The organism is Actinacidiphila oryziradicis (assembly GCF_005047355.1).
GTDB lineage: Bacteria > Actinomycetota > Actinomycetes > Streptomycetales > Streptomycetaceae > Actinacidiphila > Actinacidiphila oryziradicis.
This window is the reverse complement of the sequence record NZ_SUMC01000018.1, coordinates 57,672-154,677: the sequence shown is the minus strand read 5'-3', so window position 1 is coordinate 154,677 and position 97,006 is coordinate 57,672. Positions and strand designations below refer to the sequence as shown.

85 protein-coding genes, 4 pseudogenes and 1 riboswitch (1 of these 90 running past the window's edge) are annotated in these 97,006 nt (G+C 71.1%); of the genes and pseudogenes, 46 read left to right on the top strand and 43 right to left on the bottom strand.

What is annotated here, in order from left to right; translation table 11 throughout:
* Window positions 1-275: 275 nt before the first annotated feature.
* Entirely contained in the window at window positions 276-1,283 is a 1,008-nt protein-coding gene (locus FCI23_RS20190) for an SAM-dependent methyltransferase (RefSeq protein WP_136725319.1), read from the bottom strand.
* 190 nt (window positions 1,284-1,473) lie between these two features.
* On the opposite strand from FCI23_RS20190, the gene FCI23_RS20185 reads away from it, so the two are divergent.
* Complete coding sequence (locus FCI23_RS20185; protein WP_136725318.1) at window positions 1,474-2,445, top strand: carbohydrate-binding protein; 972 nt, start codon at window positions 1,474-1,476, stop codon at window positions 2,443-2,445.
* 571 nt (window positions 2,446-3,016) lie between these two features.
* Here FCI23_RS20185 and nagA read toward each other — a convergent pair.
* Window positions 3,017-4,159, bottom strand: coding sequence for an N-acetylglucosamine-6-phosphate deacetylase (nagA, locus tag FCI23_RS20180; RefSeq protein ID WP_136725317.1), 1,143 nt, complete (start codon window positions 4,157-4,159; stop codon window positions 3,017-3,019).
* Complete coding sequence (locus tag FCI23_RS20175) at window positions 4,159-5,052, bottom strand: ROK family protein (RefSeq protein ID WP_136725316.1); 894 nt, start codon at window positions 5,050-5,052, stop codon at window positions 4,159-4,161. Before FCI23_RS20175 ends, nagA begins: the two co-directional genes overlap by 1 nt.
* Before the next feature lie 106 nt (window positions 5,053-5,158).
* Between FCI23_RS20175 and FCI23_RS20170 the strand changes: the two genes are divergently transcribed.
* Together FCI23_RS20170 and otsB are read left to right on the top strand one after the other, a co-directional pair.
* The gene (locus tag FCI23_RS20170) at window positions 5,159-5,392 is read left to right on the top strand and encodes a DUF3263 domain-containing protein (protein ID WP_136725315.1); all 234 of its coding nucleotides are present in this window, start codon (window positions 5,159-5,161) and stop codon (window positions 5,390-5,392) included.
* Window positions 5,393-5,474: 82 nt separating this feature from the next.
* Window positions 5,475-6,314, top strand: coding sequence for a trehalose-phosphatase (gene otsB, locus FCI23_RS20165; protein ID WP_136725314.1), 840 nt, complete (start codon window positions 5,475-5,477; stop codon window positions 6,312-6,314).
* A 10-nt stretch (window positions 6,315-6,324) separates the two neighbouring features.
* Here otsB and FCI23_RS20160 read toward each other — a convergent pair whose 3' ends face one another.
* On the bottom strand, window positions 6,325-7,233 hold the full coding sequence (locus tag FCI23_RS20160) for an oxidoreductase (protein ID WP_211265412.1): 909 nt from the start codon (window positions 7,231-7,233) through the stop codon (window positions 6,325-6,327).
* A 121-nt stretch (window positions 7,234-7,354) separates the two neighbouring features.
* On the opposite strand from FCI23_RS20160, the pseudogene FCI23_RS20155 reads away from it, so the two are divergent.
* Window positions 7,355-7,507: pseudogene (locus FCI23_RS20155) on the top strand (acyltransferase family protein); the annotation flags it as partial.
* Between the two features lie 195 nt (window positions 7,508-7,702).
* Here the strand turns inward: FCI23_RS20155 and FCI23_RS20150 are convergent.
* A complete protein-coding gene (locus FCI23_RS20150) occupies window positions 7,703-9,163 on the bottom strand; it encodes an alpha,alpha-trehalose-phosphate synthase (UDP-forming) (RefSeq protein WP_136725312.1) in 1,461 nt (486 codons plus the stop codon).
* 179 nt (window positions 9,164-9,342) lie between these two features.
* A complete protein-coding gene (locus FCI23_RS20145) occupies window positions 9,343-10,311 on the bottom strand; it encodes a glucosyl-3-phosphoglycerate synthase (protein WP_136725311.1) in 969 nt (322 codons plus the stop codon).
* A gap of 210 nt (window positions 10,312-10,521) precedes the next feature.
* Window positions 10,522-10,649: riboswitch (SAM riboswitch) on the top strand.
* A 16-nt stretch (window positions 10,650-10,665) separates the two neighbouring features.
* Between FCI23_RS20145 and thrC the strand changes: the two genes are divergently transcribed.
* The 6 genes from thrC (at window position 10,666) to FCI23_RS20115 (ending at window position 16,975) form a co-directional block, all read left to right on the top strand.
* Window positions 10,666-11,961, top strand: a complete 1,296-nt coding sequence (gene thrC / locus FCI23_RS20140) for a threonine synthase (protein ID WP_136725310.1) — start codon at window positions 10,666-10,668, stop codon at window positions 11,959-11,961.
* 51 nt (window positions 11,962-12,012) lie between these two features.
* On the top strand, window positions 12,013-12,291 hold the full coding sequence (locus FCI23_RS20135; protein ID WP_136725309.1) for a MoaD/ThiS family protein: 279 nt from the start codon (window positions 12,013-12,015) through the stop codon (window positions 12,289-12,291).
* A gap of 416 nt (window positions 12,292-12,707) precedes the next feature.
* Window positions 12,708-12,911, top strand: a complete 204-nt coding sequence (locus FCI23_RS20130; protein WP_136725308.1) for a cold-shock protein — start codon at window positions 12,708-12,710, stop codon at window positions 12,909-12,911.
* A gap of 319 nt (window positions 12,912-13,230) precedes the next feature.
* The gene (gene groL, locus FCI23_RS20125; protein WP_136725307.1) at window positions 13,231-14,859 is read left to right on the top strand and encodes a chaperonin GroEL; all 1,629 of its coding nucleotides are present in this window, start codon (window positions 13,231-13,233) and stop codon (window positions 14,857-14,859) included.
* A gap of 268 nt (window positions 14,860-15,127) precedes the next feature.
* Window positions 15,128-15,727, top strand: a complete 600-nt coding sequence (locus FCI23_RS20120; protein WP_136725306.1) for a Uma2 family endonuclease — start codon at window positions 15,128-15,130, stop codon at window positions 15,725-15,727.
* A gap of 123 nt (window positions 15,728-15,850) precedes the next feature.
* The gene (locus tag FCI23_RS20115) at window positions 15,851-16,975 is read left to right on the top strand and encodes an NADH:flavin oxidoreductase (protein WP_246143854.1); all 1,125 of its coding nucleotides are present in this window, start codon (window positions 15,851-15,853) and stop codon (window positions 16,973-16,975) included.
* A gap of 25 nt (window positions 16,976-17,000) precedes the next feature.
* On the opposite strand, the gene FCI23_RS20110 is transcribed toward FCI23_RS20115, so the two are convergent.
* Window positions 17,001-17,693 (bottom strand): copper homeostasis protein CutC, encoded by a 693-nt coding sequence (locus FCI23_RS20110; RefSeq protein ID WP_136725304.1) that lies wholly within the window; start codon window positions 17,691-17,693, stop codon window positions 17,001-17,003.
* A 26-nt stretch (window positions 17,694-17,719) separates the two neighbouring features.
* Between FCI23_RS20110 and FCI23_RS20105 the strand changes: the two genes are divergently transcribed.
* Complete coding sequence (locus FCI23_RS20105; protein WP_246143853.1) at window positions 17,720-18,376, top strand: HD domain-containing protein; 657 nt, start codon at window positions 17,720-17,722, stop codon at window positions 18,374-18,376.
* Window positions 18,377-18,432: 56 nt separating this feature from the next.
* On the opposite strand, the gene FCI23_RS20100 is transcribed toward FCI23_RS20105, so the two are convergent.
* Entirely contained in the window at window positions 18,433-18,729 is a 297-nt protein-coding gene (locus FCI23_RS20100; RefSeq protein ID WP_136725302.1) for a DUF4031 domain-containing protein, read from the bottom strand.
* Window positions 18,730-18,733: 4 nt separating this feature from the next.
* On the bottom strand, window positions 18,734-19,123 hold the full coding sequence (locus FCI23_RS20095) for a hypothetical protein (RefSeq protein ID WP_246143852.1): 390 nt from the start codon (window positions 19,121-19,123) through the stop codon (window positions 18,734-18,736).
* Window positions 19,124-19,201: 78 nt separating this feature from the next.
* Here FCI23_RS20095 and murQ point away from each other — a divergent pair, with 78 nt between their 5' ends.
* Entirely contained in the window at window positions 19,202-20,131 is a 930-nt protein-coding gene (gene murQ / locus FCI23_RS20090) for an N-acetylmuramic acid 6-phosphate etherase (RefSeq protein WP_136725301.1), read from the top strand.
* A 221-nt stretch (window positions 20,132-20,352) separates the two neighbouring features.
* On the opposite strand, the gene FCI23_RS20085 is transcribed toward murQ, so the two are convergent.
* Complete coding sequence (locus tag FCI23_RS20085; protein WP_407645998.1) at window positions 20,353-22,464, bottom strand: HelD family protein; 2,112 nt, start codon at window positions 22,462-22,464, stop codon at window positions 20,353-20,355.
* Between the two features lie 343 nt (window positions 22,465-22,807).
* Here FCI23_RS20085 and FCI23_RS56500 point away from each other — a divergent pair, with 343 nt between their 5' ends.
* The gene (locus tag FCI23_RS56500; RefSeq protein WP_169316862.1) at window positions 22,808-22,975 is read left to right on the top strand and encodes a hypothetical protein; all 168 of its coding nucleotides are present in this window, start codon (window positions 22,808-22,810) and stop codon (window positions 22,973-22,975) included.
* A 58-nt stretch (window positions 22,976-23,033) separates the two neighbouring features.
* Here the strand turns inward: FCI23_RS56500 and FCI23_RS20080 are convergent, their stop codons facing one another.
* From FCI23_RS20080 to FCI23_RS63805, 3 genes are all read right to left on the bottom strand, one after another.
* Window positions 23,034-24,704, bottom strand: coding sequence for a DNA repair helicase XPB (locus FCI23_RS20080; protein WP_136725300.1), 1,671 nt, complete (start codon window positions 24,702-24,704; stop codon window positions 23,034-23,036).
* A 460-nt stretch (window positions 24,705-25,164) separates the two neighbouring features.
* Window positions 25,165-26,637, bottom strand: coding sequence for a catalase (locus tag FCI23_RS20075; RefSeq protein ID WP_246143851.1), 1,473 nt, complete (start codon window positions 26,635-26,637; stop codon window positions 25,165-25,167).
* 265 nt (window positions 26,638-26,902) lie between these two features.
* Entirely contained in the window at window positions 26,903-27,169 is a 267-nt protein-coding gene (locus tag FCI23_RS63805; RefSeq protein WP_211265413.1) for a hypothetical protein, read from the bottom strand.
* A 16-nt stretch (window positions 27,170-27,185) separates the two neighbouring features.
* Here FCI23_RS63805 and FCI23_RS63800 point away from each other — a divergent pair, with 16 nt between their 5' ends.
* The 3 genes from FCI23_RS63800 (at window position 27,186) to FCI23_RS20060 (ending at window position 31,360) form a co-directional block, all read left to right on the top strand.
* Window positions 27,186-27,557 carry a VanZ family protein gene (locus FCI23_RS63800; RefSeq protein WP_407645997.1) on the top strand — a complete coding sequence of 124 codons (372 nt, stop codon included), beginning with the start codon at window positions 27,186-27,188 and terminating at the stop codon, window positions 27,555-27,557.
* Window positions 27,558-27,681: 124 nt separating this feature from the next.
* Window positions 27,682-30,177, top strand: coding sequence for a helicase-associated domain-containing protein (locus FCI23_RS20065; protein WP_136725298.1), 2,496 nt, complete (start codon window positions 27,682-27,684; stop codon window positions 30,175-30,177).
* 250 nt (window positions 30,178-30,427) lie between these two features.
* Window positions 30,428-31,360, top strand: a complete 933-nt coding sequence (locus tag FCI23_RS20060) for a hypothetical protein (RefSeq protein WP_136725297.1) — start codon at window positions 30,428-30,430, stop codon at window positions 31,358-31,360.
* A 33-nt stretch (window positions 31,361-31,393) separates the two neighbouring features.
* Here FCI23_RS20060 and FCI23_RS20055 read toward each other — a convergent pair whose 3' ends face one another.
* The gene (locus FCI23_RS20055; protein ID WP_246143850.1) at window positions 31,394-32,353 is read right to left on the bottom strand and encodes an ABC transporter substrate-binding protein; all 960 of its coding nucleotides are present in this window, start codon (window positions 32,351-32,353) and stop codon (window positions 31,394-31,396) included.
* 105 nt (window positions 32,354-32,458) lie between these two features.
* Window positions 32,459-32,929 (bottom strand): annotated as a pseudogene (locus FCI23_RS20050) (iron chelate uptake ABC transporter family permease subunit); the annotation flags it as partial.
* A gap of 273 nt (window positions 32,930-33,202) precedes the next feature.
* Here FCI23_RS20050 and FCI23_RS20045 point away from each other — a divergent pair.
* Entirely contained in the window at window positions 33,203-33,856 is a 654-nt protein-coding gene (locus FCI23_RS20045; RefSeq protein ID WP_136725295.1) for an HAD family hydrolase, read from the top strand.
* On the opposite strand, the gene FCI23_RS20040 is transcribed toward FCI23_RS20045, so the two are convergent.
* On the bottom strand, window positions 33,841-34,062 hold the full coding sequence (locus FCI23_RS20040; RefSeq protein WP_136725294.1) for a hypothetical protein: 222 nt from the start codon (window positions 34,060-34,062) through the stop codon (window positions 33,841-33,843). The two genes, FCI23_RS20045 and FCI23_RS20040, sit on opposite strands and share 16 nt — an antisense overlap.
* A 155-nt stretch (window positions 34,063-34,217) precedes the next feature.
* Here FCI23_RS20040 and FCI23_RS63080 point away from each other — a divergent pair, with 155 nt between their 5' ends.
* Window positions 34,218-34,601: a cold-shock protein gene (locus FCI23_RS63080; RefSeq protein ID WP_136725293.1), complete on the top strand. Its 384-nt coding sequence runs from the start codon at window positions 34,218-34,220 to the stop codon at window positions 34,599-34,601.
* 86 nt (window positions 34,602-34,687) lie between these two features.
* Here the strand turns inward: FCI23_RS63080 and FCI23_RS20030 are convergent, their stop codons facing one another.
* The 4 genes from FCI23_RS20030 to FCI23_RS20015 form a co-directional block, all read right to left on the bottom strand.
* Window positions 34,688-35,545 (bottom strand): 1,4-dihydroxy-6-naphthoate synthase, encoded by an 858-nt coding sequence (locus tag FCI23_RS20030; protein WP_136725292.1) that lies wholly within the window; start codon window positions 35,543-35,545, stop codon window positions 34,688-34,690.
* A complete protein-coding gene (locus tag FCI23_RS20025) occupies window positions 35,542-36,351 on the bottom strand; it encodes a futalosine hydrolase (protein ID WP_136725291.1) in 810 nt (269 codons plus the stop codon). The genes FCI23_RS20030 and FCI23_RS20025 overlap by 4 nt, the downstream gene beginning before the upstream one ends.
* A 3-nt stretch (window positions 36,352-36,354) precedes the next feature.
* A complete protein-coding gene (locus FCI23_RS20020) occupies window positions 36,355-36,831 on the bottom strand; it encodes a hypothetical protein (protein ID WP_136725290.1) in 477 nt (158 codons plus the stop codon).
* 83 nt (window positions 36,832-36,914) lie between these two features.
* A complete protein-coding gene (locus tag FCI23_RS20015; RefSeq protein WP_211265405.1) occupies window positions 36,915-38,306 on the bottom strand; it encodes an MFS transporter in 1,392 nt (463 codons plus the stop codon).
* Between the two features lie 223 nt (window positions 38,307-38,529).
* Here FCI23_RS20015 and FCI23_RS20010 point away from each other — a divergent pair, with 223 nt between their 5' ends.
* Window positions 38,530-39,402 carry a DUF3027 domain-containing protein gene (locus tag FCI23_RS20010; RefSeq protein WP_136725288.1) on the top strand — a complete coding sequence of 291 codons (873 nt, stop codon included), beginning with the start codon at window positions 38,530-38,532 and terminating at the stop codon, window positions 39,400-39,402.
* 376 nt (window positions 39,403-39,778) lie between these two features.
* Window positions 39,779-42,979, top strand: coding sequence for a sacsin N-terminal ATP-binding-like domain-containing protein (locus FCI23_RS20005; protein ID WP_136725331.1), 3,201 nt, complete (start codon window positions 39,779-39,781; stop codon window positions 42,977-42,979).
* A gap of 88 nt (window positions 42,980-43,067) precedes the next feature.
* Here FCI23_RS20005 and FCI23_RS20000 read toward each other — a convergent pair whose 3' ends face one another.
* Window positions 43,068-45,590: an HAD-IC family P-type ATPase gene (locus tag FCI23_RS20000; protein ID WP_136725287.1), complete on the bottom strand. Its 2,523-nt coding sequence runs from the start codon at window positions 45,588-45,590 to the stop codon at window positions 43,068-43,070.
* Between the two features lie 74 nt (window positions 45,591-45,664).
* Window positions 45,665-45,940, bottom strand: a complete 276-nt coding sequence (locus FCI23_RS19995; RefSeq protein ID WP_136725286.1) for a DUF2530 domain-containing protein — start codon at window positions 45,938-45,940, stop codon at window positions 45,665-45,667.
* A 155-nt stretch (window positions 45,941-46,095) separates the two neighbouring features.
* On the opposite strand from FCI23_RS19995, the gene FCI23_RS19990 reads away from it, so the two are divergent.
* Window positions 46,096-47,553, top strand: coding sequence for an NCS2 family permease (locus tag FCI23_RS19990; RefSeq protein WP_136725285.1), 1,458 nt, complete (start codon window positions 46,096-46,098; stop codon window positions 47,551-47,553).
* Between the two features lie 20 nt (window positions 47,554-47,573).
* Here the strand turns inward: FCI23_RS19990 and FCI23_RS19985 are convergent, their stop codons facing one another.
* Window positions 47,574-47,756 carry a ribbon-helix-helix protein, CopG family gene (locus FCI23_RS19985; protein ID WP_136725284.1) on the bottom strand — a complete coding sequence of 61 codons (183 nt, stop codon included), beginning with the start codon at window positions 47,754-47,756 and terminating at the stop codon, window positions 47,574-47,576.
* Between the two features lie 145 nt (window positions 47,757-47,901).
* On the opposite strand from FCI23_RS19985, the gene FCI23_RS19980 reads away from it, so the two are divergent.
* From FCI23_RS19980 to thpR, 3 genes are all read left to right on the top strand, one after another.
* A complete protein-coding gene (locus FCI23_RS19980; protein ID WP_211265410.1) occupies window positions 47,902-48,342 on the top strand; it encodes a MarR family winged helix-turn-helix transcriptional regulator in 441 nt (146 codons plus the stop codon).
* A 98-nt stretch (window positions 48,343-48,440) separates the two neighbouring features.
* On the top strand, window positions 48,441-49,790 hold the full coding sequence (locus tag FCI23_RS19975; RefSeq protein WP_136725283.1) for an MFS transporter: 1,350 nt from the start codon (window positions 48,441-48,443) through the stop codon (window positions 49,788-49,790).
* A gap of 57 nt (window positions 49,791-49,847) precedes the next feature.
* Window positions 49,848-50,423, top strand: coding sequence for an RNA 2',3'-cyclic phosphodiesterase (gene thpR, locus FCI23_RS19970; RefSeq protein WP_136725282.1), 576 nt, complete (start codon window positions 49,848-49,850; stop codon window positions 50,421-50,423).
* Window positions 50,424-50,543: 120 nt separating this feature from the next.
* On the opposite strand, the gene FCI23_RS19965 is transcribed toward thpR, so the two are convergent.
* From FCI23_RS19965 to serC, 3 genes are all read right to left on the bottom strand, one after another.
* A complete protein-coding gene (locus FCI23_RS19965; RefSeq protein WP_322973869.1) occupies window positions 50,544-51,170 on the bottom strand; it encodes a GNAT family N-acetyltransferase in 627 nt (208 codons plus the stop codon).
* Between the two features lie 37 nt (window positions 51,171-51,207).
* On the bottom strand, window positions 51,208-52,203 hold the full coding sequence (locus FCI23_RS19960; RefSeq protein WP_136725281.1) for an aldo/keto reductase: 996 nt from the start codon (window positions 52,201-52,203) through the stop codon (window positions 51,208-51,210).
* A 302-nt stretch (window positions 52,204-52,505) separates the two neighbouring features.
* Complete coding sequence (gene serC / locus FCI23_RS19955; protein WP_136725280.1) at window positions 52,506-53,624, bottom strand: phosphoserine transaminase; 1,119 nt, start codon at window positions 53,622-53,624, stop codon at window positions 52,506-52,508.
* 129 nt (window positions 53,625-53,753) lie between these two features.
* Here serC and FCI23_RS19950 point away from each other — a divergent pair, with 129 nt between their 5' ends.
* Window positions 53,754-56,564, top strand: a complete 2,811-nt coding sequence (locus tag FCI23_RS19950) for an FAD-binding and (Fe-S)-binding domain-containing protein (RefSeq protein WP_136725279.1) — start codon at window positions 53,754-53,756, stop codon at window positions 56,562-56,564.
* Between the two features lie 58 nt (window positions 56,565-56,622).
* Here the strand turns inward: FCI23_RS19950 and FCI23_RS19945 are convergent, their stop codons facing one another.
* Window positions 56,623-57,723 carry a citrate synthase 2 gene (locus tag FCI23_RS19945; protein ID WP_136725278.1) on the bottom strand — a complete coding sequence of 367 codons (1,101 nt, stop codon included), beginning with the start codon at window positions 57,721-57,723 and terminating at the stop codon, window positions 56,623-56,625.
* A 118-nt stretch (window positions 57,724-57,841) separates the two neighbouring features.
* Between FCI23_RS19945 and pdxH the strand changes: the two genes are divergently transcribed.
* Window positions 57,842-58,492, top strand: a complete 651-nt coding sequence (gene pdxH, locus FCI23_RS19940) for a pyridoxamine 5'-phosphate oxidase (RefSeq protein WP_136725329.1) — start codon at window positions 57,842-57,844, stop codon at window positions 58,490-58,492.
* A gap of 347 nt (window positions 58,493-58,839) precedes the next feature.
* Window positions 58,840-60,180, top strand: coding sequence for a PAS domain-containing protein (locus FCI23_RS19935; protein WP_246143849.1), 1,341 nt, complete (start codon window positions 58,840-58,842; stop codon window positions 60,178-60,180).
* A 152-nt stretch (window positions 60,181-60,332) separates the two neighbouring features.
* Here the strand turns inward: FCI23_RS19935 and FCI23_RS19930 are convergent, their stop codons facing one another.
* Complete coding sequence (locus tag FCI23_RS19930; protein ID WP_136725276.1) at window positions 60,333-61,061, bottom strand: SIS domain-containing protein; 729 nt, start codon at window positions 61,059-61,061, stop codon at window positions 60,333-60,335.
* A gap of 117 nt (window positions 61,062-61,178) precedes the next feature.
* On the opposite strand from FCI23_RS19930, the gene FCI23_RS19925 reads away from it, so the two are divergent.
* A complete protein-coding gene (locus tag FCI23_RS19925) occupies window positions 61,179-61,871 on the top strand; it encodes a metal-dependent transcriptional regulator (RefSeq protein WP_136725275.1) in 693 nt (230 codons plus the stop codon).
* Window positions 61,872-62,164: 293 nt separating this feature from the next.
* Window positions 62,165-63,067, top strand: coding sequence for an alpha/beta fold hydrolase (locus FCI23_RS19920; RefSeq protein ID WP_136725274.1), 903 nt, complete (start codon window positions 62,165-62,167; stop codon window positions 63,065-63,067).
* Window positions 63,068-63,086: 19 nt separating this feature from the next.
* On the opposite strand, the gene FCI23_RS19915 is transcribed toward FCI23_RS19920, so the two are convergent.
* The 3 genes from FCI23_RS19915 to FCI23_RS19905 form a co-directional block, all read right to left on the bottom strand.
* Complete coding sequence (locus tag FCI23_RS19915; protein ID WP_136725273.1) at window positions 63,087-64,664, bottom strand: transporter; 1,578 nt, start codon at window positions 64,662-64,664, stop codon at window positions 63,087-63,089.
* On the bottom strand, window positions 64,661-65,449 hold the full coding sequence (locus FCI23_RS19910) for an ABC transporter ATP-binding protein (protein ID WP_246143848.1): 789 nt from the start codon (window positions 65,447-65,449) through the stop codon (window positions 64,661-64,663). The genes FCI23_RS19915 and FCI23_RS19910 overlap by 4 nt, the downstream gene beginning before the upstream one ends.
* 123 nt (window positions 65,450-65,572) lie before the next feature.
* Window positions 65,573-66,229 carry a bifunctional DNA primase/polymerase gene (locus FCI23_RS19905; RefSeq protein ID WP_407645996.1) on the bottom strand — a complete coding sequence of 219 codons (657 nt, stop codon included), beginning with the start codon at window positions 66,227-66,229 and terminating at the stop codon, window positions 65,573-65,575.
* A gap of 256 nt (window positions 66,230-66,485) precedes the next feature.
* Between FCI23_RS19905 and FCI23_RS19900 the strand changes: the two genes are divergently transcribed.
* Together FCI23_RS19900 and FCI23_RS19895 are read left to right on the top strand one after the other, a co-directional pair.
* Complete coding sequence (locus tag FCI23_RS19900; protein WP_136725271.1) at window positions 66,486-67,868, top strand: transcriptional regulator; 1,383 nt, start codon at window positions 66,486-66,488, stop codon at window positions 67,866-67,868.
* 786 nt (window positions 67,869-68,654) lie between these two features.
* A complete protein-coding gene (locus FCI23_RS19895; protein WP_136725270.1) occupies window positions 68,655-69,515 on the top strand; it encodes a hypothetical protein in 861 nt (286 codons plus the stop codon).
* Window positions 69,516-69,542: 27 nt separating this feature from the next.
* Here the strand turns inward: FCI23_RS19895 and FCI23_RS19890 are convergent, their stop codons facing one another.
* Complete coding sequence (locus FCI23_RS19890; RefSeq protein ID WP_136725269.1) at window positions 69,543-70,796, bottom strand: ABC transporter substrate-binding protein; 1,254 nt, start codon at window positions 70,794-70,796, stop codon at window positions 69,543-69,545.
* A 199-nt stretch (window positions 70,797-70,995) separates the two neighbouring features.
* Between FCI23_RS19890 and FCI23_RS19885 the strand changes: the two genes are divergently transcribed.
* Window positions 70,996-71,442 (top strand): SCO4402 family protein, encoded by a 447-nt coding sequence (locus tag FCI23_RS19885; RefSeq protein WP_211265408.1) that lies wholly within the window; start codon window positions 70,996-70,998, stop codon window positions 71,440-71,442.
* Window positions 71,443-71,496: 54 nt separating this feature from the next.
* Window positions 71,497-72,351 carry a formyltetrahydrofolate deformylase gene (purU, locus tag FCI23_RS19880; RefSeq protein WP_136725267.1) on the top strand — a complete coding sequence of 285 codons (855 nt, stop codon included), beginning with the start codon at window positions 71,497-71,499 and terminating at the stop codon, window positions 72,349-72,351.
* Window positions 72,352-72,377: 26 nt separating this feature from the next.
* Here the strand turns inward: purU and FCI23_RS19875 are convergent, their stop codons facing one another.
* Together FCI23_RS19875 and FCI23_RS19870 are read right to left on the bottom strand one after the other, a co-directional pair.
* Complete coding sequence (locus FCI23_RS19875) at window positions 72,378-73,604, bottom strand: maleylpyruvate isomerase N-terminal domain-containing protein (protein ID WP_136725266.1); 1,227 nt, start codon at window positions 73,602-73,604, stop codon at window positions 72,378-72,380.
* The gene (locus FCI23_RS19870) at window positions 73,601-74,149 is read right to left on the bottom strand and encodes an RNA polymerase sigma factor (protein WP_136725265.1); all 549 of its coding nucleotides are present in this window, start codon (window positions 74,147-74,149) and stop codon (window positions 73,601-73,603) included. The genes FCI23_RS19875 and FCI23_RS19870 overlap by 4 nt, the downstream gene beginning before the upstream one ends.
* A 275-nt stretch (window positions 74,150-74,424) precedes the next feature.
* Here FCI23_RS19870 and FCI23_RS19865 point away from each other — a divergent pair, with 275 nt between their 5' ends.
* A complete protein-coding gene (locus FCI23_RS19865; protein WP_211265404.1) occupies window positions 74,425-74,799 on the top strand; it encodes an STAS domain-containing protein in 375 nt (124 codons plus the stop codon).
* Between the two features lie 48 nt (window positions 74,800-74,847).
* Here FCI23_RS19865 and FCI23_RS19860 read toward each other — a convergent pair.
* The 3 genes and pseudogenes from FCI23_RS19860 to FCI23_RS19850 all read right to left on the bottom strand — a co-directional run.
* Window positions 74,848-75,834 (bottom strand): annotated as a pseudogene (locus FCI23_RS19860) (tetratricopeptide repeat protein); the annotation flags it as partial.
* A gap of 182 nt (window positions 75,835-76,016) precedes the next feature.
* On the bottom strand, window positions 76,017-76,661 hold the full coding sequence (locus FCI23_RS19855) for an HAD-IA family hydrolase (protein WP_136725263.1): 645 nt from the start codon (window positions 76,659-76,661) through the stop codon (window positions 76,017-76,019).
* Between the two features lie 65 nt (window positions 76,662-76,726).
* A complete protein-coding gene (locus FCI23_RS19850) occupies window positions 76,727-78,313 on the bottom strand; it encodes a class I adenylate-forming enzyme family protein (protein WP_136725262.1) in 1,587 nt (528 codons plus the stop codon).
* Between the two features lie 119 nt (window positions 78,314-78,432).
* Here FCI23_RS19850 and FCI23_RS19845 point away from each other — a divergent pair, with 119 nt between their 5' ends.
* The 4 genes and pseudogenes from FCI23_RS19845 (at window position 78,433) to FCI23_RS19830 (ending at window position 82,653) form a co-directional block, all read left to right on the top strand.
* Window positions 78,433-79,629: an amidohydrolase family protein gene (locus FCI23_RS19845; RefSeq protein ID WP_136725261.1), complete on the top strand. Its 1,197-nt coding sequence runs from the start codon at window positions 78,433-78,435 to the stop codon at window positions 79,627-79,629.
* Window positions 79,620-80,729, top strand: a pseudogene (locus FCI23_RS19840) (acyl-CoA dehydrogenase family protein); the annotation flags it as partial. The gene FCI23_RS19845 and the pseudogene FCI23_RS19840, both read left to right, overlap by 10 nt.
* 89 nt (window positions 80,730-80,818) lie before the next feature.
* Window positions 80,819-81,757: an acyl-CoA dehydrogenase gene (locus tag FCI23_RS19835; protein ID WP_136725259.1), complete on the top strand. Its 939-nt coding sequence runs from the start codon at window positions 80,819-80,821 to the stop codon at window positions 81,755-81,757.
* Between the two features lie 440 nt (window positions 81,758-82,197).
* A complete protein-coding gene (locus FCI23_RS19830) occupies window positions 82,198-82,653 on the top strand; it encodes an ATP-binding protein (RefSeq protein WP_136725258.1) in 456 nt (151 codons plus the stop codon).
* Window positions 82,654-82,676: 23 nt separating this feature from the next.
* On the opposite strand, the gene FCI23_RS19825 is transcribed toward FCI23_RS19830, so the two are convergent.
* Complete coding sequence (locus FCI23_RS19825) at window positions 82,677-83,603, bottom strand: cyclase family protein (protein WP_136725257.1); 927 nt, start codon at window positions 83,601-83,603, stop codon at window positions 82,677-82,679.
* A gap of 97 nt (window positions 83,604-83,700) precedes the next feature.
* Here FCI23_RS19825 and FCI23_RS19820 point away from each other — a divergent pair, with 97 nt between their 5' ends.
* From FCI23_RS19820 to FCI23_RS19805, 4 genes are read left to right on the top strand one after another with little or no spacing between them, the layout of a single operon-like run.
* Window positions 83,701-84,609 carry an SDR family oxidoreductase gene (locus FCI23_RS19820; protein ID WP_136725326.1) on the top strand — a complete coding sequence of 303 codons (909 nt, stop codon included), beginning with the start codon at window positions 83,701-83,703 and terminating at the stop codon, window positions 84,607-84,609.
* Between the two features lie 32 nt (window positions 84,610-84,641).
* Entirely contained in the window at window positions 84,642-85,832 is a 1,191-nt protein-coding gene (locus FCI23_RS19815; protein ID WP_136725256.1) for an acyl-CoA dehydrogenase family protein, read from the top strand.
* Window positions 85,829-87,313: an aldehyde dehydrogenase family protein gene (locus FCI23_RS19810; protein ID WP_246143847.1), complete on the top strand. Its 1,485-nt coding sequence runs from the start codon at window positions 85,829-85,831 to the stop codon at window positions 87,311-87,313. The genes FCI23_RS19815 and FCI23_RS19810 overlap by 4 nt, the downstream gene beginning before the upstream one ends.
* A 26-nt stretch (window positions 87,314-87,339) precedes the next feature.
* Window positions 87,340-88,395, top strand: coding sequence for a Zn-dependent alcohol dehydrogenase (locus tag FCI23_RS19805; protein ID WP_136725255.1), 1,056 nt, complete (start codon window positions 87,340-87,342; stop codon window positions 88,393-88,395).
* A 20-nt stretch (window positions 88,396-88,415) separates the two neighbouring features.
* Here FCI23_RS19805 and FCI23_RS19800 read toward each other — a convergent pair whose 3' ends face one another.
* Complete coding sequence (locus FCI23_RS19800) at window positions 88,416-89,384, bottom strand: GlxA family transcriptional regulator (RefSeq protein WP_246143846.1); 969 nt, start codon at window positions 89,382-89,384, stop codon at window positions 88,416-88,418.
* Between the two features lie 70 nt (window positions 89,385-89,454).
* Between FCI23_RS19800 and FCI23_RS19795 the strand changes: the two genes are divergently transcribed.
* Window positions 89,455-90,771, top strand: a complete 1,317-nt coding sequence (locus tag FCI23_RS19795; protein WP_246143845.1) for an MFS transporter — start codon at window positions 89,455-89,457, stop codon at window positions 90,769-90,771.
* On the opposite strand, the gene FCI23_RS19790 is transcribed toward FCI23_RS19795, so the two are convergent.
* The 4 genes from FCI23_RS19790 to FCI23_RS19775 all read right to left on the bottom strand — a co-directional run bounded on the left by FCI23_RS19790 (window position 90,761) and on the right by FCI23_RS19775 (window position 95,840).
* Window positions 90,761-91,369 carry a flavin reductase family protein gene (locus tag FCI23_RS19790; protein ID WP_136725252.1) on the bottom strand — a complete coding sequence of 203 codons (609 nt, stop codon included), beginning with the start codon at window positions 91,367-91,369 and terminating at the stop codon, window positions 90,761-90,763. The genes FCI23_RS19795 and FCI23_RS19790 overlap by 11 nt on opposite strands.
* Window positions 91,370-91,443: 74 nt before the next feature.
* On the bottom strand, window positions 91,444-92,265 hold the full coding sequence (locus tag FCI23_RS19785) for an enoyl-CoA hydratase/isomerase family protein (RefSeq protein ID WP_136725251.1): 822 nt from the start codon (window positions 92,263-92,265) through the stop codon (window positions 91,444-91,446).
* A gap of 76 nt (window positions 92,266-92,341) precedes the next feature.
* Window positions 92,342-94,519: an acetate--CoA ligase family protein gene (locus FCI23_RS19780; protein ID WP_136725250.1), complete on the bottom strand. Its 2,178-nt coding sequence runs from the start codon at window positions 94,517-94,519 to the stop codon at window positions 92,342-92,344.
* Between the two features lie 175 nt (window positions 94,520-94,694).
* A complete protein-coding gene (locus FCI23_RS19775) occupies window positions 94,695-95,840 on the bottom strand; it encodes a flavin-containing monooxygenase (protein WP_136725249.1) in 1,146 nt (381 codons plus the stop codon).
* Window positions 95,841-96,016: 176 nt separating this feature from the next.
* Here FCI23_RS19775 and FCI23_RS19770 point away from each other — a divergent pair, with 176 nt between their 5' ends.
* The 3 genes in view from FCI23_RS19770 to FCI23_RS19760 are tightly spaced (at most 8 nt apart) and all read left to right on the top strand, a layout consistent with a single transcriptional unit that may run on beyond the window.
* A complete protein-coding gene (locus FCI23_RS19770) occupies window positions 96,017-96,469 on the top strand; it encodes a DoxX family protein (RefSeq protein ID WP_136725248.1) in 453 nt (150 codons plus the stop codon).
* Window positions 96,466-96,876, top strand: a complete 411-nt coding sequence (locus tag FCI23_RS19765; RefSeq protein ID WP_246143844.1) for a Zn-ribbon domain-containing OB-fold protein — start codon at window positions 96,466-96,468, stop codon at window positions 96,874-96,876. Before FCI23_RS19770 ends, FCI23_RS19765 begins: the two co-directional genes overlap by 4 nt.
* Window positions 96,877-96,884: 8 nt before the next feature.
* On the top strand, window positions 96,885-97,006 hold the 5' end (the start) of the coding sequence (locus FCI23_RS19760; protein WP_246143843.1) for a GNAT family N-acetyltransferase. 466 nt of this gene lie beyond the right edge of the window; 122 of the gene's 588 nt are visible here — the first part of the coding sequence; it begins with the start codon at window positions 96,885-96,887; its stop codon lies off the right edge, out of view.

Genomic DNA, 97,006 nt, shown 5'->3' with positions numbered 1-97,006 from the left:
CGTGCACCCCGGGCAAGCATGCTGCGGACCCGCACGCGCGAGCCCCGAGGAGATCACCCCACAGCGGCCCCGACCCCCACAACGGACATGGCGTGGCGGCACGCACGACCACCCAGCCCGTCCGGCGCTTGAGGACGGAACCGGTACGCCGGACCGGGGTAAGCCTGCCGTGCCGGTCCGGCCGGACAGCGGTAGCTGCCCCGGCACCGGGGGCGGAACCCGGCACGCTCGCAGCCGGGACAACCTGCCGTGCCGGTCCGGCAGGGCAAACGTGCCTACCGCAGAGCAGAGGGGAAGGGACCCGCGCCGGAGGGGAGCCCGGCGCAGGCGGGGCCGACGGGGTGGGTCAGCCATGCGAAGTCGCCGAGGCCGCCGGGGGCGGTGAGTTCCGCGGCCTGGGTGGCGGAGGCGAGGGCGCGGACGTACGCGGCGGGGTCGCTGGAGGCCAGGGCGAGCGCGGGCCGGCGGCCGTCGATGCCGAGGGCCTGCAGCGCTTGCCGCTGGTTCACAACGGTGCCGCCGCAGGCGTCGAGCGCGACGTGGGCGGTGATGTCGCAGGAGCCGTCGGGCACGGGCGGCACCTCGCGCCCGGCGCGGTACCCGGTGAGGGTGCCGTAGTACGGCCGGGAGGCCAGAACATGGGCGTAGTCGACCGCGACGGCGAGCCCCGCGTCGAGGGAGGCGACCGCACGGGCCCACGCGGCATCCCGCGGCCGGCCGATCTCGGCGCGGGCGCCGGGCGACCCGGCGATGGGCCACCAGCGGGCCAGCCACGCGGCGTCATCGGCGGAAAGGGCGCCACCGAGGCGTTCCGCGCCGTCGGAGGGGCGTACCAGCACGTAGCGCGGCTCACCGGTTCCGTCGGCCTCGGCGACATCTACGGGGATGTTGTCGAGCCATTCGTTGGCAAAAAGTAGCCCCGGCAGGCCCCTGGGAGGCTCGTCGGTCCAGGCGATCCTGGCGTCCAGCCCGTCCGGGCGGGCGGCCCGCTCGACCGCGTAGGGCCGCAGCCGTGCCGCGAGCGGGGCCGGTACGGAGCCGAGCACCCCGAGCAGGAGCTCGCCGCGACCGGCGCCGACATCGACGAATGCCAGCTCAGAGGGGTGTCCGAGGGCCGCGTCAACGCGGCGCAGCAGCTCGGCGACGGCGCGGGCGAAGATCGGCGAGGCGTGCACGGAAGTGCGGAAGTGGGCGGCGGGGGCCTCTCGCCGGAAGAACCCGTGCGGCCCGTAGAGCGCCTGTTCGGTGGCTTGCCGCCACCCAGTCCACTTGTCGTCGGTCACAGAACAACCGTAGACATGAGCGACCCGTCACTGGATCCGGGTATGGTGCTACGGGACATGTACGCCCGCGAGGACGCGACGCCGCGGATTAATCGATCATGAACATTGGCCATCGGAAGCGTTCTTCCCCTATGCCGGACGCTCCGGCGCTGATATTTGATGGCTGTATGCAGTGGAAGGTGAACAGCGGATGACGGCCGGCAATTACGGGACGCCTGAACCCGAGAACGACGACCCCTTCGCCTACCTGTACCACTCGGAGGGTGACGCTTCGGGCTCGGAACCGGGCCAGACGGTGGCCCAGCCGGGCGTGCCGCGTACGTCGTACAACCAGGTCAAGCGGGTGGGTGAGCGGCAGTACGGCAATGCCGGCGCCACGGCGGGCGGTGGCTACGGCTACCCACCGCAGGCGCCGACCCAGCAGGTGCCGCAGCAGGGGCAGCCAACGCAGTACGCCCCTCAGCAGCCACCCCAGCCGCCGCAGCAGGCGCCGGGTGGCCGGCGGGCGGCCCGTGGCGGGTCGGGAGGCGGGCCGAACAACAAGATGCTGCTGATCGGCGCGGTGGCGGTGGTCGCGGTGGTCGCGATCATCATCAGCGCGGTGATGATCAAGGGTTCCGGGGCCAAATCGCAGGCCGGGGGCTCCAAGCCGTCCGCGACGAGCGGTGCGAACTCGGCGCAGCCGGCACAATCGGCCAGCAGTTCGAGCAGTGACAGCACGGCCGGCGCCCTTCCGGGCACGACGGACGCGGCGACGCTGACGCTGGCGGGCGGCGCCCAGAAGAGCACCCAGTGGAGCGGAGCTAAGGCCTCTGGCGGCGAGTATGTGGACCACATGACCTCGGTTGGCGCGTCTGTCACTTGGACGGTGACCGCGCCGAAGGCGGCCTCGTACGACTTGTGGGTGCGCTACGCAAATGCCCAGAAGGATGCAGCAAGTGCGACTACCGTGGTCAATGGCAAGGCGTTGGGCTGGAAGATGGACCTCAAGAACTACGGTAAGGAAGGCGACTGGACGGGCTGGTATCGAACGTTCGTCTCGGTGAACCTGAACAAGGGGTCGAATACTGTAGCCGTCACCTGTGCTTCGGGTGACTCCTGTCATTTCAACTTGGATCAGCTCGCGCTGGTGGAAGCGGGCGGAGCTAAACCCAACTGGTAGGGAGAAGCCGACGGCCCGGTGGAGAACCCACCGGGCCGTGACGGAACTCGAATCCGGAGTTCTGGCGTTAGGCCACGCGCCCGAAGTCCACGCAGCGATCAGCAACCCAGCGCTTCACTCCGCCGTAACGGAGGGGGGTCCAGGTGTTGTACGCGGGTTCTGTGCTGCTGCATCGGTACGCGCTGCCTTGAACCTGTCCTGCGCACGGGTCCGCCTGTGCCCAGCAGGCGACACTGTCCGGGCTGCCGTGCCCCAGGGCGTTGATCGTGGCGATCGCGGCGGAACTGGTGGAAGAGGACGCGCGGAGCGTCCACTGGTGGCTGGCGTAGACACCCGTCACCGGTGAAGCAGCCTGTGCTGTGGGTGCGGTAGCGAAGAGAGCGGCCACCCCGACTGCGGCAGCAAATGCTGCGGTACGTATGTGCTGGCGCAAGAGAAATTCCCCTGTTTTCTGAATATCTGATTGTTCGGTCGAAGAGCGACTCTATCTGAACTGATGTGCGAGGCAACGGGTTTGCGCGTGCTACGTATCGCTCTTACCACGCTGGACTCGTACCGTGTCGCAAGGACGTCAGGGGGATGGTCGAACGATCCAGCGTCCCTTGCGCATCACGCCCACCACGTCGTACGACGCGTCCAGTACCACCAGGTCGGCGTCCTTGCCCGGCTCCAGCGAGCCGATCCGGTCGTGGGCCCCGAGCAGCCGGGCCGGGGTGGCGGAGATGGCCTCCACGACATCCTCGACCGGCAACCGGTCGATGGTCACGGCCCGTTTGAACGCGGTGTCCAGGGTGAGGGTCGAGCCCGCGATGGAGCCGCCCTCGGCGAGCCGGGCGACGCCATCGGTGACCTGGACCTCCATCGGGCCGAGCAGATAGCGCCCGTCCTTGAAGCCCGCCGCGTCCATCGCGTCCGTGATGAGGGCGACGCGGCCGGGACCGGCACTGCCGAAGGCCAACTCCAGGACGGCGGGATGCAGATGCACACCGTCGTTGATCAGCTCGACGGTGACCCGCTCGTCCTCCAGCAGGGCCGCCACCGGGCCCGGATCGCGGTGCAGCAGCGTCGGCATGGCGTTGAAGAGATGGGTGGCCACGGTCGCGCCCGCGTCGACGGCCTGGAGGGTCGCGTCGTACGTCGAGTCGGTGTGGCCGACCGCCGCGATCACGCCCTGCTCGGCCAGCAGCCGTACGGAGTCGAGCCCGCCCGGGAGCTCGGGGGCGAGGGTCAGCATGCGGGCCGCCCCGCGTGCGGCGTCGAGGAGCTTGCGGACGTCCGCCGGGTCCGGGTCGCGCAGCAGGGCGGGATCGTGGGCGCCGCAGCGGTGCGGGGAGATGAAGGGGCCCTCGAAGTGGATGCCGGCGAGGTCGCCCTGTTCGACGAGCTCGGAGAGGGTGGCGGCCTGCCGGGCGAGGTCGTCGAGGTGGCCGGTGACGGTGGACGCCAGCATGGTCGTCGTACCGTGCGCGCGGTGGGTCTCGATGGCGGTGAGGGCCTGGTCCGCCGTCCCGGCGGAGAATGACCCGCCGCCGCCTCCGTGGACATGGATGTCGATGAAGCCGGGGACGATCCAGTGCCCGGCCAGGTCGAGCGTGGAGCGCTGTTCCGGCTGGTTCTCGGTGATCGTACGGCCCTGGACGGTGACCCGTCCGTCGTCGGCGGTCCCGTCCGGCAGGACCACCCGGGCACCGGTCAGCACAATGGGCTCCGCCATCAGGCGGTCACCTCCACGGAGAGAAGATCCCAGGCGAGCAACCCTGCGCCCAGGCAGCCGGCCGTGTCCCCGAGGACCGCCGGCACGATGATGGGGAGCCGCTGGAACCTGATCCGTTCCCGGACCGCCGTTCGCAGTGGCCCGAAAAGTGTTTCCCCCGCTTCGGCGAGCCCGCCGCCGATGATCAGGGTGTCGGGGTCCAGCAGGGTGAGGCCGGTGAGCAGCCCGTCGGCGAGCGCGGCGACCGCGTCGTCCCATACGGCGAGCGCCCGGGGGTCCCCGTCCGCGACGGCCCGCGCACAGCCGGTCGCGTCCGCGCCCCAGGCCCGGGACACCGCCGCCGCCGAGGCCAGCGCCTCCAGGCAGCCACGCTGCCCGCACCCGCATTCCGGGCCCTTGCGCCGTACGACGATGTGGCCGATCTCTGTGGTCTCCACCCGCCCGGCCGTGCCCACCGCCCCGGCGATCCCGGTGCCCAGCGCCACGAACAGGAACCGCTCCGCCCCCCGGCCGGCCCCCAACCGCCCCTCCGCGACGCCCCCGGTCCGTACGTCGTGCCCCAGCGCCACAGGCACTCCGTCCAGCCGTTCGGAGAGCAGCGCCCGCAACGGAACATCGCGCCAGCCGAGATTCGCCGAGTACGCCGCGATCCCGTCGGCCTCGTCCACGACCCCCGGCACCACCACCCCGGCGGCCGCCGCCGGCTCCCCGAGCTCCTTCGCCCCGTGCTCCGCCAGATCAGCCGCGAACCCCAGGATCCCGGCCACCACAGCCTCCGGCCCGTCCTGCCGGCCGGTCGCGCGCCGCGCCCTGTACAGCAGCGTCCCGTCCGCCCCGACCAGGGCAGCCTTCATTCCGGTGCCGCCCACATCCAGGGCGATGACATGTCTCACGTGGGACAGTCTCCCCCGGCGGACGGGAAAAGGTCTAGTCCACTTGCCGGGGTTACCCCGCCGGTCGCGGGGTAACCCCGGCGGCGCCCTCGGTAGGCTGCGGCTCATGGATCCGGCGACGCTCAGCGACCACGACCGGGCGGTGCTCGACATCGCCCGCCGCCAATGGGCCGGCCCCGGCGCGAAGGAACGCGCCATACGGGAACGGCTCGGCATCTCCCCGGCGCGCTACTACCAGCTGCTGAACGCCCTCCTCGACGACCCCAGCGCCCTCGCCCACGACCCCATCACGGTCAACCGCCTGCGCGCCATCCGCGACGCAAGGCGGGAGCACCGCTAACAGCCCCCTGGAGGGTGGGCACAACCGGCCACCGGCCCGCAGACGGGCACGGGCCCCGCCCCGCACCGGTAGGGTCGGAGCCATGGGCAGCAAACCGCTTCCGACCCCCGTCACCCCCGAGGGCAGGGACGGCCTCGCCGCCCTGCTTTCCGACCCCGCGCACTCCGTCGTCGCCCTCGACTTCGACGGCACCCTCGCACCGATCGTCCCCGACCCCGACAGCGCCCGCGCCCACCCCGGCGCGGTGCCCGCCCTCGCCCGGCTCGCGCCACGCATCGCCTCGGTCGTGATCGTCACCGGCCGCCCGGCGGCCGTCGCGGTCCGCTACGGCGGCTTCGCCGGTGTGCCGGGGCTGGAGCACCTCGTGGTCCTGGGGATGTACGGCGCCGAGCGCTGGGACGCCCGAAGCGCGACCGTGCAGGCCCCCGCCGTGCACCCCGGCGTCATCGCCGTACGGGCCGAACTGCCGGGCTTCCTGGAGCGGATCGGCGCCTGGCGCGGCGCTTGGGTCGAGGACAAGGGCCGCGCCATCGCCATCCACACCCGCCGCGCCGAGGACCCGCAGGCCGCGTACAAGGCCCTGTCCGGGCCGCTCACCGAACTCGCCGACCGCCACGACCTGATCGTCGAGCCGGGCAGGTTCGTCCTCGAACTCCGCCCGCCCGGCATGGACAAGGGCGTCGCCCTCGCCGAATATCTCCACGAGACCTCAGCCGGTCCCGTCCTCTACGCCGGCGACGACCTCGGCGACCTCCCTGCCTTCGCCGTCATCGAAAAGCGCCGCGCCGACGGCCTCCCCGGCCTCCTCGTCTGCAGCGGCTCCACCGAAGTCACCGAGCTCGCCGCCCGCGCCGACCTCGTCGTCGACGGCCCCGAGGGCGTCGTCGACCTGCTCAACGCCCTGGCCGACGCCCTTTCCTGACGGCGGTCGCTCACTCTCCGCCCCGGTCGAGGGAGCCGAGGCGGCCCAGTTCGTCATCCGAGAGCCGCAGCGCGCCGGCGGCCACGTTGGCGACCAAGTGATCCGGATTGCCGGTACCCGGGATGGCCAGCACATGCGGCCCCTGCTGCAGCGTCCACGCCAGCCGGACCTGCGCGACCGTAGCCCCGTGCGCGCGTGCGACGGCCAGTATCCCGGCGCTGTCGGTATCGCTCGCGCCCACCTCGCGCCCGGCACCGGCGATCGCGAAGAACGGTACGAACGCCACGCCCTGCTCGCCGCAGACCCGCAGAAACTCGTGGTTCTCGGCCGGCGCGCCGATGCCGTACTGGTTCTGCACGCAGACCACCGGCGCGATGGCCTGGGCCTCGCTGAGGTGCTCGGGCGTGACGTTGGAGATGCCCAAGTGGCGGATAAGCCCGGCCTCGCGCAGTTCGGCCAGCGCCCCGAAATGCTCGGCGATCGAGCCGGTTTTCCCACCCGGGGGGACACGTAGATTCACAACATCCAGGTGGTCACGGCCGAGCTGGCGCAGGTTCTCCTCGACCTGGCCGCGCAACTGCTCCGGCGTGGCCCACAACCACTCACCCGACGGATCCCGGCCCGGCCCGACCTTGGTGGTGATGACCAGGTCATCCGGGTACGGGGCCAGCGCCCGGTTGATCAGCTCGTTGGCGGAACGCAGCGGCGAGAAGTAGAACGCGGCGGTGTCGATGTGGTTGACGCCGAGATCGAGCGCGCGCCGAAGCACACTGATCGACCTTTCGCGATTGCTCGGCGTGCCGAGGCCGAAGGCGGCGCTGCCGGTCAGGCGCATCGCGCCCAATCCCATCCGGTTGACGGTCAAGTCGCCGAGCTTCCAGGTGCCAGCGGCCGCCGCAGTGATCGGCTCTGAGGTCATCATCGAAGTCTGCCACCCCCGGGCGTCCTGGTCTTATGAGTACGCCTACTCACCTGTCGATCACGGAAGTTGAGTAGGCGGCCCGAAGCGCAGAGGCGACCTGTGGCGCGATCGTTCCGGTATGGACATGACCACGCGGGCGCTCGCCGCCGCTACGCCGACCGGGCGGGACCGGTACATCGACTTGTTGCGGGTGGCCTCGCTGGGCACTGTGGTGGTCGGGCACTGGCTGATGGCGGCAGTGACGGTCGGGGCGGACGGCCGTGCCGAGGTCCCTGCCGGTTCCGGCCACCGCCGCCTGGTGGGCCCCCTGCCGCGCGGCGCGGCCCTGCCCCAGGTGGAGGCGTACGTGGCCGCCACGACGCCCGCCGCACGCCTGCGGCTGCCATCAGCCGGCGGCAGGACGCTGAGCGGTGCGGGGGGTCCCCGCTGCCCACGGCTCAACCTCGCCCCCCGGTCGGGGTCTTGATCAGCCCAGCGCTGCCAGCTGGTCCAGGAACCACTGCTGTGGCGGCAGCGCTGTCGCGGCAGCGGCGAGGCGCTTGGTGCGCTCGGCGCGCTCGCCGTCCGACAGCAGTAGGGCTTCGTGCAGGGCCTTCGCCGTGGCCCGGATGTCGTACGGGTTGACGACGAAGGAGTCCTCGCCCATTTCCTCGTACGCGCCCGCCTCGCGCGACAGGACGAGGGAGACGCCGTTGTCCGTCACGACCGGGATCTCCTTCGCGACCAGGTTCATGCCGTCCCGGATGGGGTTGACCAGCGCGACATCGGCGAGCCGGTACGCCGCCAGCGAGCGCGCGAAGTCGTCCTTGAGGTGCAGCAGGACCGGGTCCCAGCCGGGCGTCCGGAACTCCTCGTTGACCTTGTCGGCGACCCGCTGCACCTCGGCCGTGTACTCGCGGTAGACCGCAAGATCGCCGCGCGAGGGGTACGCGAACGCGACATGCACCACCCGTTCCCGCCACTCCGGGTGGTCCGTGAGCAGCTGCCGGTACGCGAGGAGTCCGCGCACGATGTTCTTCGACAGCTCAGTGCGGTCCACCCGCACGATCACCTTCCGGCCCTCGCCGACCTGCCCCCGGAGCGTGCTGAGCCGTTCGTCCACGTCTGCCCGGTGTGAGCGCTCCCGCAGGAAATCGGCGTCCGCGCCCAGGCCGTGTACGCCGATCCGGGTCGTGTGCCCGGCGTGCGTCACCGTCAGCGCGCCCTCGTCACGCAGGACGGCCGCGCCCAGTACCTTCGCGCAGCAGTCGGTGAACGCGTCCGCCCAGCGCTGGGTCAGGAACGCGGCCCGGTCCGAGCCGAGGATGCCGGTCAGGACGCCGGCCGCGATGTCGTCCGGCAGCAGCCGGTAGTAGTCCGGCGGGGCCCACGGGGTGTGAGTGAAGTGTCCGATTCGCAGATCCGGGCGGCGTGCCCGGAGCATCGCGGGGACCAGTGACAGGTGGTAGTCCTGCACGAGGACGGCGGCGCCCTGTGCCGCCTCCTCCGCGAGGGCGTCGGCGAAGGCCGCGTTGTACGCCTCGTACGCCTCCCACTGCTTCCGGAACGCCTCGTCGAACACAGGTTCGAACGGGGTCTGGAACAGCAGATGGTGGACGAACCACAGTGTCGAGTTCGCGATGCCGTTGTACGCCGCCTCGAAGACCTCGGGGTCGATGTCGAGCATCCGGACCCGCTGGCCCCCGCTGTCTGCCGGGTCCAGCCGTCCGCGACCGTCGGCTGCGGATCGGCGCACGGCTCCTGCGTCGCCCTCGCTCATCGCCGCGCACACCCATATGGCGTCGGCGTCGGGGCCGATTGCGCTCAGGCCGGAGACGAGGCCGCCGCCGCCGCGTTTTGCTGTCAGCGACCCGTCTGGGTGGACGGTGTAGGACACAGGTCCCCGGTTTGAAGCGACCAGCACTCGTGCAGTGTCATTGGCGACCATGTCGCCAGCCTAGCCAACGGCTCCGCGCCGCAAACGTTTGTGGGGTCCACCTGGGTGGGGGGGGGCGGGGTGGCCTGCGGCGCTTTCCCCTCCCCGCCCCTTCCCGAAACTGGGGCTCCGCCCCAGGCCCCGGTCATCAAACGCCGGACGGCCTGGGTGGGCGGCGGGCTCCGCCCCGCCTACGCCGCGCGGCGTAGGGCGTACTCGGGCACTGTGAGCATGGGCGGCCGTTCCTCGGCGGCGACGTCGTGGACGCGAGGGGCGAAGCCGCCGTCGGCGGTGCGGGCGAATTGGGTGAGGATCGGCCGTATGAGGTGCCCACGGGCGAGGCGGGCCTGGGCGGTGCGGTAGATGGTGGCGGCCATCCGGCCGAGAGCCTGGCTGTCCTGGTGGCGATGGTGCCGTACACCGACGTCGACCTGGGCGAGGGCGTCGAGCCCGACCGTGTTGAGGGCGTCGACGAGCAGCCCGATCTCGACTCCGTACCCGACAGGGAACGGCAGCTGTTCGAGCAGGGAGCGCCGCGCCGCGTACTCGCCGCCGAGCGGCTGGACGAAGCCGGCCAGCTGCGGCCAGTGCAGATTGAGCAGGGGCCGGGCGACGAGCTCGGTGACCCGGCCGCCGCCGGCCGGGACGATGGTGTCGCCGGTTTCGAGCGGGCGGTCGTACATAGCCTTGACGAGGCACAGGTCCGGGTCGGTGAGGAGCGGACCGACGATCCCGGAGACGAACTGCGACTGGAAGTCCCGCAGGTCGGCGTCGATGAAGCAGACGATCTCGCCGCTGGTGACGAGGAGTGAACGCCAGAGGACCTCGCCCTTGCCGGGCAGGGCCGGCAGCTGGGGGAGGATGGCGTCGCGGTGGACGACGGTGGCGCCCGCGTCGGTGGCGACGGCCGCCGTACGGTCGGTGGAGCCGCTGTCGAGGACGACCAGCTCGTCCACGAGCGGCATGTCATCGCTCATCAGGTCGCGGCGGATCGTCTCGACGATCGCCCCGACGGTGGACTCCTCGTTGAGCGCCGGCAGGACGACACTGACGGTGCCGCGCGGCCCGGCCGAGCGCTTAGCGTTGAGCAGCTGTGGAAGCGGCCTGCGATCGGCGGCCCATGAACGCCGTTGCAGCCAGCTCTCTACCTCGTCAAGCACGTATCTGGCTCCGTTTCTCTGTCGGAGTTGTCCCCCCTCCGGCAGCGGCATCCGTCTCGATGGACGGACGGCCTATGACCAGGTTCGGGGTCGTCGGTTACAGTCTTGAACACGAGGCATGACCATCGTATGTCCATGGTGATCTGTCTCCGTACGGGCGTGTTACAGCTTCCGTACGACAAACGCTGCGGCCCCATGCCGCCGCCATACCGCTCATCCAGAGGGGCAGAGGGAACGGCCCGTTGAAGCCCCGGCAACCCTCCCGCCGACCGCGAGGTCCAGGTGGGGAAGGTGCCAATTCCGTCTTGCGGCGAAGTGCGTCGCGAGGAAGATGAGGAGAAAGGGCCTCCACACATGGCTGTGCAGACGATCGTCGCCGCCGAGACAAACTCCCCCGCTCCCTTCGGGCCCGCTGTCGCGCTCTCCTGCCGCGAGTGCGGCGAGCGCTTCCCGCTCAGCCCGGTCTTCGCCTGCGAGGCCTGTTTCGGGCCGCTCGAAGTGGCTTACGACCTGCCGAGCGGCGACCCGGAGGGCCTGAAGAAGCAGATCGCGGCCGGCCCCGACAACATCTGGCGGTACGCCCCGCTGCTGCCCGTCCCGGCTGACGTGACGACCAAGCCCAATCTGAACCCCGGCTTCACCAAGCTGGTGAAGGCCGACAACCTCGCCCGCGAGCTCGGCATCACCGGCGGCCTGCACATCAAGGACGACTCCGGGAACCCGACCCACTCCTTCAAGGACCGGGTCGTGGCGATCGCCCTGGAGGCCGCCCGCACCTTCGGTCTCACCACCCTCTCCTGCTCCTCCACCGGCAACCTCGCGGGCGCGGTCGGCGCCGCCGCCGCCCGGGCCGGCTTCCGCAGCTGCGTGTTCATCCCGCACGACCTGGAGGCGGGCAAGGTCGTCATGGCCGCGGTGTACGGCGGCGAACTGGTCGGCATCGAGGGCAACTACGACGACGTCAACCGCTTCTGCAGCGAGCTGATCGGCGACCCGATCGGCGAGGGCTGGGGCTTTGTCAACGTCAATCTGCGCCCGTACTACGGCGAGGGATCGAAGACCCTCGCGTACGAGATCTGCGAGCAGCTCGGCTGGCGGCTGCCGGACAACCTGGTGATCCCGATCGCCTCGGGCTCCCAGCTGACGAAGATCGACAAGGGGCTGCAGGAGCTGATCAAGCTCGGGCTCGTCGAGGACAAGCCGTACAAGATCTACGGTGCCCAGGCCGAAGGCTGCTCGCCGGTCTCGGCCGCTTTCAAGGCCGGCCATGATGTCGTACGCCCGGTGAAGCCGGACACGATCGCCAAGTCGCTCGCCATCGGCAACCCGGCGGACGGGCCCTACGTTCTCGATATCGCCCGGCGCACGGGCGGCGCGGTGGAGGACGTCAACGACGAGCAGATCGTGGACGCGATCAAGCTGCTGGCCCGCACGGAGGGCATCTTCGCGGAGACGGCGGGGGGCGTGACCGTGGGTGTGCTGCGCAAGCTGATCGAGAGCGGTCAGCTCGACCCGGCCGCCGAGACCGTCGTCCTCAACACCGGCGACGGCCTCAAGACGCTGGACGCGGTGGCGCCGACCACGGGACCGACCGCGACGATCCGCCCGACCCTCGACGCGTTCCGCGCTGCCGGCCTGGCCGGCTCCTGAGTTGCTGCCTGCTGCCGATCCGCATTCGCTCCCACCGAAGGTGCAAACCGCATGAGTGCTTCCGTCCGTATCCCCACAATCCTTCGCCCCTACACCGGCGGACAGGCCGAAGTTCCCGCCGAGGGCACGACTCTCGCCGAGGTCATCGAATCCCTGGAGACGAATCACCCGGGTATCTCCGCCCGTGTCCTGGACGACACGGGCAAGCTGCGCCGCTTTGTGAATATCTACGTCAACGACGATGACGTGCGCTTCTCCGAGGGCCTGCAGACGGCGATCGGGGACGGCGCCAGCGTCTCGATCATCCCGGCGGTCGCCGGCGGCTGCTGAGCCGCCGCTGGGCCGTTGTACGAGCCCAGCGGCGCCCTTGTGCCCCGCCCACCCGAGTGGTGGACGGGGCACCGGTGTGAGGTGCGGTAGTTGAAGGGCGGTACAGTTACCGAGGACCTCCGCGCAAGCACTTTCCGGGCGCGATGATTTATCGCCAAATTCACGCGACGATTGTCGTTTAGGCGAAGTTTGTCCAGTCCGACTTGCCCCGAATTATTGAGAATTTCCCCATTATTTCTGTTCGGGCGCTCTCAGAATTCTCGTCGGTATGACCTGTTGCAGTGGGCATCCGTGCAGATACATTCAGCGGCGGTCGACGCGTTCCGGCGCACGCCCCCCGGGCTTTCGAGGGGTGAGGTCTGACCCGGGTCCGCGAGGTGCGGTCCTGCGAAGGGCCAGTAATAGGGGAGTTAGGGATGGCTCAGGGCACCGTCAAGTGGTTCAACGCGGAGAAGGGATACGGCTTCATCGCGGTCGACGGTGGTGCGGACGTCTTCGTGCACTACAGCGCGATCCAGATGGACGGCTACCGATCCCTCGAGGAAGGCCAGCGGGTGGAGTTCGAGATCTCGCAGGGTCAGAAGGGGCCGCAGGCGGACATGGTCCGTCTCGCCGTCTGATCGGCGCGCATCGGCCACCGACGCACTCACACACGAAGGGTCCGGCTCCCGCAAGGGGTCCGGGCCCTTCGTGCGCTGCGCGCCCCCGGAAACCGGCCATGGCCCGCCGTAGGCGCTTGCACTCTCCTACCCCGAGTGCTAATCATTGGCGTTAGCACTCTGAGGCTTAGAGTGCTGATTGAGCAGGAATCAGGAAAGAAGGACCGGGTCGGTGAGGCCCGTCCGACCGTCGGTAAGAGACCGGCGATCGGCAGGTCGTCCGTCGCGGGCGCCAGCGCGGTCCGGAGCAATCCACCCCAGTCCGGGAGGACCACTTCACATGGCCAAGATCATCGCGTTCGACGAGGAGGCACGGCGCGGTCTCGAGCGCGGGATGAACCAGCTCGCCGACGCCGTCAAGGTCACCCTCGGCCCCAAGGGCCGGAACGTCGTCCTCGAGAAGAAGTGGGGCGCCCCCACGATCACCAACGATGGTGTATCCATCGCCAAGGAGATCGAGCTCGAGGACCCGTACGAGAAGATCGGCGCCGAGCTGGTCAAGGAGGTCGCCAAGAAGACGGACGACGTTGCCGGTGACGGCACGACGACCGCGACCGTCCTCGCCCAGGCGCTGGTCCGCGAAGGTCTGCGCAATGTGGCCGCGGGTGCCAACCCGATGGCCCTGAAGCGCGGCATCGAGAAGGCCGTCGAGGCCGTCTCCGCCCAGCTGCTCGAGCAGGCGAAGGATGTGGAGACCAAGGAGCAGATCGCCTCCACCGCCTCCATCTCCGCCGCTGACCCCCAGATCGGCGAGCTCATCGCCGAGGCCATGGACAAGGTCGGCAAGGAAGGCGTCATCACCGTCGAGGAGTCGCAGACCTTCGGGCTCGAGCTTGAGCTCACCGAGGGCATGCGCTTCGACAAGGGCTTCATCTCGGCGTACTTCGCGACCGACCTGGAGCGTATGGAGACGTCCTTCGACGACCCGTACATCCTGATCGTCAACTCCAAGATCTCCTCGGTCAAGGACCTGCTCCCGCTGCTGGAGAAGGTCATGCAGTCCGGCAAGCCGCTGGTGATCATCGCCGAGGATGTCGAGGGCGAGGCTCTCTCCACCCTGGTCGTCAACAAGATCCGTGGCACCTTCAAGTCCGTCGCCGTCAAGGCCCCGGGCTTCGGCGACCGCCGCAAGGCCATGCTCGGTGACATCGCCATCCTCACCGGTGGCACCGTCATCTCCGAGGAGGTCGGCCTCAAGCTGGAGAACGCCGGGCTCGACCTGCTGGGCCGCGCCCGCAAGGTGGTCGTCACCAAGGACGAGACGACCATCATCGACGGCGCCGGTGACCCGGAGCAGGTCGCGGGCCGCGTCAACCAGATCCGCGCCGAGATCGAGAACAGCGACTCGGACTACGACCGCGAGAAGCTCCAGGAGCGCCTCGCCAAGCTGGCCGGCGGCGTCGCCGTCATCAAGGCCGGCGCGGCCACCGAGGTGGAGCTGAAGGAGCGCAAGCACCGCATCGAGGACGCGGTGCGCAACGCCAAGGCCGCCGTCGAGGAGGGCATCGTCGCCGGTGGTGGCGTGGCCCTCATCCAGGCGTCCTCCGTCTTCGAGAAGCTCGAGCTCGAAGGTGACGAGGCCACCGGTGCCACGATCGTGAAGCTGGCCCTTGAGGCCCCGCTGAAGCAGATCGCGGTCAACGCCGGCCTCGAGGGCGGCGTTGTCGTGGAGAAGGTCCGCAACCTCACCCCGGGTCACGGCCTCAACGCCGCGACCGGCGAGTACGTGGACCTCATCGCCGAGGGCATCATCGACCCGGCCAAGGTCACCCGCTCCGCCCTGCAGAACGCGGCCTCCATCGCCGCGCTCTTCCTCACCACCGAGGCAGTCATCGCCGACAAGCCGGAGAAGGCCGGTGCCGGCGCCGCCGCCGGTGGCGGCATGCCCGGCGGCGACATGGACTTCTGACCCGGCCAGGGCCAGCGGTTCAGCTTCGCAGCTGCAACGGACGTAACGACCGAGGGCGGCACCCCCAGTACGGGGGTGCCGCCCTCGGTCGTTTCCCCCACCGCCCTCTCCGACCTCGTACGGGCCGGAAAAGTGCGGGCCACCGGCCGGCTCACAGGTTCGGTGCGCTGGTCAACCCGATCGTGGGACGCTAATGGGAAGCGGCCCCGGCCGCGACCTTGCCGATCTACGCTCGCCCCTGTCAGGGCCACAGAAAGGAGACCCCGCAATGTCTGCTGCGCCGGTCGAGCCCAGCCGGGCGTCCTACGAGGGATGGGACTACCTGGTGCGCACGTGGCAGGAGCTGGACGTGCCCGAAGGTTGGCGCGCCGAGATCGAAGAGGGTCAGATCGTGTTGGTGCCACCACCTGCCCCGAAGCACAACGTCATCGCTGAAGATGTGCAACGAGCGCTCTACCGCTGCCTACCGGACGGACAGAGCATCTATCAGACGCTTGGGGTGAACATCGCTCCGCTGGAGAAGCTCTACATCCCCGACCTGGTTGTGATCGAGCGCGCCCTTCTCGCCGATACGTATCCGGGTGATAACGCGTCCCCGGACGCGGCGGTCGCCCTGTTGGTCGTAGAGGTCACCTCGGAGAGCAACGCCAGGGACGACCGTACGAAAAAGCTGTGGGGATACGCGCACGCCCCCGTGCCGCTGTATCTGCTGATCGACCGATGGCACGAGGGCGGTCCCACGACCACCCTGTTCTCCGAACCCAGCGGTGGCGTCTACCAGAGCTGTGTCCAAGTGCCCTTCGGGAAACCGATCGCGCTTCCGGAACCCTTCGGGGCCGAGCTGGAAACGCACAGCTTCCCGCACTGAACGGGTGGCCCGCGGGACGGCGTGCGGCCGGTAGCGGGAATTCCGGTGGGTGCCCGGATGGTTGGCCAGGGCGGACGGTGCCGGTCGGGCACCGTCCGTGCAGCCGATCGAGGAGATTTTACGGTGACAACCAGCGGTCCCGCCGCCCGTGCGATTCAGACGCTGTCCCGTCCGTTCAGCCTGGGTGCTCTGACGGTCCCGAACCGGATCGTCATGGCGCCGATGACCCGTCAGTTCTCGCCCGGCGGCGTGCCCGGCGAGGACGTGGCCGCGTACTACGCCCGCCGCGCGGCGGCCGGGGTGGGCCTGATCATCACCGAGGGCACCTTCGTCGACCACCCCTCCGCCGGGTACAGCGACGCCGTGCCGCGCTTTCACGGCGATGACGCGCTGGCCGGGTGGGCCCGCGTCGCCGAAGCCGTCCACCAGGTCGGCGGCAAGATCATGCCGCAACTCTGGCACGTCGGAATGTCCCGTAAGGCCGGTTCGCCGCCCTTCCCTGACGCGCCGTCGGTCGGCCCCTCCGGCTACGCCCTGGACGGCACCCCCGACGCCGGCCGGGCGATGACCCAGGACGACCTGGACGACGTCATCCGGGCCTTCGCCGACGCGGCGGCCGCCGCCGAGCGCCTCGGCTTCGACGGCGTCGAACTGCACGGTGCCCACGGCTATCTCATCGACCAGTTCCTCTGGTCCGGCACCAACCACCGCGCCGACGCCTACGGCGGCGACCTCGCCTCCCGGACCCGCTTCGCCGCCGAGATCACCGCCGCCGTCCGCAAGGCCGTCTCCCCGGACTTCCCCGTCCTCTTCCGGCTGTCCCAGTGGAAGGCCGGGAACTACGACGCCCGGATAGCCGAGACCCCCGACGAGTTGGAAGCCATCCTCGGCTCCCTCTCCGAGGCCGGTGCCGACGCCTTCCACGCCTCCACCCGCCGCTACTGGCTCCCCGAATTCGACGGCTGCGACCTCAACCTCGCAGGCTGGGCCAAGAAGCTCTCCGGCAAGCCGGCCATCACCGTCGGCTCCGTCGGCCTCGACAAGCAATTCCTCGGCGGCTCGAACGGCGAGCAGGCCGCCGTCAGCTCGCTCGACCCCCTGCTCGACCGCCTCGAACGCGACGAGTTCGACCTCGTCGCGGTCGGCCGCGCCCTCCTCGCCGATCCCACCTGGGCCGCCAAGATCCTCTCCGGCCGCACGGACGAGCTCACGCCCTTCTCCCCGGAGGCGCTGCGCATCCTGCACTGAGCGGGCCGCCGGGCGGTGGTGGGATTCACGCGATCGGGACCGGCGCGTCCAGGAGGTCGCGCCATTCCCGTACCACCGCCGGGTCCACCGGGCCGGTCCAGCCCGCAGGGCGGACGGCGCCGCCGACATGGAAGGCGTCGATGCCGGCCGCGAGCAGCGCGGGGAGGTGGTCGCGGCGCAGGCCGCCGCCGATCATGAGGCGGAGCGGGGCGGGGAAGTCCGCCGCTTCCGCGAGCAGTACCGGCAGCCCGGCGTCGACGCCTTGGGACGACCCGGCGGTCAGGCAGGCGTCGAGGCCGGGGAGCCCGGCCAGGGCCCGCAGGACGGCGTCGCGGTCGGCGGCGTGGTCGAGGGCGCGGTGGAAGGTCCAGGGCGCACCGCCGATCGCGTCGACGAGCATGCGTACGGCGTCGAGATCGACGGCCCCGTGCTCGTCCAGAAAGCCGAGGACGAACTCGTCGGCGCCCTCGGCGCGAAGGGCGGCAGCCGCCAGACAGAGGGCGTCCGGGTCGTCGATCCGGAAGCCGTCGGTCGCGCGCAGCATGACCCGGACGGGGATCCGTACGGCGGCGCGCACCGCCGCGAAGACGTCCGGTGAGGGGGTGAGGCCGTCCGCTGCGATGTCGGCGACCAGCTCAAGACGGTCGGCGCCGCCTTCCTGGGCGGCGACGGCATCGTCGGCGCCGAGGGCGATCACCTCGAAGATTGGTCTAGACATATCCCAAGGCTGCCACAATGGAGACCATGGCTGCCACCCCTAGGGACCTGCTCACTCGCTGGTGCGACCTGCTGCGCCGGTGCCAGGCCGAAGACGCCCCCGACCCCGCCCCGTACGGGGAGGATCTGCTCGGCCGGTGGGCCGAACCCCAGCGGCGGTACCACACCGCCGATCATCTCGCCGCTGTCCTGGGCCGCGCCGAAGAGCTCTCCGGCCATGCCGCCGACCCCGATGCCGTACTGCTCGCGGCCTGGTTCCATGACGCCGTCTACCGCCCCGACCGCTCCGGGAACGAGGAGCGCAGCGCCCGCCTCGCCGAGCGCGCTCTCCCGGAAGCCGGTGTCCCGCAGGCCCTCACGGCCGAGGTGGCCCGCCTCGTACGCCTGACGACCGCGCACGACCCGGCCCCGGGCGACCCGAACGGCGAAGTCCTCTGCGACGCCGACCTGGCCGTTCTCGCCGGGGACCCGGCCGGGTACGCCGCCTACGCCGCCGCCGTCCGCGAGGAGTACGGCTTCGTCCCGGACGAGGCGTTCCGCACCGGCCGCGCGGCCGTGCTGGAGCAACTCCTGGCGCTGCCCCAGCTCTTCCGTACCCCGCTCGGCCACGAACGCTGGGAGCGGACCGCCCGCCGCAATCTCACCACCGAGCTGGAGCTGCTTTTCGCCGCCCCGGGCCGCTGACTTCCCGGGTTGCGCGGCCTGCGGCCGCTTGTCCTCAATCGCCGGACGGGCTCATTTTATGAGCCCGTCCTATGAGCCCGTCCGGCGATGGGAAAATCCCGCTTGCGGCGCCGCAAACCCGCCTCCGTAAGCCTCCGCAGGAGCTCCTTGCTGCCGACCTCGATCGCACCGAGGTCGACCGCCGAGCGGTACCGCTCGCTGGGCAGGTCGTAATGGTCCCGTTCAAAGGCCCGCGCAGGGGCCCCGAGCCGGGCTGCGAAGATGTGCAGTTCCTCGTAGGAGACATCACTGACGAGGTGCGACCAGAGCCGCCCGTGGCCCGGCCAGGTCGGCTGATCGATGTAAACGGCCACGGAGCTAGGCCCCCAGCCGGCCGACCGGGGCGACGACCGTGCCGCGTGACTCGCACACCCAGTGCGGGTCGGGGCCGAGCTCCGGCTCGACGGCGAGCGCGTGCGGCTCCTCGCACCGGGGGCAGAGCGGCCAGCGGCCGTACCGTTCCAGGAGGGCGTCCTGGACGTCCTGCGCGATGAGCCCGGCGACAAAGCCGACCCCTTCGGGCCACTGCTGGACCCACCAGCGCCGCTGGGCGACCGCGTCCTCGACAAGGGAGACAACCTCGGCGTCCGCGACGCCGCGCGCCGAGAGGTCCGCCAGAACAAGTGCACGCGCGGCGTGCAGAGCCGCTTCCAGATCCACGCCGCCCATACCGTCCACGCCGTCCCTGCCTTCCAGACCGTCCTCCATGCTGTCCATTGTCGCGCAGCCGTGGTTGACGCCCGCTCGGCACGAAAATAGCTTTCCTTGCATGATCCGGACCATGCGATGACGACGCCGCACGACGATCTCCGCCGCGAGCTGGAAGGCCTCACCACCGAGGCCTTCCGCCCCGAGCTCTCGGAGATCGACCGCCTCTCCACCCTCGACATCACCCGCCTCATGAACGGCGAGGACGCCTCCGTCCCGGCCGCCGTCGCCGCCCGGCTGCCGCAGATCGCCGCCGCCATCGACGCCATCGCGCAGCGCATGTCCCAAGGCGGCCGCCTGGTCTACGCGGGCGCCGGCACCCCCGGCCGGCTCGGTGTGCTGGACGCCAGCGAGTGCCCGCCGACCTTCAACACCGCCCCGGGCCAGGTGCTCGGCCTGATCGCGGGCGGCCCGTCCGCCCTGGTCAGCTCCATCGAAGGCGCCGAGGACAGCGCCGAACAGGCCGCCGCCGATCTCACCGGCCTGCGGCTCACCCCCGCCGACACCGTCGTCGGCGTCTCCGCCTCGGGCCGCACCCCGTACGCCGTCGGCGCCGTCAGGCACGCCCGCGCGCTCGGCGCGCTCACCGTCGGCCTGTCCTGCAACGCCGGATCGGCGCTCGCGGCAGCCGCCGACCACGGCATCGAGATCGTCACCGGCCCGGAGCTGATCACCGGCTCCACCCGGCTGAAGGCCGGAACAGCCCAGAAGCTGGTCCTGAACATGCTCTCGACGATCACCATGATCCGCCTCGGCAAGACCTACGGGAACCTGATGGTCGACGTCCGCGCCTCCAACGACAAGCTGCGCGCCCGCTCACGCCGGATCGTCGCCCTGGCGACGGACGCGCCGGACGAGGAGATCGAGGCCGCCCTCACCGCCACCGGCGGCGAGGTGAAGGACGCCATCCTCACCATTCTCGCCGGCGTCGACGCCCGCACGTCGGCGAAGCTCCTCGCCGACGCGGACGGCCACTTGCGCACCGCGCTACGAGCTGCGCTCGGCTAGCGTGACGACCTGTTGCCGGGTCAGCGACGTCCGGAACGCGGTCAGGGCGCCGGCTCTCCCGGCCGGGCGCCCCGCGCGTCGGGTGAGTGCCGCGTGCCGGGGATCACCACGCGGCGGGCGGCCGCTTCGCCATCTCGCCGAGCTGAGGCGGGGCAGAGCGCGTCTGCCCTCCAGGGCTTGTCCCCGTGGCCGTCCTGCTCACCCCCGGAAGGGGCGACCGTTCAGGAGCGCGCTCCCAACTGCTCCGGCAGGGGCGCCGCGTGCACCACGGCCAGCCCCGACACGGCGCGGGTCAGGGCCACGTAGAGCCGGCGCAGTCCGGTGCGCTCGTCGGGCTCGCCGTCCACGACGGCGGCGGGCTCGTCCAGGACGACGTAGTCGTATTCGAGGCCCTTGGCGAGGGTGGCGGGGACGAGGGTGAGACGGATGTCGGGGGTGGTCTCCTCGCCGGGGGAGAGATACGGCACGGCGGCGGCGCCCAGTGCCTCGGCGAGGGCCGGGATGCGGGCGTCGGCGGCGATGAGGCCGATGGAGCCCTCCTGGGTGAGGGCGTCGCGGCAGGCGGCGAGGACGGCGTCGGCCAGCTCCCCGGGCTGGACGGAGCGGACGGTGAGCGAGCCCGCCGACTCGCGTACTGACGTCGCCTCAGCCAGGCCGGGGGCGATGACGGGGAGCAGCCGGGAGGCGTAGGCGATGACCTCGCGGGGGACGCGGAAGCCCCGGGTGAGCTCCTCGACGGCCGAGCCGGGCTTGCCGAGGTGGGCAAGGGCCTCGGCCCAGGTGGCGGTGGCCCAGGGGGTGGTGCCCTGGGCGAGGTCGCCGAGGATTGTCGCGGAGCCGGTGGAGCAGCGCCGGCCGACTGCGCGGTACTGCATGGGGGAGAGGTCCTGGGCCTCGTCCAGCACCACATGGCCCAGGGAGTGGGTGCGCTGGACGAGGTCGGCGGCCTCGTCGATCAGCACGGTGTCGGCGGCGGACCAGCGGGCGGAGGCCAGGCCCCGCGCGGGCTTGGCCCAGAGGATCTCCTTCTGCTCGTCCTCCGTGAGGATGCCCTCGGCGGAAGCGGCCAGGAACTCCGGGTCGGCGAGCAGGCGCAGCACCGTCTTCGCCGGGTCGACGGGCGGCCAGGCCGCCTTCACCGCTGCCTTTACGGCGGTGTTGCGGGCCACCGCGTCCTGTACGCGGTCGTCGGGTGCCTCGCCGGACTGTTCCATCCGGACCAGGACGGCGTGCGCGATGCGCTGCGGGAGAGCCTCGCGGGCGGCGCCGTAGCGGATGTCACGGCCCGTCAGCTCCCGGACGAGCTCTTCGACTTCGTACGCCGGGATACGCCAGCGGCGCGAGCCGCGCACCACGACCACCGGCTCGGTGGGGATGCGGATTCCGGAGCGTACGGCCCGGCGCAGCACCTGGGCCATGCGGGCGTCGCCCTTGATCCGGGCGGCGGCCGGGGTGTCGGTGCCGCGTACCGGGAGGTGGGGCTGGGCGACGAGGTCGTCGACGGTGGCCTGCGCGACGTTCAGCTCGCCCAGTGCCGGGAGGACCTGCTCGATGTAGTGCAGGAAGGAGCGGTTCGGGCCGATGATGAGGGTGCCGGTGCGGGCCAGGCGGTCGCGGTGGGCGTAGAGAAGGTACGCGACCCGGTGCAGGCCGACGGCGGTCTTGCCGGTGCCGGGACCGCCCTGGACGCAGACGGTGCCGCCGATCCCGGCGCGGACGATCTCGTCCTGCTCGGGCTGGATGGTGGCGACGATGTCCCGCATGGGGCCGACGCGGGGGCGCTCGATCTCGGCCTGGAGAAGGGCGCTGCCGGTGTCTGCCTCGGTGGGGTCGGTGAGGTGTTCGTCCTCGTACGCGGTGAGCTCGCCGCCGGTGTAGCCGAAGCGGCGGCGGAGGGCGACGTCCATCGGGTTGGTGCGGGAGGCGCGGTAGAAGGGCTGGGAGACGGGCGCGCGCCAGTCGATGACCATGGGGTCGCCGTGGGCGTCGTGGACATGGCGGCGGCCGATGTAGAAGCGGTGGCCCGCCTCGTGCTCGCGGTAGTCGAGGCGGCCGAAGAAGAGCGGGGTGTGGACCAGATCGGCCAGCGCCTTGATGCGGTTCTCGAACTCGGCGGTGAGGATCTTGGCCGTGACCCAGTTGCCGGTGACATCGGTGATGTCGAGCGACTCGACGTCCTCACGCATGGCCCGGAGCGCGGTGCGGGAGGAGGCGAGGTGGGCGCGTTCGCGTTCCAGCGGGCCGGGCTGGAGCTGTTGCGGCCGGGACTGGGGCTGGGACTGGGACTGGGACTCGGGCTGTGGCTGTGGCTGGGATTGGGCGTGCGCGGACACGGTGTTGCCTCCGGGCGGTACACAGGGCAGGGCAGAGCACAGCGAGCCGGCTGTGCTGGGTGCGATTGGCGACTCGGATGCCGACCGGTTTCCGTCCGGCCGGCGGCACTCCCTGTCCGGGAGGCGGCAAGAGGGAGGAGTTTACGCCCGCTCCCGGGCGGGCGCGAACGCATTTCGGAGGGACCCCTTGCGGGTAGCCCCTACTACCTGAGGGGGCGGGCACGGGGCCCCTTGGATGTACCCCCGGAAGGGATTGCTCCACCTCAGGTCGCAGGCGCGGCGCCGGCGATCTCCGCCCATGGGCTTATGTACTCCGACCGGCTGATTTCTTACCATTGGGGACATGGCTACCGCGAGTGTCAACCCCCCCAGGGGCAGCACCGCCCTCAGGGCGGAGGCCGCCCACCACCATCCATATCTCCGGCTCGGCGCCGCGTTCCGCGCGATCCGGGTCTTTGCCGATACGGCCTTCCGCGTCGTCGTACTGGGCACCGACGGCACCCCCAGGTGACCCGGGGCGCCCGAGCGCCCCGGGGTGCCGGCGCTGAGCCGGCCTCGCCGGACAGGCCCTAGCCGCTCTCGCCCGCCAGGTCCTCGTCCGCCTCGTCCGCCAGCAGGTCGTCCGAGTCGATGATCCGGTAGGAGTACCCCTGCTCGGCCAGGAAGCGCTGGCGGTGGGCCGCGAAGTCCTGGTCGATCGTGTCCCGGGCGACCACGGAGTAGAAACGGGCCTCGTGGCCGTCGGCCTTCGGCCGCAGCACCCGGCCCAGACGCTGTGCCTCCTCCTGCCGGGACCCGAAGGTGCCGGAGACCTGGATGGCGACGGTCGCCTCGGGCAGGTCGATCGAGAAGTTCGCGACCTTCGACACGACGAGGACGGAGAGCTCACCGGTCCGGAAGGCCTCGAAGAGCTTCTCGCGCTGGGCGTTGCTGGTCTCGCCCTTGATGACCGGCGCGTTCAGGTGCTCGCCCAGCTCGTCGAGCTGGTCGATGTACTGGCCGATCACCAGGGTCTGCTCGCCCATGTGCTTGCGGACCAGCGCCTCGGCGATCCGGCGCTTGGACGCCGTCGTGGCGCAGTAGCGGTACTTCTCCTCGGGTTCGGCGGTCGCGTACGCCAGCCGCTCGGACTCGGTGAGATTGACCCGGACCTCGACACAGTCGGCGGGGGCGATGTAGCCCTGGGCCTCGATCTCCTTCCACGGCGCGTCGAACCTCTTCGGGCCGATGAGCGAGAAGACGTCGGACTCGCGGCCGTCCTCCCGGACCAGCGTGGCAGTGAGCCCCAGCCGCCGGCGGGCCTGCAGATCGGCGGTGAACTTGAAGACCGGAGCGGGAAGGAGGTGCACCTCGTCATAGACGATCAGGCCCCAGTCCCGGGAGTCGAACAGCTCCAGGTGCGGATAGACGCCCTTCCGCTTGGTGGTGAGGACCTGGTACGTCGCGATGGTGACCGGGCGGATCTCCTTGCGGGTGCCGCTGTACTCGCCGATCTCCTCCTCGGTGAGCGAGGTCCGCTTCACCAGCTCGTGCTTCCACTGCCGGGCCGAGACGGTGTTGGTGACCAGGATCAGTGTGGTCGCCTTGGCCGTGGCCATCGCGCCCGCGCCGACCAGGGTCTTCCCGGCGCCGCAGGGCAGCACCACCACGCCCGAGCCGCCGTGCCAGAAGCCCTCGACGGCCTGCTTCTGGTACGGGCGGAGCGCCCAGCCGGTCTCGTCGAGCTCGATCGGGTGCGCCTCCCCGTCGACGTAACCGGCGAGGTCCTCGGCCGGCCAGCCGAGCCTCAGCAGCGCCTGCTTGATCTGGCCGCGCTCGGAGGGGTGCACGGCCACCGTGTCCGGGCCGAGGCGGGCGCCGACCAGCGGGGCGATCTTCTTCGAGCGCAGCACCTCTTCGAGGACCGGGCGGTCGGTGGTGGTCAGCACCAGGCCGTGTGCGGGGTGCTTGCTGAGGGTGAGCCGCCCGTAGCGGGCCATTGTCTCGGCCACATCGACGAGCAGCGCGTGCGGTACGGGGTAGCGGCTGTACGCGACGAGCGCGTCCACGACCTGCTCGGCGTCGTGCCCGGCGGCGCGGGCGTTCCACAGGCCCAGCGGGGTCACCCGGTAGGTGTGGATGTGCTCCGGCGCGCGCTCCAGCTCGGCGAAGGGCGCGATGGCGCGGCGGCACGCGTCCGCGTCCGGGTGGTCAACCTCCAACAGCAGCGTCTTGTCGCTCTGGACGATTAGGCAGGACACGCACACCTCACAGATATGGTCATCACGTACAAGTGAAACACCTGCCGCGGTGCGGGCTATGCCCCGCGCGGTCGGGGCAAGGCTCCCCGGCCACCGGGCCCGGGATGCGGGCCACTGTCCATGTTCGCCTATCGCGGGACATGGAGGAGCGCACTTCGCGCGAACCGCCGAGCCGCGCAGCCGCTGGACGGGCGGCCGGGTGCCGCGGCGTCGTGAACGATGCCAAGGGCCCCGCCGGGGAAATCCGGCGGGGCCCTTGGTGCTGGCATGGGCGCGGCAACGGTCAGCGGGCTGCCTGCGGGGCCCGGAGCCGCGGGCCGGGTTGACGGCGGCGCCGTCGGTTGCTCGCGGCAGGGTGCGCGACGGTCCGCGCGGCGTTGCTGCGGAATTGTTGGACGGGCGTGAGCGTCGGGAGGGACGACCGCCCGGAACGGGCGGTCGTCGCGGCCGTCTGCCTTTATTAGCCGCGCAGTTCCTTCACCGCGAGTTCCAGCCGCCTGCCGAGATCGGCGTCGGCGTGGCTGAAGTTGCCGATGGCCCGGTCGACGATGTCGTCACGGTCGGGGGAGACACCGGAGATCCCGTTCGCCAGATTGGTGACCAGGCGGTCTTTCTCGTCCTGCGACATCAGCCGGTAGAGGTCGCCGGCCTGGACGAAGTCGTTGTCCTCGGCGTGCGTCGGAGCGGCGTGGTTGCCGGTGAAGCCGGTGACCGCGGTGGTCGACCACAGCGGTTGGTCGGTCTGGGCCGGGCCGCCGAAGCTGTTCGGCTCGTAGTTCTTCGCCCTGTTGTGGCGGCCGTCGTACAGGGCGCCGTCGCGTCCGTAGGTCCGTGACTCGGTGGCGTGCGGGCTGTTGACCGGCAGGTGGTCGGCGTTGACGCCGACGCGGTAGCGGTGGGCGTCCGCGTAGGCGAACAGCCGCCCCTGCAGCATCTTGTCCGGGGACGGTCCGATGCCGGGCACGAAGTGGGCCGGAGAGAAGATCGACTGCTCGACCTCGGCGAAGACGTTGTCGGGGTTGCGGTTGAGTTCGAGCTTGCCGATCTCGATCGGCGGGTAGTCCGCGTGCGGCCACACCTTGGTGAGGTCGAACGGGTTGAAGCGGTAGGTCGCCGCGTCGCCGGCCGGCATGATCTGCACCTGCACGGTCCAGGACGGGAACTCGCCGCGCTCGATGGCCTCGCGCAGGTCGCGCTGGTGGCTGTCCGGGTCGGTGCCCGCGAGGACCGCGGCCTCTTCGGCGGTGAGGTTCTTGATGCCCTGGTTGGTCTTGAAGTGGTACTTGACCCAGAAGACCTCGCCCTGGGCGTTGTTCCATTGGTAGGTGTGCGAGCTGTAGCCGTTCATGTTGCGGAACGAGGCCGGGATACCGCGGTCACCGAACAGCCAGGTCACCTGGTGCGTCGACTCCGGCGACAGCCCCCAGAAGTCCCAGACGTTGTCAGCCTCCTGAGAGCCCGTGTACGGGTCGCGCTTCTGGGTGTGGATGAAGTCGGGGAACTTGCTTGCGTCCTTGATGAAGAACACCGGGGTGTTGTTGCCGACGAGGTCGTAGTTGCCCTCTTCGGTGTAGAACTTCAGCGCGAAACCGCGCGGGTCACGCACCGCGTCCGCCGAGCCGAGGCTGCCGGCCACCGTTGACATGCGCAGGAACGTCTCGGTCTGCTTGCCGACCTCGGACATGAACCTCGCCCGGGTCCACTGGCTGACGTCCCGGGTCAGCGTAAAGGTGCCGTACGCGCCACCGCCGCGGGCGTGCACGATGCGCTCCGGGATGCGCTCCCGGTTGAAGTGCGCGAGCTTTTCGAAGAGCTGCTGGTCCTGCACGAGCAGCGGCCCACCAGGACCGGCCGTCTCGGTGTTCTGGTTGTCCGCCAGGGGCGCGCCCGCTTCGGTGGTGAGGGTGGGGCGCGCTTCGTGTTGTGCCGTCACTTCGGGAACCTCCGGTGATTCGATCCTGAGAGACCTGGTCCTGTTCTGGACGAAGTCCAATCTGTAAACAGGATAAAAACGGACAAGCTCCAGCAAGAACCAATGAAAGGTATTCATAAGGTAATTTCGCTCGTCTTGACGTCTTCCTTATGTCACGACCCGTGACGAGGAAGGAACGCGAAAAGGTGACGGCTGTTCAGGGCTCGGCATGCGTCCGGGCGAGTACTGGTGCTTGGCCCGGGTAGACGCCCTGCGGCGAGTCGGCCTACGAAGGGGGTTCCGTGTCACGTATCACGTTGCGACGAGGAACGCAGGGTACGGCGACGAAGACGATTCCGGCGACGAAGCCGGTACCGAAGCCGAAGCCGGCGCCGAAGCCGAAGCCGGTACCGAAGCCGAAACCGGCGCCGGAACCGAAACCGAAACCACCCAGGGAAGCCTGGCTCGTGGTGGCGGCACGGTGGCTGGCGATGGCGGTCGCCTTTGTGGCAATGGTCGGTTTCGCGGTACTGCTGGCCAGGGCGACGCTCACGCCCTCGCCGGCCTCCGTGGGTATAGCGCACGCGAATCTGCATCCGGGCAGGTCCCTGCGCCAGTACTTCGACCGGTACACCGTCGCCGGTGCGCTGCGCCAGGTGGGCGGGAATCTGCTGCTCGGGGTGCCCTTCGGGGTGCTCCTGCCGGTGCTGGCGCCGAAGGCGCGCGGGTTGCTGCGGGTGCTGATCACCACGGCGCTGGTGATGGTGCTGGTGGAGCTGGCGCAGGGTGCCATCGTTGAGGGCCGGGCGTTCGACATCGACGACGTCATCATGAACACGACGGGCGCGCTGCTGGGCTGGCTGCTGGTCGGCCGCCTCATGGGCAAAGCGGTGCACCGGCCGCGTCTGCGCCGTACCCGGGGCGCGACGGATACGACCTAGGTCCGGCGGTTTTCCCCGTTACGGCGGCCGGGGTGGCCCGGCGCGTGCTCGGGCCGGGGACCGCGGGCCGGCCGGGGCCCGTGGGGCATCCCGTAAGGCGCGGTACACCGGTACATTTGGTCGGATGACCATCGAGCAGCCCCGGACCCTCGCCGAAGATCTCCGCGCCCGCGGCGACGGCGCGCTGTCCGCGCTGCTCCGGGCGCGCCCCGACCTGCTCTCCCCGGTCCCGAACGATCTCACCCAGCTTGCCACCCGGGCCGCCACCCGGGCCTCGGTCGTACGGGCCCTGGAGCGCCTCGACCGCTTTACGCTCCAGACCGCCGAAGCGCTGGCCGTGGCGCCCGACGGCTGCGCGTACGGGACGCTCAGGGGCCTGATAGCGGGGGAGGGCCGCGACGACGCCGCTACAGGGCTGGATGAGTTGGACGCCGCGCTGCCGCAGGCGCTCGCTGTGCTGCGGACGCAGGCGCTGGTCTGGGGCGGCGACGACCGGCTGCGCCTGGTCCGTACCGCCCGGGACGTGCTGGCGCCGGGCTCGGGCGCGCCTTCCCCGACCGGCCTGGGACCGACGGTGGCCGAGGCGACGGCCGGGATGTCGCCGGGGCGGCTCCAGGAGATCGTGGCCGCCGCCGGGCTCCCGGCGACGCACGACCCGATCAGCGCGGCAGGGTCGCTGGCCGCGCTGTTCGCCGACGGCCCCCGGATGACGGAGTTGCTGTCCGGCGCGCCCGAGGCCGCGAAGGCCGTGCTGGGCAAGCTGGTGTGGGGCCCGCCGTACGGCGAGGTGGCGGACGCGTCCGCCACCTCGCCGCCCGTACGGTGGCTGCTCGACCGGGGGCTGCTGCTCCCCGCAGGCCGGCGCAACGTCCTACTGCCCCGCGAGGCCGCCCTGCACCTGCGCGGCGGCCGGGTGCACCGTACGCCGGAGCCGCTGCCGCCGCAGGTGGAGACGGTGGCGCGGGATCCACAGGCTGTGGACGCCAACGCCGCCGGGCAGGCGTTCGCCGCCGTGCGGACCGTCGAGGAGCTGCTGCAGCAGTGGGACACCGGCGGTCCGCCGCTGCTGCGCGCCGGTGGCGTCGGCGTACGGGACCTGAAGCGCATCGCGACGGTGCTGGATGTGCCGGAGCCCGTCGCCGCGTTCTGGCTGGAGCTGGCGTACGCCGCCGGGCTCGTCGCTTCCGACGGCGAGGCCGACGAGGTGTACGCGCCCACCCCGGGGTACGACGACTGGCTGCGGCTCCCCGCCGAGCGCCGCTGGACCGGCCTCGCCACGGCCTGGCTCTCGGCCACCCGCACGGCGGGCCTGGTCGGCACGCGTGACGCCAAGGGGCGCGCCCTGTCCGCGCTCGGCCCCGACCTCGACCGTTCCCTCGCCCCCGAGGTCCGCCGCCGCACCCTCGAACTCCTCGCCGCCCTGCCCGCCGGCTCCGCAGTCGCCCCCGACCGGCTGCTGGCCCGGCTCCGCTGGGAACGCCCGCTGCGCGGCGGCGTGACCATGGACGCCCTGCGTGCCGACCTGGTCCGCTGGACCACGACAGAGGCAGAGCTCCTCGGCATCACCGGCCGCGGCGCCCTGTCGGCACACGGACGGGCGCTGCTGGGCCCCGTTGCCGAGCCCGGCGCCGAGAAGGGGCGGGCCGCCGGTGGCACAGACCCCGCCGAGGCCGCCGCCGCGCTCGCCCCCCTGCTGCCCGAGGCGCTCGACTACGTGATGCTGCAGGCGGATCTCACCGCGATCGCCCCGGGGCCGCTCGAAGCACCGCTCGCGGAGACCCTCAATGTGCTCGCCGACATCGAGTCCAAGGGCGGCGCCACCGTCTACCGCTTCACCCCCGAATCCGTACGCCGGGCGCTCGACGCCGGCCGCACGGCAGCGGAGCTGCACGCGTTCCTCGCCGCGCACTCGCGCACCCCTGTGCCTCAGCCACTCAGCTATCTCATCGACGATGTGGCCCGCCGGCACGGGCGGCTGCGGGTCGGCGCGGCCTCGGCGTACCTCCGGTGCGACGACGACGCGCTGCTCAGCGAGCTGCTCGCCGACCGCCGGGCGTCCGGCCTCGGGTTGAGACGGCTGGCGCCCACCGTCCTGGCCGCCCAGACGGACCCGGCGGTGCTGCTGGACCGGCTGCGCGCCATGGGGTTCGCACCGGCCGCCGAGTCCGCCGACGGCGACGTACTGATCACCCGCCCCGACGCCCGCCGCACCCCGCCGCGTACCCCCCCGGTCCCCGTCACGGACGGCCCGCCGATGCCCGACCCGACCCTGCTCGGCGCCGCCGTGAAGGCGATCCGGGCCGGTGACCGCGCCTCGACCGCCGTACACCGCGGAGCCGCGCCCGTGCCCGCGCCGGCCGACGGGAACGGCAGGCTGCCCCGGTCCGCCGCCGCCGAGACCCTCGCGACGATGCAGGCCGCCGTCCTGACCGGCGATTCGGTGTGGATCGGCTACGTCAACGCGGAGGGCTCCGCCAGCCAGCGCGTGATCGGCCCGGTCCGGGTCGAGGGCGGCTTCGTGACGGCGTACGACCACACCGCCGACGCGGTCCGCACCTTCGCCCTGCACCGGATCACCGGAGTCGCGGAACTCGCCGACGACCTGGGAGCGCACTCCTAGGCCGGCCGGCCAGTCAGGGGTGCGGTGCTACGCGGGGCGCCGGACGGCCGGGTAGCCGGGGCTTGTCCAAGCCTGCGGTCCGGTGGCAGGCGTTGTGCCCACCCTTCCCCAGGAGGTGCCCCCATCTCGCTTCGCTCGGCCTTGTGGAACGACTGCCCACAACGGGGCTCCGGGGCTGAGGTAGGTGGTCCCGGAGGGGCTAATCTGGCGGCGGTACGGTGCCGGGCCGGGGCGAATGGGGCGGTGAGCCATGGGCGTCGAGAGTGACCAGCTTGTATATGACTACCTCAGCCGGGTCGGCGACCTGGCCCAGACCGCGCTGACGGCGGGCCAGCGGGCGCAGCTCGTCGCGCAGTTGCGTACCAACATCGAGCAGGAGCGCGGCCCGGGCGCCAGCGCCACGACCGTGCGGCGGATCCTGGGCAGGCTCGGTTCGCCGGACGAGGTGGTGAAGGCGGCAGCCGGTGCGCGGGGGAGGCAGGGGCCGCCGCCGGAGCCGGAGTCGCCGATGGTGCCGTTGTCCAAGTCGTCGCCGAAGGTGGATGTGCCCGCGCCACGGAGCGGGGAGCCGCAATGGTGGCGGGTCGGGGATCCGGCGAGCCACGGGTGGCAGTCGGGAGAGACGGTCGGCCTTCCCCCGGGGATGACCGGCGGGCTGACGATACCGCTGCCCGGCCTCTCGGAGGACAAGGAGCCGGAGGCGGCGCAGGACCCGGACGGAGCCGAGCCCGATCCGGATACTGATGCGGAGCCGGAAGCCCGCCGGCGGCGCCGGCTGAGGGTGCGGCTGAGACGGCGCAAGCCCGAATCCGTATATCCAGCCGTGGCGGAGAAGACGGCGGGGCGGCGCAGCAGCCCGCTGGAGCTGCTCGGCGCCGCGTCGCTGGTCGTCGGCGCGATCCTGGGGGCCTGGGTGGCCCTGGCCCTGGGCTGGCTCATCGCCTACACCTCGCGCCGTCTGTCCCGCCGCGAGGCGAAGTTCGCGGCGGTCGGCCTGCCGGGCCTGGTTGTGGGCGGCACGCTGGTGTGGCTGTGGGGGCGCATGGACGGCAGATGGGGCCGCCCGATCGCCAACGGACACCTGGACACGGCCATCGTCGCTTCCGTCCCGGCGATGGTGCGGATCGCCGCGGTCGGCTCCGCCCTGTTCCTGCTGTGGCGCAGCCGCCGCCCAGGGGGCTGACGCCGCGTCCGCTCCGGTGCGGCAGGCGGCGGTTCACGTCGCGAGATACGCCTTCAGCTCGTCGAGGATCTTGTCGGCCGCCGTGTAGCCGATGCCCTGGTACCAGAGCTCGTCATCCACCCTGAAGGCCTTGTGGTTCTTCACCGGGGTGAGCTTCTTCCACAGCGGACCGCCGGTTGTCACGGTTTCCTTGGCGGCCTTGGCATCGCCGTACGTCGAGTAGAAGAGGACATCGCCGTCCGCCCTGTCGATCTGCTCGGGGCTGACGCCGAGGGAGAAGCCGTCCGAGGCCTGGTCGATGGCGGCGGGGCGGCCGAGGCCGACATCGGCGAGGAGGGTGCCGATGTAGTTCTCCCGGGCGTAGAGGCGGATGTCGGCGCCTTCGACGAAGCGGACCATGCTGACCTTGGTCCTGGCGGCGGCGTCGGCGCCGCCGAGCGCGGCGGTGACCTGGGCGGTGTGGGCGCGATAGGCGGCGATGGCCTTCTTGGCCGCGGCGGATCTGCCCAAGGCGGCGGCGTGCACGAGGAAGTCGGCCTTCCAGGGGGCGCCGGTGGACTCGGTGAAGACGGTCGGGGCGATCCGGGACAGCTCGGCGTAGTGGTCGGCGTCGCGGAGTTCGCTGCCGAGGATCAGGTCGGGTTCGAGGGCGGCGATGGCTTCCAGATTCGGGGCGCCGATCCGGCCGACGTCCTTGATGCCGGAGGTCTGGTCCTTGCCGAGGTAGTCCAGGAAGCCGCTGCCGGTGCCCGTGCTGGTCGCGCCGACCGGCTTCACGCCCAAGGTGATGGCGGAGTCCAGTTCGGCGGTGTCGAGGACGACGACGCGCTTGGGGTCGTCAGGGACCCTCACCTCGCCCATCACGGTGCTGAGGGTGTGGGTGCCGTGCGACGGCCCGGAGCCGCTGCCGTAGCCCTCGCCTCCCGAGCCCGCAGCGCAGGCGGTGAGGACGGCGGTCGCGGCCAGGGCGACGGTGGTGAGTGCACAGGACATGCGCATGGACATACGGACCCTTTCCGTTGCGTACCCCTACTCGTACTCGTATACGGACTGGCACGCGTACCCGTACTCATACTTGTATACGTAACGCTCAGAGCGTCATATCTTGCCTCCGTCACGGGAGTTCGTACGGTTACGGGTGATCAGCCACATCAGGTACGGCGCGCCCACCGCCGCCGTGAGCACCCCCACCGGCAGCTCCGTCGGCGCGAACAGCCGCCGCGCCAGCAGATCGGCGACGACCACGATCAAGGCGCCCGTCAGCGCCGAACCCAGCAGCGGGATCTGCGTCGTACGGGTGAGCCGGTGCGCCGTCTGCGGCGCCAGCAGCGCGGCGAAGGCCACCGGCCCGGCGGCGCCGGTCGCCACCGATGCCAGCACCACGCCCAGCACCACAAGTCCCAGGCGGACCCGGCCGAGCCTTGCGCCGAGCGCGGTCGCCGTGTCGTCGTCGAACGCCATCGCGCGTTGCGCGCGGGTCGCCCAGGCGACGAACGGTAGCGCGATCAGCAGCACCACCGCCAGCGGCCCGGCCTGGTCGTACCCGCGGCCGTTGAGCGAACCGGTGAGCCGATGATGGTGCGGGGCACCCGTAGCGACGTACGACCGTGGCGTCGTCGCTGGTGCCGCCGTGCAGCAGGGCGTCCAGCACCGTGCCCGGCGCGATCGGGCGGCTGCCGACGGCGAGGCTGAGCAGCCCGGTGAGCGACAGCAGGAGCGCGGCGGTCAGGATCCAGCCGAGGCGGCGGACGGGCGGGCGCAGGGGCACGGCGTACGGTATGCAGAGGAGGTTAGCTTAGCCGTAGCTAACTATGCGATGCGGGTGCGGCGACAATAGTTGCTATGGCCATCCAAGCTCCCGTTCCCCCGTCCGCCCCGCTGACCGTCGGCTTCGACCTCGACATGACCCTCATCGACTCGCGCCCCGGCATCAAGGCGGCCTACGACCGGCTCTCCGCCGAGACCGGCGTCTACATCGACTCCGCCCTCGCCATCACCCGCCTCGGGCCGCCGCTCGACGACGAGCTCATCCACTGGTTCCCCGCCGAGGACCTCCCGGTCATCGCAGACCAGTACCGCGCCCTCTACGTCGACTACGCCATCGAGCCCACCCTGGCCATGCCCGGTGCCCGCGCGGCCGTCGACGCCGTCCACGCCGCGGGCGGCCGGGTCATCGTCGTCACGGCGAAGCACGAGCCCAACGCGAAGCTGCACCTCAGCCACCTCGGCATCGAGGTCGACGAGGTGATCGGCTGGCTCTGGGCCGAGGCCAAGGCGGAGGCGCTCACCGAGCACGGCGTATCGGTGTACGTAGGCGACCACACGGGTGATGTCCGCGGTGCCCGCACTGCGGGCGCCCTCTCCGTCGCCGTCGCCACCGGCCCGGTCACCGCGGACGAGCTGCGCGCGGCCGGGGCCGATGTGGTGCTGGACAGCCTGACCGAATTCCCCGGCTGGCTGGCCGGCCACCGGGGCAACGGTCAGGTACGGCGCTGAGCCAGCGCCGATCGCAGCAGCCCTCCCAGGGCCAGCGCGAAGCCGACGCCCATCAGCATCGACACGAAGTACGCGGGCGTCGGCAGCGGATTGGTCCCGATGAAGAAGGGGATCATCGTGGCCAATGTGCCGAACGCACCGATCACGAACAGGACTGCTCCGATCCGCACAAGCAGATCGCCGGCTTTCTGGGTTTCGTCGCTCACCTGACCAGGGTAGGTCGCGTGCAGATGAGAGCCATCACGGCGTCTGGACAGGGGGCCCGGGGCCATTAGCCTATGAGCAGGCGGGTCTGAGACCAGACCCGCTGTATTGCTATCCAGCTCCATCCCAGCTATCTACTCCAAGGACGAGGTCTGACGTGCCTACCGGCAAGGTCAAGTGGTTCAACGGTGAGAAGGGCTTCGGCTTCCTCTCCCGCGACGACGGCGGCGATGTCTTCGTACACTCGTCGGTGCTGCCGGAGGGGGTCGACATCCTCAAGCCGGGCCAGCGCGTCGAATTCGGTGTCGTCGCAGGCCAGCGCGGCGACCAGGCACTCTCGGTGGTCCTCCTCGACCCGGCGCCCTCGGTCGCGGCAGCCCAGCGCCGCAAGCCGGACGAACTGCTGCCGATCGTCCAGGACCTCACCACGCTCCTGGAAGACGTGGCCCGCTCCCTCCAGCGCGGCCGTTACCCCGACAAGGCCCACGGGCACAAGATCGCTTCCGTGCTCAGGGTGGTGGCCGACCAACTGGACGTATGACCGACGTATGACCGTTGTTTGCGCTCAGTCGCCGGACCGGCTCACTCTGCGAGCAGCCCGTCCGGCGTTTGAGCGCTGGTGTGATCCTAGAACGTCAGCGCGTCGGGGCTCAGCGGTGGCACCAGGCCTTCGGCGGCGGCGCGGGTGAGCAGGCCGCGTACTGCCGCGTACCCGTCGTCGCCCAGGTCGGCGGTGAACTCGTTGACGTAGAGCCCGATGTGCTGCTCGGCCACTTTCGGGTCCATCTCCTGCGAGTGCTCCAGCACATACGCGCGCGAGGCCTCGGGGTCGTCCCACGCCATGCGCACGGAGGCGCGGGTCGCTTCGGCCAGCGCGTGCAGCTTCTCGCTGCCCAGTGACCGCTTGGCGATGATCGCGCCGAGCGGGATCGGCAGCCCGGTGGTCTGCTCCCAGTGCTCGCCCATGTCGGCGACCTTGTGGAGTCCGTACTGCTGGTAGGTGAACCGCGCCTCGTGGATCACCAGGCCCGCGTCCACCTTGCCGTCCCGCACGGCGGGCATGATCTCGTGGAAGGGCAGCACCACGATCTCCCCGACTCCTCCGGGGACCTCGGCGGCGGCCCAGAGGCGGAAGAGCAGATACGCGGTCGAGCGCTCACTCGGCACGGCGACGGTCTTGCCGGTGAGCTCCGCACCCGTCCCGGCCTCCCGGGTGAGTACCAGAGGCCCGCAGCCGCGGCCCAGAGCCCCGCCGCACGGCAGGAGGGCGTACTCGTCGAGCACCCAGGGCAGGACGGCGTAGGACACCTTCAGGATGTCGAACTCGCCGCGCTCGGCCATGCCGTTGGTGATGTCGATGTCCGCGAAGGCCACGTCGATCGGCGGCGCGCCGGGGACCTGCCCATACGCCCACGCGTGGAAGACGAAGGTGTCGTTGGGGCACGGCGAGTAGGCGATCCGCAGCGTTTCAGTCGTCGAGGTCATCGAGTACGTGCCTCCCAGGCATCCAGGGCATCCAGAGCGTCCGGTGCATCCAGTGTGTCCAGTGCATCCAGTGTGTCCAGTACGGGAACGAGCTTGCCGAACGCGTCGGCCAGTTCCGTCAGCGCCCGCCCGATCTGCCAGTTCGCTCGGTCGCGCGGGCCCACCGGGTTCGAGATCGCCCGGATCTCGAGCACGGCCGTACGGTGTGCGGCCGCCGCCTCCGCTACCCCGAACCCCTCCATCGCCTCGGCCGCCGCGCGCGGATGACGCGCGGCCAGCGCGGCGGCGCGCCCGGCGGTGCCGGTCACGGTGGAGACGGTGAGAACCGGCGCGTACACGGCGCCGACCGCCTGCGCGGCGGCGCGGGACAAGGCCTCGGGCGGCCGGTGTTCCACGGTACCGAAGCCGAGCTCTGTGACGGGGGTGAAGCCTTCGGCGGTCTCCGCGCCCAGATCGGCGGCGACGATCACGTCGGCGACGACGACCGAGCCGACAGACGCCGTCGGTACGAAACCGCCGCCGATCCCGGCCGAGATGACCAGCCCGTACGGCTCACCGGCCAGCGCCGCCCCGGTCAGTGCCGCGGCGGCGCCGGCCGCGGCGGCGGCCGGACCCACCCCGGCGGCGAGCAGATCGGCGGAACGCAGCCCGGGCGGCAGTCCGCCGGACGGCGCCCCCGGGCGGTCCAGGCGCCGGAGCCTGCCGCCGGGGACGGGACGCGTCCCGGAGTCCTCCAGCAGGCAGCCCAAGCCGCGGGCGACGGATTCCTCTTCCGCCGTCACCGCCGTCACCACCAGCAGACGCAACGCCTAGTCCGGGGACTTGACGAGCTTGAACTTCCAGACGCCGAGGTAGGACTTGCCGCCGTCGCTCTCGACGATGTTCAGGACAACGGACTTCGCCGTCGTCCCGGTCGTGGAGTCGACGAACAGGCTGTCACCGTCGAGCGACCAGTACGTCTTGTTCTTCAGCAGGTCGGTCTTCTGCGACACGCCCGCCGCCACCAGCCAGCCCTTGTCCGAGATCTTCGGGTCGACACCGATCCGGACCTTGTCACCCGCGTGGACGGTGATGCTCTTCGTGGGCGCGGCATTGAGACAGGCGGTGAAGGCAGCGGTCGACAGTGTCTTGTTGTTGTCCGGATAGCAATTCTTCGTGGCCTCGGTGGTCACGGTCTTCTGGCCGACGGTGACGGTCGCCAGCGGGGTCGGCTTGTCGCAAGCTGCGAGGGCGACCAGCCCGAGGGACACGGCACCGAGGGCGGCGGCACGGCGGCGAATGCTCATGTGGTGAGGCTACCGGGCGGTGGTGACGCGGTTGCGCGGGGGTGTGCCACGCCGCGTGTTCGCCACCGTCCCGGCCAGGCCTTTCAAGCCCGTCCGGTGACCGACGACATCGTGCGCCGGGTGCCCAGCAGCCCCCGTACGGAGACGGCGAAGCCCAGCGCCACCAGGCTCGCGGCCACCGACATGCCCACCGTGCCGTTGAGGGGCAGGAGGATGCCGATCGCGCCGCCGATGACCCAGGCGAGCTGGAGCGCGGTCTCGGAGCGGGCGAAGGCCGAGGTGCGGCTTATCTCGGGGACCTCGCGCTGGATCATCGCGTCCAGCGAGAGCTTGCTGAGGGCCTGGGCGATGCCGGCGACCGCCGCGACGGCGGCGATGGTGACCGCGCTGTACCAGACGGCCGCGAGGCAGGCCGTGGCCAGCGCGCACATTAGCGCGGTCGCGATGATCCGCTCGGGACCGCGCGCCTTCAACCAGGAGCCCAGCGCGGTGCCGAAGGCGTTGCCGGCGCCGGCCGAGACGGCGACGACGCCGAGGGAGAAGGCGGCGCTCAGGCCGCCGACCGGGTGCTCGCGGAGCAGGAACGCCAGGAAGAGGGTGAGGAAGCCGGACAACGCCCGCAGTGACGCGTTCGCCTGGAGGGCGTGGAGCACGGACGGGTCGACGATCTGCCGCCCCGGCCTCGGCGCGCGCTGCTGCTGCTCTTTGTAGTGGCCCAGGTGGACGCGCTCGCCGGAGGTGAGCTGCGCCGGCGCCTCCCCCTTCCCCGAGTCGACCTTGTGCGGGAGGGAGAAGGACAGCACCGTACCGCCGACGAAGATCACGAACGCCCCGTACAGCGGCCACCGCGGCCCGATCAGGTGCAGCATCCCGCCGACCGGCGCCGCGACGGCCGTGGCCAGCAGCCCCGCCAGCGTCACCCGGGAATTCGCCTTGACCAGCGTCGTACGGCCCGGCAGCAGCCGCGGCACGACAGCGCTGCGCACCACCCCGTACGCCTTGGACGCGACCAGCACGCCGAGCGCGGCCGGATACAGCTCCAGGCCCGCGCCCGAGACGATGTCGGCCATCATCCACGCCAGCATGGCCCTGCCAAGCATCGAGATCGCCATGGCCGCGCGGCGGCCGTGCGGCACCCGGTCCAGCAGTGGACCGACGACCGGGGCGAGCAGCGCGAACGGCGCCATGGTCACCAGGAGGTACAGTGCGACCCGTCCGCGTGCCTCGCCCGTCGGGACGGAGAAGAACACCGTGCTGGCGAGCGCGATCGTGATCATCATGTCGCCCGCCGAATTCACGGCGTGTAGTTCGATCAGTTTCGCCAGCCCCGACTCGCCCGCGCCACCCGCGTGTGTCGACCGGCGGATCCGGCGGCGCAGCGCGGATCCGGCGCCCTGTACGGCGCGCCCGACAGCAAGGCCTGCCTTGCGAATCGGCCCGGGTCCGGAGGTCACAGCACGTGCCACGCAGGCCATACTGCCCCAAGGGAGCACTTCTGTACCCTTTCCTTAACAAGCGTGGTGCGCGCGGGTGGCTTGTGATCCCGCAGAATAGAAGCCAACAGGTACGCCCGAGGACGTCCGGGACGGCCGGTTGCGTCGACGCGGTCCGCAGGTCCGCTCCGCTGCCGGTGCCCGCCCTCCGGCCGGCGTACGCGTGAGTCGGCGTAGGAGAGAATCGATTCTTGTGAGTGCTGCGATGCGAAGCCGTACCCCAGACCGCCTGTGCGCCGAGGCGGTTGAAGTGGCTCTTTCGGCGGTGGAAGGGGCCTTTGGGCCCGATGTGGTCGGAGAACACCTGGGGGTGGTCGCGGAGGGCGACCGTGTCGTTACTCACCTGTTCGACTGCAGGCAGCCCGCCTACCGGGGGTGGCACTGGGCCGTCACCCTGACCCGCGCGTCGCGGGCCAAATCCATCACCCTCGACGAGACCGTGCTCCTGCCCGGCGACGATTCCGTGCTCGCCCCCGAGTGGGTTCCCTGGAGCGAACGACTCCGTCCGGGTGACATGGGGCCCGGCGATCTGCTGCCCACCGAGGCCGAGGATCTCCGTCTCGAACCCGGCTGGATCGGCGACTCCGACTACCCCGTCAGTGATCCCCTCTCCGATCTCCTCGACGCCGACGAGATCGAGGTGCCCCCCGCAACACCCCCCGCAGTCGGCACTATCGGCGCCGTCGCCGAGGAAATCGGCATGGGGCGCCCCCGCGTCCTGTCCCGCTACGGCCTGCACGTCGCCGCCGACCGTTGGGAGGAGGACTACGGCCCCAAGACGCCCATGGCCCAGGCCGCTCCCGCCAATTGCGTGACGTGCGCTTTCCTGGTGCCGATGGCCGGCTCCCTGCGCCAGGCCTTCGGTGTCTGCGCCAACGAGTTCTCTCCCGCCGACGGCCGCGTCGTCTCCCTCGCCTACGGCTGCGGCGGCCACTCCGAGGCCGCCGTCATGCCCAAGCCTTTGCGACCGCCGCCGCCCGTGCTGGACGAGACAGCGGTGGAAGCACTGCCGCTCCACCCGGACCGGCACGCGTCCGTGGAGGAGTCCACCCCCGCCGAAGAGCTCGGCCACTCCTGACTCCCGGCGGGCGGTGGGATGTTTTCCCGCCCGCCCGCCCCCTGTCACGGGGCTGCGCCCGGCTGGCCCGCAAGTACGCGGCGGCGGCGCTTTGCCCTGGCCGGGCATTCCTGCGCCAGCGCGGGGCGCGGAAGGTGCGGGCACCGGTCACCGGGCTGCGGGCACTGGCCACCGGGCACCTGGCACCGGCTCGCGGTCGACAATGGGGTGGGGCCCGGCGCGATGCGGGGCGCCGAAGGCGCGGGCGGCGGGCAGCGGGCTGGGGCCAGCGGGCCGTAGCCGGGACCGCCGTCCGGCCCAGCGCAGCGCAACCCGGTAACGTGCGCCGCGCATGGGTTCGCAAGGCGAGGGAGAAGACGACGTGAGCGGCACTGCGATGGTACGGCCGCAGCCGGACGGTGGAGCCGACCCGTTCGGGACCGCAAGGCTGCGCCGAGGCGTGCTGGACGCATGGGCGGCGTCGCCCGCCCGCTTCCGGGAGGACGCGAACGCGGAAGAGGACCTGGCACTCGGCGGTTACCGCGACCGCCTCGTCGTGGAGCTCGCCCAGAACGCCGCGGACGCGGCGATCCGTGCCAAGGTGCCGGGCCGTCTGCGCCTGAACCTCCAGCCGGGCCTCCTCGCCGCCGCGAACACCGGCGCCCCGCTCGACGCCGCGGGCGTCGAGTCCCTGGCGACGCTGCGCGCCAGCGCGAAACGCGAGGAGGCCACCCAGGCCGTCGGCCGCTTCGGTGTCGGCTTCTCGGCCGTGCTGGCCGTGAGTGACGAGCCCGCCGTCGTAGGCCGGCACGGGGGCGTGCGCTGGTCCCTCGCGGAGGCCCGCGACCTGGCGTACGAGGCGGCGACCGGCAATGAGAGCCTCGCGGACGAGCTGCGCCGGCGCGACGGCCACGTACCGCTGCTGCGCCTGCCGCTACCCGCCGAGGGCACCGCTCCGGACGGGTACGACACCGTCGTGGTACTGCCGTTGCGCGATGGCGCCGCCGAGGACCTGGCCGGGCGGCTGCTCGCGGCCGTTGACGACGCGCTGCTGCTGGCGTTGCCGGGGCTGGCCGAGATCGTGATCGACACGCCGGACGGGGTACGGACCCTGACGCGCCGTCAGGAAGACGGCACCGTCGTGGTGGAGGACACCGCGAACGGCGCCACCCGGTGGCGGGTGGAGAGCGCGAACGGGCCGCTCGGGGCGGAGCTGCTCGCCGACCGCCCGGTCGAGGAGCGGCTGCGCCCGTTCTGGTCCGTGACCTGGGCCGTCCCGGTGGGCGGCGACGGCGCCCCGGACCGGCCCGGTACGGCACCGGTGGTCCACGCCCCGACGCCTACGGACGAGCCGCTGGGGCTGCCGGCGCTGCTCATCGCGTCGTTCCCGCTGGACCCGGCACGCCGGCACGCGGCCCCGGGCCCGCTGACGGACTTCCTGGTGGCGCGGGCCGCCGAGGCCTACGTCACGCTGCTGCGCGACTGGCAGCCGGTCGGCCCGGGCATCGTCGACCTGGTGCCGGGCCCGCTGGGCCAGGGCGTGCTGGACGCGGAGCTGCGGCGGCAGGTGCTGGCGGGACTGCCGCGTACGGCGTTCCTGCCCCGGGCGGTGCCGCAGGCGGACGGCGGCCAGGGCGCGGCGGACCTGGACTCCGACCTGGCCGTCATGGACACCGAAGCGAGCACCACAGGCGGCTCCGGCGCGGCCCTGCGGCCCATCGAGGCCGAGGTGCTGGAAGCGGCCAACGCCGCCACCGTCGACGTACTGGCCGAAGTGCTGCCCAACCTGCTGCCCGCCGGGCTGGAGCGGCGCCCCGAGCTGCGCACCCTGGGCGTGGCCCGCCTTCCGCTCGGCGAGGCCATCGACCGGCTGGCCGGGGCCGAACGCCCCGCGGGATGGTGGCGGCGGCTGTACGACGCCCTCGCCGGCAGCGACCCCGACCGGCTGACCGGCCTGCCGGTGCCGCTCGCCGACGGCCGGACCACCATCGGCCCGCGCCAGGTGCTGCTCCCGCTCAGCGGCGGCGGCGCCGACCTCGCCGAGCTGGCCCGCCTCGGCCTGAAGGTCGCCCACCCGGACGCCGCCCACCCGCTGCTGGAGAAGCTGGGGGCGACCCCCGCCACCCCGCGCGCCGTACTGACGACCCCGCAGGTCCGGGCGGCCGTCGCGCAGTCCCTGGACGCCGACGAGGCCTGGGACATGGTCGACGGGGACGAGAGCGCCCTCGACCCGGAGGAGCTCGCCGAAGTCGTGCTCGGTCTCGTACGGGAGGCGAATCTGGCCCCCGGCGACGAGCCCTGGCTCGGCGCCCTCGCCCTCCCCGACGACGAGGGCGAACCCGCGCCGGCCGGCGAACTGGTGCTGCCCGGCAGCGCCTTCGCACAGGTGATCCGGGAGGGCGAGCTGGCCTCCGTGGACGCCGAGTTCGCCACGCGGTGGGGCGAGCAGCCGCTCACCGCCTGCGGTGTGCTGGCCACCTTCGCCCTCGTACGGGCGGCGGACGTGGTCCTCGACCCGGACGAGCTGGAGCCACGCGAGAGCGACTTCGCCGAGCCGGACGACGCCGGCCTGCTGGACGCCGTGGACGTGTGGTGCGAAGACGTCCTCGACCAGCTCCCGGAGACCGATGTGCCGCCGGTCGCCACCGAGATCATCGCGGTGCGGGACCTGGACCTGGTCGATGACGACGCCTGGCCGCAGGCTCTCGCCATGCTCTCCCAGCCGCCGCTCCGGGACGCGATCACCTCCACGCTGCGGGTCCTGCTGCCCGACGGCACCACCGAGTCGGTCCGCCCGTACACCGCCTGGTGGCTGCGAGACCACCCGGTCCTGGACGGCCGCCGGCCCGTCGGCCTCCGCGCCGCCGGCGGCGACCCGCTCCTCGCCGGGCTGTACGAGGACGCCGAGGCAGGCGCCGCCGACGACCAGGTGCTGCGCGCCCTCGGGGTTCGGACCTCCGTGGACGCGCTGCTGGGCGAGCCCGGCGGCGCCGCCGAACTCCTCGGCCGCCTCGCCGACCCCTCCCTCCCCGTCACCCCGGCCCAACTCCACCGGCTCTACGCCGCCCTGGCCGAGCTCGACCCCGACCAGGTCACCCTCCCGGACGAACTCCGCGCCGTCGCCGACGGTCGCCGGGTCCTCGTCGTCGACGCCTCCGACGCCCTCATCGCCGACGCCCCCGACCTCCTCCCCCTCACCGCCGGCCGGCCGCTGCTCCCCGTACCCCCGCACCGCGCCGCCGACCTCGCCGAGCTCCTCCAGGTCCGCCGTCTCTCCGAGGCCTACGACGTCCCCGTCGTCTCCGACGGCGAGCCGCACCCCGTCCCGGACGCGGTCCGCGAGCTGCTTCCGGGCGCCCCGCTGACGTACATCGAGCACGAGCAGCTACTCGTTGCCGATGGTGCCGACGGCACCGAGGAACGCATCGAACTCGACTGGCGCTGGGTGGACGGCACCCTGCACGCCGCCACCCTGGAGGGCGTCGCGGCCGGCCTGGCCTGGGCCGCCGGGCAGTGGCAGCGCCGCTTCGAGGTGGCCGCGCTCCTGGAGGACCCGACGCGTACGGAGGAGCTGGCGCGGGACCGCTGGTTTGATTGACAAGCTGCAGTTCCATAAGAAGGGCGCCACCGCCTACACCACCGTCAAGACGGTGAAGTCCGGCACCGCCGGCGCCCTGACTCACGGCTCACAGTTCACGCCGTACCGCGTCACCCGGCGCCGGGTCGTCCCTCGTGGGCGGCCCGGCGTCCGTTTCCCCCGTGGTGGCCGGCCCGTCTCCGGCGCCGGCCCGGCGCCAGACCACCTCCAGGACCGCCGAGGCGACCACCGCGACACCGACCGCTGCCCAGGGAGCCTCGGTGCCGACGAGTCTGAGGGCGAAATAGCGCTGCAGCGAAGGCGTGACGAGGACGACGACGAAGCCCGCGCCCATGGCCAGGACGAGAGTGACGCGCCCCCAGGTGTAGGGGCGGGCGACGATGGCCAGGACCCACATGGAGATCAGGAAGAGCGTGAGCGTCGCCGCGCTGGTCTCGGCGTCGAGCGCTCCCGCGCCGGTGTAGTGGTGGCGGGCGATGAGATACGTGATGAAGGTCGCGGCCCCCGCGATGATGCCCGCCGGCAGTGAGTACCGCATGACGCGCCGTACGAAGTGGGGCCTGGCCCGCTCCTTGTTGGGGGCGAGGGCGAGGAAGAAGCCGGGGATGCCGATGGTGAGGGTGGACAGCAGGGTGAGGTGGCGGGGGAGGAAGGGGTAGGGGACCTGCCAGAGGGCGACCAGGATCGCGAGGAGCACGGAGTAGACGGTCTTGGTGAGGAAGAGCGTGGCGACGCGGGTGATGTTGCCGATCACCCTCCGCCCCTCCGCCACGACCGAGGGCAGGGTGGCGAAGCTGTTGTCCAGGAGCACGATCTGGGCCACCGCCCGGGTGGCTTCGGAGCCCGAGCCCATGGAGACGCCGATGTCGGCGTCCTTGAGGGCGAGGACGTCGTTGACGCCGTCGCCGGTCATCGCGACGTTGTGGCCGCCGGACTGGAGGGCGCCGACCATGTCGCGCTTCTGCTGCGGGGTTACGCGGCCGAAGACGGTGCCGGCGTCGAGGGCGGCGGCCATGGCGGGGCGATCGGTGGGGAGGTCCCGGGCGTCGGTGGTGCGTTCGGCGCCGGGGAGGCCGAGCTTGGCGGCGACGGCGCCGACGGAGACAGCGTTGTCGCCGGAGATGACCTTGGCCTGGACACCCTGTTCGCCGAAGTAGCGGAGGGTCTCGGCGGCGTCGGCGCGGAGCCGCTGATCGAGGACGACGAGGGCCGCCGGGGTGAGAGACGCGGGGGCGGCGGGGTCCGGGTCGTCGAGGCTCTTGGTGGTGCGGGCCAGGAGCAGGACGCGCGAGCCCTGGGCGTTGAGGTGGTCGATGTCGGCGAGGACCGGGCCGGTGGCGGGGTCGGCCGGATGACCGGGGTTCCCGGGATTTCCTGACCGGAGGAGGACATCGGGGGCGCCGAGCAGCCACGTACTGCTTTCGCCGTCGGGCTGCTTGAAGGCGGCGCCGCTGTATTTACGGGCGGAGGAGAAGGGGAGGGAATCGGTGCGGTGCCATTCGGGGATCGGGACGGGGTAGGCGTCGGCGACGGCCTGGAGGCTGGCATTGGGGCGGGGGTCGGCGGCGCCGAGGGCGCCCAGCACCTGCCTCGTGCGGTGCTCGTCGGCGGCGCCCAGGAGGCGCAGCTCGGTGACGTCCATGCCGCCCTCGGTGAGGGTGCCGGTCTTGTCGAGGCAGACGACGTCGATCCGGGCGAGCCCTTCGATGGCGGGGAGCTCCTGGACGAGGACCTGCTTGCGGCCGAGCCGGATCACACCGATCGCGAAGGCGACGGAGGTGAGGAGCACCAGGCCTTCGGGGACCATCGGCACGATGCCGCCGATCATGCGGCGGACGGCTTCCTGCCAGTTGTGCCTCTCGACGATGAGCTGGCTGACGACCAGGCCGATCGCGCTCGGGATCATCATCCAGGTGACGTACTTCAGGATCTGGCTGATGCCGGAGCGCAGTTCGGAGTGGATGAGGGTGAAGCGGGAGGCCTCTTCGGCGAGTTGCGCGGCGTAGGCCTCCCGGCCGACCTTGGTGGCGATGAAGGCGCCGCCGCCGGCGACCACGAAGCTGCCGGACCTGACCGGGTCGCCGGTGCGCTTGAGGACGGGGTCGGCCTCGCCGGTAAGCAGGGACTCGTCGATCTCCAGGCAGTCGGCCTCGCTCACTTCGCCGTCGACGACGACCTTGTCGCCGGGGCCCAGCTCGATGAGGTCGCCCAGGACGATGGCGGAAACGGAGACCTGGACAGCGGTGCTGTCGCGGCGGACGGTGGGCTTCGCCTCGCCGATGACGGCGAGGCCGTCGAGGGTCTTCTTGGCCCGCCACTCCTGGACGATGCCGATCGCGGTGTTGGCGACGATCACAATGCCGAAGAAGCCGTCCTGGATGGGGCCGACAACCAGGATGACGAGGAAGAGGACGCCGATGATCGCGTTGAAGCGGGTGAAGACATTGGCCTTGACGATCTCGGTCATCGAGCGCGACGAGCGTACGGGGACGTCGTTGACCTCTCCGCGCGCGATCCGCGCTTCGACCTCCGCGCCGGTCAGGCCGGTTGTCGTCCGGCCGCCCGCCCCTGGTTGTGAGCCTGTCGGCTCCGAGAGCTCGTCGACCGTCATGACCTCGACGTTACGTGCCCGGCGACGGGCGCACCTGGTGGCGGGCGGAGGGTGAGGGAGATCTCAGGGTGCGGCTATGCCGCTGGGCCGACCTCGTCCCTGGTGGCTTCCGCCTCTCGGCGGAGCGCGTCGCGGCGGGCGCGTACATAGACGAGGCCGATGAGGCCGAGGCCCGCGCCGGCGAGGCAGGTCCAGATCCACCAGGCGTGGCCGTGGTCGGCGTACCAGCCGTAGAAGGGCAGCTGGACGAGGAAGAGGACGAACCACACGATCGTGCCGATCGTGACGGTGGCGACGTCATTCGCCTCCAGCGGCTCCGGGGCTTCGCGCTCGGGGATCCACTTGCTCATGCGGACAGCCTACGCGGTCGACTTGTTGGGAGAGGTGGAGCCGGGTCTACGCGCGGAGATGGCTTTGGTCGGATGATGTGTTCATACTGAAACGATCCGGCTTTGGCCGGATTCTTTCGTACGAACATCCATAAGCAAGGGAAATCCGCACCCCCATGCCGCCCATTTCGGCCCCCGCTGCGACGTGCGCCGCCACGTTGCCCCCGACGCCCGCCCGCAACGCTCTGGACCGCTTCTTCAAGATCTCGGAGCGGGGCTCCTCGGTCCCCCGGGAGATCCGTGGAGGCCTCGCCACCTTCTTCGCGATGGCGTACATCATCGTGTTGAACCCGATCATTCTCAGCTCGGGTACCGACAAGTACGGTCACCATCTCGCCAACGGTCAGCTGGTCACCGCCACCGTCGTGACCGCGGCCTTCACCACGCTCCTCATGGGTGTGGTCGGCAATGTGCCGATAGCGCTCGCCGCAGGCCTCGGAGTGAACACCGTGGTCGCCCTTCAGCTGGCGCCGAGGATGAGCTGGCCGGACGCCATGGGGATGGTGGCGCTGGCCGGTTTCGCGATCATGCTGCTGGTCGCCACCGGGTTGCGGGAGCGCGTGATGAGCGCGGTGCCGCTCGGTCTCCGGAAGGCGATCGCGATCGGTATCGGCCTGTTCATCATGCTGATCGGCCTCGTCGACGGCGGCTTCGTCTCCCGTATGCCGGACGCCGCGCACACCACCGTGCCCTTGCAACTGGGCGCCGACGGTCATCTGACCGGCTGGCCGGTGCTGGTGTTCATCCTGGGCGCACTGCTCACCCTGACCCTGATCATCCGCAAGGTACCGGGCGCGATCCTGATCAGCATCGTGGCGATGACCGTGCTGGCGCTGATCGTGAACGCGGTCGCCGCCATCAAGCCCGCGGACTGGGGCCTGACCGTCCCCTCCTGGCCCGGCGATCCGGTCTCGTCGCCCGACTTCGGGCTGATCGGCAAGGTCAGTCTCTTCGGCGGCTTCCACGAGGTGGGGATCGTCACCGGGGTGCTCTTCGTCTTCACCGTGCTGCTGTCGTGCTTCTTCGACGCCATGGGGACGATCCTCGGCGTCAGCGACGAGGCGCACCTGCTGGACGAGCGGGGCGACCTGCCCGGCATCAGCAAGGTGCTGATGGTCGACGGCATCGCGACGGCCGCCGGTGGCTTCTCCTCCAGCTCCGCCAACACCTGCTTCGCGGAGTCCACGGCCGGCGCCGGGGAGGGTGCCCGCACCGGGCTGGCATCGATCGTCACCGGCCTGGTCTTCGTGGTGGCGCTCTTCCTCACGCCGGTGGCCACCATGGTGCCCGCGCAGGCGGCCACTCCCGCGCTGCTGGCGGTCGGTTTCCTGATCCTGGCGGGCGGCATCCGGGACATCGACTGGAGCGACTTCACGATCGCCATCCCGGCGTTCCTGACGATGCTGCTGATGCCGTTCACGTACTCGATCACCAACGGCATCGGCATCGGCTTCCTCGCCTTCTGCCTGCTGCGGCTCGCCGCGGGCCGGGGGCGCGAGGTGCCGGTGGCGCTGTACGCGGTGTCGGCGGTCTTCGCCTTCTACTACCTGATGCCGGCGCTGGGGCTTACGTGATCCGGCTTACGTGATCCTGCTTAGGTGATCTTGTAGAAGCGTTCCGTCTCCTCGACGGCGGACTGGAAACGCTGGTCGAAGTCGTCCCGAATGAGCGTCCGGACTATGTAGTCCTGGACGCTCATTCCGGATTTGGCGGCGTGGCTACGGAGGCGGTCCAGCAAGTCCCCGTCCATGCGCATGCTGAGCACTGTCGATGCCATGGAGCCCAGGCTCGGGTTGTGATGTGGGCGGCGCGTGGCTTTCCGGCCTGAAATCACCCGGATGGGTGACTTCGGGCACAGTTGTGTTTACGGCGCTGCGGCAGTGTTTCCTTAGGGTTGGTAATGAGCTAAGCTAAGGATCGTGATGGATGTGATGGAACTGTCCGAGGACGATCTCGCCGCGGTGAGCACCCTGCGCTCCGCCGTTATGCGGCTGTCGCGCCGACTCCGCCACCAGCGGGTCGACGAGTCGCTCAGCCCCACCGAGATGTCGGTGCTGGGCACCCTCGCGCGCTGCGGCTCGGCCACCCCCGGAGAGCTCGCCCGCAAGGAGCACGTCCAGCCGCCGTCGATGACCCGCATCGTGGCGATGCTCGAAGGCAAGGGCCTGGTCCGCCGGGACCCCCATCCGGACGACCGCCGCCAGGTCGTTGTCAGGCAGACCGAACAGGCCGAGGCGATGCTGGAAAAGAGCCGCAGCCTGCGGAACGCCTGGCTGGCACAGCTTGTCGAGGGGCTGGACGAGAAGGAACGGGCCGTGCTCCGCGAGGCCGCCCCCGTACTGGAGAAGCTCGCACACCTGTAACGAACGCCACGAGCAACACGTACCAACACGTACCGACACGTACCAACACACACGACGAGTAACGCACACGAAGAACCGTCCAAGGAGGCGAACACCGATTGAGTTCGGCAGCCGCATCAGACGCCGCACCCGAACCTACCCCCGCCATCCCCCCGGGCAAGCAAGGCACCTTCAGCTCGCTGAAGGTGCGTAACTACCGGCTCTTCGCATCCGGCGCGGTCATATCCAACACCGGTACCTGGGTGTCCCGGATCGCCCAGGACTGGCTGGTGCTCAGCCTCACCGGCTCCTCCTTCGCGGTCGGCATCACCACCGCGATGCAGTTCCTGCCCATGTTGCTCTTCGGGCTCTACGGCGGAGTCATAGCCGACCGCTACCCCAAGCGGAAGCTGCTGCTCGCCACCCAGTCCACGATGGGACTGCTCGGGCTCATCCTCGCCGCGCTCACGCTCAGCGGCTACGTACAGGTCTGGCACGTCTACGCCATCGCCTTCCTGCTCGGCCTCGTCACTGTCGTCGACAACCCGACCCGCCAGACCTTCGTCGCCGAGATGGTCGGCCCTGCCGACATCCGCAACGCGGTCTCTCTGAACTCCGCCAATTTCCAGTCCGCCCGGCTCATCGGTCCGGCCATCTCCGGTGTCCTGATCACCGCCGTCGGCAGTGGCTGGGCCTTCTTCTTCAACGGTGTGTCCTTCGCCGCCCCCATGGCCGGGCTGCTGCTCATGCGGACATCGGAACTCCACGTCGTCGAACGGACACCGCGCGGCAAGGGGCAGCTGCGTGAAGGCCTGCGCTATGTCGCCGGGCACCCGGAACTCATCTGGCCAATCGTCCTGGTCGGCTTCATCGGCACCTTCGGCTTCAACTTCCCCATCTGGCTCTCCGCCTTCGTCTCGCACGTCTGGCACGGCAATGCCGGTATGTACGGCACCTTCAACTCCCTCATGGCTGTCGGCTCGGTCGTTGGCGCACTCCTCGCCGCCCGGCGCTCGAACACCCGCATGCGGCTGCTCGTCGGCGCCGCCTTCGCCTTCGGCGTCCTGGAGATGGCAGCCGCGCTCTCGCCCTCCTACTGGCTCTTCGTAGTGCTCCTCGTGCCGATCGGCGCGTTCAGCCTGACGTTCAACACCACGGCGAACTCGAGTGTCCAGCTCGCCACCGACCCCGTCATGCGCGGGCGTGTCATGAGTCTGTTCATGATGGTCTTCGTCGGCGGCACCCCGATCGGCGGCCCCATCACCGGCTGGGTCACCGACACCTACGGCGTCCGCGTCGGCTTTCTCGCCGGCGGCCTGATCGCCGCCGCAGCCGCGGTCGGCGTCGGGCTGGCCCTGACCCGGGCGGGCGGTCTGCGGGTCAAGGTCGACCTGCGCCTCGGCAAGGACCGCAAACTCTTCGCTCTCGTCCCCCGTGAGGACCGGCCGAGCCTGACGGCCGCGGCCTAGGCGGGAGTCCTGAGCAGCTCCGGAAGTTCCGGGCGCTCCGGGTGACAGGGTGGGGCGATGAGACTGTTCGTCGCGGTGCTCCCCCCGCAGGAGGCGCTGGATGAGCTCGGCGCGGCCGTCAGGCCGCTGCGGGCCGTGCCGGAAAGTGACCGGCTGACCTGGGCCGCGCCCACCGGCTGGCATTTCACACTGGCATTTCTCGGCGAGGTGGACGAGGCACTGCTCCCCGGCCTCGAAGAGCGACTCGCCCGGGCGGCACGGCGCCACGCGCCATATGTGCTGCGTCTGGCCGGGGGCGGGCGGTTCGGGGACCGCGTGCTCTGGATGGGGGTGGACGGTGACACGGCTGCCCTGCGCCGGCTCGCCGGGACCGTGCAAGCCGCGGCCCGCCGCGCCGGGACCGCCGTGGCCGAGGAGCAGCGCTTCCACCCGCACCTCACGATCGCCCGCAACCGCTCGGCGGTCCCCCTGCGCCCGCTCGCCGACCGGCTGGCCCCGTTCCAGGGCCGAGAGTGGACGGCGGCCTCCATCGCCCTCGTACGGAGCCATCCGCCCGCCCCCGGGGTGCCGGGCGCCCAGCCCCGCTACGAGGCGCTGCGGGCCTGGACCCTGGGGCACCGACCGGGGCAGTGACGCGGCCGGATAACCTCGGAGCGTGGATCCGAAGACCCGTACCCGAGTGATGACCGCCGCGCTGGTGCTGATGCTGGCCGTGGTGGTCGTGGCGGCCGCCGTCCGGTAGCCGGGCAGGTTCTACGTCGCGCCTGCTTCGCGCAACCAAGATCGTCCGCCACGCCGGCGCTTCCGCCCAACTGTCCGGGGTCGCCCGGCTTTCGGCCGGGCGACCCCGGACGTCACTCCGTTACGCGCTGTGCCAGCAGCTGGCCCGGCCAGGCGCCGACGGTGAAGGGCTGCACAGGCACGAAGCCATTCCGCCCCGTTGTAGTCGACGAGCCGCCCCTCACTGCCCGCGTAGCAGTCGACCCGCAGCAGCCCGATGCCGAGCCGCCGGGTCTCCTCGCGAGCGTGGGCGAGCAGGGCGCTGCCGGCACCACGCCCGGCGTAGCGGCGGTCCGTCACCAGGAGGTGTACGTAGACCTCCGGCTCCTTGGCCGCCGGAACGTATGGTGCCGCCTCCCCCGAGAGGGTGATGGTCCCGGCAGGGACGCCGTCGATCTCCGCGATCCACGGTGTCCCTGCGCCTACGATCTCGCCGACCCTTTTGACGCCTGCCGGCCGGGCCGACCACGGCTCGGTGCCCCACTGGCCACTGCGGCCGTGGACGACGAGCCATTCGACGGCGCCGTCGAGCATGGCGAGTATGAGGGGGATGTCCTCCTCGCCACCCGGGCGTATCCTCGCCGCCTGCACCGGGGTCACCGGCGGCTCCGGCGGTTTGGCCTTAACGGGCTCGGGCTCACCAGGCGAACGCCTCCGGCGAGGGGCCCGGACCCGGGAAGATCTCCTCCAGCTCGGCGAGGAACTCGGCGGACAGCTCCAGCTCCACCGCCCGCAGCGCCGAGTCCAGCTGTTCCGTCGTCCGCGGCCCCACGATCGGGCCGGTCACCCCCGGGCGGGTCAGCAGCCAGGCCAGGGCCACGTCACCGGGCTCCAGACCGTGCTTGGCGACCAAGTCCTCGTACGCCTGCAGCTTCTCGCGCAGCGCCGTGTTCTTCAGCGCGTCCGCGCTCCGCCCGGTCGCCGAACGGGATGCGCCACCCTCGCGTTCCTTGCGCAGCGCCCCGCCCAGCAGTCCGCCCTGCAGCGGCGACCACGGGATCACCCCAAGGCCGTAGGCCTGTGCCGCCGGGATGACCTCCATCTCGGCGCGCCGCTCGGCCAGGTTGTACAGGCACTGCTCACTGGTCAGGCCGAGCAGACCGCGCCGAGCGGCCAGCTCGTTGGCCTGTGCGATGTTCCAGCCGGCGAAGTTGGACGATCCCACGTAGAGGATCTTGCCCTGCTGTATGAGGACATCGATCGCCTGCCAGATCTCGTCCCACGGCGTGGCCCGGTCGATGTGGTGGAACTGATACAGGTCGATGTAGTCCGTGCCGAGCCGCTTCAGGCTCGCGTCGGCGGCGCGCCGGATATTGAGCGCCGAGAGCTTGTCCTCATTCGGCCAGCTCGCGTTGTTCGCGTCCATGCTGCCGTAGACCTTCGTGGCCAGGACGGTCTTCTCACGACGGCCGCCGCCCTTGGCGAACCAGCTGCCGACGATCTCCTCGGTGCGGCCCTTGTTCTCGCCCCAACCGTAGACATTGGCAGTGTCGAAGAAATTGACGCCCGCGTCGAGCGCGGAGTCCATGATCGTGTGGCTGTCGGCCTCTTCGGTCAGCGGGCCGAAGTTCATGGTGCCGAGCACCAGTCGGCTCACCTTGAGACCGGTACGTCCGAGCTGTGTGTACTCCATGGTCACCACCCAATCTCTTTGAGTGCACTCGAATCAAGAGGGCCTGGCTGTATATGGCGCTCCCATGTCCCACGCCTGTTGCATCGAGTCCGCGAAGGCGGCGGCGAGGCGATGTTCGCCCGGGACGTTCGGATGTGTGCCGCCGCATCCAGCAGGATGTCGTACCGTTCCTGGGCAGTGAGCGGGAGTGTGTGGCGGGGCGCCGGGCCCTGCGGCGCAAGAGCTGACGGGCCGGGGTGCCGCGCCCCGCGCCGTCCGCCGGGAGTGTCCGGCGGTGGCGCGGTGGCGGCGGTGGGGATCCTTCAGAGCCGCTCGATGACGTAGTCGATGGACGCGGTGAGCGCCTCTACGTCAGCCGGGTCGACGGCCGGGAACATGGCGACGCGCAGCTGGTTGCGGCCGAGCTTGCGATACGGCTCGGTGTCGACGATGCCATTGGCGCGGAGCACCTTGGCGATGGCGGTGGCGTCGATGCTGTCGGCGAAGTCGATCGTGCCGACGACCTGGGAACGCTTGGCCGGGTCGGTGACGAACGGCGTGGCGTGGTCGGACTTCTCGGCCCAGCCGTAGAGACGGGAGGAGGAGTCGGCAGTGCGCTTGACGGCCCAGTCGAGGCCGCCGTGGTCGTTGATCCACTCAAGCTGCTCGTTGAGCAGGAAGAGGGTGGCCAGGGCGGGGGTGTTGTACGTCTGGTTCTTCTTCGAGTTGTCGATCGCGGTCGGCAGGTCGAAGAACGCCGGGATGTGCCGCTCGGATGCGGCGATCTGTGCTGCCCGCTCCAGTGCCGCCGGGGAGAAGGCGGCCAGCCACAGCCCGCCGTCCGCCGCGAAGGACTTCTGCGGCGCGAAGTAGTAGACGTCGGTCTCGGTGATGTCGACCGGAAGACCGCCCGCGCCCGAGGTCGCGTCCACCAGGACGAGGGACCCGGCGTCGGCGCCCGCGACCCGCTTGACGGGGAGGGCGACACCGGTTGAGGTCTCGTTGTGGGTGAGGGCGTACACGTCCACGCCCGCCTCGGCGGCCGGCTCCGGGTGGGTGCCGGGGTCGGAGCTGATGACGGTGGGGTTGTCCAGCCACGGGGCCAGCTTGGCGGCCGTCGCGAACTTCGAGGAGAACTCGCCGAAGGTGAGGTGCTGCGATTTCTGCTGGATCAGCCCGTGCGTCGCGATGTCCCAGAACGCGGTGGAACCGCCATTGCCGAGCACCACCTCGTATCCTTCGGGCAGTGAGAACAGCTGCCGGATGCCCTCACGGACCTGGCCCACCAGGTTCTTCACCGGCGCCTGGCGGTGAGAGGTCCCGAGCAAGGAGGTACCGGTCGCCGCCAGGGCGCTGAGCGCCTCCGGCCGCACCTTGGAGGGGCCCGAGCCGAAGCGTCCGTCGGCGGGCTTGATGTCAGCGGGAATCTGGATCTCGGCCACAAGCGCAGCGTAGTCGGTTACGGGGTCGTTTCGGGCCGCTGTCCGTCGGATGAGACAGCCGGTCGCCGCTGCGGTACGCCGGTCGGGCAGGTCTTCTTCCTCACGGGCCGCGGCGGGAAGTATGGGGACATGACTGATCACGAGGACCTGGAGCGGGCACTGCGCCGCGATGTGCGCGGCGACGTGGCATTCGACGCCGGCAGCCGCGCGCTGGTGACCATGGACGCGTCGAACTACCGGCGGGTGCCGCTGGGTGTTGTCGCCCCGCGCGACGCGGGCGATGTGGCGGCGGCACTCGCGGTGTGCCGGGAACGGGGGGTGCCTGTGGTGGCGCGTGGCGGGGGGACGTCGATCGCCGGGCAGGCGACGGGGACCGGGGTGGTGCTCGATTTCACGCGCTATATGCGGCGGATCGCGGAGATCGACGCGGAGGCGCGGACGGCTCGTGTGCAGCCCGGTGTCGTACTCGACGATCTGCGGGCGGCGGCCGGGACGTACGGGCTGACATTCGGGCCGGATCCGTCCACGCACAGCCGGTGCACGCTCGGCGGGATGATCGGGAACAACGCGTGCGGTTCGCACTCGGTGGCGTGGGGGACGACCGCGGACAATGTGCGGGAGCTGGAGGTTCTGACGTACGGCGGGGAGCTGGTGCGGACGGGGGAGCCTCCGGCGGGCCTGCGGGAGGCGGTCCGGCGGCTGGCGGACGGCAATCTCGCGTTGCTGCGGACCGGGTTTCCGGAGTTGCCGCGCAGGATCTCCGGTTATGCGCTGGACGCGCTTCTTCCGGAACGGGGCGCCGATCTGACCCGGGCGTTCGTCGGCAGTGAGGGCACGCTCGGGGTGCTCACGGAGGCGGTGGTGCGGCTGGTGCCGGCGCCCGGAGCGCGGGCGTTGGCGGTGCTCGGTTACCCGGACGAGGCCGCGGCGGCCGACGCGGTGCCGGGGCTGTTGCCGCTGCGGCCGCTGACGGTGGAGGGGATGGCCGCCGATCTGGTCGGCCCGGCGGAGGCGGGGCTGCTGCCGCGGGGGGCGGCGTGGCTGTTCGCCGAGGCGGGCGGCGATACGGCGGAGGAGGCGCGGGCCCGGGCCGAGGAGCTGTGCCTGGCGTCCGGCGGGGTCGGCGTTGTCGTTACGGACCCGGCGGCACAGCGTGCCCTGTGGCGGATACGTGAGGATGCCTCCGGCACCGCCACTCGGATGCCGGACGGCAGCGAGGCCTGGCCCGGGTGGGAGGACTGCGCGGTGCCCCCGGCCCGGCTCGGCGCGTATCTGCGGGACTTTCGCGCGCTGCTCGGCGAGCACGGGCTGCGCGGGGCGCCGTACGGGCATTTCGGCGACGGCTGCATCCACGTCAGGATCGACTTCGACCTCATCGGGGCGGACGGTGTGCGCCGCTTCCGCCGGTTCTCCGAGGACGTCGCCGACCTGGTCGTCGCGTACGGCGGCTCGCTCTCCGGCGAGCACGGCGACGGGCAGGCCCGCGCCGAGCTGCTGCCGAAGATGTACGGCGACGAGATCGTGGCTCTCTTTGGACGTTTCAAGGACCTGTGGGACCCGGCGGGCGGGCTGAATCCCGGCATGCTCGTACGACCGTATCCGCTGGACTCCAACCTCCGCTTCGAGGTCCTGCCCCGTGATCCGGTCGATGTCGAATTCACCTATCCGGGTGATGGCGGCGATTTCTCGGCGGCGGTGCGAAGGTGCGTCGGCGTGGCCAAGTGCCGTACCGCGGCACCGGGCGGGACGGATGTGATGTGCCCGTCGTACCGCGCCACCGGTGAGGAGCGGCACTCGACGCGCGGCCGGGCGCGGCTGCTCCACGAGATGCTCGCGGGGGACGTCGTACGGGACGGCTGGCGCTCGGAGGAGGTCCGTGACGCGCTCGATCTGTGCCTGTCCTGCAAGGGCTGCCGCTCCGACTGCCCGGTCGAAGTGGACATGGCCACGTACAAGGCGGAGTTCCTGCACCACCACTACGAGGGGCGGCTGCGGCCCGCATCGCACTACACGATGGGGTGGCTGCCGGTGTGGCTGCGGGCGGCAGCGCCCGTGGCGCGGGCCCTCAACGCGCTGGCACGGGTCCGCCCGCTGGCCGCGCTGGGCAAACGGCTCGCCGGGATCGCACCGGAGCGCCGCATCCCGGAGCTGGCCCCGGAATCGTTTCTTCGCTGGTGGCGCCGGACGCGTCAGGGCGCAAAGCCCGAGTTCCCCGGCCGGAGCGAACCCCGGCACACCGTCGTGCTGTGGCCCGATACCTTTACGAATCACCTCTCACCGCAGGTCGGCCAAGCGGCGGTCCGCGTCCTGGAGGCCGCCGGGCTACGGGTTCTGCTCCCCTCCGCGACGCGGGTGTGCTGCGGGCTGACATGGGTGTCGACCGGGCAGCTCGACCACGCCCGCAAGGTCATGCGGCGCACCCTGGACGACCTCGGGCCGCTGCTCGACGCCGGGCTGCCGGTCGTCGTGCTGGAGCCCAGCTGCGCTGCGGCGTTGCGAACCGACCTGCCCGAGCTGCTGGGCGCGGCCGAGCCGCGTGCGGCCGCACTGGCCGGCTCGGTGCGGACATTCGCGCAGGCGCTGGAGGAGTACGCGCCCGACTGGGTGCCGCCACGGCTCGACAGGGCCGCTGTCGGCCAGACCCACTGCCATCAGCACGCTGTCCTCGGCGACGCCGCCGAGCGCCGGCTGCGGGAGCGGGCGGGTCTGAACGGTGGGCTGGCGGCCGGCTGCTGCGGACTGGCCGGGAACTTCGGCTTCGAGCGCGGGCACTACGACGTGTCCGTCGCCTGCGCGGAGGAGCAGTTGCTCCCGGCGGTCCGTGGCGCAGGGGACGGGACGGCGGTCCTGGCGGACGGGTTTTCGTGCCGCACGCAGATCGGGGAGCTGGCGGGAGTGCGGGCGCGGCACCTCGCCGAGGTCCTGGCCGACGGGCTGTGACACCCGGGCCCCGGCCCGGGGCCCGGGCTGATCCACAAGGGGCTCTTTGACGGGCTCGCTAATGGGCGATGTCGCCGAAGCCCTCGATGTCGCGGGGGTCGCGGGAGCCGGGGCCGATGTAGCGGGCCGAGGGGCGGACGAGGCGGCCGGTGCGCTTCTGCTCGAGGATGTGGGCCGACCAGCCGGCGGTGCGGGCACAGGTGAACATGGAGGTGAACATGTGCGCCGGGACCTCGGCGAAGTCCAGGACGATGGCCGCCCAGAACTCCACGTTGGTGGCGAGCACCCGGTCGGGCCGCCGGGCGTGCAGCTCTTCGAGGGCAGCCTTCTCAAGGGCCTCGGCCACCTCGAAGCGCGGGGCACCGAGCTCGCGCGCGGTACGGCGCAGGACGCGTGCCCGGGGGTCCTCGGCGCGGTAGACGCGGTGGCCGAAGCCCATCAGCCGCTCGCCCTTGTCCAGGGCGGCCTTGACGTAGGCGACGGCGTCGCCGGTGCGCTCGATCTCCTCGATCATGCCGAGTACGCGCGAAGGCGCCCCGCCGTGCAGCGGCCCGGACATGGCGCCGACAGCCCCTGAGAGCGCGGCCGCGACATCGGCCCCGGTGGAGGCGATGACCCGGGCGGTGAAGGTCGAGGCGTTCATGCCGTGCTCCGCGGCAGAGGTCCAGTACGCGTCGACGGCGGCGACGTGCTTCGGGTCGGGCTCACCGCGCCAGCGCACCATGAAGCGTTCGACGATGGAGTGCGCCTTGTCGATCTCGCCCTGCGGCACCATGGGCAGCCCCTGGCCGCGGGCCGACTGGGCGACGTAGGACAGCGCCATGACGGCGGCCCGCGCGAGGTCGTCGCGGGCCTGCTCGGCGTCGATGTCCAGCAGTGGTTTCAGGCCCCATACGGGGGCGAGCATGGCGAGCGCGGACTGAACGTCGACGCGGATGTCACCGGAGTGCACCGGGATGGGGAACGGCTCGGCGGCCGGCAGTCCGGGGTTGAAGGCGCCGTCGACCAGAAGGCCCCAGACGTTGCCGAAGGAGACATGTCCGACGAGGTCCTCGATATCAACGCCTCGGTAGCGGAGGGAACCGCCTTCCTTGTCGGGTTCGGCGATCTCCGTTTCGAACGCGATGACTCCTTCGAGCCCGGGTACGAAGTCGGACATCAGGCGGCTCCTCTTGAGGCGGTCGACGGTGCCCAGAAACCGTACCTCTTGACGTCAAGAGGCCCCAGTGGTGCTGCAAGATATCCGCGTGCAGCACTCACACGAGGACCCCGCCGCCATGCGCAAGCAGTACCGCGCCGAGAGCTTCACCGAGGACCTGCTGGCCGCTGATCCGTACACGCAGTTCGCGCGCTGGTTCACCGAGGCCGCCGACAGTGGCCTCGCCGAGCCGAACGCCATGGTCGTGTCCACGGCCGACGCCGACGGCGGGCCCAGCTCGCGGACCGTCCTGCTGAAAGGCTACGACACGCGCGGCTTTGTCTTCTACACGAACTATGGCTCACGCAAGGGGCGGGACCTGGGTGTGAACCCGCAGGCCTCGCTGCTCTTTCCCTGGCATTCGATCGCCCGGCAGGTGATCGTCGCGGGCAGCGTCTCCCTTGTGTCGCGCGAGGAGACCGAGGCGTACTTCCACAACAGGCCCTACGGCTCACGGATCGGCGCGTGGGCGAGCGATCAGTCGTCGGTCGTCGGCTCGCGGGAGGAGCTGGAGCGGCGCTACGCGGAGTTCGCCGCGCGCTATCCGGAGGGTACGGAGGTGCCGGTGCCGCCCTATTGGGGCGGGTTCCGGGTGCGGGCGGCACGCGTGGAGTTCTGGCAGGGCCGGGAGAACAGGCTGCACGACCGGCTGCTGTACGAGGCCGTGACCGGTGCCGATGCCGGTGACGGCGCGTCCGGGATCTGGACCGTACGACGCCTGGCGCCGTAACCGCGCCGTGGGCCGCAAAACGCCGTGGGCCGCAAAACGCCGTGGGCCGTAAAACGCAGACAACCCGCGGGCTGCTCCCCGGCACATATGTGCCGAGCACCGGCCGGACGTGCCGGCGAGCCCGCGGGTCGGGTGTCTGCGTGGGATTTCGGCCCGCCGTGCGGCGAGCAAGGTGCGCGGCGTTAGCCCGCAGCCACCTCACGCGTCCGGTTGCTAATCATTAAGCGGACCACCTCCCTTCGTGTGTGCTCGCCAGCCTAAGAAGACGATCCGCCCGGCACAACCCATTTAAGAGATTTTGGCGAATCGGATGTGCTCTGGGTCACATGCGAGTTGAATGGTGCAACGTGCAGTCTTCCGATGCGACGCCGCTCAGTGACGGTGACGAGCAGCTGCTCGCCGCGCTTCTCGACGGTATGGAGGCCGGTCTGTGCGCCTTCGACCGCGACGGGGTCGTCACGCACTGGAACTCGGAGGCCGCCCGCATCCTGGGCTGGTCCGCCGATGAGGCCGTCGGCCGTTACGGCTTCGCCGGATGGGCGGCCCGCAGGGCCGACGCCGAGGAGGTGCTGGCGCTGCTGCTCGCCGTCATGGACGGCCCCGGCCGGCAGGTGCACGAATTCGCGCTTCTCACGAAGGACGGGCGCCGCGTGCTGGTGCGCACCCAGTCCGCGGCCGTGCACGGCGCCGACGGGCATCCGGCGGGGGTGTACTGCGCGTTCTCCGAGGTGCACGCCCAGATCGATCTGGAGCGGTCGATCGCGCTGAGCGAAGCCCTCTTCGACGACACCTCGTCGGGGGTGGTGCTCATCGACGCCGACCTGCGGCCCGCCGTGGTGAACCTGTACGCCGCGAAGGTGCTGCACAGCAGCCGCGACGCGCTGCTCGGCCGGCCCCTCGGCGAACTCCTCGACCAGGGCGCCGAGGAGCTGGAGAGCGCGTTGCAGCACGTCCTCGCGGAAGGCGCCCCGCCGGCGCCGAGCGAGCTCTGGGTCAGCCTGCGTGACGACACCAGCGGCAAGCGGTACTGCTGGCGCAGCGGCTTCGTACGGCTCGGCTCGCCGCTTGGCGAGGAACCCGTGCCCCTGGGGGTGGGGTGGCTGTTCCACGACGTCACGGAGGCCAAGCTCGCCGAGCAGGAGGCCTCCCAGCTGCGCTTCCGCAGCAACCAGCTGCACCGGGCCGCGCTGGCCGCGGCGGAGTTCGAGGAGCCGATGGAAGCCGCGACCTGCTTCCTCGACTTCGCCCTCGCCGGATTCGCGGAGCACGCGCTGCTGGACGTCCTCGGGGACGGCGGACGCCTCGTACGCGCCGCAGCCACTCCGGCGGGCGCCTCCGGGCCCGTTCTGCCGCTGGCCGGGGCGATTCCGGTGCGCTACGGCGAAGGGCATCCCGCCCTTCAGGCCGTCGAGCGGCCCGGCTCCGTACGCGCCAGCTTTGGCGCGTACGCCGCGGCTGATCCGGCTGCGGCCGGGCGGATCGACGAATGGGCCGCCGCCCGGCGGTGGCCTCCCGGCACTGTGCACGGCCTCTGCGCGGTGCTGCGCAGCCGGGGCCGCACTCTCGGCGTCGTCACCTTCCTTCGCGGCGCCGGGCGCCGGCCCTTCGAACGCGCCGACGCCGCTTTCGCGGAGGATGTCGCCGCCCGCGTCGCCGTGGCGCTGGACCTCACCGGCCGCCTGGGGTAGCGGCCCGTCGTCCGGCCGCTGCGGCTGATATGCCTCCCCCAGCTACCTCCCCCAGCTACACCCAGGAGGTGCCCCCAGGAGGTGCTCCCGCCTCCGCGCCGCCTTGCGGTCACAGACACCGCGGCAGCCCGTCGTGGTGCGGGTCGCTCGGGTCAGTGCTGGTAGAAGATTCGGTCGCCGTAATCCGCGAAGACGCGGCGGTTCCAGTCCAGGCCGCCGTCGACGTTGCCGGAGCGGAGGACGGGCGGGGTGATGCCGCGTTCGGCGAGAGCGGCGATGGCGGTGGCGACCACGGCTTGCAGAAGGGCACTGGTGACGACGGTGGAGGCGGGGGCGAAGGGGGCGGGGAGGGTGGGGAGGGAGAGTTCGGTGTCGCCGACAGCGATCTTGGTGTCGAGGACGATGTCGCAGTGGTCCTTGAGGCGGGAGCCGGTCCGGGCGTAGGCGAGGGACGTGACGCCGATCACGGTGAGGCCGAGGGCTCGGGCGTGCTGGGCCATCTCGACGGGGAGGGCGTTGCGCCCGGAGAGGGAGACGATGATGAGGACGTCGCTGCGGCGGGCGGGGGAGGCGTCGAGGACGGTGGCGGCGAGCCCGGAGACGCGTTCGAGGGCGCTGCCGAGGGTGGCGGGCATGACGTCGACCCCGACGGCGCCGGGCACGGCCAGGAGGTTGACGAGGGCCAGGCCGCCGGCGCGGTAGACGAGGTCCTGGGCGGCGAGGGAGGAATGGCCCGCGCCGAAGGCGAAGATGCGGCCGCCGTCGGCGACGGCGTCGGCCAGCGCGGAGGCGGCGGCGGCGATGCCGGCGGACTCCTCGTCGCGGGCGCGTCGGAGCAGGGCTATGGCGGCGTCGAAGTACTGGCTGGCGGCATCATCCATGCGGAGAACGGTGCTGGGCGCGGCATGACACTGTCAAGGAGTCCATGTCGGGGCCGGTTGTCCGTGGGATGCGTCAGAATTGGCACAGGGCCACGCACTAGCTATCGAGGGGCGCGCATGTCCGGACTGATCGACACGACGGAGATGTATCTCCGCACCATCCTGGAGCTGGAAGAGGAGGGTGTGGTCCCGATGCGCGCCCGAATCGCCGAGCGGCTCGACCAGAGCGGCCCGACTGTCAGCCAGACGGTGGCGCGGATGGAGCGGGACGGCTTGGTGCATGTCGCCGGCGACCGGCATCTGGAACTGACCGAGGAGGGCCGGCGGATCGCCACGAGGGTGATGCGCAAGCACCGGCTGGCGGAGTGTCTGTTGGTCGATGTGATCGGCCTGGAGTGGGAGCACGTCCACGCGGAGGCGTGCCGCTGGGAGCATGTGATGAGCGAGGCGGTCGAGCGCCGTGTGCTGGAGCTGCTGCGGCATCCGACGGAGTCGCCGTACGGGAATCCCATCCCGGGCCTGGAGGAGCTGGGCGAGACGGACCGGGCCGACCCGTTCCTGGATGCGGGCATGGTCAGCCTGAATGAGCTGGAGCCCGGGGAGACCGGGGCGAGTGTGGTTGTGCGGCGGATCGGGGAGCCGATCCAGACCGATGCGCAGCTGATGTACACGCTGCGGCGGGCCGGGGTGCAGCCGGGAGCGGTGGTGAGTGTGACCTCGTCGGCGGGCGGGGTGCTGGTCGGCAGTGGCGGCGAGGCCGCGGAGCTGAGCGTGGATGTCGCCTCGCATGTCTTCGTGGCGAAGCGGTAGCGGATCGGGCGGGGGCCCCGGCGCCTTACGGTGCCGGGGCCCCTCCTCCCCTTGTCCCTCCCCTGATCCCCCTTGGAGGACCCGGAACCCCGAGCTCTCCGGGTACTCCCCGCGGTCTGCTTCCCCTTCAGCCCGCGTCCCGCAGGAGTCCTCCCCCTGGTGCGGAAGAACAATCCCTGAGTGATGTCACTCGATAGAGCGATGTTGCGTGAGTGAAGGCACTGTTCGATTTAAAGTTCGATAACCTGGGCGCTACGAGCGAGTCGAACGTTTGAGCGGAGGGGGTGCGGCGCATGGCCAATTGCGTCGAGGTGACCGGAGCGGGTGAGATCCCGCTCACCGCCTGGGAGTACCCCGCAGATCCCCACCGGCACACCGATCCCGAGTACGCCGGCCCAGCCACCCAGTCAGCCGTTCTCATGCTCCACGGCCTGATGGGCCGTGCCTCCCACTGGGCCGCCACCGCCCGCAGCCTCGCGCCCGGCCGTCGCGTGGTCGCCCTAGATCAGCGCGGCCACGGCCGCAGCGCCAAGCCCGAGGGCCCGTACAGCCGTGAGGCCTATGTCGCCGACGCGGAGGCCGTAATCGAACAGCTGAACCTCGGCCCGGTCGCCGTCATCGGCCACTCCATGGGCGCCCTCACCGGCTGGCAGCTGGCGGCCCGGCGGCCGGACCTCGTCTCGGCGGTCGTCATCTGCGACATGCGTGCCTCGGCGCTCGGCGAGGAGAGCCAGCGCGAGTGGGAGGCCTGGTTCAAGTCCTGGCCCCTGCCCTTCACCACCCTCGCCGATGTCCGGCGGTGGTTCGGCGAGGACGATCCCCGTATCGAACGCCCCCGCCCTAGCCGTGGGGAGTTCTTCGCCGAGCTGATGGAGGAGCGCGGCGACGGCTGGCGTCCCGTCTTCGCCCGCCGCCATATGCTCCGCTCCCGCGAGGCCTGGGTCCACGACGCCCATTGGGACGAGCTCTCACAGGTCCGCTGCCCCACTCTCGTCGTCCGCGGCTGGGACGGTGAGCTCGGCCGTGCCGAGGCCCAGGAGATGGTCCGGGTGCTGCCCCGGGGGGCGTACGCCGAGATACCCGAGGCCGGCTACCTCGCGCCCTGGGACCAGCCGGAGGCCTGGTGCGCGGTGGTCGGGGATTTCCTCGACGAGGCGGCTCGGAAGAGTCCGCCCTCACAACCCACGGCGCTCTGAGGGCACCGCGCGGCGGCGGTCATCCACTGCTGACCGCCGCCAGGATCTCCGGCAGCCGCCCCACCATCCGTGGTGCCGTGAAGCGGAGCCCGCCGACCGCCAGCGCGGCACCGTAGAGCGCCCCGCCCGGCAGCAGCAGCCAGAGCCAGCCGTGGTGTCCCGCGATGTGCAGCCAGATCAGCACGGCGAGCGGCGGGAGGCACAGCGCGCTGCCCATCGCGCCGCCCGCGAAGACCGAGAGGGTGGCGAGGCCGCCCTGGCCCGGGGCGGCGTTGCCGAAGGGGTTGTCGTGAGGCACGGCGTAGGGGAAGCGGACGCTGGCGAAGGTGCCGGTGGCTATCAGGGCGCCGAGGAGGGCGAAGGAGAGGCCGAGGGTTTCCGGGATCGCGCCCGCACGGTCGAGCAGGAGGGCCGCGCCGATCGTCACAGCGGCGACGTACGGGATGGCGACGACGGCGATCGACAGGGCGCGGGCGCTGAGTTCGGCGGATGCGTCGCGGCGGGTGGAGATGGTGGCGGCGACGGTCCAGAAGGCGGAGCCGTCGGCGCCGAACTGGTTGTACATCTGCAGTCCGAGCAGCCCGGCCGCCCAGCAGGAGGAGTAGACACTGCCGTGTTGCACGGCCGAGACCACCGGCAGCAGCAGCCCGACTGCCAGGGCTGTCGCCCAGGCGGCCTTGGCACGCGGGTCCCGCCACGCGTAGCGGAACTGGCGCTCCATGACGGTGCCGGTGCGGCCGGCGGGGAGGAGGCGGGAGAGGCCGGTGGAGCGGGTCTTCCTGGCCTTCGCCTCGGACACCCGGAGGGTGGAGGCGTCGGGGGACACCATCAGCCGGTACAGGCTGCGGTGCCACCAGAAGAGCACCAGGGCCAGCACAGCGGCCACACAGGCCAGTTCCGCCACGGCCAGGCCGTACGAGCCGTCCGCTGCCGCCCGTACGGCGTCCACCGCCGGGGCGGGCGGCACCCAGCGCAGGACGGAGGCGACGGACCGCACCCGGTGCAGCCCGTCGGAGGACGCCAGCGTGCTCGCCCCGAGGTTCACCAACTGCGCGCCCACGGCCACGAAAAGCCCGCTCAGCAGCGCCAGATCGCGCCCCCGGCGGCTGGTGAGCAGCCGCGTGTTGGCGGCGGCCACCGCCCGCGACAGAGCCACGCACAGCAGCAGCACCAGCGGTACGGCCACGACCCCGGCGACGACGGACGCCGCACCGTGCGCAAGCGCGGCCACAGCACCGGCCGTCGCGAGCACCGTGAAGACCGGGCCGACCCCGAAGAGCGAGGAGACCAGCAGCGCCCCTATCAGCGGCCGTGGCCGCAGCGGCAGCATCGCCAGCCGGGTCGGGTCGAGCGTGTCGTCCCCGCCGAACAGGAACAGCGGCATCACCGCCCAGCCGATGCCCAGCGCCACGGCGAGGGTCACCGCCACCGAGGGCGCGTAGTCGTCGCCCCGCAGCGCGATCATCCCGGCGGCCGTGGCCAGGGCGTAGAAGAGGGTGAAGAGCGTGCCGAGCACCCAGCCGATCGTCCGGCCGGTGGACTGCCGCAGGCCGTTGCGGATCACCGCCAGCTTGAGCCGGATGAAGGTGCCCGTCACTGGGGCCCCTTCATGCTGCCCAGCCAGTCCAGGTCCTGGCCCCCCGTACGGCCGGTCGCCCCGACCAGCGACAAGAACGCGTCCTGGAGGCTGGGCGCCGCTCCGCGTACGTCCGCGAGCGGGCCCTGCGCGACGATCCGGCCGGCCGCCATCACCGCCACCCAGTCGCACAGGCTCTCCACCAGCTCCATGACGTGCGAGGAGAAGACAACGCTCGCGCCGGAGGCGGTGTAGCGCTCCAACACGCCCCGGATGACCTGCGCCGACACCGGGTCGACGCCCTCGAACGGTTCGTCCAGGAACAGCACTTCCGGGTTGTGCAGGAGGGCCGCCGCCAGGCCGATCTTCTTGCGCATGCCGGTCGAGTAGTCGACGACCAGTTTGTTCTGGGCCGGGGAGAGGTCCAGGACGTCCAGGAGCTGGGCGGCGCGCCGGTCCGTCTCCGCACCGGGGATGCCGCGCAGCCGGCCCGTGTACGCGAGCAGTTCGCGGCCCGAGAGCCGCTCGAAGAGGCGAAGGCCCTCGGGCAGCACGCCGATCCGGGATTTCACGGCGACCGGATCGCGCCATACGTCGGCGCCGCCGATCTCCACGGTGCCGGCATCGGGGCGGAGCAGGCCGGTCACCATGGAGAGGGTGGTGGTCTTACCGGCGCCGTTCGGGCCGACGAGCCCGATGAAGTGCCCTGCGGGCAGCTCAAGGTCGATCCCGGCCACCGCGATCTGCTGGCCGAACCGCTTCCACAGGCCGTGGACCTGCACCGCGGGGGCATTGTCGTTGGGCACGGGGCCAGCGTACGTGGCGGCCCGCGGCCGCAGGTCTCGTGGTCGCCGAATGACGAGGGCCTTGTGCCCGCTTTGCGTCGATTCAGGTGGGCATAACGCCCCCGTCATTCGGCCCCCCAGCCGCTAGCGGCTGCGCACCGCCGCTGCTTCGCGGCCGCAGGCGTAGGCGAGCGGGCTGAGCAGCTCTTCGGCGTCGGGGAGCCAGCGGTTGAGGGCGGTGGGCTGGCGGGCCCACTGGACGGAGCCGGAGTTGCCCATGCGGGTGGGCGGGGCGGGGATGTAGTCGCCCTCGCCGCGGACGATCAGGTCGAGGGAGGAGGGGGGCCAGCCCAGGCGCCTCAGGAGGTCCGGGACCTTGGCTGTCGCGCCGGGCAGGACGAAGAAGACGAGCCGGCGCCCGGGGGTGCAGATGACGGGGCCGAGCGGCAGGTCCATCCGCTCCATGCGGGCGAGCGCGAGGCAGCCGGCCACTTCCGGGACGTCGAGGGCGTCGAAGGTGCGGCCGGTGGGGAGCAGGATCGAGGAGCGCGGCTGTTTGTGCCACATGTGGCGTACGGCGACCGCGCTGCCACTGGCCTGGGTGGCCCAGTCGGGTCGGGTCGGGTGGGCGCCCGGAGCGGGGCACGCGGGGGCGGCGCAGGAGCAGCGGGGGCTGCCGCCGTGCTCGTCCTCGAGCCATGTGCCGGAGAGCACTTCCCAGTGACTCTCCTCCGCATATCGGACCGCTGTGTCGAGCAGTTGGCCGGTGAGCTGCCGCGGGGCTCCGATGGTGTCTTCCACGACCAGCACAACGGAGCTTGTGGACGGGGGTTACGGGGTGACGTCGCGGCTCATGCCGGGCGCACAGATGCATGGGCGGGGGCGCGCGGCAAAGCGTCCCTCATGATGCGGGTAGTCAGCTTTTGGCATGTTGACGTACACCATGCAGCAGATTGTAAAGAGTGGCGCGAATTCGTGTATTGCGTACTGGGCAGAGATCTTGCTCGCAGGCCCGCAGTGATGCCCGCAGTGATGGAGTGAAGAGGGGGAACCACCGATGGCCGCCCGACCACTTGTGGCGCGACAGCCGAACGAACGGCTGCAGGCGCTGATCCAGGAAGCCGGCTGCTCCAATGCCGGTTTGGCCCGCCGCGTCAATATGTGCGGGGCCGAACACGGCCTCGACCTCCGCTACGACAAGACCTCCGTCGCCCGCTGGCTGCGCGGCCAGCAACCGCGCGGCCGGGCCCCGGGGATGATCGCCGAGGCGATCGGCCGCAAGCTGGGGCGCACCGTCACCATCGACGAGATCGGCATGGCGAACGGCAAGAATCTCGCCACCGGCGTCGGACTCCACTTCGCGCCGACCGTGCTGGGCGCGATCGAGCAGGTCTGTGAGCTGTGGCGCAGCGACATCGGGCGCCGGGACTTCCTCTCCGGCTCCACGGTCGCCTCCTCCGCGCTCGTCGAGCCCAGCCGCGACTGGCTGATCACCCGGGTCGACGGCCAGGTCGCGCGCTCCGGCGGGCCGCGGGTCGGCCCGTCCGACGTCGAGGCCGTAAAGGCCACCACGGCGGCTCTGAAGGACCTCGACCACCGCTTCGGCAGCGGACACGTCCGGCCCGTCGTCGTCCACTACCTGAACAGCGTGGTCTCGGGTCTGCTGGCCGGCTCCTACCGCGAGTCGACGGGGCGTCAGCTCTTCGCGGCCGTGGCACGGTTGACCGAGCTCGCAGGCTACATGGCCGTCGACACCGGCCAGCCCGGGCTCGCCCAGCGGTACTACATCCAGGCCCTGCGGCTCGCCCAGGCGGCCGGCGACCGGGCGTACGGCGGTTATGTGCTCGCCGCAGGGATGAGCCACCTCGCCGCCTCGCTGGGCAACCCCCGGGAGATCGCGCAGCTCGCGCGGGCCGCGCAGGAAGGCGCCCGCGGGCAGGTCACGCCGACCGCGCAGGCGATGTTCTACGCCGCCGAGGCGCGCGGCCACGCGCTTCTCGGTGACGCACGGGCGTGCGCCACGGTCGCCGGACAGGCGATAGAGGCCCTCGGCCGGTCCGAGCCGGACGAGGACCCCGACTGGATCGCCCACTTCAACCAGGCCTATCTCGCGGATGAGCTGGCGCACTGTCACCGCGACCTGGTCCAGCCCCAGCAGGCCGTCCGCCGCGCGGAGGAGGCCCTGGCCGGGCACGGCCCCAACAAGGTGCGGCGGCGCGCCATCGGACTGCTGGTGCTGGCTCAGGCGCAGGTCCAGCAGCGCGAGGTCGAGCAGGCGTGCCACAACGGCGCGCAGGCCGTTGAGCTGTTGTCGGGACTGCGGTCCAATCGCGGGGCGGAGTATCTGGACGACTTCCGGCACCGCTTGGAGCCGTACGCTCAGGAGGCGGTGGTTCGGGAGTTCAGCGCGCGGCTGGAGGAGCAGCAGGCTGCCGCTTAGAGCCTGTCCGGCGGCGTCCGGCCGGTCATGAACGGCCCCTCCGCCGCCCGGCCCGGCCCGGCATCTCACTGACGGGCGGGTTTCCGGCGGCCGGACGAAATCGTTACGGGACCGACATCCCCGGGGTGGTTCAGCGGGTGTGATGGCTTGTGGGAGGGCGTTTGGGCGGTGGTCGGCCGGGGCAGGCGAGCGCCCGTGAAGGAGGTGGACGTGGCCGAGCGGGGAGGCGACCCGGTAGCGTGAGCTGACGATTCCATAGGCGCGGTGGAGGCAGGAGTTCCGGTGAGGCACAGCGGGCGTGGCGAGGAGACGCCGGACGGGCAGTACAGTCCGCCGCCGCAGGTGCACGAGGGTGTGGTGCTGCCGTCGTCCGGGGGCCCGGCGTGGGAACCCGTACCGGCGGCCGGCCAGCCATGGGGGCCGGCGGGCGAGCAGCCCCAGCAGTTCCCGGTGTATCCGGTCTCGTATGCCCCGCAGCCGGACGAGGGCGCCACCCAGATGTTCCCGCCGTATCCGCAGGCGTCCGCGCCGACGGGCGCGGCGGACGACACTCAGTTCCTTCCGCCGTATCCGCAGGCCCCCGCGCCGCTGCCGGGGCCCCTGCCTCCGGAGGCAGTGGCCGGTCCGCCGGCGCCGGCGAGCGCGCCCTTCGGCATACGGCCGGGAACGCCTGGCGGAGTACCTGACGGAATACCTGACGGAATACCTGGCGGAATACCTGGCGGAATACCTGACGGGGCGACCCAGCTCCTTCCGCCCTATCAGCAGGGGGCCATACCGGCCGGTGTGGCAGACGCGACTCAGCATCTGCCACGTTACGAGGAGCCCCAGCAGCAGCCGCCGCCGCAGGACGACTTCGACCACCTGTACCAGCGGCCGGACGCCCCGCTTCCGGCGCAGCCGCCGTACCAGCAGCAGCCGCCGTACCAGCAGCAGCCGCCGTACCAGCAGCCACCGCAGTTCCAGCAGCAGCCGCCGTCGCCCTACGAGCCCGGGCCGTCGGCCGCGCGTGGGCGCAAGAAGCTTTCGCCTGCTGCGGTGATCGGCATAGTCGTCGGCGGGTGCGCGCTGGTCGGCCTGGCAGCCGGGGCCGTGCTCAGCAGCGGCAGCAGCGGAGATTCCGCGGCGGCGGGGAACGGGAGCGCGACACCATCGTCCTCCGCGTCCTCGTCGGCTGGGGGTGCGAGCGGTGAGGAGGCGCAGGCACGGAAGCTGGACGCCCTCCTGAAGGAGAGCGGCAACAGCCGCTCGTCCGTGATCAGCGCCGTGGCGAGCATCAAGGCCTGCCAGAACCTCGGCCAGGCCGCCACGGATCTGCAGAACGCAGCGACCCAGCGCAACGACCTAGTGACGCGGCTCGGCGCCCTCTCCGTGGACCAATTGCCGGACAACCAGGCCCTCACCGACGCCCTCAACAAGGCCTGGAAGGCCTCGGCCGCCGCCGACACCCACTACGCGGCCTGGGCCGGCGAGGCATCCGGCAAGGGCAAGGTGTGCAAGCACGGTTCCGCCCGCAGCACCAGTGAGACCGCGGCCGGCAACCGCGAGAGCGGCACCGCGACGCAGGCCAAGCGGACAGCCGTCGGGCTGTGGAATGTGATCGCCAAGAAGTACGGCCTGACGCAGCGCCAGTTCACCCAGCTCTGACTACTTTCCCGCCCCCGGTGGCTCCAGCTACTGCGGGGTGGTTTCGAGGGTTCCGCTGACGTCGGCGAAGCCGGAGCGGGCGGCGACGAGGCGGCCGTTGCGGACGACTTGGTAGGTGACCTTGGCGTTGACCATTCGGGGAAGGTCCGGGACGGGGAGGAGGTCGGCGTCGCGCCAGCCGAGGGGCGGGGTGAGGCCGCCGGTGGAGATGCCGTGGGCGGAGCCGAAGGCGCGCATGACGTTGGTGGCGGTGATGGCCTGGTGACCGAGGGACGCGACGACTTGGGTGAAGGCGGTGTAGGCGATCCAGGTGGTCTGGACGCCGGGGTCGTTGGCGTCGATGCGGTCGTCGTTGAAGGCGTACTTCTGGATGACCTGCTTCATCGGGGCCCAGGCGGTGTCGGCGGCGGGCGGGTACCAGGACGTGACGAGGGCGCCTTCGAGGGGGCTGGTGCTGCCGCCGGTGCTGTCGACGGTGGACTGGGTGACACTGCCGAGGACGGAGGCGATGTGGGCCCGGGGGGCGTGCTCGGTGCCGGTGCCGGAGTCGGTTTCGCGCAGGCGCCGGAAGGAGTCGAAGAAGGTGGCGGTGGCGTCGCCGAGGACGGCGGTGACGCATTGGCCGCTGGCGTCGTTGCCGATGGATTGCTGGGCGGCGGAGGTGTAGTCCGTGGCGTCGTCGGGGGCCCTCAGGTCGGTGGCGTCGCTCTTGCCGGCATTGCGCAGCCCGGCGTCGAGGAAGCCGGGGAACTGGTCGCCGGCGGTGGTGTCCGGGCGGACGAGGGAGACCTTGGAGCACTTGGCGGCGAGTTGCTGTCCGTTGCCGGCCAGGAGGGCGGGCAGGCCGCCGTTGACGGGGTACGAGACGGGGCTGGCGAACTCCTCCTGCGTGATCCCGTAGCCCCCGATATACGGGATGCCGGCCGTCTCCAGGGCGGCGGAGAAGCTGGCGCCGTGCTCGCTGTAGGAGCCGACGACGGCGACCGCCCCCGCGTGGGAGGCGCGGTCGACGCAATTGGCGACGGCGACGCTGTCGTTGTGCTCGTTGCAGGTGAGCACCTTCAACTTGTGCCCGTTTATGCCGCCCTTGGCATTGATGTACTTGGCGTAGGCCTCCGCCATCGCCGGCATCCCCGGCATGTTGGTCGCCTTGGTGCCCTCGGGCGCCCAGGTCATGACGGTGATCGGAGCCGGGCTCCCCGAGGACGCCGAAAGCCCGCCGCAGCCGCTGAGCAGCGCGCCGCAGGTCAACAGGCTGATGAACCGGGCGGCTTTGCGCATGCGTCCGCCCGCGCTTGAACCCATACCACGGTCAGTCATGTGATGTGAAGATTCCGCGCCCGCCCCAACGCCGGGGTGACCATAGGTTAACAACGGGTCACTTTAGGGTGAATTAGGAGCGCTGCTTCCATGGAACGTACGATCGTGCACTGTGCAGAGTTCGGAGAAGTCTTCCCGTCGAGGTGCCCGCTCCATCACGATGGGCGGTATGCCGCTCAATGACATGCCGTGGTGGCGCTGGCGCACCAATGTGCGCTCGGCGCTGCACATGATCAGCGACCCGGTTTTCCAGCAGGAGTGCTGGCTTGCCGGGCGGCCCGGTTACGGAGACGTCACTGATGCCGTCTACCGGCTGGTCGAGGACACCTGGCTGGACAACTGGTCCGCCGAGAAGTACGTCGGCACCGTCTTCCGGGACTCGCAGGAGGCGGCGCTCATCGATGTCGCCGTGCTGCGGGTGCTGAAGATCCTGCACCAGGTCGGCGCGGACGCCCCCGTCTCCGCCTATCTGGAGCACCACGGCTGGCCGGAGGCCGTCCGTGCCGCCCGTGAGGCGCATGTGCGGCTGGCCACGGCCGACGGGGAGGACCCGGACGCGCCGCCGCGCTCGCTGGACGTACTCGCGATATACACGCGTACCGCCTGACCGCCTGACGGACGGGTTTTCCCTGCCGGGCGGGGTGTGTGCGAGTCTTTTCCGGTGAACGAGTCGCAGTATGTGCTGACCTTGTCCTGCCCCGACAAGACGGGCATTGTGCACGCCGTGTCGAGCTATCTCTTCATGACCGGCTGCAACATCGAGGACAGCCAGCAGTTCGGGGACCGCGACACGGGCCTTTTCTTCATGCGCGTCCACTTCTCGGGGCAGTCGCCGGTCACGCTGGAGAAGCTGCGGGCCAGCTTCGCCGCCGTTGGTGACGCATATCACATGGACTGGCGGATCCATCCCTCCGAGGAGCGGATGCGGGTCGTCCTGATGGTCAGCAGGTTCGGCCACTGCCTGAATGATCTCCTCTTCCGGACCAGCATCGGTGCGCTGCCGATCGAGATCGCGGCCGTGGTCTCCAACCACACCGACTTCGAGGCGCTCGTCGGCGCCTACGGCATCCCTTTCCGGCACATCCCGGTCACGAAGGAGAACAAGGCCGAGGCGGAGGCGGAGCTGCTTGCGCTCGTCCAGCGGGAGCACGTTGAGCTGGTGGTGCTCGCCCGGTATATGCAGGTTCTCTCGGACCACTTCTGCAAGGAGCTCTCCGGGAAGATCATCAACATCCACCATTCCTTCCTGCCGAGTTTCAAGGGCGCCAGGCCGTACCACCAGGCGCATGAGCGGGGCGTGAAGCTGATCGGTGCCACCGCGCACTATGTGACGGCCGACCTTGACGAGGGCCCGATCATCGAGCAGGAAGTCGAGCGGGTCGGGCACCAGGTCACCCCCGAGCAGCTTGTCGCCGTGGGACGCGATGTCGAGTGCCAGGCACTGGCGCGGGCCGTGAAGTGGCACAGCGAGCACCGGGTGCTGCTCGACGGCCGACGCACCGTGGTCTTCGCCTGACGAGGGCCGCAGCGGTCGGACAGGCCCTAGAGGCGGCTGAGGCTGGCTGTGGCGAAGAGGACGTCACGGATGGCGGAGGTGTCGCCTTCCTGGCCGACGGCGACGCGTTCGGGCTCGATGTGGCCGGCGGCGAGGTGGCAGAAGTCGACGCTGTCCAGGGCGATGCTGGCGATGGCGTTGTCCCGGGAGGCCAGGGCGCCGGGGGAGTCCAGGGAGATGTCCCAGTGGCCGCCGCCGTTGCCTTCGATGTGGAGGTGCAGAGAGCGGCCCGGGGTGCCGGCGGCGACGAGGCGGACCGGGGAGCTGGTGAGGCCGGCGCGGCGGCGGGCGGCGAGGGCGCTGGGGAGCATGCGCGCGGCGAGATCGACCATCTTGTTGAGGTGGCGGGCCGAGGGCGGGCCGTACTCCGGGTAGTCGAGGGCGTTGGCGATGTCCTGGGCGTGTATCCAGCACTCGAAGGCGCGGTCGACGAGCGCGTCGCGCATGGGCAGCACGAAGTCGGCGTAGTCGACGGGCAGCCCGCCGGTACCGGAGCCGGCGAAGGAGAGCGTGCGCACGATGTCACGGGTCTGGGTGCGCCAGCTGTCCCGTACGAGCGAGGACCGGTGGGCGCGGCACCGCTCGGCTGCGCTGTTCGTACGGTCGAGCATCGTACGGGGCGACCCGGGCCCGAGCGGGTCGTCGAGGCCGAGCGAGGCGGCGACGAGGCCGTCGACGGAGCCGAGGTGGGAGAGGACGCCGCAGAGGGTGAGGATGCGCTCGCCCTTCCACCAGGAGAGCCTGACCGGCTCGTGCCACTCGGGCTCGTTGAGGTCGGCGAGGAAGGCATCGAGCCGCGCGGTCTCGGCGTCGTAGGGCGCGGCCCACTCGGGGACCGGGATCCGGGCGGGGCGGCGGCCGAGGCAGTTCTCCAGGACCCGGGCGCGTAGTAATGGATCGAGGTCGAGGGAGTCCTCGGGATGGAGCAGGCCGACGGCGTCGCTCAGCCGCAGCGCCTCGTCGGCGCAGGCGGCGCAGTCGGTGAGATGGACCTCTATGGCAAGGCCCTCGTCGCGGGAGCAGGCGCCCAGCGCGAAGGCGCCGAGCAGGGAACGGAGGGTCTGGTGGTCGAAACTGGGTAGCGGTCCGACGCTGCTGCGGACCGGGCCGGTGGGGGCGTCCCCGTTCTCGAGTGTCACGCGGGGCTGCGGCACGCAGGGCAGTTCGGAGCCGCCACCGAGATGCGGGCCGTTGCCCGGTGCCGGGCCGTTCACAGCAGCCCTCCGCGCCGGGGTTGGTCGACGGCGGTGGAGAGCAGTTGCAGTCCGAGCCGCAGCCGGCGGCGGGCCTCGTCCTCGGTGACGCCCAGGACAGCGGCGGTCTGCCGGTAGTCACGATGCTTGCGGTAGGCGAGATCGAGGGCGGCGCGCAGCGGAGCGGGCATGGAGTCGACGATGTAGTCGGCGCGGGCGGCGGCCGAGGCCTCCCGGATCCGGGCCTCGATCTCCTCCGGGTTGCTCTCGTCCGGGCACGACGCCTGGCGCAGCCGGTGGACGGCCTGCCGCTGGGTGATGCCGGCGACCCAGGAACGTAGCGATCCGCGCTTGGGGTCGTAGGCGTCCGGGTTCTCCCATATGTAGCCGAAGACCTCGCGGGTGATCTGCGCGGCCGCGTCCTCGTCGTCCATGACGCGGTGGGCCAGGCTGTGCACCAGCGGCGCGAACCGGTCGTACAGCTCGCCGAGGGCGGCTTCCTCGCCGCGGGCGAGGCGCTGCTGCATCTTCCGGTCCCAGCGGGGTGGTGCTGCTGCCGCTGTCATGCGGATGTCCCCTTCTCGCCGTCTCGCCCCTGCGCTGTCCCGCCGTTTTGCCCGTAGTCCTACCGACCGTGCCATATAAGGCCGGTCAGATCGAATGTAACGGTCGGTTCTGACGGCGCACGTCCCTTTGCGGCAACCTGCCGCCAGAAGGGACCGCTTTTGATAATGCGTTATCCGGGTGTGACCGGAAGATTGCGGGGAAGGGGCGGGGGCAGGGCGTAGGGTCAGTCGGACCGCTGCCAGAGGACCGAGGACCCGAGGAAAGGCCGGAGCCAATGGCGTTGAAGGTGATGCAGACCCAACAACATGATTGGACCATCGTATCCGTCTCGGGTGAGATGGACCTGGTGACCGCACCCGCGGTCCGTCAGCATGTTCATGACGCGGTTGCGGACGGCCGGCGTCATATAGTGCTCGACCTGGCCGAGGTCTGCTTCTGCGACTCGAGCGGGGTGGGCGTTCTCATCGCCGCACGGCGCCTGATGCGCTCTTGCGCGGGACGGCTCCGGCTGATTCTTCCCGAGGGCGGGGCGGTGGACGGTTCCCACGTCAACCGCGTTCTGTCCGCGCTGGGCGTGCGGCGCCTTTTTGAGGTCTACCCGGACCTTGAGGCGGCGACGGACGAGGCCGCGCCGCCGCTCAGCGCGTAGCGGCTGACGGCGTACGGTCCACGGCGGCGGCCGCGCCCCCCGGTTCGATCACGCCTGCCCCAGCGTTGTCGTGCCTATGGCGGCCTTGTGGCCGAGGCCGGTGCGGTAGGCGCCCAGGGCGGCTTCGACGCGGCCGGTGCGGCGGAAGAGATCGCCGAGCAGACGGCAGATGTCGGCCAGGTCGCCGGCGGCACCGGCGCGTTCGAGGAGGGCCAGGGCCGACACGTAGTGTTCCTCGGCGCCCTCGGTGTCACCGTGTTCCTCGGCGATCTGGCCGAGGAGGCGGTGCACGCCGCCGGCGTGGACAGCGCCGTGCCAGGGGCTGAGCCGGTCGAGATGGGACCGTAGAAGCTCTTCGGCCTCGGCCCGCAACCCTCGGCGGCGCAGGACGTCCGCGAGCTCGACCTCGACCTGGACGGTATACAGCGCGGCCCCGTCGGCGGAGAGCATGTCGCGGGCGGTACGGAGTTCGGTCTCGGCACGGGCGAGGTCGCCGCCCTGGGCATGCACATATCCGCGCATCCAGTGGACCTGCGCCAATTCGGCATGCGGCCCCAGCTGTTCGTACAGCTCCTGGGCGGTGGCGAGCGATGCCTCGGCCTCGGCGATCCGGCCGGTGGCGATCAGCGTCCGCGCGACGCTTCGGTGGGCACGGGCGACCAGCGCCTGGTCAGTGGCGTGCGGCACCAGAGCGAGGGCGAGTTCGGCGGCCTGTGCGGCGCGTGCGTATGCCCCCAGGTCGGTGTACGGGGCAATGGACGCGGTGTGCAGTAACAACAGCGCGTCGTCCGTCTCCGGACTGCGGGGCCCACCCTTCGCTTCCAACTGCTCGATCGCCGTCTCGAGCAGCACGCACGCGTACCGCACCTCCCCGGCCAGCAGATGGGTCACCGCGATTCCCCGTACCGCCGCCGCCCGCCGTGGCAGCGGCTCGTCGGCCAGCAGTGCCTCGGCGGCCTCGAAATGGGCGCGCGCGACGGTGAGCTCACCGCTCTGCAGGGCGCTCTCACCGAGCGCCAGACGCTCTGAGGCCTCGGACCGGTCCGTCACGATCCCCCCTCCCCGCGGCCCGGCGGGCCGCACATGAGAAGGAGGTTACAGCGGCTGCGGCACGGGTAGTGTCACGAGTTGGTACGCGTGCGGTGCGCGCCGGGGCCGCGGTCCGTTGCCGGGTCCGTTGCCGGGGCGTCGCCCGGACCGTTGACGACCGGTCACGATCAGCTCGCCACGACCTGGTCATGTCCCGTCAGCGGGAGTCCGAGGAGGGCTTCCAACTGCGCGATCGTGTCCGCCGGGTCCCTGGCGAGGATCGTGGCGATGCCGAGTTCTTCTGCGGGCGGCAGATTGCGGGCGGTGTCGTCGGCGAACACGCACGCCTCGCCGGGAAGGTCCATGAGGTCGAGCATGGTCCGGTAGAGGGCCGGATCGGGCTTGCGGGCTTTGTGGTCTTCGGAGATCAGCACGGCATCGTACAGCCGATCGAGGTAGTAGCCATCGTAGATGTCGTACGGCCCGGCGCCGAGGCTGTTGGAGAAGATCCCGACCGTTATCCCGGCGGCGCGGGCGGTCTGGGCGGCGGCGATGACCGACGGCTCCGGGCGCAGGTCCTCCAGCGCCCGGCGGAGCAGGTCGGTGCCGTCGATGCCCAGCAGGGCGGCGGTGCGTTCGTTCCACTCGGTCTGGGTGATCGCCCCGCGTTCGAGGTCGGCGAACAGTGCGGCGCCTTGCGGGTCCTTGGCGATCAACGACAGGAAAGTGCCGTCGGGCAGGCCGGCACGGCGGTCGAAGCCGAGTGCGCAGGAGGGGACGCTGGTGGTCAGTACCCCGCCGAAGTCGAGGATCAGGCCTGTGCGGCGGTTCATGCGGCGCTCCCTGCGGTCTGCCTTCAGTGGTGTCAAAGCTTCCCGCATCGGGCCGCACAGTGCGATCACGACCTGGCGAAGCGCTCACGCAGTTGGTACTTGAGGACTTTGCGGAGGGTGCCGCCGCGTGGCAGGGCGTCGACTACTTCGAGCTGCTCGGGGAGTTTGTGGGTGGCGAGGCCCGCCTGGCGCAGGTAGGCGGTGAGGTCGGCGAGGGCGAGGGGTTCGGAGCCGGGAGGCTGCTCGATGACGGCGCAGACGCGTTCGCCGCGGGCGGGGTCGGGCAGGCCGATGACGGCGGCGTCGGCGACGGAGGGGTGGGCGTAGAGGAGTTCCTCGATCTCCTTCGCCGAGATGTTCTCGCCTTTGCGGATGATGACGTCCTTGAGGCGGCCGGTGAGGACGAGGTAGCCGTCTTCGGTGAGCCGGCCGAGGTCGCCGGTGCGGAAGAAGCCGTCGGAGTCGAAGGCTTCGGCGGTGAGGGCCGGGTCGGTGTAGCCGTGGCAGACGGCTTCGCCGTGCAGGAGGACCTCGCCGTCGGAGGCGAAGCGCAGTCGCATGCCCGCGGGCGGGCGGCCCTCGGTGGTGGCCAGGCGGTCGGCGGGGTCGCGGGGGGAGCCCATGGTGATCATGGGGGCTTCGGTCATGCCGTAGCCGTGGGTGAGTTGGCAGCCGAGTTCGCGGGCGACTTCGTGGTAGAGCGCGGGAGGCTTGGGGGCGCCGCCGCCGGAGAGGAGGCGGAGGGTGGGGATGAGGGGCTTGCCGGGCTGCTTGCGCTGTTCGGCGAGGAAGAGGGAGTAGAAGGCAGTGCTGCCGCCGGCCATGGTGACGCCGTGGCGGCGGTAGGCGGGGAGCGCGTCGGGCAGCGCGAAGTGCTCGACGAGGAGGGCCGGGAAACCGTAGAGGAGCAGCATGACGAGGTAGTCGGGGCCCCCGATATGGGCGTAGGGGAAGCCGATCGAGCCGACGTCGTCCGGCCGCATGTCGAGGGCGTGGCCGAGGCAGGCGCCGCCGGCGATGAGGCTGCGGTCGGTGTGGAGGACGCCTTTGGGGGCGGAGGTGGTGCCGGAGGTCCAGTAGATCCAGCGGACGGCGGTGCCGGTGTCGTCGGCGGGCGGGGCGGGGAGGACCGCGGGATCGCCGTCGGGGAGCCCGTCGTAGGCGGTGAGGACGAGCGGCGGCTCGGGCAGGGTGAGGGCGATGCGGTGGGCCATCGAGACGAAGTCGAAGCCGCGCCAGGTGCCGGGGCCGGGTATCGCGAAGAAGTCCGGCCGGGTGTGGCCGAGGATGTGACCGACCTCGCGGTCGCGGTAGATGGGGATGACCGGCGTCTGTACCGCGCCGAGCCGGGCGAGGGCGGCGGAGAGTACGACGGACTCGATACGGGTCGGCAGCTGCCAGGCGAACCGGGTGCCCGGGCGCGCCCCGAGGTCGTACAGGCCGGCGGCGACGCGCTCGGCGCGGATGGCGAGCCCGCCGAAGGTGAGGCGCCGGTCGTCGGTGTCCAGGAGGGCGGGGGCGTCCGGGGTGAGTGCGGCGCGGGCGGCGATGAGGGCCCAGAGGGTGGGGGACGCGCTCAGTTCGTGCGGAGTGCGCGGGGTGTGAAGGGTGCGCCGGGTGTGCGGGATGTGCGGTGGGGTGGGTGCGGGCATGGGGCCCTCCGCTGCCTCGGCCGACGGTCCGTGGGCTCGCCGGTTTCTCGGGGGATGCGCGTTCGGTGTCGTACGCGTACCTTATATCTGACGGTCAGTCAGAAAATAGGGGAGGCCCGATGGAACTGCCCCGGATCATCAGCGTCGACGACCATGTGATCGAGCCTGCGCACCTCTTCGAGACCTGGCTCCCCGCCAAGTACCGCGAACGGGGCCCGCGGCCGCTCACCGCCGGGATCGGCGAGCTGGAGTACGTCGCCGGGAAGTACCGGATCACGATGGACCCGGACGGACCGCCGACCGACTGGTGGATCTACGAGGACCTGAAGTTCCCGTACAAGCGGAACATCGCGGCCGTCGGCTTCGACCGCGACGAGATGACGCTGGAGGGCATCACCCGCGAGCAGATGCGGCGCGGCTGCTGGGACCCCAAGGCGCGGCTGGCCGACATGGATCTCAACCATGTCGAGGGCTCACTCTGCTTCCCGACCTTCCCGCGCTTTTGCGGGCAGACCTTCGCGGAGGCGCATGACAAAGAGGTCGCGCTCGCCTGCGTACGCGCCTACAACGACTGGATGGTCGAGGAGTGGTGCGGGGACAGCGGCGGGCGGCTGATCCCGCTCTGCCTGATCCCGCTGTGGGACGTGGAGCTTGCCGTAGCCGAGATCCGCCGCAATGCCGCGCGCGCGGTGCGGGCGGTGTGCTTCAGCGAGATCCCCACCTATCTGGGGTTGCCGAGCATCCACTCCGGGTACTGGGACCCCTTCTTCGCCGTCTGCCAGGAGACCGGCACGGTCATCAACATGCACATCGGCTCGTCGTCCCAGATGCCGGCCGCCTCGCCGGACGCCCCGCCCGCCGTGCAGGCCAGCCTGAGCTTCAACAACGCCATGGCGTCGATGATGGACTTCCTGTTCAGCGGGGTGCTGGTGCGCTTCCCGACGCTCAAGCTCGCTTATAGCGAAGGGCAGATGGGCTGGATCCCGTACGCCCTGGAACGCGCCGACGACGTGTGGCAGGAGCACCGGGCATGGGGCGGGGTGCGGGACCTGATCCCGGAGCCGCCGTCGACGTACTACTACCGGCAGATGTTCTGCTGCTTCTTCCGCGACATGCACGGGGTCGCGTCGATCGATGTCGTCGGGCGTGACAACGCGACCTTCGAGACCGACTATCCGCATGTCGACTCGACCTTCCCGCACACCAAGGAGGTCGCGCTCGACCATGTGAAGGGGCTGGACGACGAGACCGTCTACAAGCTCATGCGCGGCAACGCCATCCGGATGCTGGGGCTGGAGCCGGACCGTTGGACCTGACATATACCGAGGAGGAAGAATCCTTCCGGCACGGGCTGCGGGCATGGCTCGGTGAGGTACTGCCGAAGCTTCCGCCGAAGCCCGACCCGGCGGACTGGCCTGCGCGGCGGGCGTACGACACCGGCTGGCAGCGGATGCTGTACGACGCCGGGTACGCGGAGGCGCACTGGGATGCCCCGGCGGTACGGCGGCTGATCTTCCTGGAGGAGACCGAGCAGGCCGGGGCTCCCTATACAGGCGCGAACTTCGTCGGGCTGCTGCACGCCGGGCCCACGATCGCCGCCGAGGGAACGGCCGATCAGCGACGGCGGTGGCTGCCGCCGATCCTGCGCGGGGACGAGGTGTGGTGCCAGGGGTTCAGCGAGCCGGAGGCCGGTTCGGACCTGGCGGGACTGCGGACCCGGGCGGTGCGGGACGGGGACACGTATGTGGTGAGCGGAAGCAAGATCTGGACCTCGCACGCGGAGGTCGCGGACTGGTGCGAGCTGCTGGTGCGGACCGGCCCCCCGGGGCACCGGGGGATTTCGTGGCTGGCTTTGCCGATGTCCTCGGCAGGGGTGACGGTGCGGCCGCTGCGTACCCTCGCCGGGACGGCCGAATTCGCCGAGGTGTTCCTGGACGGGGTGCGGGTGCCGGCCGCCAACCGGGTGGGGGAGGAGAACGACGGCTGGCGGGTGACCATGGTGACGCTGTCCTTCGAACGCGGCACGGCCTTCGTCGGCGAGGTCGTCGGCTGCCGGCGGGTGCTGGGCGAGGTGGCGCGGGCGGCGCGGGCGAACGGCCGCTGGGACGATGTGGCGTTGCGGCGGCGGCTGGGGCGGCTGGCCGCGGAGTTCTCGGTGCTGTGGCGGCTCACGCAGTGGAACGTCAGCCAGGGCGCCCCGGGCGTCGGCGGCTCGGTGTTCAAGCTGCGCTACTCGCACGCGCGGCAGGAGCTGTACGACGCGGCGGCGGAGGTGCTGGGGCCGTCGCTGGCGCTGGACGGCGAACATGAGTGGACCGCCGGGCGGCTGTCGTCGTTGTCGTACACGATCGCGGCCGGGACCTCGCAGATTCAGAAGAACATCGTCGCCGAGCGCATCCTCGGCCTGCCGAAGGGGCCGGGGCGGGGTCCGGACCGGCGGCCGGACCGGCGGCCGGAACAGCGGCCGGACCGGCGGCCGGACCGGCGGACCGAGGAGCGCTGACCATGGACTTCCGGCTCACCAGCGATCAGAGCGCGCTGCGGGCGGGCGCCCGCGAGATGTTTGCCAGGCTCTTCCCGCCCGAGCGACTGCGGGAGGCGCTGGCCGAAGCTGCGCCCGCCGGGACCAGCGGCGGGCCGGCGCCCCGGCTCGACCGCGCGCTGTGGCGCGGGCTGGGAGCCGGCGGCTTCTTCTCACTCCGTCTCCCCGAAACCGCCGGGGGCGCGGCGCTCGGGACGCCGGAGGCGGTGCTGCTGTTCGAGGAGGCCGGGCGGCTCCTGCTGCCCGGCCCTCTGGTGGCCACGCACCTGGCGGCGGGGCTGGTGCCGGGTGCGGCTACCGGCGGAACGGTGGTCACGGTCGTGGACGGCGAGCTGATCGAGTGGCTGGCGGAGGCCGATCACGTACTCGGGTCGTACGAGGCGGCCGAGCCGATCCGCTCGGTGGACCCGCTCACCCCGCTGCACCGCGCACTGGGCGGCCCAGTGGCGCCGGCGAGCGGCGAAGCCGTGCTGCTCACCGCCGCGCAACAGGTGGGCAGTGCGGCGCGGACGCTGGAGATCGCGGTACAACACGCGCGGACGCGTGAGCAGTTCCGGCAGCCGATCGGGGCGTTCCAGGCGGTCAAGCACTTGTGCGCGGACATGCTCGTACGGCTGGAGTTGGCCCGTACCGCCGTGTACGCGGCGGCGGTGACCGGCGACCGGTACGAGACGGCTGCGGCGAAGCTCCTGGCGGACGAGGCGGCGGCTCGTAATGCGCGCGACTGCCTGCAGGTTTGCGGGGGGATGGGGTTCACCTGGGAGGCAGAGGTGCATTTGCACATCAAACGGGCGTGGGTGCTGGCGGCGAGGGGTGGGGGAGCGGCCGCGTACGAAGAGATGCTCGCGGAGCAGTTGGGCGACCGGGTGACGGGGTGGGCGACTGCGCGGGCGGCAGGATAGGCGATGGGTGATATGCGGTGCTTTCTGGCGTTGTGCCGGATTCATCGCGGATAAGTGGTGATCAAGTGGCGATATCAGGTTGTGTCCGAGGTGTGACTTGTCACGCAGTGGAGTCGGGGTCCTCCTCGGGTACGCTCCATCGGGTGCGAGTAGTTCTGGGACGCAACTATCCCAGTGGGGCCAAAGTGGCTGCCGCTGCGGCGGTGTGTGCTGCCCGTCTGAACTGGGCACCTTCCGGGCTTTGTTGTTCGAATTCTCGTGAAGAGCACCGCACAGTATGCACCGCGCATACTCCTTTGCGCTGGAATATGCCCGAAGCCCTTGTTGGGGTGACTACGAGTCAATCATGCTGTGTATTGATGAGGTCACACACGGTGATCTCAGTGGTCTCCTCGTCGATGTGCGAGGCGATGTGTCCGCCGGTTCGGATGGTGTGAGCGGTGCAGGTGCTTCAGGTTCAACTTGAGGTCGGTCCCGACCCCGCGGAAGTGGGGCGGGCCCGTCGTTGGGCGCGCTCGCGGCTCCTGGGCTCCGGTATAGGGGCGGATGAGCCGCTCGCCGAGACGCTGATCCTGCTCATCTCCGAGCTTGTGACGAATGCGGTTGTGCACACCGGCTGCCCGGCTGTGCTGCGCATGCTTGTCCCGTCCGCCGCGCAGGGCGTCGATCACGGCACGGTACGGCTGGAGGTCGCCGACGTCAGCGACTGCCCGCCCCGGCAGCGGCACGCCGACCGGGACGAGACCGGTGGCCGCGGCCTGGAGCTGGTGGACGGGCTCGCCGACCGCTGGGGCTGGCAGCCCGAAGGGGCCGGCAAGCAGATCTGGTGCGAGATCGACCGTTCGGCGCTCCCGGGGACCTCGGTGCCGCCGCAGGCCGCCGCGGCGCTGACATAGCCGCTCGCTCATGTAGCCGCTCTTCAGAGCACCGCCACCGGTGCGACCGGGCTTCCGGCGGCGCCGACGAAGGGCTCGGGTGTGGCATCCAGCAGGAATTCGTACCGTCCGGCCTCGGCGCAGGCCTGCGACAGCGCTTCCAGGTTCCAGTTCTGGCCCTGTGGCATGCCCATTTCCACCAGGTCGAGCGCGTGGACCGGCAGCCAGAGATCCTCGACCTCCGGCGGGAAGATCTCGAACGTGAGCGTGTCATTGGCGACTGCCGCGACATCCCGCGCGTGGAACCACTCAGGCGTCCGCAGCGAAAGGCCGGGCGACGGAAACGCGTAGCCCTGTGGGTCCCCGGCCAGATACACCTGCATCTGCCCTGTCCTTATGAGCACGATGTCGCCGGCGCGGACGGTGGTGCGGGCCAGCTCCTCGGCGGCGTCGAGATCCCCGGGCGTGACGGCGTGGCCGCCGGGGAGACGGTCGAGATCCCTGGCACGTGCGACGTCGAGCAGTACGCCGCGTGAGGTGAGCGTGGTCATCGTCGCGATGCCGCTGAAGGCCGCTCCGGCGTGGGCGGTGACAGTGCCGGCCGGGCGGCCGTTGTAGATCCGGCCGGAGTGCGAGACATGAGCGAGGCCGTCCCAGTGGGTGGCGGCCTGCAGTCCCATCGTCACTATGTCGTCATTGGTGGCGACGGTGCCGGGGCCGAACATCTCCAAGTTCAGCGCCACCATCGTCCGCAGCGGGTTGACCCGGCCCGGGATCATTCCGGTCTGCACGCCGTCCTGCCGCAGGGGGAGCGCGAGCGGGATCCGGCGTCCGGAGCGGACGGTGCCGGCGGCGACGCGGACGATTTCGTCGGTGATGAGGTTGAGCGTGCCGATCTCGTCGGCCGCGCCCCAGCGGCCCCAGTTGTTGACGCGCTTCGCGATGTCGTGGAACTCGGCCGGCAGTGGCATCGACGCCTCCTGGTCGTAGGCCTAGAATCCTGAATCTAACGGTCCGTCAGAAACTCTGGAAGGGGCGGGACGCGACGTGGGCAACGACGTGGGCAACATGGGTAAATTTCTGGCCGGGAAAGTCGTCGTCGTGACCGGTGCCGGGCGGGGCATCGGGCGCGCGGTGGCACTCGCTTGCGCGGCGGAGGGCGCGAGCGTGGTCGTCAACGACTACGGGGTCGCCGTCGACGGCCGTGCGCCCAGCGGTGAGGTGGCCGCCGCCGTGGTCAAGGAGATCACCGCGTCGGGCGGCGACGCGGTTGCCGTGGTGGACGACGTCTCCACCATGGCGGGCGGCGAGCACATCGTCTCGACCGCTGTCAACACATACGGGCGGATCGACGGCGCTGTGTGCGTGGCCGGCATCCTGCGCGAACGCATGCTCTTCAACATGGCCGAGGAGGAATGGGACCCCGTCATCGCCACCCACCTCAAGGGCACCTTCACCGTCTTCCGCGCGGCCGCCGCGGCCATGCGCAAGCAGGGCTCCGGCAGCCTCGTCGGCTTCACCAGCGGCAACCACCAGGGCAGCGTCTCCCAGGCCAACTACAGTGCCGCCAAGGGAGGCATCATCTCCCTGGTGCGCAGCGCCGCCCTCGGCCTGCACCGCTACGGCGTCACCGCCAACTGCGTCGCCCCCGTCGCCCGCACCCGCATGTCCGCCGGCGTGCCAACCGAACTCACCGAAATCGGCGAGCCGGAGGACGTCGCCCCTCTCGTCGTCTACCTGCTCTCCGGGCGCGCCCACGACATCACCGGGCAGGTCTACACCGTCGCCGGACCCAAGATCGCTGTTTGGGCCCAGCCCCGGGAACTCCGCTCCGCCTACGCCTGCGACGGCCCCTGGACGCCTGAGCGCATCGCGGACTTCCTTCCCCGAAGCGTCGGCGTGGACCCCATGCCGATGCTCGCGCAGCTCGAAGAGATGAGGCGCGCCGCTGCCGCCAACGGACGGCCCAACGCCTAGTTCTCCGGCGCGACACACGAAGGGAGCGCACCGTGGATTTCACCCTCGGCCCGGAGGCGGAGGCCTTCCGCGCGGAAGCCCGCGCCTGGCTCGCCGAACACGCCGCCGGGCCGGGCGGATCCGGCGGACCCAACGGCCGGGCCTGGGAGCGCGAACTCGGCGCGGCAGGCTGGATCGGCCTCGGCTGGGACGGCGACTACGGCAACCGCCGGGCCACCCCGGCCCAGCAGGTCGCCTGGGGCGAGGAGTACGCGCGGGCCGGCGCCCCGGGCCGGGCCGGCCATATCGGCGAGAATCTGCTCGCGCCGACACTGCTGGCCCACGGCACGCAAGCGCAGCGCGACCGCTTCCTCCCGCCCATCGCCCGTGGTGAGGAACTCTGGTGCCAGGGCTACAGCGAGCCGGACGCCGGCTCGGATCTCGCAGGGATTCGAACCACGGCAGGCCGCGACACCGACGGCAGCTACCGTGTCACGGGCCAGAAGATCTGGACCTCCCTCGCCCAGCACGCCGATTTCTGCTTCGTCCTGGCCAGGACCGACCCCGCCGCCGCCCGCCACCACGGTCTGAGCTTCCTGCTGGTTCCCATGCGGCAGCCCGGCCGCGTCGAGGTGCGGCCGATCCGCCAGCTCACCGGGACCGCCGAGTTCAATGAGGTCTTCTTCGACGGAGCCCTCGCGCCCGCCGAGAACCTCGTCGGCGCCGAAGGCGACGGCTGGCGCGTCGCCATGGCACTGCTCGGCTACGAGCGTGGAGTGTCCACGCTCGTCCAGCAGATCGGCTTCGAGCGCGAACTGCGCGACATCGTGGCGCACGCCGTCACATCCGGCGCCGCCGCCGACCCCGTCCTGCGCGACCGCATCATCCGTCAGTGGGCCGAGCTGAAGACCATGCGGTGGAACGCCCTGCGGACCCTAGGGACCCGGGGGAACCCGGGCACCTCCGGCGCCCCCGGCGCCGAGGACCCAGGCGCGCCCAGCGTGGCCAAGCTTCTCTGGGGCGGCTGGCACCAGCGCCTCGGCGAACTGGCCATGGCCGTGAGCGGTCCGGCCGCGGCCCTCGGCCCGACGGACTGGTCGGAGCCGGAACCGTACGAACTGGACGACAGGCAGTATTCCTTTCTCTTCAGCCGCGCGGACACGATCTATGGCGGCTCGGACGAGATCCAGCGCACGATCATCGCCGAGCGGGTGCTCGGCCTCCCGAAGGAGCCACGGGTGTGACAACGGGTCTGAGGACGACGAGTGCAAGGACATACGGGCATTGGATCTCCGGGCACTGGCAGGAGCCTGCCGCGGGCCACTACGCGATCACCGACCCGGCGACGGAGGAGACTGTGGGCCACGCCCCGCAGGCGGACCGGGCGGATGTGGACGCGGCGGTGCGCGCAGCCCGCGCGGCGTACGACAGCTGGTCCCGTACCGCCCCGGTGGAGCGTGCCGCGGTGCTGGACCGGATCGCTGACGCCATCACCGATCGCGCGGCGGAACTCGTGCCGCTGCTCCAGGCGGAGACCGGCGCGACGATCCGCGTCACGAAGGCGATGCAGGTGCCGCCGGCGGCCGACCGGTTCCGCCGCTACGCCCGTGGTGCCGTCGAGCCGGGGACGGTCCCGCTGGCGCCGCAGCCGATGAGGTCCACCCCGCTCGCCCCGGGCGGGCTGATCGGCGCGGCGTCGGTACGGCGTCCGGTGGGTGTGGTCGGTTGCATCACCTCCTATAACTTTCCGCTCGCGAATCTGGCGGGCAAGGTCGCGCCCGCCCTGGCGATGGGCAATACGGTCGTCGCCAAGCCGGCCCCGCAGGACCCGCTGACGTGTCTGCTGCTGGGCGGCATCATGCGTGAAGCCGGGCTGCCGGACGGGGTGTTCAATGTCGTGACCGGCACGGGAGTGGTCGCGGGCGAGGCGCTTGTCGCACACCCAGGCGTCGACATGATCAGCTTCACCGGCTCGACGGCGGTCGGGAAGGCGATCGCGGCTTCGGCGGGCGCGACGATGAAGCGGACCCTGATGGAACTCGGCGGCAAGGGAGCGGCGGTCGTCCTGCCCGACGCGGACGCCTCGGTCCTCAGATGTGCGGTATCAGCTGTCGGTTCGACATGGGCATTCCATTCGGGTCAGATCTGTACAGCACCGACGAGAGTGCTGGTGCACCGGGACCAGTACGAGCATGTGATCACTGCTCTTGAATCATACGCCCGCTCTCTGAAAATTGGGAGCCCTGTGGATAACTCCACGGTCGTCGGCCCGTTGATCAGCTCCGCCCAGCGTGACCGTGTCGAGGCGTACATCGCGGGCGCGCGCGAGCAGGGCGCCCGAGTGGTGACCGGCGGCGACCGACCCGACCTCAAACTGGGCTTCTACGCCGCCCCCACGCTGATCGGGGACGTGACCCCCGACATGACGGTGGCCCAGGAGGAGATCTTCGGCCCGGTCGTCGTGGCGATCCCCTACCGGACGGAGGACGAGGCCGTGGAGATCGCCAACGGCACCCCGTACGGCCTGTACGACTACGTCTTCGCCGCCGACACGGGCCGCGCATGGCATCTCGCCGCCCGGCTGCGCAGCGGCAACGTCGGCATCAACACCGTGCAGCGGCACAGCGAGGCGCCCTTCGGCGGCTTCAAGGACAGCGGCGTCGGGCGGGACGGCGGGTCGTTCGGCCTGCAGGCCTACAGCGAGCTCCAGGCGGTGGTGTGGTGAAGTCGGCGAAAGCGGTGAAGAGGGGTATGAGAGGCGTCATCTTCGACGGTACGAACGCCCAGGTCGTCGACGACCTGGAGGTGCGCGACCCCGGGCCGGGCGAGGTGATGGTCCGGATCCGGGCCGCCGGGCTGTGCCACAGCGACCTGTCGGTCATCGACGGCACCATCCCCTTCCCGGTGCCGGTCGTGCTCGGCCACGAGGGCGCCGGCACCGTCGAATCGATAGGACCCGGTGTCGGCCATGTCGCCCCGGGCGACCATGTCGCGCTCTCCACCCTCGCCAACTGCGGTACGTGCGCCGACTGCGACCGTGGCCGCCCGACCATGTGCCGCAGCGCCATCGGGCGGCCAGGACGGCCCTTCACCAGGCAGGGCGGCGAACAGCGCCTGTTCAACTTCGCGTCCAACTCGGCCTTCGCGGAACGCACCGTCGTCAAGGCGGTGCAGGCGGTGCCGGTTCCGCCCGAGCTGCCGTTCACCTCCGCCGCGCTGATCGGCTGCGGAGTGCTGACCGGCGTCGGCGCCGCGCTGAACCGGGCGAGGATCGGGATCGGCGAGACGGCCGTCGTCATCGGAACCGGCGGCATAGGGCTCAATGTGCTCCAGGGCGCGCGGATCGCCGGCGCGCGGCGGATCGTGGCCGTGGACAACAATCCGGCGAAGGAGCCCCTGGCCCGGCAGTTCGGTGCCACGGACTTCGTCGGCTCGCCCGCCGCGGTCAGGGAGCTGCTGCCGCGCGGCGCCGACCACGTCTTCGAGTGCGTCGGCAGCGCCGGCCTCATCCGCCAGGCCGTCGATCTCCTCGACCGGCACGGGCAGGCGATCCTGCTCGGGGTGCCGCCCGCCGACGCGGAGGCGTCCTTCCTGGTGTCGTCCATGTATCTGGACAAGGCGATCCTGGGCTGCCGTTACGGGTCGTCCAGGCCGCAGCGCGACATCGCGCTCTACGCGGACCTGTATCGGGACGGGCGGCTGCTTCTCGACGAACTGGTCAGCCGCACCTACCCGGTGGAGGACTTCGCTAAGGCCGTGGACGACGCGGAGCACGGCCGGGTGGCGCGGGCGGTGCTGGTCTTCTGACCGCGCTCGCCGGTGCCGCCTCAGCGAAACGTGCGCCTATATGTGCTGGGCGACACGCCGAGCACAGCCTGCAAATGCTGCCTCATGGAGGCGGCCGTGCCGAAGCCCGCCTCGCGGGCGATCCGATCCACCGTCAGGTCGCTGGACTCCAGGAGCTGGCGGGCGCGTTCGACGCGCTGCTGGGTGAGCCACTGGCCGGGGCTGACGCCGGTCTCCTCACGGAAGCGGCGGGTGAAGGTGCGTACGCTCATCGACTCCATATCGGCGAGTTCGCGCAGTGCCAGCGGCCGGTCGAGGCGGCCCAGGGCGAAAGCGCGGGCGGTAGCGGTGGTCGCCGGGCCGCCGTCGGGGACGGGGCGTTGGATGTACTGGGCCTGGCCGCCCTCGCGGTGCGGAGGGACAAGGGTACGGCGGGCGCTGACATTGGCGACGGCGGTGCCGTGGTCCCGGCGCACCAGGTGGAGGCAGAGGTCGATGCCCGCGGCGACGCCTGCGGAGGTCAGGATGTCGCCGTTGTCGACGTAAAGGACATCGGGGTCGACCTTGACCTGCGGGAAGGTCTGCTGGAAGTGGACGGCACTGTTCCAGTGGGTGGTGGCGCGCAGTCCGTCGAGGAACCCGGCGGCGGCGAGGAAATAGGCGCCGGTGCAGATGGAGACCAGCCGGGTGCCCGGACGGATCAGGGCGAAGGCGGCGGCGAGTTCCTCACTGAGGCGGCCCTCGGTGTGGGAGCTGGTCCGCTCGTGCGAGGCGAGGAAGATCACGGTCTCGGCATCGGCCAGCGGCTCCGGCCCGTGCGGGACGTTGACCTCGAAGTCGGCGTCGGTGCGGACCGGCCCTGGGCCGTACGGGGCGCAGGTCCGCACCTCGTAGAGGCCCTTTCCCTCGGGCGTGCGGGCGCCGCCGAAGATCCGGGCGGGGATGCCCAGTTCGAAGGGGATCACGCCGTGCTGTGCAACGACGGCGATGCGGTGCGGTGTGGCGGCCATGGCCCGATCCTTGCACATCATGGCCATCAGGCCACTCGTTTGCCGTGAGCGACTGCCCGAAGCTGTCAGGGTGACGCAGACCCCCGGACTCTCCGCATCCGTACCCGCACCGGCCGAAGTCCGCCGCCGCGGCCCGCACCGCGCCTGGTTCGTGGCCGGGGTGGCCTTCGTCGCCCTGGTCGGTGCGGCCGGCTTCCGCGCTACGCCGAGCGTGTTCATCGACCCGCTGCATGCTGAGTTCGGCTGGTCGCACAGCACGGTCTCGGCAGCCGTCTCCATCAATGTGCTGCTTTACGGTCTTACCTCGCCGTTCGCGGCCGCTCTCATGGAGCGTTTCGGCATCCGCCGCATCGTCGCCTGCGCGCTCCTCCTTATAGCGGCGGGCAGCGGCCTGACCGTCTTCATGACCTCCGCCTGGCAGCTCATGCTCTGCTGGGGCCTGCTCGTCGGCCTCGGCACCGGCTCCATGGCGCTGGCCTTCGCCGCCACCATCGCACAGCGGTGGTTCATCACCCGCCGCGGCCTGGTCACCGGCATCCTCACCGCGGGCGGCGCGGCCGGGCAACTGGTCTTCCTGCCACTTGTCGCCATCCTGGTGGACCACTCGGGCTGGCGCACCGCCGCGCTCACCGTTGCCTTCTGCGCCCTCGCCGTCGTACCGCTCGTCCTGTGGCTGCTGCGCGACCGCCCCGAGGACGTGGGTCTGCTCCCCTACGGTGCCGGGCCCGACTACGCGACCCCGGCTGTCTCCTCCACCGGCGCTGCCCGCCGCGCCCTGGGCGCGCTCACCACCGCCGGCCGCACCAAGGTGTTCTGGCTGCTCGCCGGCACCTTCGCCGTCTGCGGCGCCTCCACGAACGGCCTGGTCGGCACTCACTTCGTGCCCGCCGCACACGACCACGGCCTGCCCGTCACCGCCGCAGCCAGCCTGCTGGCCGTCATCGGGATCTTCGACGTCGTCGGCACCATCGCCTCGGGCTGGTTCACCGACCGCTTCGACGCCCGGCGGCTGCTCGCCGTCTACTACGGGCTGCGCGGTGTGTCGCTGATGTTCCTGCCGATGCTCTTCTCGGACGTCGTGCACCCGACGATGCTCTTCTTCATTGTCTTCTACGGCCTCGACTGGGTCGCGACCGTACCGCCGACCGTCGCCCTCTGCCGCGAGCACTTCGGTGCCGACGGGCCGATCGTCTTCGGCTGGGTGCTGGCCTCGCACCAGATCGGTGCGGCGATCGTCGCCTTCGTCGCGGGGCTGGTCCGTGACTCCTTCGGCACCTACGACGTCGTCTGGTACAGCTCCGGCGGCCTGTGCGCGATCGCCGCACTGATGGCGCTGGTGATCCGGCGCCGGACCACCGTGGCCGGCGCGCCCGCCGCTATGGCGTGAAGCGGCCGAACCGGCCTTTGTGGAAGAGCAGCGGCTCGCCGTCGTCGGCACAGCCCAGAGCATCGACCCGGCCCACCACGACGAGATGGTCGCCCCCTGTGTGCACCGAGTGGATCGCGCAGTCGATCCACGCCGGGGCACCCACTATGCGCGGAGACCCGCTGACCGGCGCCGGGTCCCACGCCACTCCCGCGAACTTGTCCGCCCCGCTGACCGCGAACGCCCGGCACGCCTCCTCCTGGTCCGCTCCCAGCACGTTGACGCAGAAGACCCCCGCCCGGGCGATCCGCGGCCACGTCGCCGACGTACGGCCCACCATGAACGCCACCAGCGCGGGTTCGAGCGACAACGAGACGAACGACTGGCACGCGAACCCCGTCGGTCCCGGCGCTGTCACCACCGTCACCCCGCTCGCGAAGTTTCCCAGCACCCGCCGGAACTCTCCCTGGCCGACCGGCGTCCGTTCGTCCGGCCGCACCGCCCGCAGCTCCGGCGGCGGCATCGGCTCGACGGGGGCCGCCGCCGTGGGCGCCCCGACCGATCTCAGGTAGCGAACAGCGGCGTCCGCCATCGCTGCGTGTCCCATCACATCGCCCATTTAACCTGACGATGCGTCAGATCGGAAGACCGCCGAGCACCGGCCGTACCGCCCGCCGGCAAGGAAGGCGGCGGTCAGCGGCCGCGGAAGTGTGGCGCACGCCGCTCGGCGAACGCCTGGACGCCTTCCAGGGCGTCGGCCGTGGTCATGTTGAGCTCCTGGGCGGCCGCCTCGGCGGCGAACGCGGTCGCCCGGTCTGCGTCGGACGAGGAGTTGACCAGCTGCTTGGTGAGTGCCAGCGCTCGAGTCGGGCCCGAGGCGAGGCGCTCGGCCCAGGCGCGGGCGGTCTTGTTCAGATCGTCGGCGGGGACGACGCGGTTGACCAGGCCGAGGCGTTCGGCGTCGGCCGCCGGAAGATCGTCGCCGAAGAACATCAGCTCCTTCGCGCGCTGCGCGCCGATCAGCCGGGGCAGCAGATACGCACCGCCGCCGTCCGGGACAAGGCCGCGGCGGACGAACACCTCGATGAACCTCGCGCTCTCGGCGGCGAGTACCAGGTCGCAGGCGAAGGCGAGATGCGCGCCGAGCCCGGCGGCGGTGCCATTGACAGCGGCGATCACCGGCTTCTCGCAGTCCAGCACCGCCGCGACGAGACGCTGCGCCCCCCGCTGGATCGTACGGGCCACATCGCCCGGGACGCGCTCGCCGCCGGTCCCGGCCGAGCCGCCGCGCAGATCCGCGCCCGCGCAGAACGCCCGCCCCGTGGCGGTGAGGACGACAGCCCGGATGTCCGGGTCGGCGGAGGCGGCCTCCAGCAGGCCGATGATGTGTTCGCGCTGCTCGGGGAGGAGGGCGTTCATGGCCTCGGGGCGGTTCAGCGTGATCCACGAGACGGCGTTGTCAGTGGCTTGGAGTACAACTGTCGTCACGGAGAGTTTCCCGGAGGGAGATGTCATGGGGATGTGGCTCCTTGTCGTACGACACAAGGCATGCCGGGCTCGGTGCGACCCGACCGCGCCCGTGCCGCGAGGGTCACCGGCATATGGCCAGGGCGTCGAGCGCGACCGCGCCCTGGCCGTGCGGGAGCACCATCAGGGGGTTGATGTCGAGTTCGGCGAGGCTGTCGCCGAGTTCCATGGCCATGCGCTGGACACGGAGGATGGTGTCGACGAGGGCGTCGATATCGGACGGGGGCGCGCCGCGGACGCCGTCCAGGAGCCGCCGGCCGCGCAAGTCGCGGAGCATGGCGCGGGCGGTGCCGGGGCTGAAGGGCGGGACACGGACGGTGGTGTCGCTGAGGACTTCGACGAGTGTGCCGCCGAGTCCGGCGGTGACGGTCGGGCCGAAGAGGGAGTCGGGGGAGATGCCGACGACCATCTCGACGCCACGTCCGACCATTTGGCAGACGAGGATGCCGTCGAGGTCGATGGCTTCGTAGCGGGCGATGTCGGCGAGTTCGCGATAGGCGTCACGGACCTGGCTGGCCGAGGTGAGGCCGGTCTTGACAAGGCCGAGTTCTGTCTTGTGGGTGAGGTGCGGGCCGGAGGCCTTCATGACGACGGGGTAGCCGACGAGTGCGGCGGCGCGGACGGATCCGGCCGCGCTGGTGACGAGGTGCTCGCGCGGGACGCGGATCCCGTAGGCCCGGAGGAGTTGTTTGGCCGCGTGTTCGCTGAGCCGGCGGCCGGGGCTGAGCAGGCCGTGTGCTTTGCGGGCGGAGGAGGAGGGGGTCCGGGGGGCGTCGTCGAAGGGCGAGCGGTAGGAGGAGGTGAAGCGGTGGTGGTCGAGGTAGGCCTTGACGGCGGTGATGCAGTTGCCGAAGGTGCGGAAGGTGGCGATGCGGGAGGAGCCGAGGAGAGTGGTGCGGTAGGCGTCCTCGGTGCCGAGGGGAGAGCCCCACACCACGCACACCAGCTTGTCGGTCGCCTCCGCCGCATCGGCCAGGTCCTGCGCGAGTTTGTCGCTCATGGGTGGAAACGGTCCGGTGATCGGGCAGATGAGGACACCGACGTCCGGGTCGGCGAGGACCGCGTCGATGATCTTGCGGCCGCGCCAGTCGCCGACCGGGTGGCCGCCGTTGTCGATGGGGTTGGCGACATTCAGGTAGGAGGGTATCCACTGGTGCAGTTCGGCCTGCTTGGCGTCGCTCAGTGCCGGCAGCGGAAGCCCGGCCGCCGAAGCGAGGTCGGCGAAGTGGGCACCCGTGCCCCCGGAGATGGAGTAGACGACCACGCCGTCGCTCACCGGCGGCCGGGCCCGCGCCAGCAGCGTGGCAGTGTCCTGAAGCTCGTCGAGCCCGTCGACCCTGATCACGCCGTACTGCCTGAGGGCGGCGTCGACGACGGCGTCGGAGCCGGTCAGTTTGCCGGTGTGGGAGGCGGCGGTCCGAGCCCCGGTCTCGGTGCGGCCGACCTTGACCATGACGACGGGCACCTTGTTGCGCGCGGCGCGGTCGGCGGCGAGGGCGAAGGAGCGGCCGTCCTTGAGGCCTTCGGCGTAGACCGCGATGGCGCCGATCTCCTGCCGCTCCGCGAAATAGGAGATGAAGTCCGCGATCTCCAGATCGGCCTCATTGCCGGTGGGGGCCCAGTGGCTGAGCCGGATGCCGAGTTCCTGGAGGGTGTAGAGGGGGCGGCCCTGGTGGCCGGACTGGGTGATGAGGGCGATGGCCGGGCCGGTCAGGTCGTCCCGGAACCTCTCAAAGGCGTTGAGGTTGGTGTTCGGGCCGAGCAGTCGCAGCCCGGCGCGGGCGACGGCCTGGGCAAGCCGGTCCTGGGCCGCCGCGCCCTCCTCGCCGGTTTCGGCGAACCCGGCTGCGAAGACCACGGCGAAGCGGGTCCCGGTCCCGCCGAGCTGTTCGATGACGGGAAGGGGATCGGCGACGAGCAGCACCGCCAGGTCGACGGCCTCCGGGAGGTCGCTGACCGAAGCGTGGCACGGCAGGCCGAAGACGGCTTTCCGGCCTGGGTTGACCGGGAAGAGCCGGGCGCCTACCCGCTCGGACCAGGCCAGCAGCTGCCGGGTGATGCCGGTGTTCGGCCGGCCCTCGGTGTCGGAAGCACCGACGACGGCGACGGTCCGGGGCCGGAAGAGCCGGTCCAGGTCCGGGACGGCGGAGTGCAACGGGCGGCCGCTCACATCCAGGTCGTCCGGGTGCCGCGTGGGCCGCCCGGGGCCGGTATCGCGGGTGCTGTAGGTCGATCCAAGCATGGGGGCCGCCCGCTCCTGGTCGAGGGTCAACAGAACTGACGTACTGTCAGGTTACTGAACTGACTGGTAGTCAGGAAGTAGCGGGAGCGGGCCGGGCTGCCGGCCGGGGTTTACCGGCCGGGGTTGCGGATCGGTATCGCGGACCGGAAGTACGGGCTGGGCGTAATCGCCGGGGTCACTTGCCCCTGGCGACGGCGCGGGCGATCTTCTGGGCGTCGATGGCCATTTCGCGGAACATGCCACTGATGGGATTGGTGAAGCCGGTGAAGTAGAGATTTGCCGCGCCGGGCGGCGTGCGCGCGCCATGCACGGTGGGCCGGCCGTGCCCGTCGAGGACGCCGAGGTGGCCCACCAGTTCGTCCAGCCCCCGGCGGTAGCCGGTGGCGGCGATGACGACATCCGGCCCGATGCTCGAACCGTCCGCGAGCAGCACCTTGTCGCCGTCGAAGCCTTCGACGGCCGGGACGGGCTCGACCTTCCGTGCCTGCACCGCCGCGATGATTCCGACGTCCTGGACCGGGATGGCCCCGTCCCGTACCCGCGAGTAGAGGCCGCTGTCCGGGCGGGGCAGCCCGTACTCCGAAAGGTCCGGCACACTGATCTTCTCGACGTACGGTGCCACCCGGTCCACCAGTCGCGTCGGCAGCCGCCGCACCAGGATCCCGGTCGCCTGGGCCGGCCACCCGGCCGTGGCCCGCCGCATGATGTGCGGCGCTGTCCGCACCGCCAGCCGCACCCGGGCCGCACCCGCCTCGACGAGATCGACCGCGATCTCGGCTCCCGTGTTCCCGACGCCGACGACCAGCACGTCCCGGCCCTCGTAGGGCTGCCCGTTGCGGTAACGGGCCGCGTGCAGCAGCTCCCTGCTGTACGTGTCCCGGCCGGGCCATTCCGGCACGTGCGGGGTGTGGTTGTTGCCGGTGGCCACAACCACGGCGCGGGCGGTCAGCCGGCGGCCGCCGGTGGCCGGGAGGAGCCAGGTCCCGTCCTCCGCCCGCTCGATCCGGGAGGCCTCGATGCCGGTGGCTATGTCCAGGCCGTGGAAGGCCGTGTACTGCTCCAGGTAGCGGATCACGTCGTCCCGCCCGACCCAGCGGCCGTAGGCGCGCGGGATCGCGAATCCGGGCAGCCCGGACAACCGTCTCGTGGTGTGCAGGTGCAAGCGGTCGTAGTGCTTCCGCCATGACGCGGCGACGGCCTCGGCCCGCTCCAGGACGAGCGTGCGTACGCCGAGTCCCTGGAGTGCGGCCGCGGTGGCGAGCCCGCCGGGCCCGGCGCCGATGACGATCGCGTCAGGGGATGCGGTGTTGGTGCCGGTCATGGAGACTCCCGGGGCGTTTCGAAGGTGAAGGGTGAGGGGCGGGCGTGGTGCTGGAGGTGAGCGTAGCCAGCGGCGGCTGCCGTCTGCGCTGAGGGCTTTCCGTGCCGGGCTTTTCCGCACCGGGCTTTTTCGCACCGGGCTTTCCGCATCCGATTGACTGACGTATCGTCAGATGAATGCGGACGATCTGGCTGACCGGAGCCGAATGGCTTGCCGTGCTGCGCATCGGCCTCGGCCTGTGGTGGCTGGAGAGCTGGCGGCACAAGGACAAGAAGGGCTGGCTCCGGCGCGGCACCGGGATCGCGTGGGCGGCTGATGTCGCTGCGAAGCACCGCTGGAGCTTCGTCCAGGGCGGCTTCGGGGCGGTGGTCGCACCGCGCCCCAGGGTGATGGCGTATGTCGTGGTCTACGCCGAACTGGCCATCGGCCTCGGGCTGACGGGCGGTCTGCTCACCCCCATCGCCCTGGCCGGCGGCCTCGCACTCAACCTTCTCTACCTCGTGCTGATGATCCACGACTGGGCCGAGCAGGGGCAGAACGCGATGATGGCGCTCATCTCGCTCGTCGCCCTCCTCGCCATGAGCTGGCAGACCTGGTCCCTCGACAGAGCCTGGGAGCTCTTCCTGTGACCCGCGACGCCGACGCCTTCACCCGCCCCTACTGGGACGCCGCGAACCAGGGCCGGCTTCTCATCCGCCGCTGCCACGCCGCCGGCTGCGGAGCCGCGCACCACTACCCGCGCGAATTCTGCCCGCGCTGCTGGAGCGAGGACGTCCACTGGGAGCGGGCGAGTGGCCGCGCCTCGCTCTACACGTGGTCAGTCGTACACATGAACGATCTTTCGCCCTTCTCCGGGCGCTTGCCGTACACCGCCGCCGTCGTCGACCTCGCGGAGGGGCCCCGCATGATGACCGAGGTTGTCGGATGCCCCGGGTTCGCGCTGCGCGTCGGCATGGACCTGTACGTTCACTTCCGCCCCGGAGGAGCCGACGGCACGGCCGTCCCCGTCTTCCGGGTCTTCCGGCCGACTGTTTGAATGATTGTGTGCTGACTCCTGTTGAGCTCAAGGCGTACGGACTGTTGCTGCGGCCATGGGAGGAGACGGATCGCCACGCTGCCCTCCGAGGGCTCACGGACCCGGACTTCCGCCGCTGGAACAGCCCGTT

What these genes read in the sequence shown, in the direction of transcription:
- FCI23_RS19820 (WP_136725326.1), top strand. Translation starts at nt 83,701, where the DNA reads ATGGGTAAATTTCTGGCCGGGAAAGTCGTCGTCGTGACCGGTGCCGGG.
- FCI23_RS19780 (WP_136725250.1), bottom strand. Translation starts at nt 94,519, where the DNA reads ATGCTTGGATCGACCTACAGCACCCGCGATACCGGCCCCGGGCGGCCC.
- FCI23_RS19800 (WP_246143846.1), bottom strand. Translation starts at nt 89,384, where the DNA reads ATGGCCGCCACACCGCACCGCATCGCCGTCGTTGCACAGCACGGCGTG.
- FCI23_RS20095 (WP_246143852.1), bottom strand. Translation starts at nt 19,123, where the DNA reads ATGGAGGACGGTCTGGAAGGCAGGGACGGCGTGGACGGTATGGGCGGC.
- FCI23_RS20010 (WP_136725288.1), top strand. Translation starts at nt 38,530, where the DNA reads ATGCGAAGCCGTACCCCAGACCGCCTGTGCGCCGAGGCGGTTGAAGTG.
- FCI23_RS19925 (WP_136725275.1), top strand. Translation starts at nt 61,179, where the DNA reads ATGTCCGGACTGATCGACACGACGGAGATGTATCTCCGCACCATCCTG.
- FCI23_RS19835 (WP_136725259.1), top strand. Translation starts at nt 80,819, where the DNA reads ATGGACTTCCGGCTCACCAGCGATCAGAGCGCGCTGCGGGCGGGCGCC.
- FCI23_RS19960 (WP_136725281.1), bottom strand. Translation starts at nt 52,203, where the DNA reads ATGGAGTACACACAGCTCGGACGTACCGGTCTCAAGGTGAGCCGACTG.
- FCI23_RS19890 (WP_136725269.1), bottom strand. Translation starts at nt 70,796, where the DNA reads ATGCGCAAAGCCGCCCGGTTCATCAGCCTGTTGACCTGCGGCGCGCTG.
- FCI23_RS20120 (WP_136725306.1), top strand. Translation starts at nt 15,128, where the DNA reads ATGTCTGCTGCGCCGGTCGAGCCCAGCCGGGCGTCCTACGAGGGATGG.
- FCI23_RS20020 (WP_136725290.1), bottom strand. Translation starts at nt 36,831, where the DNA reads ATGAGCATTCGCCGCCGTGCCGCCGCCCTCGGTGCCGTGTCCCTCGGG.
- FCI23_RS19885 (WP_211265408.1), top strand. Translation starts at nt 70,996, where the DNA reads ATGGGCGGTATGCCGCTCAATGACATGCCGTGGTGGCGCTGGCGCACC.
- FCI23_RS19865 (WP_211265404.1), top strand. Translation starts at nt 74,425, where the DNA reads ATGGCGTTGAAGGTGATGCAGACCCAACAACATGATTGGACCATCGTA.
- FCI23_RS19775 (WP_136725249.1), bottom strand. Translation starts at nt 95,840, where the DNA reads ATGACCGGCACCAACACCGCATCCCCTGACGCGATCGTCATCGGCGCC.
- FCI23_RS20030 (WP_136725292.1), bottom strand. Translation starts at nt 35,545, where the DNA reads ATGACCTCGACGACTGAAACGCTGCGGATCGCCTACTCGCCGTGCCCC.
- otsB (WP_136725314.1), top strand. Translation starts at nt 5,475, where the DNA reads ATGGGCAGCAAACCGCTTCCGACCCCCGTCACCCCCGAGGGCAGGGAC.
- FCI23_RS20170 (WP_136725315.1), top strand. Translation starts at nt 5,159, where the DNA reads ATGGATCCGGCGACGCTCAGCGACCACGACCGGGCGGTGCTCGACATC.
- FCI23_RS19805 (WP_136725255.1), top strand. Translation starts at nt 87,340, where the DNA reads ATGAGAGGCGTCATCTTCGACGGTACGAACGCCCAGGTCGTCGACGAC.
- murQ (WP_136725301.1), top strand. Translation starts at nt 19,202, where the DNA reads ATGACGACGCCGCACGACGATCTCCGCCGCGAGCTGGAAGGCCTCACC.
- FCI23_RS20045 (WP_136725295.1), top strand. Translation starts at nt 33,203, where the DNA reads ATGGCCATCCAAGCTCCCGTTCCCCCGTCCGCCCCGCTGACCGTCGGC.
- FCI23_RS20005 (WP_136725331.1), top strand. Translation starts at nt 39,779, where the DNA reads ATGGTACGGCCGCAGCCGGACGGTGGAGCCGACCCGTTCGGGACCGCA.
- FCI23_RS20065 (WP_136725298.1), top strand. Translation starts at nt 27,682, where the DNA reads ATGACCATCGAGCAGCCCCGGACCCTCGCCGAAGATCTCCGCGCCCGC.
- groL (WP_136725307.1), top strand. Translation starts at nt 13,231, where the DNA reads ATGGCCAAGATCATCGCGTTCGACGAGGAGGCACGGCGCGGTCTCGAG.
- FCI23_RS19985 (WP_136725284.1), bottom strand. Translation starts at nt 47,756, where the DNA reads ATGGCATCGACAGTGCTCAGCATGCGCATGGACGGGGACTTGCTGGAC.
- FCI23_RS19980 (WP_211265410.1), top strand. Translation starts at nt 47,902, where the DNA reads ATGGATGTGATGGAACTGTCCGAGGACGATCTCGCCGCGGTGAGCACC.
- FCI23_RS20105 (WP_246143853.1), top strand. Translation starts at nt 17,720, where the DNA reads ATGGCTGCCACCCCTAGGGACCTGCTCACTCGCTGGTGCGACCTGCTG.
- FCI23_RS19855 (WP_136725263.1), bottom strand. Translation starts at nt 76,661, where the DNA reads ATGAACCGCCGCACAGGCCTGATCCTCGACTTCGGCGGGGTACTGACC.
- FCI23_RS19945 (WP_136725278.1), bottom strand. Translation starts at nt 57,723, where the DNA reads ATGTCCGACTTCGTACCCGGGCTCGAAGGAGTCATCGCGTTCGAAACG.
- FCI23_RS19845 (WP_136725261.1), top strand. Translation starts at nt 78,433, where the DNA reads ATGGAACTGCCCCGGATCATCAGCGTCGACGACCATGTGATCGAGCCT.
- FCI23_RS20060 (WP_136725297.1), top strand. Translation starts at nt 30,428, where the DNA reads ATGGGCGTCGAGAGTGACCAGCTTGTATATGACTACCTCAGCCGGGTC.
- FCI23_RS20135 (WP_136725309.1), top strand. Translation starts at nt 12,013, where the DNA reads ATGAGTGCTTCCGTCCGTATCCCCACAATCCTTCGCCCCTACACCGGC.
- FCI23_RS19930 (WP_136725276.1), bottom strand. Translation starts at nt 61,061, where the DNA reads ATGGATGATGCCGCCAGCCAGTACTTCGACGCCGCCATAGCCCTGCTC.
- thrC (WP_136725310.1), top strand. Translation starts at nt 10,666, where the DNA reads ATGGCTGTGCAGACGATCGTCGCCGCCGAGACAAACTCCCCCGCTCCC.
- FCI23_RS56500 (WP_169316862.1), top strand. Translation starts at nt 22,808, where the DNA reads ATGGCTACCGCGAGTGTCAACCCCCCCAGGGGCAGCACCGCCCTCAGG.
- FCI23_RS19995 (WP_136725286.1), bottom strand. Translation starts at nt 45,940, where the DNA reads ATGAGCAAGTGGATCCCCGAGCGCGAAGCCCCGGAGCCGCTGGAGGCG.
- FCI23_RS19770 (WP_136725248.1), top strand. Translation starts at nt 96,017, where the DNA reads ATGCGGACGATCTGGCTGACCGGAGCCGAATGGCTTGCCGTGCTGCGC.
- FCI23_RS19790 (WP_136725252.1), bottom strand. Translation starts at nt 91,369, where the DNA reads ATGGGCGATGTGATGGGACACGCAGCGATGGCGGACGCCGCTGTTCGC.
- FCI23_RS20150 (WP_136725312.1), bottom strand. Translation starts at nt 9,163, where the DNA reads ATGGTCGCCAATGACACTGCACGAGTGCTGGTCGCTTCAAACCGGGGA.
- nagA (WP_136725317.1), bottom strand. Translation starts at nt 4,159, where the DNA reads ATGGCGGAGCCCATTGTGCTGACCGGTGCCCGGGTGGTCCTGCCGGAC.
- FCI23_RS20130 (WP_136725308.1), top strand. Translation starts at nt 12,708, where the DNA reads ATGGCTCAGGGCACCGTCAAGTGGTTCAACGCGGAGAAGGGATACGGC.
- FCI23_RS19850 (WP_136725262.1), bottom strand. Translation starts at nt 78,313, where the DNA reads ATGCCCGCACCCACCCCACCGCACATCCCGCACACCCGGCGCACCCTT.
- pdxH (WP_136725329.1), top strand. Translation starts at nt 57,842, where the DNA reads ATGCGCAAGCAGTACCGCGCCGAGAGCTTCACCGAGGACCTGCTGGCC.
- FCI23_RS19870 (WP_136725265.1), bottom strand. Translation starts at nt 74,149, where the DNA reads ATGACAGCGGCAGCAGCACCACCCCGCTGGGACCGGAAGATGCAGCAG.
- FCI23_RS20055 (WP_246143850.1), bottom strand. Translation starts at nt 32,353, where the DNA reads ATGTCCTGTGCACTCACCACCGTCGCCCTGGCCGCGACCGCCGTCCTC.
- FCI23_RS19990 (WP_136725285.1), top strand. Translation starts at nt 46,096, where the DNA reads ATGCCGCCCATTTCGGCCCCCGCTGCGACGTGCGCCGCCACGTTGCCC.
- FCI23_RS19825 (WP_136725257.1), bottom strand. Translation starts at nt 83,603, where the DNA reads ATGCCACTGCCGGCCGAGTTCCACGACATCGCGAAGCGCGTCAACAAC.
- FCI23_RS20160 (WP_211265412.1), bottom strand. Translation starts at nt 7,233, where the DNA reads ATGACCTCAGAGCCGATCACTGCGGCGGCCGCTGGCACCTGGAAGCTC.
- FCI23_RS20000 (WP_136725287.1), bottom strand. Translation starts at nt 45,590, where the DNA reads ATGACGGTCGACGAGCTCTCGGAGCCGACAGGCTCACAACCAGGGGCG.
- FCI23_RS20110 (WP_136725304.1), bottom strand. Translation starts at nt 17,693, where the DNA reads ATGTCTAGACCAATCTTCGAGGTGATCGCCCTCGGCGCCGACGATGCC.
- FCI23_RS19900 (WP_136725271.1), top strand. Translation starts at nt 66,486, where the DNA reads ATGGCCGCCCGACCACTTGTGGCGCGACAGCCGAACGAACGGCTGCAG.
- FCI23_RS19785 (WP_136725251.1), bottom strand. Translation starts at nt 92,265, where the DNA reads ATGACATCTCCCTCCGGGAAACTCTCCGTGACGACAGTTGTACTCCAA.
- FCI23_RS20185 (WP_136725318.1), top strand. Translation starts at nt 1,474, where the DNA reads ATGACGGCCGGCAATTACGGGACGCCTGAACCCGAGAACGACGACCCC.
- FCI23_RS19950 (WP_136725279.1), top strand. Translation starts at nt 53,754, where the DNA reads ATGACTGATCACGAGGACCTGGAGCGGGCACTGCGCCGCGATGTGCGC.
- thpR (WP_136725282.1), top strand. Translation starts at nt 49,848, where the DNA reads ATGAGACTGTTCGTCGCGGTGCTCCCCCCGCAGGAGGCGCTGGATGAG.
- FCI23_RS20015 (WP_211265405.1), bottom strand. Translation starts at nt 38,306, where the DNA reads ATGGCCTGCGTGGCACGTGCTGTGACCTCCGGACCCGGGCCGATTCGC.
- FCI23_RS19920 (WP_136725274.1), top strand. Translation starts at nt 62,165, where the DNA reads ATGGCCAATTGCGTCGAGGTGACCGGAGCGGGTGAGATCCCGCTCACC.